The following is a 114272-nucleotide window of genomic DNA, read 5'->3' as shown; positions in this document are numbered from 1 at the left end:
GATTTCCCATCACGTAAGTGAGTAAGATCCCTAGAAGATGACTAGGTAGATAGGTCAGAGATGGAAGCATGGCGACATGTGGAGTTGACTGATACTAATCGATCGAGGACTTAACCACACTATAAAGCGGAGGCGGCTTGAACAGAGACGACAAGCATTTCTGAGCAATCAGAAGAGGGTGCTTTTTACCCTCAGCTGATTGAACTGAAATGACCTCGAGTCTCTAGCCGCCGGAGCTGGAATGATATCTACTTCAATAGTAGATGCAACATTGGTCGATTTTCGGCTTTCTTGACATCAATCCTTTATCTAGTTTTCAGGGAATAAATTTTATACATAAATATAAAAAAAGCCTTGAAAAAATATTTATACACGATATAATAGAACTTGTCCTTAAAAAAGAGACAATACATAGTCTGGTGACAATGGCGAAGAGGTCACACCCGTTCCCATGCCGAACACGGAAGTTAAGCTCTTCAGCGCCGATGGTAGTTGGGGGATCTCCCCCTGTGAGAGTAGGACGTCGCCAGGCATATCGTTCCGCAGTAGCTCAGTGGTAGAGCTATCGGCTGTTAACCGATCGGTCGCAAGTTCGAATCTTGCCTGCGGAGCCAATATATGGAGAGCTGTCCGAGTGGCCGAAGGAGCACGATTGGAAATCGTGTAGACGGTTAACGCTGTCTCAAGGGTTCAAATCCCTTGCTCTCCGCCATTATATTTTCTCAATATGGCCCATTGGTCAAGCGGTTAAGACACCGCCCTTTCACGGCGGTAACACGGGTTCGAATCCCGTATGGGTCACCAAAGTTTTAAAATCACTAATTTTAATAATGGAGGATTAGCTCAGCTGGGAGAGCATCTGCCTTACAAGCAGAGGGTCGGCGGTTCGATCCCGTCATCCTCCACCATTGATATTTTAATATTTAAATCGTCGCGGGGTGGAGCAGTTCGGTAGCTCGTCGGGCTCATAACCCGAAGGTCGCAGGTTCAAATCCTGTCCCCGCAATACCATTTTTGCTTGTTATTAGTAAGAGATTAACTTTGATCTTTTATGAGTGACGCAAGGATAGTTATTTTCGCTAGCGCGAATTAATGAAACCTATTTTGCTAGCGCAAAAAGCTTTGGTCCGGTAGTTCAGTTGGTTAGAATGCCTGCCTGTCACGCAGGAGGTCGCGGGTTCGAGTCCCGTCCGGACCGCCATTGTTATTTAAATAGTGTTTTTTGAAATGGAAAAGGGTTTCGATAAGCGAGAAGGTCGAGGAAGCGATCGAAGGAACACCGGAGCGTATTTTACATACGTGAGGATGTGACTGAGTGAGCTGACGAAGAGATTCGAAGCTTAGCGGAAGACGAAAACTATTTGGCTCAGTAGCTCAGTTGGTAGAGCACGGTGAATAATCTTCATCGAGTTAACATCAGCGTACAGCTCGAGCAGCTCCTTGATTCATCTTCCTGAGAGCTGGACGATGGACTACAACATTCTAATTGTAGGATGCATACTTAATAAGGCTCAGTAGCTCAGTTGGTAGAGCAATGGACTGAAAATCCATGTGTCGGCGGTTCGATTCCGTCCTGAGCCACCATTTATTTACTTGATGCCGGTGTAGCTCAACTGGTAGAGCAACTGACTTGTAATCAGTAGGTTGGGGGTTCAAGTCCTCTTGCCGGCACCAGTCAAGTGATTTAGCTGGAGGGGTAGCGAAGTGGCTAAACGCGGCGGACTGTAAATCCGCTCCTTCGGGTTCGGCAGTTCGAATCTGCCCCCCTCCACCATTTATCTTAGGGGTATAGTTTAACGGTAGAACGAAGGTCTCCAAAACCTTTGGTGTGGGTTCGATTCCTACTACCCCTGCCAATTTTTATTTTCATCATGGCGATTGTGGCGAAGTGGTTAACGCACCTGATTGTGGTTCAGGCATTCGTGGGTTCGATTCCCATCAGTCGCCCCATAAAAGTCACATTTTTATTTCCGTGACATATACTATCAGTGGGCTATAGCCAAGCGGTAAGGCATCGCACTTTGACTGCGACATGCGTTGGTTCGAATCCAGCTAGCCCAGTAGTGCGGAAGTAGTTCAGTGGTAGAACACCACCTTGCCAAGGTGGGGGTCGCGGGTTCGAATCCCGTCTTCCGCTCCAATAATATGGCGGCATAGCCAAGTGGTAAGGCATGGGTCTGCAAAACCCTGATCACCGGTTCAAATCCGGTTGCCGCCTCCATATGTAATGCCGGTGTGGCGGAATTGGCAGACGCGCACGACTCAAAATCGTGTTCCTCTGGAGTGCCGGTTCGATCCCGGCCACCGGTATAATTTTTAGAACATGGTGCGTTATTATATCGCATTACTCAGACGATGACTCAGCGAAGAGGCATCGTTTTTTCTTTGTGTATGCGCACTATTCTTGCGGTCTAAATCGTGTGCAGTCGGTCGTGCGAACTCGATAGACGATACAACGATAATGGAGGCCGTATAATGAGCAGAAAAAGACGCAGTAATAATTTATCCGTAAATGACCTTACGAAGCTGAGAGGATCGCTGAGGTCGGATTATATCGACTTTGAGGACGGCGTTGACTTATTCATTAAGGACGCCAAGATTCGGAATTTGCGGGAGCACACCATCAAGTATTACGAAAATGAACTCCGTGCCTTCAAACGGTTACTTGAAGGTCAGGACGTAGACACAACGCCTGGTAATATTACACCGGAGATCATCCGCGAAAATGTCATTCTATATCTGCGCGATGTGAAGGGGCTTAAGATTACAAGCGTCAACACTCGCCTGCGGGCGATTCGTGCCTACTTCAACTTTCTGTATGAGCGCAATTATCTTCCGACCAATCCTATGAGAGACGTCAAGCAAGTCAGGGACCGTAAATCAGTTATCGCCACGTTTAGTGTAAAGCAGCTCAACGACTTGTTAAATCAGCCGGACCTAAAGACGTTCACCGGTGTTCGAGACTACACGCTTATGCTTTTACTGGTTGAGACAGGTATACGCGCAAATGAATTAGTCGGTCTAAAGATTACGGACATACACTGGGACGAGTCAAACCTTCTTATTCGTAATACAAAAGGGTATAAGCAACGTATGGTTCCTTTGTCCGTTACGATGAAGGATCAACTACGAAGATACTCTGCTATCCGAGGAGTTATAGTCGATTGTGATTCGTTATTTGTTACCGTAGACGAGACGCCACTTACCAAGCGCCAGATACAGAACCGAATAAGCCAATATGGCAAGGATGCGAAAATTTCCAACGTTAGGTGCAGCCCCCACACGTTTAGACACACGTTTGCTAAATTGAGCGTTAAAAATGGGGCGGGAATATTCGAGCTTCAAACGATACTAGGTCATACGACGATGGATATGGTAAAGACATACGTTAACTTGTTCTCGGATGATGTTAAAGACAAACACCGTAAGTTTTCGCCACTAAATAATCTTAAGCAGCGAAGAGACTTTAATTAATATTTACGCCTTCTCATTTCGAGAGGGCTTTTATTTAACCTTCCGATAGCCCTCACGTTCAAGCTCACCGTAATCACCCAGGCGAATAATATAATACGTCTCATCATCGTTTGTTACAATCGTTTCGTCCGGCAGTAGGTGCTCACGGGCGAATTTTAGCGTAAATGGTCCTGATAATAAATCGTTCATTGACGTCACCACCTTACGTCTATTATAAACGCAATCTAAAGCGCATGGGAAACATGGGGAACGTAGGTACGCCATAGGTCAGGCGATAATATATCCGTTTAGTTTACTTTAGGTTTAACCAGCCGTGAGCCCCTAGCGTGAGCCTTGCTGAAAATTTACGCAGCATTACCTTTCGTAATCGGACATAATCGTAACCGTATGAAATGGCGCATGTAAAACTTTATCACGGTAAAGCGTTATCGAGGTAAATGGCGTAAGGGCAAGAGTTGGAGGTGTTCGGATAGGGTAACGTGTATATACAAGTGTTTACATATTCGCAGGATTACGTTGCCGATTACTTCCGATTTATCGCATATATCAGGGGTTAGATGGCGTAATCTGATTGCGTATTCTTTCGCAAAACACCAGCCGAGGGGTCCCGACGGACGTGGCCTCCGAAAACTCAGGGGGTCTGATCGTATGCATTATTCCGGGAAATAAACGTATTTCACAAACTTAAGCAGACGCTGGAACGCCCGTCATTACTGCGATGTATAAGAACGTGTATATTCGATTGGATTGCGAGTATGTGAAACGTTGATATGATGCGGTTTATACCTCGATTGTATTCCCTATAATCTGTGTTATGTCTACTAGATATGTATATACAATTCATCCGGCTGCATAAATTCCACGTGAATTTTATACCGGGGGGCGTACCTCGAATCTGAGCGACTGTCCTAGGTGGGTCTGACATACGCGAAATATAAAAAATCTTCAGGGGTAAGTCGCTGTCACCAGCCGAAAAAATTTCGCGGCAAAAATTTTAAACTCGGGGTGTTAGGCGAAAAAAAAGAACGCCCTACTGGACGCCCTTATTTACTCGTTGTCTAATCGTTCTTGAAGGCATTTTTCACAAACGCCATCGTCTACTAAGTATTCAAAGAAGTTGCCGCAATCTGCGCATTGAGCTCCGTTACTCACTGTGTATCACCTCCTTAAATCCCTAGCAGTTGTTTCTTCTTCGCATCGAATTCCTCTTCCGTAATCACTCCGGAATCCCTCAGCTCAGCAAAGCGCTTGATTTCATCGGCAGCACTGGACGATTCTTGCGTAGCTGCAGCTTGTGTCTTCGCGGATGATTTGCCGATATTTCCTTTTACGTGATCGATAAAGCCCGGAATATCCCCAACGTTGATCCATTTCATTTTCACCTTGTTACCGGAGGAGAAGAACGCGATCGAGTGGCCCATCATTCCTTTGCTCATTTCAATCGAGCTTACGTTCTCATACGGGAAGACCTCGATGTCATAGCCGAACGTTTTCTTGCCGTAGAAAAATATGCGTTTGTCGGTTGCCAGCATAACGCCATTTCTTACCGTGTCTTTGCCCATCATTTTCGTTTCATAAGCGCCAAGCACGGAATAAGCGATCTCCTCACCGGCGTCTAAATGTTCCTTCGCAAGGTTTACTAGCTTATCAATTTTCGCCAATTCTACCACTCCTAATATTGTATTTATTTACTAATATTATACAGTAAACTTCCACTTTATGAACAGGTATATATTTATATATAGTCCCTGCGAAAAGGAATATGAGAGTACAAGGCGGACAATTGACCGTTATAATAATCACTCTATTCCAAACGGAATTCTAGCCTGGAATTATGAAAGGAATAGTCGATTGGAATTGCAAAAGGAATTTTTACATGTCGAAAAAGTCATCCGGTCGAGCTCCTGGATCAACCCGTTTTATCGCCTGCATTATCTTCTTTATTGTCGCCAGTGTCGGCGCATATTCCTTATTACTCGCAATCTGACTGATTGTATTACGGCTGACCTTCGACTCTTTTACGAGCCACTCCTGCGTGATTCCGCGCGCATCTAGCCACTTGCCGAGCTTCGTTCTTGGCTTACCTCCGAATAATCCAAACATATTAATCGCTCCTCATCCTTAGTTTACTACCGTTATGGACAAGTTTTGCGAAAAATATACAAGCCGACTGTGAAAGTTTTCACTACGGACAAGTAAAGTCGGACAATCGGTGCTGCATATAACTATATTAACTAGTTATTAACTAGGAGTTAACTCGCTGAAAAGAGAGGAGGAGGCTGAGGGGTTAGAAGTGGCCCATAGGAGTCGACCGGGAAGCAAGTTCCTTGTCAACGTATGCGTGGGACATCGAAATAATGCAAGTCCGTTGTGAAAGATGGACGAAAAATTTAATAGGGAGGTATGTCCGGATGATTTCTACTATGACGGATGAATACGTTATGTCTAGGTTTGAGTATACGGAAGGCGACGAAATTAGAAAGTGTTATTTCCCCGGGTGGCTGCTTGACGATAATCTTCTATTTACTGTTTCAGATTATGACATCTTAGTTTACAGGTACAAACGAGAAGGTGCGGAAATTGTGGTCGATGAGTATTCGGAGATTGTCGCTTCTGTTCGCTTGTCATTAAAAGAGAATCCTGAGCGAGTTTTTGACTTGCGGGAATTTAGGAATATGTCGTTTATGGATTTCATATATCGAGTTATAGAGGTCGGGAGGGATATAAATGGGTAGAGATATTAAGCGAGCACTGGACGAAATGCCAGCCAAGATATTTCAAGCGGAGAAAGCGTTCTTGACGGAAGTATATAAGGTAAAGGAGCTTCGTGAGGAGTTGGCGGTGATTGAGGCGGATCTATATAAGAACGGAAAAGTAAAAGGAACGTCTGACAAAATAAGGACGATGCAGTTGACGCCATATACAATGGATAAGCAGAACGAAATTCAGCGAGTGGAGTTACTGGCTGACCTGGCGAAAATAGAAAGGAATAGACTGCAGCAAGAATTCGAGGCGTTAAAGTTGATCGCAGAACTATTAATACCGGTTAAAAAATAAAAGGCGGCCCCTATATGGAGTCGCTTTCTTTTATGGTTATTATTTGACTGATTTCGTTTATCTCTAATGCGTCGGCGATTTTTTCGATTGCTTCTTTGGGGTACCGTTTCACTTTATTATTACATAACTCGCTAATAGTTCTTTCAGTAAGGCCAGTCATCTCCGCAAGTGTCTTCTGCCCGATGTCCCTCTCGTTAAGTAACTCTCTAAGTCTTAATTCAATTAGTTTCCCCATACGTACCTCCGAAGCAATATTTATATCCAAATTATAAACGAAAATAAAAAATTACGCAAAGTGTAATTTAGTTGTTGACAATTACGCTAAACGGAATTATAGTAAGGATATAGAGATTACGCTAAACGTAATTTTAATCGATTGGAGGAATTCAAGTGACTGAAGAAGTTGCGAAATCAATAGCCGAAGGATACACGGTCGGGATATTACTCGTTGAATCTGATCGAGTATTCATTGAAGGCGAAAAAGGCAAGAAGGAACTTTACCCGCATGACACAATCGAGGTTTTCAACGGTAAAGAACTCGAGGGAATCACGTATCAACAAGCGCTCTTTACATTCACTATGGAAGGTTGGCCAGCATATGGAGGGCTAACTGCTCGGTACAAGCCGATTAAACTTACTGTTCTAACCGAGGAGGACTTTAAACGATGATAGCAGCGATTGGATTTTCAATAATAGGCGCATTCACGCTTGGACTATTCGTAGGCCTAGACAAATCAGGCGAATTAAAGGGAGGAAAATTAAATGGGTAATCGTAAAATCGTATCAGTAGTTTTAGAAGTTGAGAAGGATCAGCCGGAATATTTTCGCAGTCTCTTAGTAAGCGATATGGGATCGTACTACTGCACGGAAATCGATGGCGTGCTATTCATCGGGACTCTCTTACCGTCAAACAAATACCCCGGAAGTTACGAGCTGCTGAACGACCTTATCTCGATTAAGGCGAACAAGGAAACCCGCGCTCTCATCGATAATCCGGAAATGTCACTCGGCAGTCTCCTCATGCTAATCGAGCGATTCGGGTGGTCACAGTGACGCGGAGGGTAACGGTTCACTACATCAATGATCCCCAGGCACCGACAGAACAGGCGACGCTGATAGACGGCAATCTATTGGCATTTGATATTCCTAACGTTTTGTGTTTGCGAATTATAGTACGAGGATACATTGACGGCAATCAAGTATATCTCGACGCGTATAACGAAGTAGAGCTCACCGATAAGATTCCAGTAGATCAAATCGAGAAGCTGACGCTCTTGGAGTATATTCGCATGGTAGCAAGGTAAGTTTACGGACGGTCGGTGCGCGGGGGCAGGGCGCATCGGTCACCCGTTTAACTCATCGCGACAGTTGGACGAGCGTGTGAGGCGGCAACTTTAGACGTTGGTCGATCTGCCGTTGGAGAAGTATGAGGCGAATCTATGAATCTAATACATTCGGAGGTTATGAAAATGGAATTTATATCTGATAATTACCATCGCAGAATCGTTAATACATACAAGGAGCTACTGGAAACGGATAAAAAGCTGCGCATGATGCAGTCCGCACTCGATCGGCAGATTAGCGATATATACCATACAATCGAAAAGACTTCGCACCAGGATCTTGACGCTATTGCCTATACGTCGGAGTTAAAGAGGCTGCTGACAAGGCGCCGCGTTGTGAAGGATGAAATGGCCCGGATGAAACCGTTCGTCTATATTGCGAGAAATACGTTGGAAGACGTTGAGCGAAGATATGAGGGAGCACTGCTGAAGAGTTTTGAGTTGCGGCAACAGTTGAACGTGACTATGAGCGTGGAGGAGGTAGCTGCGGAAATGGGAGTGGAGGGCTTGCGTTAAGTTAACGATCCTTCAATTTAGAAGAATTGTGAATTATCCCTTTAAATAGTGATTCGTGTGAAATAATTCTCTTAGGCGTGCGACAGTAGGTAGTTTTCCTTCGTATTATAGGATAGGACAAGAAAATGGAAAGAAACGAATTAGGTACAAAGAACTATTTTTGTGCGAGTTGTCCTGTGGGTGACTATTATACAGTAGGAGATAAAATTTTTGCGCGACTTTGAAATCTCAGGTGTATTATTCTTTGAAGACAAATTTGAAAGGGGAAATGTAAATTGGCTAGATATTTTGAAGTAATCGATGTAAAAGAGGATATGGCGGTTGATATGTTGATTTTGGGGAAAGGGCAAGACCCGGAACGCTTGGAAATGATTATGGAACCCAAAGGAGCTTACAAACTTCGTAGAATTCCGAAGGAAGAATTAACTGATAAGGTTCAATGGTGGTATGAGTTTCATAGAGAAAGATCATTCGCAGGAGAACGAATCGGAACAGTCGGTGTAGATAGTGGAATGCTTCTGATTAGTGATCCTTGCTATATAAAGGAGGGGCTAGAGGACAAAATCGAGGATATTTACGAGAAGGTAAATAGTAAAGGTGGAGCTGCTGAAGCCAAGCGTTTTGATTTGGCTTTAAAGACCGGGTATGGTGACGGATTGTATGACGTCTATGCGAAAAGGGATAGCGAAGGAAGAATTTTGAAAATCGAAATTTCATTTGAGTAAAACAAAAACTAATTAAAAGGGAGAGATTTAAATGAATTTCAGTCAAAGAGAAGATGTTAAAGTTCCGAGAGAAGAGTATATGAAAAAATTAAAGTTAAAAGCGCTTGAAGAAAATAACATGGCTCATCACGGCTTTGATGGTGAGGTTTTACATGAATCTGAGTTTTTAAGATTTGTAACTCAACAACTGATAGAAAATATGGATGTTGACTCATACTTCTTGAGCACGGCTACTGGTGTAAATAGTGATGTTTTTGACTTGCTACTCGAAAAAGAAGATATTAGCGGAATTATCTCGATAATCACTGCCACTGTGGGCGTACAGACGATTGTTAAAATGGCTCTTGATTACTACGGTATCGCCTACTTTACAACAGTTGACCAGGCTGTTGACAGCGTGGTGGATCTTGGAAACGGTTTTTATCAGTTCGTCGTTTGTTAACAAGAAGAGCCCGGCGCTGGTCGGGTTTCTTTTTATAAATTTTCAAGGAGGAATCGGAATGAATGTATTCGATAAGTCAAAACGAAGAGAAGACGGCAAGCATTTCGTCAAAATTCCGTCAGAACTGGTCCATCATTACACGTATCACCCGGACTTCAAGGCGGAGCACAGTTATCTATATGCGATTATAGTGGACTATTACAACGCTGACGAAGGCTACGCTTACCCTAACCGCGACACCCTGGCGATGAGGTACGGGAAGAATCCGAAGACGTTGGACGCTCACATGGCGAAACTGAAGAAGCTCGATCTGATGAAGGTCGTCGTACGTGAGGATGGGAAGAACGTTTATATTCCGCTTGAGCCGCTTGATGAGAAGGACTTCTATGTGAAGTTTCCGGAAGCGCTTGAGGAATATAAGAATCGTCTGAGATACCGGGATACTGAGCGAAAAAAGGCAAAGGAGAGGATGAAAAGATACCGTTCGTGTAATTAATTCCGCAATGTTCGGTAAAAAAGTAACGTATGTTCGGAATTAAATGGACGCGAACTATATTTATGAACTAGATTTATTGAACTAGATTTAAAATAATTCCGACTCATAAATTCGTCGGTGTTATCTATTCTATATATCTTATCGCAGAAAAGAGAAACAAATAAGAAAAAGAGTTAACCGTTCGTGTAATTAATTCCGAAATGAGGAGGAGAGAGCCATGAACTACAACCATCTAGTTTCCGAGATTTTCCGCTACTTTCCTAACTACTATCAGCGACACTACAAGGAATTTCTCGCATCGGGGTCATTTTGGTCCCGGATGAATATAGCTGAAGGATTATCGCATGAGGTAAACGAACATTTTGTTGATGCGCAAAAGCCCGGCTATACAGCAACAGTAAACGCAAGACATGTCCAATTACCTCCTTCCAAAAGTGGTCGCGCTATTGAATTGCTGACAGACTACGTGCTGGCTAACGATCATGTAAAAGGTCTATCCCTGAAGCGTGAGGCAAGCGGTGATGCTCAAACCAATGAGGAGTTTCCGCCCCTCGGCGAAGGGGCTCAGGGATACTTGGAGCGTTGTTTCATAGGAGTACCTATAAATCCGGCAGAAAGACGTAGGGTTAAAAAGTGTGAAATCTGCGAATCGAATTTTATCGACCGAAGCCAGAGAAAGAACGCCAAGGTATGCGGCGACACTTGCCGATCCAGAAAAGAGGCTTTAAGAAAGCGAGCCGAATACAACGCCAAGGTTCACCACCTTGAGTCAGAAACACGTCTCAAACGTTATCGGCAGCGCCAAGAATATGAAAATCCCTTTTATTCGCCGTATGAATTGAACGAAATATCGACCCGCAGTGAAAGAGTTTACGAAGACAATAAGATTGATTTGTTCGCCTACAAGCAAGACGAGGATTTCGATGCCGTCCGTTTAAACGGGAAAAGGAAGCCGATGTATGTTGGTCGGGATGAGTTCAGCGAAAAGCCTTTCAACTATCGACCGAAAGAGCGTATGAAGACTAAATCGTCTGTCCAATGGGGAGAGGTTACCGTTAGAAAAATCGCTGATATAGGAATGGAACAACTCGAAAAAGAAAAGTTTGTTGAGGCGGATGAAAACCGCCGAAAACACTGGAATATCAAGGGTTAATTAGGTTTTTACCTAGGAGAAAAATGCTATATAGTGGGAAGGGATAAGCACTGGCCGGCGGTGTTTAACCTGTATTTTTTAGCTTTATGAGTACGAAAAAGGAGGGTTACAAGTGGAAGCAAGCACTTTTAAAGGATTACGTCTAAGGGCATCAAAAACACAAGTACAGTGGGCTGAGTTTTTGGGAGTATCAGAATCTACAGTTGCGGCAATCGAAAATGGTAGAAGAAGAGTTTCTGATACGGTTCGGGCTCGTCTAGCTCAAAAGGTATCTATTGATGATGATTTAATGTCTTTTTTTGATTCGTTAGAGAAATTTAAACAGTTGTACTCATAATAAATTGTAAGTCAATATCAATGAAATGTCAAGAGGAGAGTATAAAAATGTCTGAAATTAGCATTACCTACTTCGACGACAAGCAGACAGATTACTTGGTCGCCTGGCCCGGAGCCAAACGGAAGTTCCGTTACACCATGCCGCACACCGACTTCGACGCCGTTCAATTTTCAATGCTTACATTAGCCTACGAGCAGACGCTTGAAGAAGCTGATCGGAAGGCATTGGCGAAAATGGATTCGGTGAAGGTCTACAAGTTAGTCGAACGGTTTGCCACGGAGTTCTGCTATGCCTATTCGCCAAAGTCAGGATGCGGGCTAGAGAAACGTTATATTCGTCAGGTAATTTTGCAGGCTTTGCATGAGGTTCAAGGTGGTCCATGAAGAATCAAGTCTACACTGATCGTCAGTACGAGATTTATAAGCATAATCGGAATGAAAAATGCTCCATGATCGCAGAAGTTTGGAAAGAAGGTCGGCTCATCGCTGCCCTTTTTGAGTTCGAGGAGGTGAAATGCCGTGAAACCTAAAGAGTGTGCAAACCTCGATCAAGGCAACTGGTGCCTGTTGCGTGACGCGCATTGTCCATTACTCGTTAAACATGATAGATATTCTTTTGATAAGTCCGACCTTTCTTGTAGTTGGCTAGACGGTACCCATATCTCCACGAACAAGCTAATAGTTCATTCGATCAAGCCTCTTATAAACTTATCTTCTAAGAAGTGCCGAGGTTGCAATGAGATATTCAAAACGCAAAATAGCCGGTTGTGGTACTGCTCAGACGTATGTCGGTCCATCGCAAAGAGCAAGACGGAAAGGCGCAGCAGGAACAAGACAAACACGCAAGACTTTAGTGATTTGAAACGTTGATATAACAGGCTTCTTAGCGAAGAAAATGCGAGTCAGGTGTATTTACATTAGTTTGAAGAAAACACGATTAAAAGTCTTGCAAGACAAGGAGGAGGTTAAAGTGTCTGGAACGCCCATGTATTCGTTTGAAATCATACGCAATGGAAGAAAGCCGGTAGAGGTGGTCGTCAATGAGGACGGTCAAAAGAGCATTTACCTGTTCGGCTGCTACATGACGGACCGGCAGATCGATTCAATGTTGCCCCGCATGGTGGCTGACAGAAAAGCGACTCTAAATCGAAAGCGAGGTGCGCGCCGTGGCTAGAAGAAATTCCGGAAAAGTACGCTATGACTCATTACCTCAACGGGAACAACGTCGCCTGGATAAGAGGAAAAAGTATGGCGGTAAACGACGAGATTCTGCCGATTGGACCAATAAACTATTCGCCAAGCTTGAGGAGTTGAAGTCGGATGAGTGAGCAGCGTCTCCGTCTTTTCTTCGTATTTGCTATTCGAAATGAAGCTGAAACTAGCTTCGGAATCACGGAACGGTTCGACAATGAAACAGTTTATATCGCCTCATTATACTGCGACAAGCGCCTAAGCAGACGAGAGGCATTCGATAAATATTCGCATCACATTGGGAGTCTGCTTGAAACAGGCGAACAGGCCAAAGTGATTACAAACGATATGACAGTGAGGTCAAAGAATCGGCTGAGGTTTCCGCGGCATGATTATCATGTCAGTTCGCAAAAAGTGAAAACGTGGGAAGTGCGGCAGTTGAGTTTTGATGCAATGCGCCGCAAAACGAGCATCACCGAAAAATTTAATTAAAAGGGAGAGATTTATAAATGAGTCAATATCAAAAGATGAAAGAAGCATTAGATAACGTTCAAGAAATTAGAGGAAGTGTGATGTCGAAATTAGCGTCCACAAAAGATGCTTTTAAAGACATGATTAAAGATGTTCAGCTTGACCCCGATCTATCCCCTTCCGGAAAGCAAAAGAAAATTGAATTAATCAAGAAAGAAGCTGGCAAAGGGTTCTTGTCTATCGCAAAGGAAATGAAAGACAATTACCAGCAAAGCGTTATCAAGGCAAAGGTAAACGCCGAACTATTACTGAATGAAAAGCCCAAAAAGCCGGAGATGGGTAACAACGAAAATACCTTTACCCGACAGTTCAACGACTTGAAAATGAAACTCATGCTTGAATCACGCGCTAACTACGCTATGGACTATCTTAATGATTTCATTCGCCAGCAGAAGGACCCGTTCTTTGCTCAGCAGATAATCGATGAGTACCCGCAGCTGGTTCAAACCGTCCTTGGCGCTGCGGATCCGGCAGACTCAGCAAAATACAAAGTCGAGCTTAGCAGGACGCTTGATAACGTGAAAAAGGTTGCAATAACTCCGGAGCAACAAGAAGCTGCGGAAATATACGAGTCAATGGACGGAGCGTTCAATCGTGACCTGTTCGGTAGAGGCTTGGCAATGGATACGGTGCAAGAACTGTTCGGTCGTGATATTGCGAAGTACGTAAACAATCCGGAACATTTCGTCGACGAAGATGAGTCTGAAGGAAATGAGGGGGCTGAATAATGGGTCTTATTCAAAAAGCAAAGGCGTTTTTACAAACGAAATCGAAGCAAAAGCAAGCATTTGAGGATCGGGAAACTGAACTGCGGGCAAAATTGTCTGACCTGGACGCGAAAAAGTCTAATATCATCAGCAGTTACGATCCGAGCAAGCCGTTTGATACGAAAGCAATCGACAAGATTGACGAGGAAATAGACGCAATTAATAAAGAAATCGCCGTCTTGAGCGTGAATAAAGTAAGGGCTGCCGACTTTGATGTCGATGAGCTTGCCGGCCATATCGCAAACGTAAAGGCTGAGGCGAAGGAAGTTATCGCTAGTCACAAAGATGCGGAATCGAAGGCGAGGGATGACATCGCTAAAGCAAAGGCGGCGTTCTTGAAAGCTCAGGCGAATCACTACGAGGTAGTACGTCAGGCTCGAGAGTTTGAAGCAGATACAAACGAAACAATCAACGCTTTATCTGTTGCTATTAATAGCGAGGTAAGACGCTTACGGGACGAGGCGCAACGTCTTAGTAGGGAAATTTACAACTATGCCGGCGACGGAGGTATTTACTTAGGAGCAAAACGCAGCGATCAGCATGTCATCGACGGATTGCAAGAGGAATACGACAAGGTGCGAAAAGAGATTCAGCGCCTGGAACAAAACGTCAGTCCGGTCGGGTTAGGTATTGCTGACCTTGATAATCACGTTGATAAGAATCGCAGAACAATCTACTTCGTTCATAGAGATGAGCAACAACAAGCCACACGAATATTTAGGTAAGGGCGTCCTTCGGGGCGTCTTTTTTATTTTATCGGAGGAGGGGACGGAATGAAAACTTACACAATAAAAACGGTTAGTCATGCGTTTATGTATACCGTTGCAAGTTTGACGGACGAATTAGGCGTAACCCAGGAGTTTAGAGGACGCAGTAAGTGGCAAGCGCTCAAGCAAGCCTTCGACCACATCGGACGAGGAAAAGCCCGGATTCTAACTGATGATTACTCACTTGTGAAGGCGAGAAAGTTCGGAGAAATCCCGCGAAACTTTGAAGTCAGATACGAGGTGGGTCGCCGATGATTAAAATACTTAATCAGAATCGTCAAACCATCGCGCATTTAAAGAATGCCTTCAGAATCGGATATGAGAAACGCCTTAACGAGCTTTGGTTTGCGTCTTTCTCGCTGCCTCTTGATGATACGAACGTGGCGAAATGTGAGCCGTTCAACTTTGTGGAAATCACCGATGATATGACTGGTGAAAATATCGGCCTATTTCGTATCGAGCCTTCACGCACAATCAGAAACGAGTCTGCCGGTGTTGTAGAGTTTGAATTGTATCACGTATTCTCTACTCTTCTTGATGACGTCCTATTCGGCTATCATCAGACGACGAACTGGACTACGACTCAGAACATCGACTATATTTTATCGCAGCAAACGACTAAGCATTGGCGCCGAGGTAATGTAGCTTTCACGAGATACTTTTCATACAAGTATGAGAACGAAAACGGCTTGCTCGCTCCTATGTATGCAATTCCTCAACCGTTCGATAAGGAATATCAATGGACATATAACACGCAATATTATCCTTGGACTGTTGGACTTGAGGAGCTTAGCACTAAAGTCACTTGTGAAGTTCGCTACGCAAAGAACATGAGAGAAATCGAGAGGCAGGTAGAGACGAATGGCGTTGTAAATCGCATCTACGCTCTAGGGGCCGGCGAAGGTGTGAATCAGCTGAGTATTAGAGACGCGAACAACGGAGTTCCTTATTTAGAGGACGCTGTTTCTGTTGCGAAGTATGGCCGGAAATCCTACGTGTGGGTAGATCGCCGGTTTGAAGATGCTCAGTCACTCAAAGACAACGCGGCTGATTTATTGAACAAATGGAAGCAACCGAAAGTGGTTTACAAGGTTAAGGCGGCCGACTTGTCGGTACTGACCGGTTCATCCATCGACAAATTTACGGAAGGCGCACTTGTTCGAATCGTCGATCCGGACTTTGGCGTCATCACTCAGCGTATTCACGTTGTGAAGAAGCCCGACATCACTGGCGCGCCTGGTGAAATAGAACTGGAAATCGGTAGTATGGTGGAAGGTGTTCACACAACGCTTGTTGATGCTGAAAAGAAAATTCGTGTAAATGAGGCCTATACACAAGGAAGTACGAATATTTTAAATTACGATTATAACGACAATGCCGACGCCAACCATCCGGCTACCCTCGATATATGGATTCCGAACGACCTCGTGAACATTAACGAGTTAAACCTGACGTACAAGCTTGAAAAGTTTCGGGCATACTCGCAGGCAACACTTGGCGGCGGTTCGACAACCGTAACATCAAGTGCTGGGGGCGGTACGGTAAAGTCGACTAGCTCAGGTGGTGGCCAAACAACGAGTGCCGGTGGGTCTAATACTTTAACATCGAGCTCAGGAGGAAATAGTACTCAAACAAGCTCGTTTGTAAGTCCGGGCTTCTTTGTATACTCGTCTCCGCCAGTTGGAGTCGGTACAGGAACAATTCCTTCTTTCAATGAGCATAACCATGCTGTTGAGATTACAGACGATCGCCTCGGTCACAACCATACTGTCAGCATTCCAGCTCATAATCATACGGTTAATACGCCTGCACATACACACACTGTCAGCAATCACACGCATAGCATCACGATTGAAGATCACTCCCATAACATCACGATACCCGATCATACTCACGACTTGAAATTCGGAATCTATGAGCTCGGATCCCTGCCGAATTCAGTAACGATTAAAGTCGACGGTAACACGGTGCCAGTGACGGCAAACCAAGCGCAAGAAATAAATTTAATTCCGTACTTGGCGAAGGATGGCAGCGGGAAAGTTACCCGCGGAACTTGGCACAGGGTTGAGATAAAGCCATCAGGGCTTGCGCGTGTTACTGCGTCAGCGGTTTCGCGTCTTTTCGTCAGTTCGCATATAGGTGGAACATACTAGAAAAAATGAAACTATTTTCCTTCTGAAACGTTTATAATGTAAGTAGAAAATACGGACGGGAGGAAATGGAATGAAAGCATTAATCGCAGGAGTAGTATTTGTCGGAGTCGTCGGAGTCGGCAGCGTACTAGGTTACAGTTATTTTGACGATAACAAACAGGCTGACAAAACAGAAGAGGTTGAGCCGGCAGAAGTCGCTTCAGCATCAAGCGAGAAGGAGGAACCAGCAATCGAAGCACCTACAGAGAGAACGGTTGAAACAAACGGCGATATGCCCTGGTACTACATGACGCCGGAACAGATAACGCAAGCAACGGATAACGGCCAGGTCGCTCACTTATTCTCTGACGCTGAAGAAGTAGAGAAGTACACGGTCGATTTAGCCTCTAACCCGGATACAACGCCTTATAATAAGGAAGATTTAGCGGACAACTGGGCGAAACATATCGGCGCCTTCATATACTGCGTTAAGGACTATTATCCGAATGAATTAGACTACTTTATGAAACTCGAAGAAGCAAAGGCGGCAATGGCATCGCATGAGTACGACAGGGTGCCGGGCTTAATAGATGAAGCGAAGTCACTGCGATAATGGGGTGGCTTTTTATATTGAGGAGGAATTGGAATGAAGAATCTTAAACCTGAACAATTAGAAGCCGTGAAGTACCTGGCGCAGCCGAAGCAGGGCGGACTCACTCACGAACAAATTGCAGAGAAGGTTGGCGTCAGTAGACAAACGCTCTACAACTGGCGACGAGGTATCGAGTTTAATGACGAAATCAAGCGAGAAATCAACCGCAACACCATGCACCGGATCCCTGACGTCATTGACTCATTACTGACGCAGGCGACAAAAGAGCAGCAGCCGAGCGCAAAGGCGGCTGAGTTACTGCTGAAGACCGTGAGCATGCTGAACGACAGGCTTGAAGTGGAGGATCGCACTAAGACAGGCGATAACCAAGCGACCGACATCGACGCTATGAAGGCAGAAATCGAACGTATGAAACTTAGGCGTGCGAAATAAGTATGACGTGCCCTTCAGCTATAAAATGCTGTGGGGCCAAATTAACTATTCTAATAACGTATGAGCCTTAATAATAGTATTAGTAGCAACCCAATATGTTTTTACGTGTAACCATTCGGGAATTGAATAATAAAATGTTTTAAAGTTAATACTTGAATTGTAAATATTAACAATTATAATAGGAGGTAAGGGATATGGGAAAAGTTTATCAGTTTAAGGAGGAGCGAGATATGGCAGTAGCTGAAAAAATTAAAGAGCTATATAAACATGAAAGCTATAATAGCTTAGCTTCTTCAGTAAATGAACTTAGGAATCTTGGGCTTGATGCTAAAAAAGATAACCCTAACGCGTTTACAGAAGAAAGTATTGAAGAAATTATTAAATTAACGAGGTTTGTAATTAAAGACTTATGATAGTTGTTGATACGAGTACCATTATTAAAGGATTCTTCAGCAACTATCCTGAACCGAAGTTTATTGTAGATAGAATTGCGGATGGAACTTTTAAGCTTGCTATGTCGGAAGAAATGGCAAAAGAGCTTGCAGTAGCCACCGTAGTAGTCGCAGTAAACAATAACCACAATCCCGCCCCTTATGTAAGAAATATTGCTCAATTTATTTACCACACCCACAGAATTTCTACCACAACAACATTCACTTCTTGTTACGATCCAGATGATAATATGTTTTTTGAATGTGCAATTGACACTCCGAATTGTAAAAATGTAATCTCGAGTGACCGTTCCATATTCACAATCAAGAACTACATAACTGATCAAAATGAAAAGAATCTAATCAGTAACATTAATTTCTACAACCCTCAACAGTTTTATAATTTATACACCCAACAAAGAATAAGCATATAGTGACTAAAAGCCTACCGATCAGTCATCGGCGGGCTTTTTCTCTTTTGAATATACATACGCAGTAAACGCAGCAATCACCGGATCCTTGTCGTGAATAATCACGTCGAAGTTTGATTCCGCCTCATATTCGGTTAGGCCGTCGGGTTTAACCATTACACTAATGGCGGGATCTTCTCCGTTGCCAGGCACTAGTAACATCGCCATTTTCCTCATTTTTCCACCTCCTTCGTTAGATAATTCGACGCTACTCCGGTACATCCTTTAATTAATTTCGATAAAATTTCCTGTAAACTATTGCGTTCGGAAAAACATTCTGCTAATATAATAAATGTCCTCGTTACTGAGTCGTACGAACGTATTACTCAACGATTGACTCAACGCAGAGACTGCGATGGAATAACGAAGTTGTTGAAATAAACGACTCAAAATCGTGTTCCTCTGGAGTGCCGGTTCGATCCCGGCCACCGGTACCACATCGCGGGTGTAGTTTAGTGGTAAAACCTCAGCCTTCCAAGCTGATGATGAGGGTTCGATTCCCTTCACCCGCTCCAACTTACATATGACAGACTTTCTCACTATGAGAAAGTCTTTTTTATTGTTTTATAATGAAAAATTGATTCATTTTAGCAAAATTCAATCTTTTTGATCTGAAGCAGGTTGATTTCACCACGCTGACATTCGATTCAGACCAGTATATTTTCAAAACTAGATCATTTATTTTCAATTCCAAGATTTTATTTTCAAAAACTCCACTTTTATTTTCAATTCCAGCATTTTATTTTCAAAACCGCATTACTTACAACATGCTCCGACCCGAACCGGACGAATCGAAAGAAACCTCACCTTCTCATTTCCCCACACCACCAACAACCCAATACCCATCTAGTCAAAATTTTGCACCTTCTTCGTCAATTGAGTTCCCCTTTATAAGAAAGCGCTACCATTATAATGAAAGAAAGCGATTACGCAGTTAGGGTGGTGATACGGGTGGAACCAAAGATTCAGACTGGACCAGTAAGCCCAGACGTACAAATGAAGGCAGTGACGAAGAAGAAGTTTAAGTATAAGAGCTTACTGACGTACGCTGCCTTTGTTGGACCGGCACTTTTATTTTTCTTAGTGATTCAAATTCTTCCGTTTTTGATGGGGGTGTATTATTCATTCACCTCATGGAATGGTGTCAGCTCGGTAGTCGAGTGGGTTGGATTCGATAACTACAAAAAGATTTTTACGGATGATAAGACGTTTTTTAATTCGTTCATGTTCACGACAAAGTTTATGTTTGCGGCTGTGATTATTAGTAACTTGATAGGATTCAGTTTCGCTCTGCTACTGAATGCAGCATTGAAGACTCGTAATATTCTCAGGACAGTATTTTTTATCCCGAACGTCATCGGCGGATTGCTACTCGGGTTCATCTGGCAGTTCATCTTTGTTAAAGGATTTGCATCACTTGGCAATATGACGGATATCGGATTCTTTAAAATGCCGTGGCTTGGTGATGAGAAGACGGCGTTTTGGGGGATCGTCATCGTATTTGCATGGCAGATCTCAGGGTACATGATGGTCATCTACGTGGCAGCGTTACAAGGGGTGGATAATTCACTTCTGGAAGCAGCGAAGATGGATGGGGCATCGAACTGGACGCTCTTGACTAAGATCATCATTCCATTGATCTTACCGGCATTCACGATTTGTTTCTTCCTTACGATCTCAATGGCCTTTAAGATATTCGATTTGAACATCTCGCTGACAGGAGGCGGGCCATTCAATTCTACACAATCGGTAGCGATCAATATCTATCAGGAAGCATTCCAGAATAACCGCTACGGACTTGGAACGGCGAAATCAATTCTATTCTTTGTGGTAGTGGCAGTGTTTACGACGATACAAGTGATGGTGACGAAGAAGAAGGAGGTTGAGGCATAATGGGCAATCGCTATACGAAGAGAACGTTTGTATTAGAGATCATCGGGATTGTGATCGGGCTCATTTTCCTTATCCCTTTTTACTTCGTATTGATCAACTCGGTAAAACCGTTTGCAGCGATCCTGATCGATGCGGCGGCGTGGCCGAAGGAATTTGTGTTTTCTAACTATGCAAAAGTGTGGGAAGTCATCAATTTCCCACGGGCATTCTGGAACTCCCTTGTCATCACGGTTTTCAGTAACCTTGGATTGGTGATCATCAGTTCAATGGCAGCGTGGAAAATGGTTCGTACCCCAGGGAAGTTCAGTAAAATCTTATTCGTAGTCTTTGTGTCCGCCATGGTAATCCCGTTCCAAACGGTGATGATTCCTTTAATGAAAGTTGGGGGAACACTTGGACTTACAAATAGCATTCCAGGCCTCATCATTATGTACTTCGGATTCGGTGTTCCGCTTTCCTTATTCTTGTACCATGGATTTGTAAAGACGGTACCGATTGAAATCGAGGAGTCAGCGATGATCGATGGCTGTAGTCAGTTTGGCGTGTTTTGGAGAATTGTGTTCCCTTTACTGAAGCCGATCACGGTTACAGTGATTATTCTGAACACATTGTGGATTTGGAATGACTACCTGCTACCACTCCTTGTGTTACAGGATGCGGAGCTGCGTACGATTCCTCTGGCAGCAAGTTCGTTCTTTGCTCAGTATACGAAGCAATGGGATATGGGTCTTGCGGCACTGGTTCTCGGGATTACGCCTATCATCATTTTCTTCCTGTTTTTACAGAAGCATATTATCAAAGGAATTGCGTCAGGTTCGATCAAGTAGATATAAAGTTTCTGTCGAGATGGTCTATCATTGATACAGAAATTTATATAAAATATTTTATATCAGGGAGGTCAATCCATTTATGAAGCGTATTTTATTACTTTGTATGTCTTTGGTTTTAGTATTTGGAATTATTGCAGGTTGTTCTTCTAAAGACAAAACAAGCAGTTCAGGCGGAGATTCAGGTTCTGGAGATGATGTTGTGACACTGAACTTCTTCCAGTTCAAGGTTGAAATTGCCGACCAACTTCAAGAAATGATCAAGGAATTTGAAGCAGAGCATCCGAACATCAAGATCAAGCTTGAAACAGTTGGGGGAGGTGCCGATTACGGTGCAGCTCTTAAAGCGAAATTTGCATCTGGCGAAGAGCCGGATATTTTCAACAATGGTGGATTTAAAGAGTTAGAGCTTTGGAAAGAGAAGCTTGCCGATCTTTCTGATGAGCCATGGGTTGAGCATGTTCTTCCAATCGGTAAAGTGCCGATGACGGATGAAGACGGCAAGCTGTATGGTATGCCGGTTAACTTAGAAGGATATGGTTTTGTGTATAACAAAGACTTATTCGAAAAAGCAGGCATCACTGAGCCTCCTGCGACGATCGATGAATTGAAAGACGCAGCGAAAAAGCTTGAAGCAAAGAAAATCACTCCATTCTCAGCTGGTTACGGCGAGTGGTGGGTAATCGGGCAGCATTTACTGAACATTCCATTTGCCCAGCAGGAAGATCCGGATAAGTTCATTGCAGGACTGTATGATGGGTCTGAGAAGATTGTAGGAAACGAAAAGTTCAAACAGTTCAAAGAAGTACTGGACACAGAGCTTAAATATGCAAACGATAATCCATTAACAACTGATTACAATACGCAGGTAACACTATTTGCTTCTGGTGAAACTGCTATGCTTCAACAAGGGAACTGGACGGAGAACATGATCACGGAAATTAACCCTGATATCAATATGGGCTTCCTTCCTATCCCAATCAGTAATGACGAGAATGCCGACCGCCTTCCTGTCGGTGTACCGAATAACTGGGTACTGAACAAGAACTCAGAACACCTTGAAGAAGCGAAAACATTCTTGGAGTGGATGGTATCTTCTGAAACTGGTAAGCGTTATATCACAGAAGAATTTGCGTTCATCCCTGCATTTGATAATATCGAGCCAAATGGTCTTGGTGACTTAGGTCAATCCATTCTTGATTACTCTAAGGACGAGAAAACAATTCCTTGGACTTGGTTCAAATGGCCGGATGGAGCAAACAAAGAATTCGCTGCAACGATCCAGGAATATGCAGCTGGAAAAATCGATTATGATACTGTACTTGAGAGATTCCAACAAACATGGGATAACTTGAAGTAAACAGAATAGTAGAAAGCATGTCTATCGAAGGCATGCTTTCTATTTTATAAGTTTAGTAGGAATATTTCGAAAAACACTTCCAAGAGCAGGGAATAACACTTTATACTAGTGTATAAGTGAGACCTGGGAGGTCCGTCCCTCATGTTAAAGACAAGCATTCGGAATAAGCTGATTGTGCTGTTGATGATTACGACGATTGTGCCGTTTGGCAGTTCGATCATTATTACATATTTGTATACGAAGGATTCGATAGAGGAGCAGGTAGTGAAGGAGAGCAGTAATCTGCTCTATCAGGGAAAGGTGAATCTTGAGAGCTATATCAACGAACTCAATGGGTTATCCCTGTCCCTCTATAATAATCCAGATTTCATTAATTTCATGAGATCGCCAAGTAAAGAGAATAATTACTTAACAATCGGAATCGTGAAGAATATTGTGCAAACGATTCTCTACACAGGGGATACGATCAACGGGGTGCGTATTTCTTTTGCTGACGGTGACCGGGTCATTTCGGCAACCAAGCGTTCCACCGTTGTATTTTCCAATAGAATAAAAGATTCACAGTGGGAATACTTCAGAAGAGCAGAGCGCAGCCCCTATAATATGTACATTGAACCAGCATACAGCCAGGAAGAGGAAAACATCAACCGTTCCAAGGAAATCATCACGATTCACCGCGCGTTCCGAAACGTTCCGGGAGATGAAGTGCTTGCTTATATTTCTCTGGACATTGCACCTGATAAAATCATCGATTTGAGCCGGAATCTGTACAATCCTGAATCAGAGGAATTTTATCTTCTTTCTTCAGAAGGGGAAATGATTTACAGCTCTGACCGTGACGTATCGGATGATGGAAACAACCAGAAGTGGATTAAGAAGATCCTTGATTCGAAAGATGTTTCAGGAACGCTTGAGTGGGAGGAAGATTCGTTCAGCGGGGTGATGATGTACGATCAATTGCCTGCTTCAGCCGGCGGCTGGTTACTCGTGAAACGGGTATCCTATGCAAACCTTTATGAAAGTGCGTTTAGTGTCGCGAAGATCAATATTTTGTTTGGTGTCCTTGGGTTGACCCTTGTGGTGCTTGCGACTCTGTTTGTTTCATTTAAGATCACCTCTCCGATCCGGATCCTCCTTGCGAATATTCAGGAGGTGGAAAAAGGGAATATGAAGGTAGAGGCTGAATCTTTCGGATTTGATGAAATCGGGATTTTGGGCAATCGGTTTCAGCAGATGATCGAACGGATCAACCATCTGATCAACCGCGAGTATAAGCTCGAACTCGAAAACAAAACCAATCAATTAAAGGTCCTGCAATCGCAGATCAACCCTCATTTTCTTTATAATGCCCTACAGTCGATCGGAACGATTGCGTTAAAGAACAAGGTTCCACAAATTTATTCCTTGATTACTCACTTATCCAAGATCATGAGATATGGGATGAATATGGAGGAGGATGTAGTTCCTCTGAGTAAGGAGATCAATTATACAAACGCCTATCTGCTTTTGCAGAAAGAGAGGTTTGGCGAAAACCTGGAATACCGCGTAGACGTCGAAGAGGAAGTGAAGGAAGTGCTGGTGCCGAAGATGATCCTTCAACCCCTTATCGAGAATTACTTTAAGCACGGGTTTGATATCCGCGATGGAATCGGTCGAATCGATCTAACGTGCTATCAGGAAGGGGAAGAACTGGTGGTAGTCGTCCGTGACAATGGAGTGGGCGTGACGGAAAACAGGCTCCGGGAGATCGAGGAACATTTCAAAGCGAATGCTTGGAATAATACCGGCGAAGAAACCAATATAGGCCTGAAGAATGTGTATGTGAGGTTAAAGCTGTACTTTGACCATCAGGCAACCCTGCTCTTTAATAACCATGAAGAGGGGGGCTTTATGGTCACCATGAGGCTGCCAATACGAATGGAAGGTGAAGCAAATGAAAGCCATCATCATTGACGACGAAAAGCATGTACGCGAAGGATTACTTTTATTAGCGGAGTGGGATAAGCATGGCATCACCACCATCATGGAGGCAGAAGACGGAGACGAAGCCATCGAATTGATCACAAAGCACAGGCCGGAAATCATTTTTACGGACATGAGGATGCCGAAGCGGGATGGAATCACCCTGTTAAAATGGCTGCATGCTTCTGATCTTACAAGTAAAACCATCGTTGTAAGCGGATATGATGACTTTGAATATATGAGAAATGCGATTCAATACAAGAGCTTTGATTACATCCTGAAGCCGATCGAGCCGGATGTACTGAATGAAACCCTTGATAAAGCAGTGATGGAATGGAATGAGCAGGCGCGTTCAAGAAAATCCCAAGTCGAAGAGAATCGTGTCATGAATGAGGTGAAGCCCATTTACTGGGATCGGATTTTTTCCAGTTTATGTGCGAATGAAAGCATGACGGACGAGATGGTGGAAAAGGTAGAAAAAGAGTTTGGCGTTTCATTGCCAAATCTGCAGAAGACAGTGGCTCTGCTGCCTATCAAGCCGATTGTGATGAAGTCGTTTCAAGGGGATCGTGACCTTGCCTTCTTCACCCTCATCAATATTTGCAATGAGCTCCTGCGGAAGCAGAATGATGGGGTGTGCTTCCGTAATAGCAACAAAGAAGAGGAGCTTGTCGTTCTCTTCTGGAATGATAAACATGTGACGTATTTGCTGGAAGAAATCTACTCGTTAATCTATCAATATAGTAAGGTACTGGCTGTCATCGCCCTCGGTGAAAAGTCGAAGAAGGTGAATGCAGCCTACCAATCTGCACTGGAAGTGTATTCGAAGAGCACCTTGATAGAGCAAAAGAAGATTGTAACCCATAAAGATGTGAAGCAAGGTCCCCTTCTCCATTTATTGGATCACTCCAATGAGTTGAAATGGGCGATTCGATCTGGGAGCGAGGAACACGTTCAATCGCAATTGAATGAGATCTTCTCTCTCCTTGAAAGGAAACACACGCTCTCAATCGAACAGCTTCAAGTGTGGGATGATCAATTTAAACAACTACGGAATAATTGGCTGGAAGAATACGAAACCAGGCGCAAAGAACCATTCTACCTCGGCAGTGACTATTGGAATGAAGACGGTTCATTTTCTTACAGGAAATATAAAGATGAAAAGTCCAAAGAATTCATCGATCTGATTCAGACGCTCACACAGGCAAAATATCAGAAGGAAAAAAATAATATGCAGCATATTGCTGAATATCTGCAGCAGCATTATCAGGAAGATATTAATCTTCAAGACATCGCTGACAGGTTCTACTTGAGCAGGGAATACATTTCCCGTAAGTTTAAACAGGATTATGGAGCAACCATCACCGACTACATCACGAATATCCGGATGGAAAAGGCAAAGAAGCTCCTTGAAAACCCTTATTTGAAAATATATGAAGTGGCTTACGGTGTAGGTTATGGGAATGAGAAGTATTTCAGTAAAGTATTTAAGAAACACGCTGGAGTCACGCCAAATGAATACCGGCATGCCCAAATATAAACTCGGAGGTTTTACCATGATTAACGTTACGGTATGGAATGAAAATCGACATGAACAGAAGAATCCGAAGGTTAGGGAAGTGTATCCTGAAGGAATTCATGGTGCCATTGCATCTTTCCTTGGAGAAGCGTCTTACAATGTGAAGACCGCTACACTGGATGAGGGAGATCATGGCCTGACAGAAGAAGTACTGGAGAGCACGGATGTATTGGTATGGTGGGGTCATATCGCCCATGATGAAGTAAAGGATGAAGTCGTTGAACGGGTGAAGCAGCGTGTGCTTGACGGAATGGGGTTGATTGTCCTTCATTCAGGTCATTTCTCGAAAATCTTCAAAACATTGATGGGCACATCCTGTGATTTGAAGTGGCGTGAAGCCGATGAGAAGGAGCGCATCTGGATCGTGGATCCGAGTCATCCGATCACTGCTGGTTTAGGGGAGTATTTCGAGCTTGAAAAAGAAGAAATGTATGGCGAGCATTTTGATATCCCTGCTCCTGATCAGCTTGTAATGGTGAGCTGGTTTGAAGGGGGAGAGGTGTTCAGAAGCGGGTGTACGTATCAGCGTGGAAACGGAAAAGTATTCTACTTCCGTCCTGGACATGAAACGTACCCGACTTATTATAATGAAAATGTTCAAAAGGTCATCGTCAATGCAGTGAAATGGGCATCCCCTGTCGATCATGCAAGACCTGTATACGGAAATGCACAGCCGCTTGAAGAAATCAAAGGGTCTATATAGAGGAGGAAAAAATCATGAATACATTAAAAATCGGAGTAATCGGATGCGGAAGCATCGCAAAACACCGTCATCTTCCTGAGTATGCGAACAATGAAAACGTAGAAGTGGTAGCCGTTTGTGACATCGTCGAGGAGCGTGCATGGAAAATCGCGGATGTTGTAGGTGCGAAGGCGTATACCAATTATAAAGAATTGCTGGCTAATGCTGAAGTCGACGCTGTGAGTGTCTGTACACCAAACTACCTCCATGCACCGATTTCCATCGATGCGTTGAATGCAGGGAAGCATGTATTATGTGAAAAGCCGATGGCCACATCAAGGGAAGAAGCTCAAAGCATGATCGATGCCGCTGATAAAAACGGCAAGAAACTGATGATCGCTCACAATCAGCGCTTTGTTCCTTCTCACCAAAAAGCAAAGCAGCTTATCGAAAGCGGGGAAGTGGGTAAAATCTACAGCTTCCGTTCTGCCTTCGGACACGGTGGACCCGAAGGCTGGAGTGCTGATGGGAAGGATAGCTGGTTCTTTAAAAAGGATGAGGCATTTATAGGGGCCATGGGTGACCTTGGTGTTCACAAAACCGATCTACTTCGTTACATCTTAGGAGAAGAATTTGCAGAAGTCGGTGCCTTCGTTGAGACAAGTGCAAAGGAAAACGCTGATGTAGATGATACAGCTGTCTGCGTATTGAAAACGGAAAACGGAACGATCGGAACCCTCGCAGCAAGCTGGTCCTATGTGTCAAAAGAAGATAACTCGACAATCATTTATGGAGAGAAAGCGATTCTCCGATTAGAAGATGATCCGGTAAACTCCCTTATTGTTCAATATGCAACTGGAGAAATCGTAAAGTATGAGCTTGGCGGCATTCAAACAAATGACGAGGGTGGACAGACGAGTTCACGGGTGATCGATCAATTTGTTGAAAGTATCCTTCATGACGCAGAGCCTCCTGTAACAGGGGAAGAAGGGAAGAAATCGCTGGAAGTGGTTTTATCAGCACTGGAATCAAGTGAAACAAAACGAATTGTAAAGCTATAGAGGTGAAGACAGCCATGACCAAACTCAGGATGGGAGTGATCGGCGTAGGAGGCATAGCCCAAACGCGCCACATCCCTACTTTTATCAAACTATCAGATTCTGTTTCGATTGAAGCGATCAGTGACATCAACCCTCTCACAGCTCAAACTGTGGGAGAAACATTTAATATCCCGAATGTGTTCAGCGATTATCGGGACATGTTCGGACTGGTGGATGCCGTGACGATCTGCACACCGAATAAATTTCATGCAGAGATCACGATTGCGGCCCTCCGTGCAGGTCTTCATGTATTTTGTGAAAAGCCGATGGCGATGACTCCTGAAGAATGCGAAACGATGATTGAAGCGGCAGAGGAATCGGGCAAGGTTCTTGCCATTGCGTATCATTATCGTTTTATGAAGGATTCACGAGCTGCAAAGCGTGTCATCATGGAGAATGAAATCGGTGAGCCCATCGTCGCAAGGGCAAGGGCGATCCGCCGTCGTAAAGTCCCCGGATGGGGAGTATTCACCAACAAGGAACTTCAAGGTGGGGGTAGCTTGATCGACTATGGCTGTCACTTCCTCGATCTTTCCCTATGGCTTCTAGGAAACCCTGAGCCTGTCGAAGTTACGGGTACAACGTATAACAAACTTAGTAGAATGCCAGACCAAGTGAATCAGTGGGGAGACTTTGATAAAGAGAGTTTTGAAGTGGATGACCATGTGACCGCATATATTAAGTTCGATAATGGCGCATCCATGCTCTTTGAAACGTCTTGGTCTGCAAACGTGATGAGCGATGAAGAAAGCATGAGCATTTCAGGGGAAACAGGTGGAATCGATTTATTCCCGTTTCAAATGAACCAGATGAAACACGGCATGCTCCTGAATAGTGAAGCAGATTGGGTACCGGGAGAGGATGACCCAAGTCTCCCTCAGGCCCAAAACTTTATCAACAGCTGTCTTGGATTAGAGGAGCTGATTGTAAAGCCAAAAGAAGCCATGCAGGTATCCGAGATCATCGATGCCATTTACAAAAGCAGTGAAACCGGACAAAGCATCACATTGAAATAGGAGGAAGAGTAAATGAAACTTGGTGTATTTACCGTATTATTCTCACAAAAGAATTTGGAAGAAATGCTCGATTACGTAAAAGAAGCGGGGCTTCACGCTGTGGAAATCGGAACAGGAGGATATCCGGGGAATGCTCACTGTGACCTGGATGCCCTTTTGGAAAGCGAAGAAAAGAGAAATGAATACTTAGAGAAAGTGACGTCAAGAGGTCTGGAAATCAGTGCTTTCAGCTGTCACGGAAATCCGATCTCCCCTGATGCTGCCTTTGCAGAAGAATCACATGCGGCGCTTCAGAAAACGATCAAACTGGCGGGGTTGATGAATGTACCTGTCGTGAACTGTTTCTCAGGAACAGCCGGGGACCATGAAGGGGCTAAGCACCCGAACTGGCCGGTATCCCCATGGCCGAATGAATATGGAGATATTCTTAAGTGGCAATGGGAAGAAAAATTGATTCCTTATTGGAAAGAGATTGGAAAGATTGCAGAATCCAATAACGTGAAAATCGGACTCGAACTGCACGGAGGTTTCCTTGTCCACACACCATATACGTTATTGAAACTTCGTGAAGAAACGTGTGACGCAATCGGTGCAAATCTTGATCCAAGTCACCTGTGGTGGCAGGGAATCGATCCGGTTGCCGCAATTAAGATTCTTGGAAAAGAAAATGCAATCCATCATTTTCACGCAAAGGATACGTATATCGACCAGGACAACGTCAACATGTATGGTCTGACTGATATGCAGCCATACGGCAGCATCCAGACAAGGGCGTGGTCCTTCCGTTCAGTCGGATGTGGACACAGCTTACAAGAATGGTCGGATATGATGAGTGCCCTTCGCACATTCGGATACGATTATGTGGTAAGCATCGAGCATGAGGATCCGATCATGTCGATTGAAGAAGGCTTTGAACGTGCGGTGAAGAATTTGAAGTCCATTTTGATTGAGGAGCAGCCATCGGATATGTGGTGGGTATAGGGTTTGAAGATGAGGGTCCCGTTGTGGGGGCTCTCTTTTTTAATTGAGGGAGTTTCGTTTTCCGCTGGATTATTTGCAAATACCGCCGGATTAAGGACCCTTTCGGCTGGATTCATTCCGTCTCTGGTAAAAGTCGATCAATTGAACCTCCGTCTGCGGATGGTAATGTAGGTTTTATGTATGAAAAGGGAGAATCTTATGCAATTTGTTAAGGGAAGTCAAAAAGCAGAACCCCTGTCATCAGAGGTTCTGCTCTACACTATCCACCAACAACTTCAAACGATCCTTCCCCACCATGAATACTGATAAACATATCCATCAATGATTTGGTGAGTTTCTCACTTTCTTCTATTGAAAGGGATGGATTTAGAAAAATGATTTGGACAGCATTCTTTGTTTCCTCTCCGACAGGTGCACGTTCAGAGTCGACGAAGGGACTGCCGAAAGGTCCGTCCCCGTCACAGGCGACGATGAGGTTTTCCAATGAATTTTCCCGTCCGTTGAGTCCCGTGTATGTTTGGCCTGATTCACCGACTTTCAATCGTAACTGGTCTCCCGATAGTCGCTCTTTGTCGTAGATGCCGATGGGCACTTCGTATTGCAGGGAGAAGAAGTTATTGAGATCAATGGCGGAGTTGATGGTAGTCAGGTAGTTTTGTTTTTTAACCCGGCGGAAAAGTGCCTCGGCTGAATGGCGGTAGCGATTCGGATCTTTGCCTGTTTTTCTGAAAATATCCCTCCAAGCGGAAATGCCTTCAATTTCTGTTACGTTTTTATCATGAAGATCAAAGAAGATGGACTCTTGGAATAGCTGCAGTCTTCCTTTCAGCATTTGAGGGGATGGACCAACTTCTATGTGATGATATTGGATGAATCCCACTTTAAATTCGGGTATTTTACTAGTTATGGATGAATCAATTGTGATTTCCACTTATTTGCCCTCCACATTTGTTTTAAAATAGTTTATCATAATACACATTGCTATTTCATGTGAACGGATTTAGAAGCTTTGAAAAATCAGGAAGGAGGCAGGCGAAATGGACATTGATTTATTAAAGCAGGATATCATTGCGTACAGTAAGGAAATTGGAATTGATAAGATTGGATTTACGGCAGCAGGGGCGTTTTCGGAAATGAAGAATAGGCTTTTACGCCAGGAATTGCTCGGGTATCAATCAGGGTTTGAGGAAAAGGATATTGAAAAGCGGGTGGACCCCTCCTTGATCTTTGATAAGCCGAAATCGATCATCGCCATTGCACTCGCCTATCCTTCCAAGATGAAGAACGCTCCTCTAAGTAAACGGGGAGAGAGAAGAGGGATTTTCTGCCGGGCTTCATGGGGGACGGATTATCACCATGTATTGAGGGATCGACTGTCGAAGCTTGAGGAGTATATCGCCTCGAGAGTACCGGAGGCCCGCTTTAAATCCATGGTGGATACGGGTGAGCTTGTGGATCGGGCCGTAGCAGAGCGTGCGGGCATAGGATGGAGCGGCAAGAACTGTTCCATCATCACGCCTGAATTCGGGTCGTATGTGTATTTAGGGGAAATGGTGACCAATCTTCCTTTTGCCCCGGACACACCGATGGAGGACCAGTGCGGGACATGTAATAAATGCGTGGATGTCTGCCCGACCGGGGCACTGATTGAGGGCGGACAGCTGGATTCTCAGAAATGTATCGCTTTCTTGTCTCAAACAAAGGGTTTCCTTGCTGATGAGTACCGGGTGAAGCTGGGAAATCGCTTGTATGGTTGTGACACCTGTCAAACCGTATGCCCTGAAAATAAGGGGATAGACTTTCATCTGCATGAAGAAATGGAGCCGGATCCGGATATCGGGAAGCCGCTATTAAAACCGCTATTAACGATCAGTAATCGTGAGTTTAAAGAAACGTACGGCCATGTATCAGGATCCTGGAGAGGGAAGAAGCCCATACAGCGAAACGCTATCATTGCCCTTGCCCATTTTAAAGATGAAACTGCTGTAAATGACCTTATTCAGGTTATGGAAAAGGATGTGCGTCCTGTCATAAGGGGGACATCCGCCTGGGCACTCGGTAAAATCGGTGGGGAAAAAGCGGAAGAAGCTCTGTTGAAACGCGAAGCGGTGGAAACAGATGAAGAAGTCATAGCTGAAATCCAAAAGGGTCTTGATTTACTCACACACTAGTTAGAAAGGATGAACTCTTAATGAATGGAGTTCATCCTTTTTTGTTTTGAATATAGAACCGGGAGCATAACAATTAGTGAGGAGGGAAGGCGATGATCAGAAAGCTGTTAATGGAAAAAGTCCATCATGTCATTGATGAATACACGTCTCGCAGCCAGTCAGATTACCAGAGTGACAAAGTGAGAAGGAAGAAAGAATCGTGCAGGCAGCGACACGCAGACATTGTGAAGGTGGATGCAACAGGAAGAGTTCAGCGTATCACACATCAAAGAGATGGGGTTCAAAGCATTTTATATGATGTTCATTATAAATATCTTATTAAGCAGGGAGCATTGCTCTATCTGGAAGAGGAAGTAGAGAATCGGAGTGCGGTCTTTTTTAAAGATAAAATATATGAAGATGGAGAAATCCGGATCCAAAGGGACGAGAGCGTGGAGGGAGAAGACGATGGCCCCCATCAAGAAGAGGACAGAGTGTCGTACAGGTATGATCGACTCAGCGCCGTTCAATATGCCGAACGGTGGTGGAACAGCTACAATCCCGCATACAAGAAGTTTGAGAATGATTGTACGAATTATATTTCACAATGCCTTCATGCAGGCGATGCACCTATGCGAGGGTATCCGACTAAAGGGAAAGGGTGGTGGATGCGAAATCAAAGCTGGAGCTATAGTTGGACTGTCGCAAATTCCTTAAGGTGGTATATTCCGAATTCGACGGTTGGCCTTCGAGGCATTCTAGTAGATGATCCCAATGATTTGAAGCTCGGGGATGTGATTTGCTACGACTTTGAAGGGGATGGACGTTTTGATCATACAACGATCGTCACTGGAAAGGACGCAGCAGGGGAACCCCTCGTGAATGCCCATACCTTCAATAGCCGTATGAGATATTGGAAATATGAAGACTCCACAGCTTATACGCCTAATATGAAATATCGGTTTTTTACGATAGTAGATGACGGCTAAGTATTGTTCTATGAGGAAGAAATGGTATAATGTCACTTAGAGTTTTATGAATGAGGTGACATTACATGGGAGTACATGTTGTATTATATCAACCGGAAATCCCTGCTAATACAGGGAATATTGCAAGAACGTGTGCAGCAACGGATACGACTCTGCACCTGATCCGTCCACTGGGATTCTCGACGGATGATAAAATGTTAAAGCGTGCAGGACTTGATTATTGGCAGTTTGTAAACATTGTTTACTATGATTCATTAGAAGAGTTCTTCGAGAAAAACGATGGCGGGGAATTCTTTTATTTAACCAAATACGGAAAGATCCCTCACACGAATTTTGATTACAGTGTAGAAGACAAAGATTATTTCTTTATTTTTGGACGGGAAACATCCGGGCTTCCAGATGAGATCATCCAGAACAATCTGGACCGTGCCCTCCGCATTCCGATGAATGAAAATGTCCGTTCATTGAACCTTTCCAACACGGCGGCGATTCTCATATACGAAGCATTGAGGCAAAGGAATTATCCGGGACTATTATAAAAAGATGGAATGAAAATCAAATGATTTTCATTCCTTTTTTTATTTAGCTTATACTAAGGGAAGGAATGTGAAGGGAGAGAATACATAATGAACGAAACCATCGAAACGATTCTTAAGCATCGATCCATTCGTCAATTTAAGAATGAGCCATTAACCGAGGAACAAATCCGGACCATTGTCTCGAGTGCCCAGGCTGCGAGTACGTCCAGTTATATTCAGGCATATACCATCATCGGGGTGAAGGATCCTGTTAAAAAGAAGAAGCTTGCAGAGCTCGCAGGTCCACAATCATATGTAGAAGAAAATGGACATTTCTTTGTGTTCTGCGCCGATTTGTACCGCCACGAGAAGATAGGTGAATGGGAAAAGGCAGATGTCATTCCTTCATTAGAAAGCACAGAAAAATTCATGGTGGCCATGATAGACGCTTCACTGGCTGCTCAAAATGCGTCCATTGCCGCTGAATCCATGGGAATGGGCATTTGTTATATCGGTGGAATCCGAAATGATCTGGAAACAGTAAGTGAATTGCTGGGTCTTCCTGATCGAGTCATTCCTTTATTCGGGCTGGCAGTCGGTTTCCCTGAAGGAAATTCTGATGTAAAGCCAAGGCTGCCGATGGAATCCATCTATCATGAAGATTCCTACCAAAGCGATGAGAAATCCATGAAGGAGGGCCTCGACCGCTATGACGAAACCATTTCTGCTTATTATCATGCACGTACAGCAGGGAAACGGTCAGATCGGTGGACTGAGCAGATGGCGAAGATGCTGTCGGGTAAAAAACGGATGTATATGAAGGAGTTTGTGGAGAAGAAAGGGTTTAATAAAAGATAAGCTTATTTGAACCAAAAAAAGAACTGACCTCATTGGGGGTCAGTTCTTTTTCGCTTTTAGTTGTCGCCTCTGAACGAGCCGCCTGCGCTTTAGTATCATCCAGCTCCGGCGGCTAGAGGCTCGAGGTCATAAGATAACCCAACCAAAAAGGCAAAGGGCGCCTTTCCGGTTGGGTTATCTTATGCTTGTCGCCTCTGAACGAGCCGCCTACGCTTTAGTTTGAACCTGGTTTATCATTATATCCAGCAGTGAAAATCGCTACTAAGAACGTTAGAGATACACCTACGATGATTACAGTACCCATGTCTTACAAACCTCCCAGTTTACTTATTCCACAGTCTGTCTTTAGTATAGCCTATTTTTAATTTGATGTGAACGAAAGTTGGATTTTTTTTGCTGTTTTGTGAAAGTTTGAGGGTAGAGTATGTTTTAGCTCCCCCTGTTATAGCCGATATGGACCCTTTGTCTATAATTAATATATCTTCTTAACATGTTCGGGTGAACAAGCGCATAGAGTATATTAATCGTCTCTCATTAAGCGACAGGGGGAGGTCCTTATGGATATTTTAAAAAAAATCGAACATTACCGAGAAGAAGAAGAGAAACTGAAATGGGAAGGGACGTTTGCTCAGTATTTAGACCTGCTGAAAGAGAAGCCTTGGATCGGGCAGTCTGCTCATTCAAGAGTCTTTAATATGATTAAGGATGCCGGGGTCGAGGAGGTCGAGGGGAAACGGAAGTATAAATTCTTCAGCAATCAATTATTTGGCTTAGAAGAGGCGCTGGAAAGACTCGTTGAAGAATACTTCCATCCTGCTGCGAAACGATTAGACGTGAGAAAGAGGATTTTGCTTTTGATGGGTCCTGTCAGTGGAGGGAAGTCGACTCTCGTTTCCATGTTAAAACGGGGACTTGAGCAGTATTCACGGACTGAAAGAGGAGGAGTCTTCTCCATTAAAGGCTGCCCGATGCATGAAGACCCGCTGCATTTGATCCCTCAGCATTTACGTGAAGATTTTTATGAAGAATACGGTATTCGCATTGAAGGAAATCTCTCTCCACTGAATACGATGCGGTTGGAGAAAGAATATCAGGGACGCATTGAAGATGTCCAAGTGGAAAGAGTCTTCTTCTCAGAAGATAAACGTGTTGGAATCGGTACGTTTAGTCCTTCCGATCCAAAGTCACAGGATATTGCCGATTTAACGGGAAGCATTGACTTCTCGACGATTGCTGAATTCGGGTCTGAATCAGATCCGCGTGCGTACCGATTTGACGGGGAATTAAATAAAGCAAACCGCGGTTTGATGGAATTCCAGGAAATGCTGAAATGTGATGAAAAGTTCTTATGGCACTTATTATCTCTTACTCAGGAAGGAAACTTCAAGGCTGGCCGATTTGCCCTGATTTCAGCCGATGAGCTGATTGTGGCTCATACGAATGAAACGGAGTACCGATCCTTCATTTCAAATAAAAAGAATGAGGCCCTGCATTCACGTATCATTGTCATGCCGGTTCCTTATAACCTGAAGGTGACCCAGGAAGAGAAAATATATGAAAAGATGATCAATGAAAGTGATGTCTCAAACGTTCATGTGGCTCCTCATACGTTAAGGGTCGCAGCGATGTTCACGATCCTGACCAGGTTGAAGGAACCGAAACGCGGTGATATTGATCTGATTAAGAAGATGCGCCTGTACGATGGGGAAAACGTGGAAGGCTTCAACTCTGCAGACGTGGATGAAATGAAGAAGGAATACCAGGATGAAGGCATGAGTGGAATCGATCCGCGTTATGTGATCAACCGTATCTCATCTACGATCATCCGCAAAGAGGTGCCGACCATCAATGCGTTGGATGTACTCCGCGCGCTGAAAGAAGGACTGGATCAGCATCCTTCGATTACGAATGAACTTCGCGATAAGTATTTGAACTTTATATCTCTAGCACGTAAAGAGTATGATGATATTGCCAAGAAAGAAGTGCAAAAAGCATTCGTGTATTCATATGAAGAGTCTGCGAAAACGCTTATGGATAACTATCTTGATAATGTTGAGGCGTACTGTAATAAAGCAAAGCTTCATGACCCATTAACGGGTGAAGAGATTAATCCGGATGAAAAGCTGATGCGTTCAATCGAGGAACAGATCGGCATTTCTGAAAATGCGAAGAAAGCATTCCGTGAAGAAATCCTGATCCGTATCTCTGCCTATGCCCGTAAAGGGAAGCGATTCGATTACAATTCACATGACCGTCTGCGTGAAGCAATCCAGAAGAAATTATTTGCTGACTTGAAAGACGTTGTAAAGATCACGACTTCTTCCAAGACACCGGATGAACAGCAGTTGAAGAAAGTGAATGAGGTGGTCGCCCGTCTCATTGATGAACATGGTTATAACTCGACATCTGCCAATGAATTGCTGCGCTATGTGGGAAGCTTATTAAATCGTTAATAAAACCAAAATGAAATCTGGAGGCAGCGGATGCCTCCAGATTTTTTTGTCATGGATCTTTTGTTGTACACATTGTTACTTTGGGATGTAGCGAGTAACGGGTGATTTCTGCTCAAATCAATTTTCGAAACGAAAGTGTTTCACTATAATAGCGTGAATTACAAGATTACTTACACAATATCTTTTTCCTACAGTTGCAGTAACCAATTATAGTTAATAGTACTAATTCTCTTTCTTAACTGATGTCCCTTCACTCTCCGACACACCCTAAATGACAGAGCAATTGCAAACCTTATTCTGTGAATGAATAGCAACAATCTTTGTGAAAAGAGCTTTTATCATAGTTTAATTTTTTCAGCGAAAGGGAAAAGTAGTAGTCAAAGAGGTGAAGAGATATGAGTAAAAGTAAACACGAATTGGATAAGGATTATGAACCGGAGAATGGCTCCATGGCACATGACATGGAAGAGATGAAGCAGTTGGGGAAGCAAATGGACAAGCTCAGAACAAATGAAGAACTGAAAGAAGACAGAAAGCAGCCCGATCCCGTTCAATATAAAAAGCAGGATAAGGAATAGTTGACGGAAAAGTCTGAATATAATAATCTATAGATAGAGAGCTGGGCCCTTTAACAAATGAAGGTGGGTTGATAAGATGTCTTTCGAACCTAAACCTCGGGTAGATGCGGAACCTCTTAACGGAAGCATGGCCTCCAATATGGAGGAAGTCATTAAGTTAGGGAAGCAGATGGAGAAGTTACGTTCCAGTGGCGAACTGAAGTTGCACAATCGAGTGTCAGATCCAGCTCAATATGAAGAAGAAGCTTAATCAGGTGATATTGCCTGGTTATTTTTTTGGTTAAAGGATGCTTTATATAGACAAAGAAGGACCCAAGGACAACCCCTTTGAAAAATAGGCTTGTCCAATCATAAAAGAACCGTTAATTGTCGAAATTATTTGTAAATTTATTAATACTTCTGCATAGGATAGAGTAATCCCCGTTTCACCTCATGGGATACGTGCAGATAAGACAGTCAACATAGTGTATGCAGGAAATTGAAAAAATGTGAAAAAATTTTAAGGAGGGGAATAATTTGAGTCAAATGGATAATCATCAGTTTGTCGTTTCCAAGGAAGATTGGGCCCTCCACCGCAAAGGTCACGATGATCAACAGAGACATCAAGAGAAAGTACAGGATGCCATCCGCAACAATTTACCAGACTTGATCACGGAAGAAAACATTGTCATGTCCAATGGTCGCGACGTCGTCAAAATCCCGATTCGTTCGTTAGATGAGTATAAAATTCGGTATAATTATGATAAGAATAAACATGTCGGGCAGGGAGACGGTGAAAGTCAGGTCGGGGATGTCATTGCAAGGGATGGTTCACCACAGCAGCAGGGTCCTGGAAAAGGTCAAGGGGCCGGAGATAAAGCCGGTGAAGATTATTATGAAGCTGAAGTATCGATGCTTGAGATTGAAGAAGCGTTATTCAGTCAATTGGAACTTCCGAACCTGAAGAAGAAAGAACAGGATGTCCAAACTGTCGAGCACATTGAGTTTAACGATATCCGTAAAACAGGTCTAATGGGGAATATAGATAAGAAGAAGACGATGATGTCTGCCTTTAAGAGAAATGCGATGAAAGGAGCGCCAAGCTTTCATCCGATCTTCACGGAAGATTTGAAATTCAGAACGTGGAATGAAGTGTTGAAGCCAGAATCTAAAGCCGTTGTATTAGCGATGATGGATACAAGTGGCAGTATGGGTGTTTGGGAGAAATATATGGCAAGAAGCTTTTTTTTCTGGATGACCCGATTCTTGCGTACGAAATATGAAACCGTAGAAATTGAATTTATTGCTCATCATACGGAAGCTAAAGTGGTATCAGAAGAGCACTTCTTCTCGAAAGGGGAAAGCGGGGGAACCATTTGTTCATCAGCTTATCGTAAAGCACTGGAGCTGATTGATGGTAAATATCCTCCAAGCCGCTACAACATTTACCCATTCCATTTCTCGGATGGGGATAATCTGACATCTGATAATGTGCGTTGTGTGAAGCTTGTAGAAGAATTAATGAAAGTATCCAGCATGTTTGGTTATGGTGAAGTGAATCAGTATAATCGTCACTCCACGTTGATGTCTGCCTATAAAAATATTAAAAACGACGATTTCCGTTACTACATCCTTAAACAAAAAGCCGATGTATTCCATGCCATGAAGAGTTTCTTTCACAAGGAGCAGGAAAAGGCATTCGCGTGAGAAAAACCAGCCGAAGAGGCTGGTTTTTCACTGTCTTCTATTTATTTGGTTACATACGAAATTATTAGTCAGTTTGATATACAAAGTGCTAAAATAGAGGTAGTTACACACAAAACTATTTTAATTAACGGCGAGGTTCATTATGACAGATGAAAGTCAAATCATTCAGCAACTAAAGCAGGAAATCCAGGACTTGAAAGAACAGCTCACTCAATCTGAGCAGCTGATCATGGACATTTCAGCACCTATCATTCCGTCCATCGTACCTGAGACCATTTTGATTCCTATCACGGGAAGGCTCAGCCCGGAACGCTTTGAAATGATCATTTCAAAGATCTTGAACGCTTCATATGGAGAAGATATTAACACTATCATTGTCGATTTTTCAGCGATTTCAGAGAAGGAAATTGGTGAAATCGAAGTCTTTGGCTCCTATATCGATAACATGGCCAAGGCGATCGGGTTGATGGGAATCGAAACCCTCTTTGTAGGTTTCACACCATCCCTTACTCAAGTGATGATCAATTCCGGTATAACAGAACTTAATGGAATCAAAACCTTTTTGACGTTTCGGACAGCTTTACAATATTTAATGGTTGAGAAAGACTTAACATTTAAAAAAACCAATCAATAAAAACCAGTCATGTTGACTGGTTTTTATTTGGATTATTCCCTTGCTTCGAGGATCTCCACTCCATTTTCTTTTCCTACAATCACTACATCAGCCATATCAATGAAGAGGCCCGTCTCCACAACACCTAATAATTGTTTCAAATGATGGTGCAGGGTGGATGGATGCTCAATTTTCGAGAAGTGGCAATCTATGATATAGTTCCCGTTATCAGAAAGGAAAATATGGTTATCTTTCTTCCTTAGAACCGGCGTGCATCCTAAATCAGCCAGTGATCGGAAAGTCATTTCCCATCCAAAGGGGATCACTTCGACAGGAAGGGGAAAGGCACCGAGCATAGGAACTTTTTTAGACTCATCCACTACGACTATGAATTTCTTAGTAAATGCATCAACGAACTTCTCTCTTACCAATGCACCGCCCCCACCTTTGATTAATTGGAACGCTGGATCGACTTCATCTGCACCATCGATTGAGAGATCCAACTCTTTTACTTCGGAGAAGGTGGTCAATGGAATGCCGGCTTCATTTGCCAGTCGCTCTGTTCCAGTCGAAGAGGGGATGGCCTTGATTTGTAACCCTTGGGATACAAGCTCCCCTATTTTTTGAATTGTCCAATAAACGGTCGATCCAGATCCTAATCCGATGGTCATGCCGTCTTTTATATATTCCGCTGCCTTTTCGCCGGCTGCTATTTTTGCCACGTTATCCACATTAAATGCTCCTTCCGTATGTATTCATCGTTTAAATAGCATTTTATACTAGAATTAACATGAATGAAAGAAGGCAAGAGTGTATGATAAGATTCGTGGTCAAGTGTTGATTGGTCACTTTTTGTATGAGTGTATGTCAGAAAACATCATAACGCAGTGTGTAAAGGGGTGAAAGCATTGAAAAAAGTGCTGAAGTGGATAGGGATTGTGATTCTTGCAGTTGTCTTAGTTGGTTTTCTCGGTTTTTATATTTGGTCCGAACAAACTTATTCTGCAACAGAAGAATTGTTGAATAAAGTCAAAATGGATGAGGATCCTTTGATTAAAGAAAAAAATGACTGGCTGATATTTAACAGTGAAGATCCAAATGGAAAAGGTCTGATCCTTTATCCAGGGGCAAAGGTTGAAGTAGAGGCATATGGATACATCGGGAAGTCTTTATCCGAAAAGGGATATACCGTCGTCATTCCTAAGATGCCCTTTCATATTGCATTTTTGGGGATAAATGAATCTGAACAAATCATGGACGACTTTGATGAATCGCTTGATTGGTATGTGTCTGGTCACTCTTTAGGCGGTGTGGCAGCAGCTTCGTATGCCTATGAACATCAAAGTGATGTAAACGGGGTGATCTTCCTTGCTTCATATCCAGTAAAATCGTCGGACTTTTCCGAGGGTAACCTGCCTATGCTCAGTATCTATGCGGAAAAAGATGGTCTTACCACCGGGGAAGATATTGAAGAAAGTAAAGCATTATTGCCGTCCACTGCGACCTTTCATCAAATTAAAGGGGGGAATCATGCTGGATTCGGTGTCTACGGTCCTCAGAAAGGAGACCGGAAAGCAAGTATTCCTGTCTGGGAGCAACAGGATGAAATCATTCAGACGATGAACAGGTGGATGAAAGAACACTAATATAGGATCTGAAAGCTGTTGAGGTATTCTCAATGGCTTTTTCTGTCTGTGGAAAAAGGATTCTCTATTACCAAAGTCGTATATGTATGGGGGAAGGGAGTGTAGGAAATGGAATACATTTATGTGTTAAAGCTGATTCCCCGCTTGCATCAGGAGGGAAGCTGGACCGTCGAGGATGAAGGGATCGTTCAACGTCATTTTATTAGACTGAAGGAGATGACCGAATCCGGTCAGGTGATCCTTGCGGGAAGAACGTTGAATGAAGAAGAAAATGCCTTTGGAATCGTGGTATTCGAAGCAGATGATGAGAAGCAGGCAATGATCATGATGGAAGACGATCCCGCTGTGAAGGAAGGGATCATGACGGCAGAACTATTCCCTTACCGGGTGGCGCTTCTCAGGAATCAAAACAATAACATGTCAGAGTAGGAGAATCCAAGATGGAAAAATGGATTGAAGAGCTATTTACAGAGGATTTGTTAAGAGATGCCGCGTCGCGTTTCAGCTGTGACGCGACAAGTGCAAAGAAGCTTGGTGATTTCGAAAATTATGTATTTGAAGTGCATAAGGGAGGGGTTCCTTATATCCTCCGTCTGACCCACAGTTCCCATCGCTCCAAAGAAGAAGTGGAGGCAGAGCTGAAATGGATCAATTATTTACATAAAAATGGTGTGCATGTCTCCCTAGTGAATGATTCGGACAAAGGAAATCTAGTAGAAGTCTTCAATACAGGTGAAACATCCTTTATTGTTTGTTTATTTGATAAAGCTCCAGGAGGTCCTGTGAAGATCAATGACCCATTATTTGATGAACAACTTTTTTACAAATGGGGAAAACTTACAGGGCATATGCATAGGGTTACAAAAGGATACAATCAGAATGAGAATAGACGGAATCGCTGGGATCAGGATGATGTGCTTGATTACGAGAAATATTTATCGTTAAAAGAAGACAAGGATATTATTGAAAAAGGTCATCGAAATAAAGAAAGAATCAGGGGATTCGTTGAGACGCAAGACACGTTTGGTCTCATTCATTCGGATATCCATCCGGGAAATTTCTTCTATCATGAAGGTGATCTACATGTGTTTGACTTTGATGATAGTACAGAATTCTTTTTTATAAGTGATGTGGCCATCCCGCTGTATTATTCGGTATGGTGGAAGTTTCGAAATGACACGCTCGAAAACCGAAGTGAGTTCGGAGAAAGATTCCTCATTGCGTTTCTACAAGGATACAGGACGGAATGTGAAATCCAGGATGAATGGGTCAAGCGCATTCCCCATTTTCTGCTTCTGAGGGACCTGACTCTGTACACAGTTTTCCATAAGAAATGGGATCTGACGAATATGTCAGAAGGAGAAGAGTCTTTGTTGTCTCAGATAAGTGAGAGACTACATAAGGATGAACCGATCGTCGAACTGGATTATGGGAAAATCATTGATGTAGTCCGGGCAAGATGATCTGGGCTTTACTGATTAGCGGAGTCATCATCGGGTTATTAGTCAGACTGATGAAGTCGACCTTCAAAAGTGGTTACGGCATGTCAGACGACTTGTTTAAGAATCCGGTGTATGTGAAAACCTGCTATCATTGTCATAAGAAAGTTCCAAAGGATTATATCAAATCCCTCTGTCCACACTGTGGGAAGCTGGTGGAATGATGAGAGACTTAAAGGTGCAGGCCTTTAAGTCTTTTTTTTAGGAGGGGGAAACATTTCTTTAAGGCTGAAAGTTTGATATGATGCTAAAGACTGTTTACATACATACGTGAGGTGAAAGAAATGGATAAAACCATTGGATTTATTGGATGTGGAAATATGGCACGTGCCATCATGGGAGGGATATTGAAGTCCGGGCTAGTGGATGGACAATCCGTCCGAGCGAGTGCCCGTACAGAAGCCACCGTCGCAGAGGTTGAAGAACAATTCGGAGTGAAAACGACAAAAGATAACCAGAGTGTAGCTGCTTTTTCAGATATCGTATTCCTGGCGGTGAAACCAGATCAATACAGAGAACTGATCGAAGAAATCAAAGGTTCCCTGAAAGAGGATGCCATCATCATTACGATTGCTGCAGGGATTACGATTAAATGGATGGAAGAACAGATTTCCCCTGAAGCCAAAATCGTACGGACCATGCCGAATACTCCATCTCTTGTTGGAGAAGGAATGACGGCCTATTGTGTGAACGAGGTAGTAACCGATGCGGATCTTGAAGACGTTCAGGCAATCCTTGATAGCTTTGGAAAGGCGGAAAGGGTGGACGAAAGCTTGATGGATGCCATACCTGCCGTAAGTGGTTCATCCCCTGCATACGTGTTTATGTTCATCGAGGCACTTGCTGATGGAGCCGTCCTCCAGGGAATTCCTAGAAAACAGGCTTATCAGCTGGCAGCACAGGCTGTACTTGGAGCCGCGAAAATGGTACTTGAAACCGGCACTCATCCCGGAGAACTGAAGGATGCCGTTTGTTCACCAGGCGGAGCAACAATTGAAGCAGTGGCGGCACTGGAGAAACATCAGTTTAAAGGAGCTGTATTATCTGCAATGGAAGCTTGCGGGAGAAAATCAAAGTCTTTGGGTGAATAGGGCTTGAGGTAAATGATTAATTCGTAGCTAACCAAGAAGTTTTCATATTGGAAAATAAAAAAATAAAAATTTTTACGATAATATTTGTATGTGCAAATGAAACTGTGCTATTATTTGTATATGCAAATAAGGAGGTAGGCAATATGAAAACATTAGTGTTGGTTGGACATCCAAATATTGAAGAATCCAGAATGAATAAAGCCTGGGCAGGGAGACTTGAGAAGGAAGAGGACGTCACTGTCCATCATCTATATAAAGAATATCCTGATATGAGAATTGACGTTGAAAAAGAACAAAGTTTGTTGTTAGAACATGACCGCATCGTATTCCAATTTCCGTTCTTCTGGTACAGCACCCCAGCCATCTTAAAAGAATGGCAGGATCAAGTGCTGGCATACGGCTGGGCGTACGGTTCAGAAGGGACGAAGTTGCATGGCAAGGAATTCATGGTTGTCACCTCAACAGGAGGACCAGGTGGGGCATACCGATCTGGAGGCTTCAATCATTATTCCATGAGTGAACTATTGAAGCCATTGCAGGCAACGGCTAATCTTACTGGAATGAGATTTCTGCCTTCTTATGTCGAGCATGGAGTTCGGATGTTGAGTGATGATGAAGTCGCCATCTCTGCCGATCAAGTGGCTCGTTATGTGGTTGATGGGGATTTGAAGAGCGGCCGGTAGAGGATCGGATCTTTTTGAGCGACTGTTGGGTTATTTTGGTTATTCATGGGATTTGACGCAATTACTTTAGAAAATGACGCAAAAACATGTGAAATGACGCAAAAAATTTTAAAATGACGCAATTATGTAATAAACGACGCAAATCGTTCTATCCCGCTTCTCCACAAGAAGGGTAGGGATCTAGATCTAGCCATGATCAAACCATTCAACTAGCACTATTGAGGACCCCTTCATCAAAAGGTCCGTCCCTCAAAAAAACTGCCTCAGTAGGAATCTACTTTGGCAGTTTTTTTAATGAGTCCTGAATTCCACTGTAATGATGGCGGTGACGGCAATCTGGCCGGGCTGGACGGCTGTACTTTCGTCAGCTGCCTTTAGATAGGCGGTGTTCATATAGGGCGCGGCCACGGGTCGGGATTGTTCCGTAATGGACTTTGGCTTAGGATTGAGCTGTTGATTTGACTGGCTTGATAATGTGAGTGCTTTTTGGTATGCCTCCTGGTAGGCTAAAGCGAGAGCATGTCGGTAGGATTCTATCGGTTCCGACTGGACGAATTGAATGTTTTCTACACGATTGGCTCCGCTTTTTATTGCATCATCGATGATTTCTCCGACGTGTTCGATGGTTTTGATGGTCACCCTGAATACCTGTCGGACTTCATATCCTTTGAACGTTTGTTTACCATCCTCGTAATTGTATTGAGGAAACACTTGATAATTGGACGTCTGGATGTCTTCTTTTGCGACACCATTGTTTAGCAGGGACTGAACGACTTTACTCGAAAGTTGCTGATTCTGACTCTGTGCGGTTTCAAGATTTTGATCATTCGTGACAATACCGATCGAGACGACGGCTTGATCCGGATCGACATAAAGTGTGTGCTCCCCGCTGACAGTTATGGTGCCATTCGTGTTAGTGGTACGATAGTATGGATAAGAGTACATGACGAACCCTACACACACGTAAAGGATTCAATTTTATCCAAATCGATACCGAAGTAAACCCAGGTGAATCCGATCCATCTCCATCCGGCAATGGAGCGGCGTCCCACATATACCGGGTAGAACCAGAATGAATCTCTTCTTAGCCATATATACGTGTAGCGGAATAAACATCTTCTGATGGCACCTGGATCTACTGCATACAAACTCGGTCCACCTTGCGTTCCTTGCATTGCCGTTTTTTGTGGTTGGAAGTTCGGAGGTGGGCCTGGTGGTTGGTTTTGTCCGCCTTGTCCGCCAGATGGTGGTGGTGAGCTTGGTGCACCTTGTCCTCCGCCTGGGAAACCGGGAATGCCAGGGAAGCCCCCGCCGGAACCTTGGCCACCTCCTGGGAAACCAGGGAAGCCTCCACCGGATCCCTGTCCTCCTCCGGGAAAACCGGGTAAGCCGGGGAATATTGATCTGTGATCGTACATAGAAGAACCTCCTCATAAAGAATTCTCTTTATCTTATGAGGAGGCGGGATGGGCGTGCGTGTCTGATTCATGATGTTAGTAGTGTGTGAATTACGATTCCAATGCTTTTTTCATGACGTTTTTCAATGTTTCCGCTGAATGGGTGAACTGAGCCATTTCTTCCTCGTTCAAGGGAAGTTCGACGACTTTTCGTATTCCCTCGCGATTGATGATGGCAGGGACACCAATGTAGATATCATCCTGATCATATTCTCCTTCGAGGAGTGCAGAAACGGTAAGGATGCTGTTTTCATTATTAAAGATGGCCTTTGTGATCCGGGCAAGCCCCATCGCGATGCCATAATAGGTTGCCCCTTTGCGCTCGATGATGTGATAGGCTGCGTCCCTTACATTCACAAAGATGTCATCGAGTTCTTTTTGGACACTGTCCTGCTTCCTGTCAATCAATTCGTTTAACTGGCTTGCGCCTATGGTTGTATGACTCCATACCGGGAATTCCGTGTCGCCGTGTTCTCCCATGATGTAGGCATGGATGTTTCGTGTATCTATGTCAAAATGCTCTCCCACTAAGTAGCGGAGTCTTGCGGTATCAAGAATCGTTCCGGAACCGATCACCCTTTCTTTCGGCAGGCCGGAGAATTTCCACGTCGCATACGTCAAGATATCGACTGGGTTTGTCGCCACGAGGAAGATTCCGTTGAAACCGCTCGCCATGACAGATTCTACGATGTTTTTGAATATTTTTATATTCTTCTCGACAAGGTCCAGACGTGTTTCACCTGGCTGCTGGTTAGCCCCGGCAGTGATGACAACTAAATCAGCGTCTTTGCAATCACTGTAATCCCCGGCTGAAATCTTCATTGGAGAAGCAAAAGCGAGGCCGTGATTCAAATCCCGTGCATCTCCGTCGGCCTTCTCTTTATTCAGATCAATCATTACGAGCTCATGGGCGATTCCTTGATTGAGAAGAGCGAAGGCATAACTGGAACCAACAAATCCTGTACCGATTAGTGCTACTTTGTTTGTGCATTTGATTGTCATTTGTCATCACCTATTCGTTAATAATTTTTTCCATCCTCCGGTTAAAACAGTCGGGGATATGAAGAGTACAATGAAGCTGCTGTCATATTGTGAAAAACTTCACAATATAATCATACCATGATTCCTAACAATATTCTATTCCTAAACGTATCATATCATATCTATTTGTGAATTAATTCACAAACTTGTCAAACTTAAAGGGACGGACCTTGATTCCTAGGACCTGGTCCTAGGAATCAAGGTCCGTCCCTCAAAAAAAGGGTTTTGGCTTGTGGGTGATGAATGTATAGAGGTAAAGATGAGTTGATGGAGGTGTGCGAACGATGAATGTTATGAGTGGGGCTTTTAATGTCCGTCCGTTAGAGGATAGGGATAAGTACACGATTTCGAGGTGGTTATCGGACCCCTCGGTTTTGGAGTTTTATGAAGGAAGGGATCGTTCTTTCACTCCTCAGATGGTGGAGGAGAAATTCTTTTCAGACAGGGGAGTAATGAGCTGTCTCGTAGAGTATGAAGGAAATGAAATCGGTTATCTTCAATATTATCAACTTGATGAGGAAACGATGATTCGATACGGCTATACGAATCTGGATGAAGTGATTTACGGCACAGATCAATTCATCGGTGAAACGGAGTATTGGAACAAAGGAGTCGGTACCCAGCTCATTCGCACTGTTGTGGAATATTTGCTTCAAAAGGAGGGGGTCCATCGCCTTGTGATGGATCCAATGACGTGGAACACAAGGGCTATCCGCTGCTATGAGAAATGTGGATACAGTAAGGCAAGAATACTTCGGGAGCATGAGCTTCATGAAGGGGAATACCATGATGCCTGGTTGATGGAGTTCATACCTGAGTAAATAGGAGAGGAAAAGATGAATACTCAAATAGAAGAAGCCATCCGCTTAAGAGAGACAGGGAAACACGAAGCCTCCATTGAATTATGGAAGGCATTGATCCGGCAGGAACCTGAAAATGGGTTTCTCCATTATCAATGTGCGTGGAGCCATGACGCTATGGGGATGGAAAATAGAGCCGTCCCTTATTATGAGGAAGCCATCCGGTTAGGTCTTGATGAAAGTGATTTGCAAGGGGCCTTTCTTGGGTTAGGAAGTACATATCGTACATTGGGAAACTATAAGGCTAGTAAAAGGGTATTGGAGACAGGAATAGGTCAATTCCCCGATAATCAAGCGTTGAAGGTGTTTTATTCCATGACTCTATACAATTTGAAGGAACACAGTCGAGCGATGGAACTCCTCCTGACGTGTATTGGTGAAACGTCAGAAGATATCAACATCGCACCTTATAAGAAGGCGATTTTATTTTATTCCGATCGTTTGGATAAGGTGTGGAAGTAGGAGCAGCAATGATTAAGGAGTGATAAATATGGCAGTAACCAATCTGTATATGGTCAGACATGCCCACTCGGTGTATTCGCCGGAAGAGTTAACAAGGCCCCTTTCTGAAATAGGGAAAAAGGATGCTCTCCATGTTACCGAACGGTTAAAGAATGAAAAAATCGACGTGGTTTGTGCCAGTCCCTATAAAAGAGCTGTAGAGACCGTTGAAGGAATAGCGCTTCACATCGGGCAGGAGATCAGGATCATTGAAGAGATGAGGGAACGGACATTATCCGGCTCACCCGTTGATAATTTTGAAGAAGCCATTTCATTGGTATGGGCTGATCCTGAGTTTTCACTAGAGGGGGGAGAGTCGAATCTTACCGCTCAAAAAAGAGGCGTACAAGGGATAATGGATATAGTGGAAGAATATAATGGGAAAAACGTGGCGATTGGCACACATGGCAATATTATGGTACTGATCATGAACCACTTTGATGAAACCTACGATGTTGACTTCTGGAAAGAACTTGAGATGCCCGATATTTATTGTCTGACCTTTGAGGATGCAAACCTAAAGGATGTATCGAGAATATGGACACAGCCCGTGTAAAAAAAGACCGTTCACTGTGAACGGTCTTTCAAGTATATCCATTTATATTAATGAGGCAGGAATGCCAGTTGGTAGAAGAAAAGGACGGCAAAGATATACACAAGTGGGTGTACCTGTCTCCATTTTCCTTTTACCACTTTAAGTAATGGATAGGAAATGAACCCTAGAGCAATTCCTGTTGCGATGCTTGATGTTAACGGCATACTCAGGATGATCAGGAAAGCAGGGAACGCTTCATCTAGTTCATCCCATTTAATTTGGGCGATGCTTCCCATCATCAAACTACCGACAATGATGAGGGCTGGAGCCGTAATGGCTGATATTCCCGACACTGCACTGACGAGTGGTCCGAAGAAGGCTGAAGCGATAAATAGAATCGATACCGTCAAAGTCGTCAATCCCGTTCTTCCACCGGCAGATACGCCAGCTGAAGATTCAATGTATGCAGATGTCGGGCTTGTACCGAACATTGCACCAATCGTTGTTGCGATTGAATCGGCCAGAAGTGCCTGGCGTGCTCTTGGGAGTGTATTCCCCTTCATCAGGCCTGCTTGCTGTGCGACTCCGATCATTGTTCCAGTTGTATCGAAAATGGTGACAAGCAAGAATGAAAAAACAACGGCATATAATCCATATTGGAAGACGTCAGCAAATGCCGTTACGGGATTTGCTACCATCAGTCCTTCTGGAAGGTGGGGGATGGCCACAAATCCTTCTTTAAACGATAAATCCCCTGTAAAGTATGCAACCAACCCAGTGACGATCATCCCGATGAAAAGAGCACCATGGACATTCAAGACCATCAGGATCAGAGTTACAGCCAATCCTGTCAGGGCAAGGAGAGCTGAATGGGAATGAAGATCACCCAGCTGTACTAAATTCGTCGGGTGTGCCTGAATCAATCCTGTCAGACGCAATCCGATAAAAGCAATGAACAAACCGATACCCGCCGTTATTCCGTGCTTTAGATTCTGAGGAATGGCTTCAATCAATTTTTTTCGTAAAGGTGTCAAAGAAAGTAGGATGAAGACTACACCTGCTACAAATACAGCAGAGAATGCAACGATATATGAAATGTCATCGTGTGCGCCCACTACTGAATAAGTGAAGTAAGCATTCAATCCCATACCAGGTGCAATGGCGATCGGATAATTTGCGAACAAGGCCATCCATAACGTCCCTGCTACAGCCGATATGATGGTGGCTAAGAATACTTGATCAAACGGGACGCCCGCATCGGATAAAATGATGGGATTGACAATCACAATATACACCATTGTGAGGAATGTTGTGAGCCCAGCCAGTATTTCCGTTTTCGGATTCGTGCCGTGTTCTTTTAATTTAAACATCGTAAAACCTCCAATAAAAACGAACATTAAAAACGCGCAACTTCTATAATATTCGGTAATAGAGTGAATTTCAATAGAAAAGGTCGAAAAAATTTTAAGAAAATATTTTGGAACCCCTTCCAAACCCCATATATTTTCGATAAGATGTTATCAATTATAGAGGTATTTCGTTTCTATAATGCCCTTGCACTGATAGATGTACTACCCAATGCTGATATTTCATAAAGAAAGGGGCGGTGCTAACGTGTATTCACAACTGAAAAATAAGCCTATTTCTGAACAGATTGAACTCATTACACGATCCCTGGTCGCTCTGAAAAGCTATAACGGAACAACCGGAGAAAGTGAAAAAGCCCGATTTATATATGAGTTGATTTCATCTTTTCCTTATTTCCAGAAACATCCCGATCAAATCTGGCTTCAGGATGTTCCGAATGATCCAATTGGAAGAAAAAATGTATTTGCTCTTGTGAAAGGAACCTCTTCTAAAACCGTGTTATTTCATGCTCACTACGATACGGTGGGAACCGATGATTATGGTGCCCTGCAGGATATGGCCCATGATCCCGATTTTCTTCAGAAGTTCTTCATGGACTATGAAGGGGAGGAAAAGGTAAAGGAGGACGCCCTTTCCGGAAATTGGCTTTTTGGAAGAGGAGCATTGGATATGCAAAGCGGGATCGCCGTCCATATAGCCAACCTTTTATTTCACACTGGTGAAAAAGTACAGGATGGAAATCTAGTGTTTCTTTTCAATGGAGACGAAGAGAGTGAACATGCCGGTATGATTTCGGCTTTAAGCGACCTCTATCAATTGAAAAAAGAGGGATTCGACTACTTGGCTGCCATCAATACGGATTTCATTTCGCCTATTTATGACGGTGATTGCAAGCGATATATTTACACGGGAGCTGCGGGTAAGCTTCTGCCAAGTTTCTATATATATGGAAGGGAAGCGCATGTCGGGGATGTGCTGACATCGATAGACCCGACCGTGATTGCTTCTAAGATCAATCTCGAAATTAATCAGAATCTGGATTATCTGGAGGATATCCCAGGTGAGTTCACCCTTCCGCCTTCTTGTCTTTACTTTAAAGACGATAAGCATACGTATAATGTTCAGACTCCTCTGAGCGCATCACTTTACTTCAACTATTTCGTATACGAAAGAACGGCGAGAGAAGTGCTGTATGACATGAAAAAGGTAGCGCTGAAAGTAGTAAGTGAAATGGAAGATCGAAGCAAAAAGCAATTTGAACAATATCGGAAGTATCATGGTTTCCCTGAAAGGGAATTTTCATGGGAAGTTGAAGTCCTGACCTTGAGGGAGTATATGTTCTGGCTGAAAGAAAGAGGGATTGATCCAGACCCCGTCTTGAAAAAAATCTTTCACGATATGAACGGGGAAGACAGGCGGACGATCGCTTATGCCATGGTGGAAGCCCTTCAGCACTTAGATCCTGACCGGACTCCAAGAGTCATCCTTTTCTTTGCTCCGCCTTTTTTACCTCATAACTTCGTCAATGAAGAAAATGAATACGGTAAAAAGGTGAGAGAGGTACTGGGAGCATGCTTGAACGATATTTCAAGTGAAACCGGTGAAGAATTCGTCATTAAACGCTTCTTTCCTTATCTGGCGGATGGCAGTTTTCTCTCTCTTCATGAAGAAGATGAGGATATCGAAGTGTTTAAGAAGAATCTGCCCCTGATTGATCAACTGTATCCGGTGCCCATCGACATGATCAGAAAACTGAACATTCCTTCCATCAATATCGGGGTGTATGGTAAGGATGGTCATCAATGGACCGAGAGAGTATATAAACCTTATACTTTTTCAGTACTGCCTGAGATCATTCAGCGGGTGACAAGGGAATTATTGAAAATATAATGTGACATAAAGAAGAGAGGTCATTCGCAGGGCGATTGGCCTCTCTATTTTTATTGGTTGGATGTGGGTTGTTGTTTCTCAATTATTGTAAAACGACTGGATTATTGATGATTTCGGCTGGATCGGTTTATGACACGAAATGGTCAATTCTAAATGGATGCAAAAAGGAAACAAATCTACTATAATGGAAATGTTGATTTGTGAAATAATTCACAAATTATCTGAACAGAATTCATCGACATAGAAAAAGCCACATCCTGACCAGATGTGGCTTTTGGATAGGCTTATTCTGCCCAGTCGATTAAGTTACGGATATCCAATCGATCTGATTTACGTGCTTGTTGTAGAGGTTTTCCAATCGTAATCAACATGATTGGGATGTAACGTTCAGACACATTGAATTCACTTACGAGGGCCGCCGGGTTAAAGCCGCCAATCGGGCAAGTATCCCATCCCTTGGCTTTCGCTGCAAGCATGAATTGCATGGCTGCAAGGGAAGCGTTACTGAAAGCAGCATCCCGTGGATATTCATCACGGCTGTATGCCCCGTCGATTTGTTTCTTCAGGACTTCTTTGATTTCCGCTGTCATTTCGCCTTTTTCAATGGCAGGATCAAAGACGGGATCAATGTTCTTATTGGCTTCAAGGTCTCCAAGGATCGCTACAACTGCAGAAGCGTCTTGTACTTGCTGCTGGTGATAGGCAATCGGAAGTAAGCGTTCCTGAACCTCTTTTTGGTCAAATACAAGAAATTTCCATTGTTGAAGATTCCAGGCAGATGGAGCTTTCCCTGCTGTTTCGAGCAGACTAACTAATTCCTCGCGGGGAATTTCCACTTGAGGGTCGTACACTTTGGTTGAGCGGCGTTCGTCAACGACTTGAAAGAAATTTTCCATGATAATGCCTCCTTGATGATGGTCGAATAAGTGTTATAATATGGTATATATTTGTATGCTACTTACTTTTTGTAAGTGTTTTGGACAATATGACCAATATAACCGACGTTTTATTTTGCGTCAAGGGAAAAGAATTTAGGATGTGTTTAGGGATATGGAAACAAAACTTTGCCCGAAATATAGCACTGCCTTTGAATTATTGGGCAAGCGCTGGGTTGGGATGATCATAAAGGTATTATTTGAAGGTACGTGCCGTTTTAAAGATTTACATGGAAATATTCCGAATATAAGTCAAAAGGTTCTTACAGAAAGATTAAAGGAATTGGAGGAACATGGGATCGTTTCCCGTGAAGTCCTCGATGAGAAACCAGTGAAGGTTCTTTACAGCTTAACGAATAAAGGGAAAGAGTTGGAGCCAGTCATGCAAGCGGTCCAGACCTGGGCTGTGAAATGGGTGAAATAAAAGCCTGCTTCACTAGCAAGCAGGCACATGAATCAATGTAGTTTATTGTTGTATATATTTTCGAACGGATCTTCTTGATCTTGGGGAGTATAGAAGCCTATTGGCCTTAAAGCGGCATAGCTTCCTCCGATGATAATGATACAAAGAAGGGGTAAGGATAGAAATCCAAGCATAATAACAGCCTCCTTATCATGATTTAGGTTTTACAAAATATCGATAGGATCTTTACATGACTCACTTTAATGTGTGAAACGCGTTTCAGGGCAAGCGTTTTTTCACGGTTTTTTCACATAGTTGTAGTTAGGGGAATGTGTATGACAAATATCAGAAGTATCGCAAAGCTTGCAGGGGTTTCAGTTTCAACGGTTTCGAGGGTGCTGAACGACCATCCCTATGTAAAAGAAGAGAAGCGCCGAAAGGTCCTTGATGCTGTGGACCAGTTGAATTATATAAAAAATGCGAATGCCGTCCATTTATCAAAGGGGAAGACCTACAGTATAGGAGTGATTTTGCCATATTTGAATCTTCCATACTTCGGGGAGATTCTTCAGGGCATAGCTGGGGAAGCGTTAAAATACGGATATCACCTTCAACTTTTCCAGACGAACTATGACAGGGGAGCTGAACTTGATGCCTTTCATCGCCTGCAGATGAAGGAAGTGGATGGGGTGATCCTGACTTCACGCTCCAATTCGTTGGATGTACTGGCCCCGTTCATTGGCCCGAATGTGGTTTTTTGTGAAAATGTGTACGACCCGACCTATAAAAAAGTGTTTATCAATCACTATCAGGGAATCAGGAGCGGTGTAGAATTTCTCCATTCAAAGGGACATTCCCGAATCGGGATGTGCTTGCACCGGACGTTTGGAACGAATAGCGAGGAGCGCATCAGGGGCTTTTATGACAGCTCAGAAGCCGCCCGCATGACGGTCTGTGACGACTGGATCTTTAATGACTGCTATGATCTACAGGACGGGAGGAATGTGATAAACTCCTGGGAACAATTAAAGGAAAAGCCCACGGCCTTAATTGTAACGAGCGACCAAGTATCTGCGGGAATGTTGGCGGAGGCAGGGAAAAAGTCCATCAGAATACCAGAGGATCTAGCTATACTCAGCTTTGATAATCATCCCATTGCCGATGCCCTCGGTATCACATCCTTTGAAGTGCCGATACGGAAATTAGGGGAAGCAGCGTTTACATTATTTCTGGAAAAAGAACACCCGGAGCCGGTGGTACTGGATACCAGGTTGTTTAAAAGGGGAACCGTTTAAATACCACGAACGAAGAGGGGAGGGAAATAAGAATGTTTGGAGACAAAGAAGAAAAAAAGCTGGTCATTTTAATGGGTGTTGTCTCAATTATTTTGTTTGCTGTCATCGTTTGGAAATATCTTTTATAAGGAAATTTATACTTGTCTTCATATCTCGCATCATTTTCCCATATGGTAAGAGTAATGAAGCGGTAGGTGAGCTTAATCATGTGGTCAGAGTTTAAGCAGTTCATTTCGAGGGGGAATGTATTTGATTTAGCGGTTGCTGTCATCATCGGTTCCGCATTTGGTCAAATTGTAGAATCTCTCGTTGAGGACATGATGATGCCGGCAATCGGCATCTTGTTTGGGGGCATCAACTTCGAAGGACTTCATCTTCGGATAGGGGCAGAGGTGATTGAATTGGGGAAATTCGTTGGATCATTCGTTGATTTTCTTCTTATTGCCATGAGTGTGTTCCTGATGGTCAAAGTGGTCAACCGGTTAAAAGGCGGGGACCAGCCTTATAAGGTGAAACAGACGACAAATCTCGAAGTCCTTCAGGAAATCAGGGACATCCTGAAAGACGATCAAGAGGTGCGGTTGGAGAAATCCTCAAAAACCCGTGACTTCTTAACAAAAAGCGGTATGAAAATTCAAATGAGGACGGACCGTAAGTCAAAGTGAATTCTTGATCATTGACCTAAATCCTACTTTTATAGTAGGATTACTTTGTGTTGTAAGACCATTTAGTAAAATTCTACGAGCAAATGGGGTATTGATCGTGAAGAAAATTCATATTATTCATGAAAATAGTGATTGGACCAATCATTTAACGGCTCGTCTCGACGAACTTCAATTGCCTTACGAGGAATGGTTCCTGAATGAAGGACTCGTTGATTTATCTTCAGAGCCGCCACAAGGTGTTTTTTATAATCGCATCAGTGCATCGTCCCACACACGAAACCATCGCTATGCTCCTGAATTGACGGAAAGCGTCCTTTCATGGTTAGAGAGAAATGATCGTAAGGTTCTGAACGGAAGCCGTGCCCTGCGCCTGGAAGTGAGTAAAGTGAATCAGTATATGGCCTTGAATGCCTCTGGTATCAAGACTCCGAAAACCATTGCAGCAGTAGGGAAAAAGCAAATAATTGAAGCAGCTGAAAAGCTTAATAAGCCATCGTTCATCACCAAACATAATCGTGCAGGGAAGGGATTAGGCGTTCAGCTGTTTCATTCAATACATGCATTGAATGACTATGTTTACAGCGATGCGTTTGAAGAACCTTTAGATGGAACGACGCTTATCCAAGAATACATTAAAGCACCTGACGCTTCGATCACCCGTTGTGAATTCATAGGAGGTACATTCATGTACGCTGTAAAGGTGGATACGTCAAAAGGCTTCGAATTATGTCCCGCAGATGTCTGCCAGGTAGACGATTTGTTCTGCCCGGTGGGGGAGCAAGAAGAGAAGCCAAAATTTCAAATACGTGAAGGCTTTTCCCATGATATCCTTTCAACCTATGAAGCATTTTTAAAAGAAAACCGGATCGATGTAGCCGGAATTGAATTTATCCAGGATGCAGATGGCACCCTCTACACATATGATGTGAACACCAATACGAATTACAATAAGGATGCAGAGGCAGAGGCTGGACAATATGGGATGCTTGAGTTGGCCCAATACCTTGGTGAACAATTGAAAACGGTGTAAATAAAAGACTCTCCTGTAGATCACAGGAGAGTTCTCTTATGTAAAATTGCGTTTTATTGTAACGGTTTGAGAAGTAGTATGGTAAAATTTTTAAGAATACAATTTCTTGAAAGGTCAAAGGGGAAGTATGATTATCTTTAATCAGGATGTTATTAATAATTTCTTTTATATCATTTTGAGTATATTTCTGATTTTTTTTCTTGTTGAAAAAAAGTGGATTCATGGTTGGTATACGAGGATGGCAACCTTCGTTTCTTTAAGTATGGCTATTATTCTGTGTATGCTTTCACCCATATACAATAACCCATATTGTGTCCACGACTTGCGGATGATTCCGTTTGTTCTTGGCATCATGTATGGGGGCCCTTATACAGGTCTCGCCCTATTGGCGGTCCTATTGGGATTCCGTACAATGATTTATAGTTGGAGCATAGTGGCGTTCGTTATCTATGTAGTGATTTACCTATTCACGGTTATTGGTATGAAGTGGTTCCATTTTCAACGGTTATCGAGCCGGAATAAAATCATATTTTCAGTGGGCATCTTTACATTTCATTCCATAGTAGCGGCACTTATTGCGAAGGCAATGACCATATTTGTAATTGATGAAAGCTATTTAATCAATTTCATCTTACTCCCTTCATGTGGAATGCTTATCCTGACATACATATGCGAGACATTGCTAAAACAGATTCAAATCAAGCAAGCACTCGTCAAGATAGAAAAGATGGAAGTGCTCGCTCAGTTGGCTGCCAGCATTTCACATGAGGTGAAAAACCCCTTGACCGTAATCAAGGGTTTCCTGAGGCTCCTCCAACAGGAAAATCTTCCAGTAGGTAAAAAAGAGCAGTATCTGACCATTGCATCATCCGAACTAAACAGGGCAGAAGACATCATCAATGATTATCTTACATTTGCCAGGCCCGATCCTGAACAAGTGGAAACGATCTTCATATCGGAACAGCTGCAAAAGCTCGCCGACATGGTAGAACCCTTGAGCAATCAACAGTCGGTGGTCGTACATAAAGACATCCAGGATTCCGGCATCGTCGGGAACACCCGGAATTTTCAACAGGCATTTCTCAATATCATCAAAAATGCTATTGAAGCCATGCCTAAAGGAGGCACTCTCACGATCCTTTCCAAGGTTCAAAAAGGGAATGTCAGCATCACCATCAGTGACACAGGGGTCGGGATGACTCCTATGCAACAAGCAAGACTTGGTGAACCTTATTTCTCGACGAAAGAAAAAGGGACCGGTTTGGGATTGATGGTGTCTTACCGGATCATTGAAGCGATGAGAGGCATCATTACCGTCGAAAGTCGTATAGGGAAGGGAACGAGTTTTCAAATTGTGTTCCCGGTAGATCACGTGAAAGACCCTTCATCTATATAGGTGGAGGGTTTTTTGATTGGTTGGGGGTGAGATGACAACCAAAAAGGCAAAGAGCGCCTTTCCGGGTTACTCGTCTTATGCTTGTCGCCCCAGGGCAAGCCCCTTCCGCTTTTCTGATTGTCCAGCTCCGGCGGCTAGTCCCTCGAGGTCATAAGTCAAATCAACCAAAAAAGGCAAAGAACGCCTTTCCGGTTGATTCGTCTTATGCTTGTCGGGCCTGCCCAAGCCGCCTCCGCTTTTCATTGTCCAGCTCCAGGGCTTAGAGGCTCGAGGTCATAAGTCAAACATGCCAAAAAGGCAAAGAGCGCCTTTCCGGCATGTTCGCCTTATGCTTGTCGCCTCTGGGCAAAGCCCTTCCGCTTTTCATTGTCCAGCTCCAGGGGCTTGGGGCTCGAGGTCATAAGCCAAGTCACCCAAAAAGGCAAAGAACGCCTTTCCGGGTGACTCGTCTTATGCTTGTCGCCCCAGGGCAAGCCCCTTCCGCTTTTCCTATTGAACTTTCTTAAATTATCTGATAATATAAATTTCTGCTCCCAAACGCCTACATAATTTTTACAGATTTCGATATGTCTATCTAATCTTGTTTATCCATTGAGCGTCGTTACCTCGATGGAAGTGACAGGACGTTTTTTTCTCCATTGCGGCTAAAACATTTGGAAGGAGAAATGTATGACGAAGGAATCGAACATTCATCCCGATTTTTCAAGTGAAACAGAACGCTTAGAATTTACGAAGCGCTACATTGATGTTGTCATCAGCACATCCGAAACGAGTAAGGAAAAGTATAAGGAAAACATGGAAAAAGCTTTTGGAGATATCGATTGGGGCGAGTCCAGTGCTGCCTACATCGATATCTTGACGAACTCAAGCTTTTTTGAGATGTCCAAAGAAGAATTGGAGTCCCTAACGAAAGCAAAGACGAAACCGTATTTTGCCCGGATTGATTTTCAGCATGAAGGTTCGGATAAGCTGGAGAAGCATTATATCGGGAAGACCTCCCTGTATCAGCGGGAAAACCAGGAACAAATCATCGTGGACTGGCGTTCCCCCATCGCGAATCTGTACTACGAAGGAAGGATCGGCGATGTATCGTACGATGCTGAAGGTGAGACGTATGAAGGGGACTTGTCACTAAAGCGTCAGTTCATGATTGAGGATGGCCATTTAGAAGAAATACGGGATATCGATTTGACGACTACAGATGAATTGCTTCAGGATTCTTTAGCCAAAAGCTCTAGTAATCGTTTAACCGAAATCATTTCCACGATCCAGGAGGAGCAAAACCGGATCATCCGTGCCGATTTAAACAAACCGATTATTGTGCAGGGGGCTGCCGGAAGTGGAAAAACAACCATCGCCCTTCACCGGATTTCTTACTTTATTTACAACTACAAACAATATTTCGATCCGAATCAACTGATGATCCTGGCTCCGAGTAATCTGTTCATCGACTACATTTCAGAAGCGCTGCCGGAACTCGGAGTCGAGCGGGTAAGACAGACTACCTTCACTGATTATGTTATGACTTGTTTAGAAAAGAGTCTTACTTTAGTCCAGGACGACAAGCTCATAAAGTTGATAGAAACCCACGATGAAGAGGTAATGACCGCATCATGGATTTCTGGCTTCAAAGGGTCCAAAGCATTCAGGCGGATCCTTGATGATTACCTCGAGGAAATCGAACAGCGCTTTTATACATCGAAAGACTTCTACGTCGACAAATATAAGCTATACACTGCCAAGAAGTTCACTCATCTTTTTAAAGAAGAATATACGTATATGCCGGTTTATCGCAGGGTGGAGAAGCTTAAATCTCTCCTTCAAAGCTATGTTCGTTCGAACAAGAAGCAGATGGTGGAGAAGGTAGAGAAATTTTTCGATGAACGGATCGAAACGGCTTTATTTGAGCGTTCAAAGGCGGGTAACCGGAAGGAATATGTGTCAAAAGCCTTAGACAAGAAGAGCGAACGTGTAATAGAGATCAAAAAAGCGATCCGGACAAGTGTCAATGGATATATGAGACAGTTTGAAAAGAAGAGCCTGGATCAATACTTCATCGAGTTATTCTCAGATCCGGAACGCCTTGCATCGTACTCGAAAGGAGAACTCAGCAGGAATCAGGCTGAACAGCTCTGTCATTATACGTTGAAATACACAAAGAAAAAGAAGTATGAAGTCGAGGATCTGGCGATTCTTCTATATTTACAATCCCATTTATTCGGCATTGATAAATATTATAAAGCAAAAAACATCGTCATCGATGAAGCACAGGATTATAGTTATATGCAGCTCTACTCTTTGAAGAGGGCACTGGAAACCGATATGTTCACACTGGTCGGCGACCTTGCCCAGGGCATTCACTCTTATCGGGGGCTTCAGTCCTGGGAGCTTGTCTATCGGGATATATTTCCGAGGGCAACGTATACCGAACTTCAAAAAAGCTACCGTACCACGATCGAAATCATGGGGGAGGCGAATAAACTTTTGAGTCTCTTACCCTATGATTTTCCGAAAGTGAACCCGGTGGTGAGGCACGGAGAATTTCCAAGCTTTGATGAATACCGTGAATTAGATGACCTCTCTTCCTTGATCGAGAAGAAGGTGGAGGCAGGAAGAAAGGAAGGATTCCAAACCTTCGCTGTCATAGGGAAAAGCATGAAGGACTGCGTGAAAATCAGTGAAATCCTTCAAGAACGGCAGCCCGGGAAGGTGAAATTGTTAGAAGAACAGGAATCGATTCCGAAAGACCAAATTGTCGTCGTGCCTTCTTATCTGTCAAAAGGTCTTGAATTTGATGTTGTCCTTATTGTGGCAGTGGATGAAACATTCCACCCGGAAAACGAGCTCGACATCAAGTTGCAGTATGTGGCCATGACCCGCCCTCTCCATAGGCTTGCACTAATAGGTAAGAGTAAAGACCAATTCATTGGCCTGTAAATCTATTAGAAAAGGTCCGTCCCTCTTAAACGAGGGACGGACCTTTTCTCTATCAAGCAAGCTTTCACAATCATAACATTCGCTTTCTGTCTGTGTAATTTGTAAAATAATAAATCAGGAGGGATGCATTATGTTGAAAAACTTACAAAGCACGAAGACATTACATAACGGAATTGAAATTCCTTATGTCGGTTTAGGAGTTTACCAAATGAAAGATCCGTCTGAAACGGTACAGGCTGTTCGAACTGCGATTCAGTCAGGATACCGTTCCATCGATACCGCGGCCATCTACGATAATGAGGAAAGCGTAGGACAGGGCGTGAAAGAAGGTGGAGTAGCGAGAGAGGAACTGTTCATCACATCGAAAGTGTGGAATAGCGATCAAGGCTACGATACGACCTTGAAGGCGTTTGAAACCAGCCTTAAGAAGCTTGAGATGGATTACCTCGACATGTATTTGATCCATTGGCCTGTCGAAGGAAAGTACAATGATACGTGGAAGGCAATGGAGAGACTCCATGGAGAAGGTTTGATCAAATCAATCGGTGTAAGTAACTTTCATCAGCACCATCTTGACGATTTAATGAAAAACGGCAATGAAAAGCCCGTTTTAAATCAAATTGAGTTACATCCCCGTCTTAATCAGGAGAAGATAAGAGAATTTTGTGCCTCTCAAAATATCGCAGTAGAGGCGTGGTCACCAATCGCTCAAGGGCGTGTATTGGATGAGCCTACTTTAAACCACATTGCAGAGCAGCACGGTAAGTCTGCAGCACAAGTGATTCTTCGCTGGCATCTTCAGAATGATGTCATTATCATTCCAAAGTCTGTACATGAAAACCGCATCAAAGAAAATGCAGATCTGTTCAATTTCGAGCTGTCACTGGAAGAGATGAATCAAATCAACCAGTTAAATCTCGATGAACGTTTTGGTCCAGATCCAGACAACTTTGATTTTTAATTAGCACTTTATACAAAGAGGTCCGTTCATACACGGGCCTTTTTTTATTTAAATCATCATCTCGATTAATTAAAAACAAAAAAGTGATTGACAGTGAATGGAAGAATATTATACAATTATCTCGAATTAAAAATAATCACATTCGAGATAACTTGTCTCTTTTTTTAACTATATATCTCAAATTCAAGATAATAGATATAAAAATAATTGAAGTTGAAATGTTTGAAGGGAAATCTCGATGGGAAAACATAAGGAGGAAAACAGATGACAGCATTAGCTGCGTTCGGTTTATTGGTTATTCGTTTAGTAATGGGATTGACGTTCGCTGCACATGGAACACAGAAATTATTTGGGTGGTTTGGAGGTCACGGGCTGAAGGGTACAGGAGGCTTCTTTGAGTCCATCGGAATCAAGCCAGGAAAGACAATGGCACTTCTTGCAGGGACTTCGGAAGTGGCAGGAGGAATACTATTCGCAGTGGGGTTCCTGACTCCTTTAGCGGCCTTTCTAATTATTGCGACGATGATCGTAGCAATCCTAAAGGTCCATGGAGCAAACGGTTATTGGGCGACCCAAAACGGTACAGAATATAATGTGATGCTCATTGTTGTTGCACTAGGGGTAGCTCTTGTTGGAGCAGGGGCCTATTCGATAGACGCAGTATTATTTGGATAATGTATTGATCTGCCTGCAATCTGATATCGTGTTTCACCCATTTATTATATAAATGACAATTCTAAAGGAGAGATTTCAATTATGTCTAACGTAAAATTGGCAATCATGTACTACAGTTCAACAGGTACGAACTATCAAATGGCGAAATGGGCAGAAGAGGCTGCAAAGGAAGCAGGCGCAGAAGTAAAGGTACTTCGATTTGAGGAGACAGCCCCTGAAGGAGCCATTGCTTCAAACCCGGCATGGGAAAAGCATTACAATGAAACCAAAGATAGTGTACCAGTAGTAACCCTAGATGATCTTGAGTGGGCTGACGCGTATCTTTTCAACGTCCCGACCAGATTCGGTAACGTTCCTTCACAAGTCAAAGCCTTTCTGGATACCACTGGAGGTTTGTGGTTCAATGGTAAGCTTGCAAACAAAGTAGTGAGCGCGACTTCATCTGCAAGTAATTCACACGGCGGACAGGAGCAGACGGTTCTGGCTCTTTATACAACCATGATGCACTGGGGGGCCATCATCGCAGCTCCGGGGTACACAGATCAATCAAGCTTTACTACTGGAGGCAATCCATACGGAACGAGTGTGACGGTGGACCAGGAAGGTAATATGGTAGAATCGGTCGAACCTGCAGTGAAGCATCAAACGCGCCGTACGATTCAAATTGCTGAAGCAGTGAAAAATGGATTGAAATAATCGATCTATTAAAAATGAGTCACGCTTGGATGAGCGTGACTCATTTTTTTGATTACAGACCGATATCATCGATGCAGTCAGCTATGCATTCGATCCGTTCTTCTGTCAGCGGATGTGGGAATGAAATACGGGCTGCATGCAATGCCTGTCGCTTTATTATCGGTTTTCCCCCATAAAGGCGGTCTCCCACGAGAGGATGACCGATGTGACTCATATGAACACGAATTTGATGAGTACGACCAGTATCTAATTCAACTTCTACCAAAGTAGTAGACCCTCTATCTTCCACCACTCTATAATGAGTGAATGCATCCTGACCTTTAGGCGATACTCTTCTTCTTGTATTATGGTGCCGATCTCTTCCTATCGGTTCAGAAATCGTACCTTTTTTCTGTTTCAACCGTCCATGCACGAGGGCAAGATAGGTGCGCTTGATTCTTCGCTCGGTAAGAAGCCTGTCAAGAATCGCTTTACTTAATGGATGTTTGGCAAACATAATCGCTCCAGATGTATCATGATCCAGACGATGGATATGCATCACCCTGCAGCTTTCCCCCTTTGACTGATGATGAAAAGCGACAAAATTGGCCAGGGTATCCGTTTCATCGGGGGTATTGGGATGGGTATCAATCCCAGCAGGTTTATTGACGACAATCAGGTGATCATCTTCATATAACACATCAATTTCCCCGTAAGTAGGGGGGACATCGTAGGCTGCTTCCTTAAATAAATGAAGTTGAATCACATTTCCTGGTGAAAGGGGTTCAGTCCATGAAATCGATTTTCCATCCACCTTGATATCTCCGTCCATCCTCATGGAATGAACAAGTTTCTTTGGGGCTTGCCAGTGTTTTCTAAGAATTGTTTCAATCGTTACATTTTTCCAATTATCTGGAATGACTAGGTCGAATTGTTCGCCTTTTCTCCATGTTTTCATCAAAAAACTCCTTTAAAAGACAAAACTCTTATATTTAAATAGGTATTCATTCCTATCATAGCCCCTATTCGAGCCAATTCATGGGTATAATTACCACGCAGTTGGTTCTACTTCTATGTTATCCTTAATATATCTATTACAGAGAGATTACAACCATTACAAAGGTGGGTTATGATGGTGAAAGTATTACTAGCATCAACACATGAACAGGAAGATAAAATTCAAGAGCTCATACAGTACATGTATTGTACTATTTTCCCTGATTATTTCACAGATGATGAAATTGAACAATTTGATGAGATGCAGGTATTACATACGACGACGAGAAACTTTGAGTATTTCGGCACCCTTAAGGAAGCGTTTCAGGTGATATCATGTCTACAGACGTTGATTTCAATTATTGAAAGTGGATCAAGTGATGAAGTATACGAAGAAATGTTTTATCACAATGCGGGAATCCTTCAAAGTTTTGGCATGTTCTTTCCTTTATCGTATGATCAATTCAATGGAGAATCAGATTGTAAGCATAGCCTCAGCATATATTCGAGAGCGGATAACCAGCTGTTAGTCTAGTTTGAAAAGTTAGATACTTTCGAATAATTTAATAAAAATGTTTAGAAGGTACTTATGAGGGGAAAATGGCTTGTAATAAGTTAATCCTGAAGATACAACGTATCTTCATCTTGAAATTCCTCCTCACTTGAAAGGGACTGACCTGTGGAAAGGTCAGTCCCTCTTTTTTTATTCAGATTTCACGTTCTCTTCGAAAAATGCCTTGAAGTCTTCTTCAGGATGCTCTCCAACGATTCTTGCCACTTCTTTCCCATCTTCGTAATGAACGAGAGTGGGGGTAGCTTCAATTGCGTATTGATCCCATCCTTGTTCGAATTCAAGTAGATTGTATTGAACCATATCGACTCCCATGTCTTCGGCGAGAGGTGCAAGAGTAGGGGTCGTTCTTTTACAATGTATACAAGTTGAACTGTAGAAATAGACGGTCGCATCTTCTTTATTTTTTATCTTCTCTTCCAATTCTTCGGGAAGAATGACATTCTGGTAATTAGGGTCATCCAGAAGCTCAACGGTCGCAGGATCAAGCTTGGCTTTCTTGAATTTATTTCCTTCTGCTTTCTGACTGTTCTGGACGTTTGTGATAATCGCGATGGCTGCAAATAATCCGACAACCGCCACCAGGAATATGATGATTTTCTTCAATCTACTTGTCCTCCTTTATAGCTTTTAAAACCATGATGCTTGAGATGAAAATGATAATGAAACCGGTCATAGCCAGAAACGGGATCGTAACAAAACCGAACAGGTTGATATATTCACCTGTACAAGGGACACGCCCGCAGGCAGGAGCGCTTTCAGTTAAGAACGTAATTTTTTGAATGGAATAGTGATAAATGGAAATGAGAAGGCCGATTGCGGATAGTATGGTAGAATACAATGCCGCCTGAAAATCTTTGCGGGCATAAGCCACACCTAATAGAATGACCATCGGATACATCAAAATACGCTGATACCAGCATAATTCGCAGGGCTCGTATTTCATGATTTCAGAGAAATATAAACTTCCCATCGTTGCGATCAAAGAGGAAGCCCAGGCAAGGAATAACAGAGAGTCTGCTTTTTTGTTCATATAGAAATCCTTTCTATGTATATTCTATCAAATTATAGTATGTTATTATTATAAAAGTAAAATGAGAAAACTTTATGAAGAAGTATGATATTTTTTTAACGATTTGTGCAAGCGGTTGCAGAAAGCCCTTGCATGACTCCTTCCTTACGAAAATGAACCTTACTGGAGGAAAGCACATATGTCAAAACAGTGGTGGAAAGAATCAGTTGTCTATCAAATTTATCCACGGAGCTTCATGGATTCCAACGGCGATGGAGTCGGGGATATCAGAGGTATTATTTCTAAACTGGATTACCTGAAAAAGCTCGGAATTGATGTGGTCTGGCTATCACCTGTGTATGAATCTCCCAATGATGATAATGGATATGATATTAGCCATTATAAAAAGATTATGGACGAGTTCGGCACAATGGCAGATTGGGAAGAAATGCTTGAGGAAATGCATAAGCGTGATCTGAAGCTTGTCATGGACTTAGTCGTGAACCACTCTTCCGATGAGCACGGCTGGTTTGTAGAGTCAAGGAAATCAAAGGACAATCCGTATAGGGATTATTATATTTGGCGAGAAGGAAAAGGCGGAAAAGAGCCGAATAACTGGGAATCTGTTTTTAGCGGTTCTGCGTGGGAGTACGATGAAACAACTGAAGAATACTTTCTCCATCTTTTCTCTAAAAAACAACCTGATCTAAACTGGGAGAATCCGAAGCTTCGTCAGGAAATCTATGACATGATGAAATTCTGGCTTGATAAAGGAATCGATGGCTTCAGAATGGACGTCATCAATTTCATTTCGAAGGTGCCCGGATTGCCCGATGCACCGAATCCTGATGGAAACACATATGCCTCAGGTCACGAGTATTTTATGAATGGTCCACGAATTCATGAATTCCTGAATGAAATGAATCAAGAGGTCCTTTCCCATTATGATGCGATGACAGTTGGCGAAATGCCAGGTGTGACACCCGATGAAGCGGTCCTATATACAGGGGAAGGCCGGAATGAAGTGAACATGGTATTTCAGTTTGAACATATGGATGTAGACTCGGGTCCAGGCGGGAAATGGGATGTCATCCCATTTGACTTGGTTAAATTAAAAACGATATTAACGAAGTGGCAGACAGAACTTCATGGGAAGGGCTGGAACAGTTTGTACTGGAACAACCATGATCAGCCAAGGATCGTATCCAGGCTCGGTAATGATGGAGAGTACCGGGTGAAGTCTGCCAAAATGCTTGCGACCCTACTTCACCTGATGCAGGGGACACCTTACATTTACCAAGGGGAAGAGCTCGGCATGACCAATGTCCACTTCTCTTCTATTGATGAGTACAAAGATATTGAAACCTTGAATATGTATCGTGAAAAAATAGCCCAAGATATGAATCCTGATGAGATTATGCATTCCATTTACGTAAAAGGAAGAGATAATGCCAGAACACCTATGCAGTGGAACAGCACGGAGCATGGTGGATTCACAGAAGGGACGCCATGGATTGCTGCGAATCCGAATTACATTGATATCAACGCTGAGAATGCTTTAAATGATCCAGACTCGATTTTTTATTACTATCAGAATTTGATTTCCCTTAGAAAAGAACATGAAATCATTCCGTACGGAACGTTTGAACTTCACTATGCTGATCATCCTTCCGTATATGCCTATACTCGAGCATATGGAAACGAGAAAATCCTCGTCCTATGTAACGTATCAGGTGAACAGCAAGTCATTGGAAAAGTGGATTCCTTTGATGTCACAAAGGCTGATGTTTTGATCACAAACGAAGAACACCTTGAAAAAGATGCATTTACTCTACTTCCATGGGAGGCCACAGCTTACTATTTTAGAGGGTAATGGAAGGAAGCACCCATCAAATTGGGTGCTTCTATTTTTAGGTTTAATCCTAAAAGTCTGTTGAGATCAGCTAGTTACGTAAATCAAATTTCTTCAAATGTTTCATTCCCCTTTGTTAAAATAAAAGTGAAGGCCTGTCATGAACTTCGTTTCAACAGTGCACTATAAGGGTATATAATTCAGGTATTTTACGAAGGAGTCGATCATAGATGGCAGAAAAGCTAGACTTATCACAGTTTGAAAAGAAAATGATCATTCGTCCTATGGAACATAAGGACATTCAAGATATTATCAATATGCAGTCTGTTTGTTTTCCAGGTATGGACCCATGGAAGGTCGAGCATCTGGAAAGCCACCTGGAAGTGTTTCAGGATGGGCAGCTGGTTGCAGAATTAGATGGAGAGATCATCGGTTCATGTTCGAGTCTCATCATTAACTTCGATGAGTACGACGACCGTCACACATGGGATGATGTAACGGATAATGGTTACATAACCAATCACAATCCCGATGGATATAACCTGTATGGAATAGAGGTTATGGTGCATCCTGAATATCGACGCATGAAGGTTGGGCACCGTTTATATGAAGCAAGGAAGGATCTTGCAAGACAATGGAATTTAAAGAGTATCATTATAGGGGGACGCATTCCGAATTATTACAAGCATTCGGAAGAAATGTCCCCACGGGAGTACGTGGATTCGGTAGGACGTCATAAGATATATGATCCTGTCCTTTCCTTTCAATTATTAAATGGATTCACTCTGATGCGGATCAATCCAAACTACTTACCTGATGACAAGCGTTCCCATAAATATGCGACGCTTATGGAATGGAATAACGTCGAGTACCGGCCTTCCAGCAAACGTCATTTCAAGACGAGCTATCCGGTGCGGATCTGTGTCGTTCAATATATGATGCGTAAAATCAACTCCTTTGAGGAGTTTGCGAATCAGGTTGAGTACTTTACCGATGTGGCATCCGATGCGAAATCGGACTTTGTGGTGTTCCCAGAAATCTTCACCACCCAGCTCATGTCGTTCTTGAATATTCAATCTCCGAGCCTCGCTGTAAGAAGGTTGACAGATTTCACTGAGGACTACATTGAATTATTCACAGATCTTGCGGTTCGATACAATGTCAATATAATCGGAGGGTCACACTTCGTCAAAGAAGAAAACGATGAGATCTACAATATTGCGTATCTCTTCCGACGTGATGGTACGATCGAGAAGCAATACAAAGTTCATATCACTCCGAATGAACGGAAATGGTGGGGGATCAGCCCAGGGGATTCAGTTAGGGTGTTCGATACAGATTGTGGAAAAATTGCCATTCAGATCTGCTATGACATTGAATTCCCAGAGTTGGCCCGAATCGCAACTGACAAAGGGGCGAAGATCATCTTCACCCCATTCTGTACGGAGGACCGCCAAGGCTATCTTCGCGTACGGTATTGTGCACAGGCTCGTGCTGTTGAAAATCAAATTTATACGGTCATTTCCGGTACAGTCGGAAATCTTCCACAAACAGAAAACATGGACATTCAATATGCTCAATCAGGTATCTTTGCTCCTTCCGACTTTGAATTCGCTCGTGATGGAATCGTCGGGGAAACCAATCCGAACATTGAAATGGTCATGATCGGTGATGTGGATCTAGAAGTCCTTCGCCGTCAGCGTCAATCAGGTACGGTCAGACAGCTGAAAGACCGCCGTCATGATGTTTATGGCGTTCATTATAAGAAGTAGTCCCATACCATAAGAACGTAAAAGATGTTGAGATAAGAGTATTATTATTTAAAAATCCGAGCGATCATTTGCAATTCTTAATTGAATTTCGAATACGGTCGGATTTTTTCATTGTTATTTTGGTTATTAAGACAACGAGTTTTAGCAGGTTCTAGCTGTTGATTGGAGTGTAAGGCGAAGACTCCTGCGGGAAAAGCGGAATAGGTGAGACCCCGCAGGAGCGACAGCGACGAGGAGGCTCGCCTTCCGCCCGAGGAAAGCGAAGTCTTGCACGGAAATCAACAGCGGTGTCTGAGTAGTCTTTTTGTTATAGATAAAAAGGCAATTTCTAATTAAAAAAACTATGCTAAAATAAGGATTGAAAGAATCTTGTCGACATGTGACGGATTGTTTTAGAAGGAATTCTACAATATATGATAGAATTCAATATTATACAGCATTAGGAGGGGATCGTTTTGAGTTGGAAAACATCTTGGCAAAAGTGGAGCAGCTACCCGCATCTGGATGAAGAAATCAAAGAGCTTTTAGAGACAATGAAAGGGGACGATAAGTCCTTAGAAGACGCGTTCTATAAAAATCTTGAATTCGGTACTGGTGGAATGAGGGGAGAAATCGGTCCCGGAACCAATCGAATGAACATTTATACAGTCAGAAAAGCCTCTGAAGGATTAGCACGATACATAGAAGAGCAAGGACAGGAGGCAAAAAATCGCGGTGTTGTAATCGCTTACGATTCCCGTTATAAATCACCTGAATTCGCTATGGAATCAGCGAAAACCTTGGCAACACACGGAATTCAAACCTATGTCTTTGATGAATTGAAGCCGACACCAGAGCTTTCTTTTGCCCTTAGGCAGTTAAAGGCTTACTCAGGCATAGTGGTAACGGCAAGCCATAACCCGCCGGAATATAATGGATATAAGGTATACGGAGAAGATGGTGCCCAACTTCCACCGCATGTAGCGGATGAAGTGATCGGGAAAGTGAATGCCGTCGAAAATGAACTGGAAATCCATGTGAAAACGGAAGAAGAGTTAAAGTCAGCCGGTCTCATTAAAATGATCGGGGAAGAAATCGATCAATCCTACCTTGAGCATTTGATTTCGATCTCTGAAAAGCCGCAGATTGCCAAAGAAACCGATCTTAGAATTGTATTCTCACCACTGCACGGAACAGCTTTGAATATGGCGGAAAAAGGCCTGAAAGCATTAGGATATGAGCAGGTTCACATCGTAAAGGAACAGGCAGTACCGGATCCTGAATTTACGACAGTAAAGTCCCCGAACCCTGAAGATAAAGCGGCCTTTGAATATGCCATCCGTGACGGGAAGGAAATCGACGCAGATATTCTGATTGCGACGGATCCCGATGCAGACCGTTTAGGCGTAGCCGTTAAAGGTGAAACAGGCGAGTATATCCTTCTTACCGGAAACCAGACGGGTGCCATCCTGCTTGACTATATCCTTGCACGCAAACAGGAAAAGAACATGATACCTGATAATGGACGTGTATTTAAGACCATCGTTACATCTGAATTAGGCCGCAAAGTTGCTGAACATTACGGAGCATCAGTGGAAGATGTGCTGACAGGCTTTAAATTCATCGGTGAAAAAATCAAAAAGTATGAAGAAACAGGCGAATATTCATTCTTATTCGGCTATGAAGAAAGCTATGGTTACTTGATAGGCGACTTTGCCCGTGATAAGGATGCGATTCAAGCCGTATTGATGGCAGCAGAAGCAGCCGCATATTATAAAAAAGAAGGAAAAACGCTCTACGATGTATTGCATGAGTTATTTGAACAGCACGGTTATTATCAGGAAGGACTTAAGAGTCTGACCCTGAAAGGCAAAGAAGGAGCTGAACAAATTCAGGGAATCCTGAAGGAATTCAGAAACGAACCGATGCAAGAAGTCGCCGGATTACGTGTTGTGTCATCGGAGGACTATAAAGTAAGCAGGAAAGTGGATTTAGTCTCAGGTGTTGAGACTTCCATTCAACTTCCTTCTTCGAATGTATTGAAATATTTCCTTGAAGACGGATCTTGGATTTGCCTGCGTCCATCCGGAACAGAACCGAAGATTAAGTTTTATTTCAGCGTGATTGGAGAAACACAGGGTGACAGTGATCAGAAGTTACAGTCGCTCCAGGAAGCGATCATGTCGAAAGTGGAAACGATGATCAGTTCATCTGCAGGAAAAGCATAATACGGGGTACGAAGGCTGAAGGAAAATAAACGATACTTATCAGTTTGACCAGCCTAAAGAGTTGCATTTTAAGAACAAGAGATGTGTTTTCTAGCATCTCTTGTTTTTTTAAAGTGAAATGGAACGTATGTTTTCCGTCAAAGGTCGTAGAGAGTTTCATTCTTTTTGATAATCCCGGTTTCACTCGGAAAGCAATATAATAATACTGAAGGATTGGAAAGGACGATGAACATGAATCAGGAATCCCTTTCAAATATCGAGCTTTTGAAAGAGATAGCCGAATTGTTGAATGATGAGACAGAGCTTTCTTCCATGCTTTCAGGTGCATTGAAGAAGCTGATCAGGGGCTCAAGCTTCACCACCGGATGGATCTTTTTCATTGAAAAGGAAGGAAGCCATGAGCTTGTATCGTATGAAAATCTTCCTGCATCTCTCTCAGACCGTAAATGTGAGCTGATGAGAACGGGAGGCTGCTGGTGTGTGAACCGCTTTCGAAAAGGGAAGCTCACCAAAGCATCCAATATCATTGAATGTCAACGGATCGAGCAGGCCATTGAAGAGAACAGAGGCGCAACAGAAGATATCACCTATCATGCGACGGTCCCCCTTCAATCCGGAAACGAGTCCTTCGGATTGCTGAATGTGGCCGCACCGGAGAAAACTCATTTTTCTAAGGACGAACTGGCTCTTCTTGAATCGGTCGCCTTCCAAATCGGGTCTGCCATTAAACGCATTCTCTTGACAAAGAAGGAGCAGGAAGTTGCGTTGATTGGGGAGAGGAACCGGTTGGCAAGGGACCTTCATGACTCGGTCAATCAATTGCTGTTTTCCCTTACATTAACGGCAAGGGGAGGGGCTGAGATGGCTGAGGCAGAGGATGAAAAAGCTACCTTTAAAACGATTCAAGGACTTGCGCAGGAAGCACTATCTGAAATGAGGGCACTCATCTGGCAACTGAGACCTCATGGATTGGAAAATGGCGTTGTCGAGGCAGCGAAAGGGTATGCAGAAATGCTTGGATTGACCTTGGATACGAAAGTAGAAGGAGTCATTTCCTTAAGCTCTAAAATAGAAGAAGTGTTATGGCGCGTCAGTCAGGAAGCACTAAATAATTGTAAAAAACATTCCGGTGAGAAAAAAATCCTCTACACATTGAAAAGCGGATTACAATCCATACATCTGTCAATCAAAGATTCAGGGTACGGATTTCAGTATGATGGACAAAAATCCCTTCCATCAGTGGGGATTCAAAGCATGAGGGATCGAGTGGAAAGCATCGGAGGTACATTTTGTATCGACAGTCAGCTTGGAAAGGGTACAATCATTTCAGTTCAAATACCGTATTAGGAGGTGTCGGTCCATGATTAGAGTCTTGATAGCAGATGATCATCATGTCGTCCGCAGGGGGTTGGTCTTCTTTCTGAAAACCCAAAAAGACCTGGACATTGTTGGAGAAGCGAAGAATGGATCAGAAGCTGTCCGGATGGCTTCAGACCTGAAACCAGACATCATATTGATGGATTTGATGATGCCGGTGATGGACGGGATTGAGGCGACAAGGGAAATAAAAAAGAATCATCCCTGTATTCAAATTTTGATGCTGACGAGCTTCTCGGATCAGAATCATGTGATTCCTGCTATAGAAGCTGGAGCGGCAGGATATCAACTAAAGGATATTGAACCTGATGAATTGGTAAACAGTATCCGAAAACTTTTATCAGGTGAAAACTCTCTTCACCCGAAAGCGACCAATCATTTACTGACGAGAATATCAAAACAGGAGCCTCCACATAAAATACATGAACTGACCAGGCGGGAGAAGGATGTTTTGATTGAGCTTACGAAAGGGAAGAGTAATAAAGAAATTGCTTCCAGTCTCTATATTACGGAAAAAACGGTCAAGACCCATATCTCGAACATTTTCTCCAAGCTGGAAGTAGCTGATCGGACACAAGCGGCTCTGTATGCTGTGAAACACAAGCTGACGTCAAATTGAATGGGAAAGGATTTTTTATTATGAATATTGTCATTATAAACGGAAGCCCGAGAAAACGTGGACGTACCGGTATTGCTTCAAGATTCATTGCACGAACGTATACCTGTGGTCTCATTGATTTAAGTGCAGGTACACTCCCTTTGTACACCGGGGAACAGGAACAATCCGAACTTGAGGTGGTTAAATCATTTAAGCAAAAAGTGAAGGATGCGGACGCGGTCATTTTAGCTTCCCCTGAATATCACAGTGGTATGAGTGGGGCACTCAAGAACGCACTCGATTTCTTAAGCAGTGAGCAATTCGCACATAAACCTGTTGCTCTCCTTGCTTGTGCCGGTGGAGGAAAAGGTGGAATCAACTGTTTGAACAACCTTCGTATCGTCGGTCGCGGAGTGTATGCAAATGTCATTCCAAAACAGTTGGTCCTCGATCCACACTGCTTTGATTATGAAGGGGACGGACTATTAGAAGAACCTGCTAAATTGGTTGATGACCTAATGAAGGAACTTAAAGTGTATGTGAAAGCAGCAGAACTTGTGAAAAGTGAAATTTCGTCTTAAAAAAAAACGGCATCGTTGCCGTTTTTTTTTTTGTTAGGTTTAGTTTTGTATCATGTGATGCTATTCAAAATAATAAAAGCTGATCCAATAGCGCATACTAATTGGATCAGCCGTAGGTGGAATTCTCTTTTTACTACATCTCTGCAAAGGTTTCCTCAAGTGGTTGCTCGACACTATAGGTGAAGTTTGCATGTTCAATATATCGTAAAAGCGTATAGAGATTACGCTCTACAACCGTGTAATCATTTGAAAAATGATACGCATGTAAGAATTGTTCAATTCTTTTTGAAAGAAGGTCATCCTTCGTTCTCACCATGAGGATCAACAGGTTATCCCATTCTGATCGATGAGTGTAGTACAAGGCCCGATCGTAATCGACTTTGTTCACTTGGTTTCCCTCCTTCTGAAGGGGTACTCCTATTGTGTGGAGAAAACCGTTTTTATTTCTCTGAAAAAGTTGGTACTGTTGCAAATGCTTGATTTCCTTGTATTGGGTGAATAAAAAAACATATTTAATTCATCCTATGTAATGAAACGTAAACAGAGGTGATGAAAATGAAGAAATCAATGGTGATCTTTTTAACTGTATTTTTTCTACTGCTAACAAATCATGCAAACGCAGAGCCTGTCGATTATCAGAAGTTTGGGCGAATCGCAACGGCCGTCATCAAAGAGGACTATCCAGGCCAGCCTGTGAAGGATTATCAGTACCAGGGGCGTAAAAAAATGACAGAGAACAAAGTATCGGACGCATTTGAATTTACAGTTCAGGAAAATGGTGCCGATAAGAAAGTCGTTGTCATAGTGGTCCACAATCTCGACAATGAAAAGGTGCTGAATATTTCCGTGAAGGAATAATTTGAGCAGATGAAGTCTTCTTTGATAGAAGGCTTTTTTTTGTTCGGAAAGGTATTTTCAAACGGAAACTGGGTAGTTTTCACAATTTGGCACAATTTTTCATTAAAGTGGCCCAATAATTGGAGAAAGTGGCCCAATCAACATCGAAAGTGTAACAAAACTCGTGTGAATACTGTATGGTGTATAATAGTAAGCGTTACTTTTCATCATAATTCAGTACCTAAAACTGCCTAAATAATAATTTAAATTGATATCTGCAAAAAAAGCACCAATTTGCTAAAATAAACCTATACATAATACGTTTTGATTCTGAAAGGGGATCTTTGTTCCGATGTGATGCTGATCTTTTCTTACCTATCTATAAATTGAATAAAGGGAGGGAGAGACATGCATTCCAATGCATTCAGGAATCTGTGGTTTGGTCAGGCGTTGGCCAATATGGGAGATGTATTCTATATCGTAGGATTGATCTCTCTCGTATATAATCTTACAGGATCCGCTGTTTACATGACGGCTGTTCCTTTGGTGATCACTTTTTCCAGGTTTATCAGTAGTATGGCAGCGCCGCTTTTGTTGAATCGATTCCAGATGAGAAGTTTGATCGCTTACTCTCAAATGGGAAAAACTTTTTTTCTGTGTACATTCCTTTTAGTGATGGTTGTCAATATGGGGAACGTGTGGGTCTATCTTGGGTGTGCCGGGATCATTTCTTTTTTGGATGGTTGGGCACTGCCTGCCAGAAATTCTTATGTCCCGTATCTAGTGAAGCGGGAGGAGTTGATGGGGGCCAATGGATTCCTTTCCACTGTCGATCAGACCATTCAATTTTCAAGCTGGGCTCTGGGGGGAATCCTATTAGCGCTCTTGAATGAAACGAATCTTTTCATTGCAGTGATTGTATTGTTTCTGGCTAGTACTTTTTTTATGTTGAAGCTACCGGTCATACCGATGACTACTTTGGAAGTTCGCAAGGTTTGGTGGCAACAGCTTGGGGAAGGTTGGTCGGAAGTGAAACGACGCAAGGGTCTGGTTCCGGTTTTTTGGATTTATGGACTGGAGTCAATATCAGGAACCGTCTGGATTGCGGCTGTACTGTATTTGTATGTGGATTTGAAGCTCGAACGCGGTGAAGAGTGGTGGGGGTTCATTAATTCCAGTTTCTTTATCGGATTGGTCCTGGCCTCCTACGCCATCTTTAAGCTTCATACCATCTTTTCGAATCATCGAGATAAATGGCTGCCAGTCTGTATGTTGATCACTTCCGCTGTCACAATAATCTTTGCGTGGAACAAGATAGCCTTCTTGGCACTCGTCTTGTCCTTTCTGTTCGGGGTGTTTGATCAAATAAAAAATGTGGTGCTTCAAACGTATTTGCAGGAGACAGCACCACCGCAGGAACTGGGGAAGATCTATGCAGCTCAAGGAGCATTAACGACCCTTCTGTTCGGTTTGTCGTCGGTGGGAGTCGGACTGCTTCTGGAAGTGCTCCACATTTCAGTGATCTTCTCACTATCTGCCCTCCTGCTGCTCAGTACGCTCATTCCTGTGAGGGTTATGCAAAAGAATATAAAGGCGTAAATTTCATTAAGGCTGTTCCTCTAAAATGGGGAACAGGCTTTTTTGGTTTACACATGGCTTATGCTTGTCGGACCTGCCCAACCCGGCTCCGCTTTTCTATTGTCCAGCTCCAGGGCTTAGAGGCTCGAGGTCATAAGTCAAGCTGTCAAGAAGGTGAAAAGGCACACCTTCATGCCACCTCGCCTTATGCTTGTCGCCTCTCCCAAAGCCCTTCCGCTTTTCTAATTGTCCAGCTCCAGGGGCTTGGGTCTCGAGGTCATAAGCCAAGTAACCCAAAAAGGCAAAAGACGCCTTTCCGGGTTACTCGTCTTATGCTTGTCGGGCCTGCCCAACCCGCCTCCGCTTTTCTATTGTCCAGCTCCAGGGCTTAGAGGCTCGAGGTCATAAGACAAGCTGTCAAGAAGGTGAAAAGGCACACCTTCATGCCACCTCGCCTTATGCTTGTCGCCTCTCCCAAAGCCCTTCCGCTTTTCTTTTCATCAAATCCTTTTTCTCTTCATACATTTAGATAAGAGTATAAAGAGGGGGATGAAAATGAATTTAGAGGAACAGAAGCAGTTACAGAATGCGATAGGGGAAATTACGGAGATTGCAGCCGGGTTTGGTCTTGATTTTTATCCTATGCGTTATGAGATTTGTCCTGCTGATATTATTTATACATTTGGTGCTTATGGGATGCCGACCAGGTTTTCTCACTGGAGTTTTGGGAAGCAGTTCCATAAGATGAAGCTTCAATATGACTTGGGATTGAGTAAGATTTATGAGCTCGTGATCAATTCGGATCCGTGTTATGCGTTTTTGCTGGATTCGAATTCACTGATTCAAAATAAGCTGATCGTAGCTCACGTATTGGCTCATTGTGATTTCTTTAAGAATAACGTGCGTTTTCAGAATACGAAACGTGATATGGTAGAGAGCATGGCGGCAACAGCAGAACGGGTAAGAAGATATGAGATTGAGCATGGGAAGCGGGAAGTCGAGAATTTCCTCGATGCTGTTCTTGCTGTGGATGAACATATCGATCCTTCTCTCATGAGGCCGAAGCTGTCGTGGACAATGGATGATGTGGAGTGGGAGGAAGAAGAAACGAGTCATGCATCCCCGTATGATGATCTGTGGTCATTGGACGAAAAGCCAAAGAGCAGGGAAAAGAAGAAGGTGAAGAAGAAGTTTCCGCCGCAGCCAGAAAAGGATATCCTCCTCTTCATCGAGCAGTACAGCAGGGAACTATCAGATTGGCAAAGGGATATATTGACCATGATGCGGGAAGAGATGCTCTATTTCTGGCCTCAGCTTGAAACGAAGATCATGAATGAAGGCTGGGCCTCGTATTGGCATCAAAGAATCATCCGTGAAATGGACCTGACAAGCGGTGAGTCGATTGAGTTTGCGAAACTGAATGCAGGTGTCGTACAGCCGTCCCGAACTCAAATCAATCCATATTATCTTGGTCTGAAAGTTTTTGAAGACATAGAGGAGCGTTTCGATAACCCTACGGAAGAAATGAAGAAACGGGGAGTGAAACCGAATTCCGGCAGGGAAAAAATGTTTGAAGTCCGTGAGATCGAATCGGATATTTCCTTCTTGCGGAACTACCTGACAAAGGACCTGGTGATGCGGGAAGATATGTATCTGTTCCAGAAGCAGGGGAAAGATTATAAAATTGTCGACAAGGAATGGACCCATGTTCGGGATCAACTCGTGGGTATGCGGGTGAATGGAGGTTTCCCTTATATCACCGTAAATGACGGGGATTACATGAAGAGTGGTGAACTTTACCTTAAACATTGGTATGAGGATGTTGAGCTTGATATTAAATACTTGGAAAAGGTATTACCCTACTTACACCAGCTTTGGGGAAGACCGGTCCATATTGAAACTCATGTGGAGAACCGTGACATGCTCTTCACCTATGATGGCAGGAGCGTACAGCGTAAGTATCTATAAGAACAGTCAGAGTCGTCCTTCAGGTGGTATACCGGGAGGAGGCTCTTTTCTATTTAAGAAAAATAGGTTCTAAAAAAAGAGGACAGGTTTATACATTATAAAGAAGGCAAGCTTAATCCGAGGAGGAGATAGGATGGGGGATGTGGAAGTGTTTATCGGTGATTTAACGGATCAAACGTTTCATTATGAAGGGGGCGACTGGAATCATAATTACCCCAAGCGGATCAGCCCGTTTTTCCCTAAGGGGTATGAACTCTTTTTCTCGCTATTGGATGGCATTTACTATAAAAAAATTGAGGGACGGCAGACCGATTGGGGAAGTCATACCTGTTTGATGTACCCTGGGGAAATGTTATCGGTTCTCGAGGATTATTATAAGAGAGATCTTCATAATGAACAGGTGCAGCACTTATTTACATTCATTAAGAAATTGGATCAGGAAAGGCAGTATGGATTAGTCGCATGCGAGATGTCATAAACGGATCAGGACAAACTGCCTCTGGCAATTTGTCCTTTTTACATACTGATATCGCTCCGGGCAGGAAAGCGGGAGTGCAGTCTTTCAGTGAAAAAGAGAAAGGATTTTTGAAAGATGGGACTTTGGATGAACGTGTAGATAAATGTGAAAATGAAGACTGGTCCTGAAAGGAATAAACCAATCAATAATACCGTGCACTCACAAATGATCCGTACCCTGCTGATGGTAAGGCCGGTTAAATCCGAAATGGTGAGCATAAATCCGTCCCTAGGCCCGGTGCCCAGATGAGCGGCCGAATATAATCCGCCTCCAACCCCCATCATCAATATGGCAGATAGTAGAATGAGAAGATCCGTCATCAAACCCGTTTTGGGGGGCAGTAGATTATAATAAAGAAAAAAATCCACAAGCATGCCGACCAACACCCCGTTCAGGATGGTGCCGATATGAATATATCTCCCTTTTAGTAAAAGCGTGCCTGCAATGAGTGTGACCCCCACAATGATATTCCACGTGCCAATGGTTAAGCCGAACTTCTCAAACAATGCAATGTTTAACACATCCCATGGATGAATACCCAAGTATCGCACTTTAATTGACAAACTGATTCCATAACTGAAAATAAGTAGTCCGATTACAAAATAGCTGATTTGATAATAGATTTTCATCGTTTCTCCTTTTATAGAATCGTCGTATCTATCTAACATTATTTTACAACAAAACATTTTATGAAAAAATGGTCCATTTTTCAGGCAGCCTTTTGAAATGGGGAGAGAAGAAAAGAATACAAGACAAATTTGGTGAGTTTTTGTTTATTACGCTTTCATGAAAGGGTATGGACCAATAATAAAAGTAAAGGGGGAATGAGTGGATGCAAATGGTGAAACATGCTTGGGGTACGCTTTGGGGATGGCATCGGGATGTGATGGATACCTTCCAATTCTTCACTACAGGAAGTACGCCAACCCACGTCTCAGGAGGGGTGAAAGCAGATCGGACGCCGGAACCTGGAGCAGATCCAAGGAAAAAAATCGGATTTCTTTTAGGTCCTTTATTATTTTTGTTCATCTTCTTCTTTTTTTCTCCTGAAGGACTTTCCAAAGAAGCGGTTGCCGTTCTTGCTGGAACTGTGTGGATTGCAGTCTGGTGGATTACGGAGGCGATCCCGATACCGGCCACGTCCCTATTACCGATCATTCTGTTCCCTGTTACGGGTGCACTCAAGGGAGGGGAAGTGACGTCCGCGTATGGGGATGGGACGATCTTTTTGTTTATGGGTGGATTCATCATTGCGATTGCCATGGAAAAGTGGAATTTACATAAGCGGATCGCCATGAACATCATTTTATTGATCGGGACAAGCACTGAAAGGATCGTCCTTGGGTTTATGCTGGCTACTGGATTCCTTTCTATGTGGATTTCCAACACGGCAACGGCCATGATGATGCTCCCAATTGGAACTGCTGTGATTTATCAGGTGAATGAAAGTTTAAAGCAGGAAGGAGCAAAGAGGACAGGGCATTTCAGTAAAGTCATCATGCTGGGTATAGCCTATAGTGCATCGATAGGAGGGCTGGGGACATTAATCGGGACACCACCCAACACGATATTTGCTGCGGTATTAAAACAGCTATATGGTATCGACTTTTCCTTTGCTAAATGGATGCTGTTCGGAGTGCCACTTGCAGCCATTCTTCTCATGGTAACATGGTGGTATCTCATTAAAGTGGCATTTCCATTGAAAATAAAAGAGTTGCCGGGAGGAAGGGAGATTGTTGAGAAGGAAAACCGCTCCCTCGGCAGCGTTTCGTTTGAAGAAAAGCTTGTTCTGACCGTCTTTGTAACCACTGCTATATGTTGGATTACAAGGTCGTTTCTCTTGAATCAATGGATTCCTTCCCTTGACGACACGATTATCGCCATAACGGGGGCGCTCACTTTATTTCTGCTGCCTGGACGAAAGCAGTCCCGCCTGATTCATTGGGAAGATGCAAAGAAGCTTCCGTGGGGCATCCTGCTTCTATTCGGTGGTGGCCTTGCCATTGCCAAGGGATTCAAAGAAACTGGACTGGCTGAATGGATTGGAAAGCAATTGACGGTTCTCGAGGGAATTTCCTTTATCATTATTCTTGTAGCGGTGACGGCATTTGTTATTTTCTTGACGGAAATCACGTCCAATACGGCCACAGCCACCATGATGTTTCCAATCATGGCAGCCTTGGCAGCCGCTTTAAACGTTCACCCTTACAGTATGATGGTAGCCGCGGGTCTTGCAGCGTCCTGTGCCTTCATGCTGCCCGTTGCCACGCCTCCAAACGCTGTTGTATTTGGTTCAGGTTATATCAAGATGGGGGACATGGTCAAAGCGGGGCTTTGGTTAAATCTCATAAGTATTGTGTTCATCACTCTTTTGATCTACTTTTTCATGCCGATTGTGTGGGGAGTGGACCTCAATGTATTCCCTGAACATATGAAATAAAAAAATCGGATCAGGATCCTGATCCGATTTTTTTTATTTTTATTGGGCAGTATATCCGCCATCCAAAACAACTGCTTGACCTGTTACACCTTTCGCTTTGTCGCTTGAAAGGAAAATGGTGTAATCAGCAATTTCCTCAACAGATAATAAACGCTTTTGTGGAACGAGGGGATAAATGACGTCCTCTAATACTTTTTCCAACTCTACACCGCGGGTCGTCGAAATATCCTTCAGTTGGTTGCGGACAAGTGGCGTATCTACGTATCCAGGACACATGGCATTTACCGTAATACCATGTTCGGCACCCTCAAGAGCCGATACTTTTGTCAAGCCGATTACACCGTGCTTTGCACTATTGTAAGCAGCTTTTCCTGCAAACCCGATTAAACCGTTGATGGAAGCCATATTAATGATTCTACCGAATTTTTGCTTTTTCATATGCGGAAAAGCAAATTTAGTCGCAATGAATGGAGCCGTCAGCATGATTTTGATTAAGAGCTCGAACTTTTCAATGGGGAAATCTTCAATGGGAGCGACATGTTGCAGCCCTGCGTTATTGATCAGGACATCGATTCTGCCATAATGTTCTACAGTCTTATCAATTCCCGCCTTCACTTCATCTTCACTTGTTACATCACATTTGATACCCAGGCAATCGAACCCTCTGCCTTTCAGTTCATCAACAGCTTCATCCAGACCTTCCTGGTTGATATCGGATAAAACGACCTTTGCCCCATTCTGAGCGAAATGCTCTCCGATTTCGAATCCGATCCCTCGTGCAGCACCTGTGATGAATACTACTTTATCATTGACCATTTTCAATTCCTCCTCTAATTAATAAATTCCCATATTGGCTAGAATGATTGAAACAACCTCGGCAATGGTCGGAATGATCAGTCCGACAACTGCTACGTCCAGGTATGAATCTTTGTGCGTTAATCCTGTTACGGCAAATAAGGTCAAAAGGGCCCCATTATGAGGCAGGATTGACGCTCCGGATGAGATGGAAGCGATTCTGTGAAATGCTTCGGCACTGATTCCGCTTGTTTGGGACAACTCGTAATATTTATCACCCAATGCTTCCAATGCGATTCCCATCCCCCCTGATGCAGATCCTGTAATAGCGGCTAATGTCTGAACGGCAATCGCTTCTGAGATCACCGGATTCCCTTTAATGCCGAGTATCAGTTTCGTCAATGTCTTGAAACCTGGCGCAGCCGTTACGACAGCTCCGAAACCAACGGCTGCACTTGTATTGATCACGGCCATAACCGAGCCTTTTGCTCCGCCATTGACTGCAGGTATGAACTTTTTATAATGCTTGAAATTAATGATCAAGATGGAAAGGATCCCTACAAGAAGGGAGGTCAGGATGTTCCATTTAAACACATTCAGTGTAACGACGACGATGACGAGTGGAAGAAATGATAGATAGAAGTTCGGAAGCTCCGATTCTTTAATTTCCTTCACGTCATTTCCGCCCTTTGGCTCAGTGAAAGCATCTCCCTTACTTGTGAATTGCTTTTGACGCCATCTTAAATAGAAGTACCCACCGACCGCCATGATTAATCCACCTACTGTCCCGATAATGGGAGCAGCGGTAGGAGAAGTTTTGAAATACTCGATTGGGATCAGATTCTGGATCTGAGGTGTCCCCGGGATGGCTGTCATCGTAAAGGTAAATGCCCCTAATACAAAGGTAGGAGGCAGAAGCTTTCGAGTGATGTCCGCTTCCCTGAACATGGCGATTGCCAATGGATAAATCGCGAATACTACAACGAACAAGCTTACACCGCCATAAGTCAATACAGCAGCTGCAATCAGCACACCAAGGATGGCTCTGTCTTTGCCGATGATGTTGGTGATTTTATATGCGACGGATTGAGCAGCTCCAACATCTTCCATCAACTTTCCGAAGATGGCTCCGAAAAGGAAGACAGGGAACCATTCCTTCGCGAAGTTCACAAATCCGGTCATATAGGTGTCCGTGTAGGCAGGCAGCAGGTCAAGCCCGCTCATCAGCGCTACTAAACCTGCTACTAACGGAGCTATCCAGATGATCGACCAGCCTAGATACGCTAAGACCATTAATAGTATTAATCCAATGATGATGCTAGTCATAATTCACCTCTCATAACTGTTTGCAGTTATTTTTCCAAGAATGAAAGGTTTTATTCTTTAGGATAAGGGGGAAAGCACTTCTTATTTTGAAGAATTCACTATTTTTTTATAGGATATTCTGAGCATAAAACGAATATATTTAATTGAAAAATCCACATAATTAAAACAATATAAGGGAGAGCTTGTATTGAAAATTGAAGGTGTCTGGCTACCGATTATAACCCCTTTCCACAATGGAAGGATCGATATTTTATCATATTCAAAATTAGTTGAACACTATGTAAACCAAGGGATTTCAGGGTTAATTCCATTAGCAACAACAGGTGAAAGTCCTGCGATTGAGGAAGATGAATTTGAAATAATTCTTGATAAAACATTAGAAGTGGTTAACGGACGGATTCCTGTTTTCGTCGGTGTTGGGGGAAATTACACAAAAAAGGTCATTAAACAATTAAAAGTAGTTGAAGCATATAAAGTAGATGGCATATTGTCTGTTTCACCCTATTACAATCTGCCAAGCCAAGATGGCATTTACAATCATTTTTTACAAATCTCAGAAGCAACGAATTTAAAAATAATGATCTATAATGTACCTTATAGGACAGGACGGAACATTGAGAATGAAACTGTAAAAGAATTAGCGAAATGCAAGAATATAATAGGAATAAAAGATTCAGGTGGAAACTTGAAACAATCTCTAGAATTACTTATGAATCCCATCGAAGGGTTTTCTAATCTAACAGGAGAAGATGCTTCTTATTACCACCACTTACTTTTAGGTGGTGCAGGTGGGATTTTAGCCTCTTCTCATTTAGCCACAAGAGACTTCTTGGATGTTTTTAATAAAGTACAAGAAAATAATCATAGTGATGCATTGAAAGTGTGGAGAAAATTATATCCGATTACATCTATGTTATTTAAAGAAACAAATCCAGCACCGTTAAAGTACGTTCTATATAAAAAAGGCTTGATAAAATCTCCCGAAACAAGATTACCCGTTACAGGGACGACAAAAGAATTGAATAGGAAATTAGACGAATTGCTTACCTCTAACAAAAACATTTGATGGATACTTTAATGATGATAGTAAGTAATTATTAATATTTCTCCATTGAATGAACGTTAGGGTGGCATGGCTGAATAAAGCTTTTCCTAATGCCATTCAATAGAAAAATAGTAAAAGCACTGCGATTTGCAGTGCTTTTGACATTGCTGATCAAAATGCGATTATCCACATTTTTTGATCTCGAAAAGAGAATCCGTTAAGGGAAGATATTGCTGCGTTAATGAAAATTAAATGGTTTTTTCCTTTACCCTCAGATCTTTAAAGGAGAGCCCCCCCTTTGAAAGGGAAATGACTGTGTCCGAGGCTTGAGCCAGTCCCTGGTCATGGGTGACGACGATGACACATTTGTTTTCATTGTGAGCAAGATTTCTGAACAGGTCGACAATGCCACGAGCGGTATCCTCATCTAAGTTACCGGTTGGTTCATCTGCCAGAATGAGCTCTGACTGACAGGAAAGAGCTCTGGCGATGGATACCCTTTGCTGTTGTCCTCCACTGAGCGTCAATACTTTTTGACGGGATTGTTCCTCGGAGATCCCTACCTTTTGAAGCATTTCCAAGGCAAATTCTTTTTTATTTTTGACTTGTGTTCCAGTAATCTCCATCGCGGTTAAGACATTTTGTAATGCCGTCATATAAGGCAGGAGATTATAGGATTGAAAGACGATCGAAACATGCTTATTGCGAAATGTGGATAAACCGATTTTACGTATGTTTTTTCCTTCGAAGAGGACCTGTCCCTCAGTGGGGGAATCCAGAGCACTCGCAAGTGATAGGAATGTTGTCTTTCCAGATCCCGATGGACCGACACATGTATAGAAGGTCCCACGTTTAAATTCAGCGGTCACGTTCTTTAAGATATGTTGTTGTTTAGATTCGTGCTTATAACTGTAACTGACATTTTCGAAACGTAATATTGTACTCATCGTGAGCCTCCTTAATCCTGCTTCGTTAAGATTGCTTTAGGGTTGAGTCTTAATACCGTCAAGGACGGAATCAGTGTCGAGAATATAACAACGATCATCCCTATGCCGAATAATTTCATCAGGTCTTCACCAGTCGTATGAATCGACAATTCATCTAATGTACCCACATCCTGGACGTTGGAAGGCTGAAACGGCATACGGCGAAATGATGCAGGGGTGTCCGCTGCTTGTTCCGATTGAGTGATTTCCTGCTGAAGCAATTGCTCACCAATCTGATTGGCCACCAGGTTTCCTGATAATGTGGAGATCCCCATCGCCAAAACGGCCACAATCAATATCTCAACCAGAAACTGGCCGACGAGTTTCCCTTTCTTTTCACCAATGGCAAGCAGTACACCCATTTCATATTTCCTTTCCCTGATTGTCATCATGACAATCAGACCTAATATAATGGCTCCCGCGATTGTGACAAGGAATACAACATTATTTGAGAATGAGGCTACATTTTCAATTGGCCCCATCATTTGTTGATACAATTGGTCATTTGCATCCAATTTAAATTGATCAAAATCAATGGATGAGCTTTTTTCTGCTTCTGAAATAAAGGCTGGGATATCTGCCGGATCCTTCATATAATACACTGCCCGATCGATTGTATCAGTCGTTCCTTTTAATGTATTAGCAACGGTATATGGGACAAATAGCTGATTGGATGGATTTAAAAAGGCGAAGTTTTGAGCTCTTTCATCCATTTCTGCAGTGGTTTCATAAATACCCACAATTTCAACGGTGGATTTTGTATCATCCGTGTTTGAAATGGTGATAGTGTCTCCGACTTTCAAGTCATTTTCTGAAGCGAGGTTCTTCTCAATGAGTGTTACTTCTTTATTCAGGTCGTCCTCTGTCAGGTGCCGCCCTTCCACGATGGATGCATCCCCATTTAAGAAGGAGCTTGTCGAATCCGAGAATACGATCCCTTCAACAGATACATCACCGGCCATCATTCTACCGCCGCCACCAAAGCCGCCCTGCTCATCCGTTTCGGTTGTATCGTCGCTACCTACTGCAGTAAAGTCTTTGGCAAGGGCAGAAGTGGTTGAATAATAATTATAGCCTTTCACATAGTCTGAGCCGGTAAGCCCCTCTGCCGAATCAAGTGGGAGGGGGACTGATTGGAATCGTGGCCTTTCCCCATTTTGAGCTTGACTTTGCTGCTGGGCCATCAGTTTTTCCCTGTCCACGGTCAAAGTCACTTCACCGCCCAATTTCTCACGGGCCAGGATACTCGATTGGTCTGCTGCTGTCTGGATTGTGATTCCTGACAGTACCAATACGGAAATAACAGTCAGTACAATCAGTAACAAGATGCTTTTCCCCGTTCGTGCTTTTACACTCCAGAAGGCACGTTTAATAAAGTTCATTCTCCTCTACTCCTATTCATTTAAAATATTATGGGGAATCTCTTTTGTTATTTAACCCCTGTATGAACTGCTTCCTTTCTTCTTTTAATAGCTTATCCATCAAATATGGCCAAAGTATGAACGGAAAATGTCCGATTGTTTAAATGTTGATGGAACATAAAAGTCAATCATGCATTCTTAGAATTAGGCTCTTTTCGCAATGGTTATGGATATTTCGTACACAGACTTTAAACTGCGAATGCTCTGTCATTGATTGTGTGCTGGAGGGTGAGGGGAACTGCTTCGCTTTCCACGGACATTCGGCCGAGCCTCCTCAGCAAAAACCGCGTCCGGGGTCTCGGCACGCCCGTTTTCCGTAGGAGTCTACGCAGTTCCCCTCACCCTCTAAATGAGTATTTGGTGACAGAGCTACATGGTTCTTCATAAATCAGCCAAAAAAGAGCATAGTATCTTTAGCTATAATTGATTACTTCAGCATTTAGAAAATAATGTGGTTATAAGCGATCCTGACATATTTTAATTATGAAAAACGTACTCTTGGAAATCTATCACCGTTTTCTAATTCAAAATCAACAAAAAAAGAACGTGCCGTCAATCCGACACGTTCTTTTGGTTTTGGATGCTATTCATTTTTGTTACTTCTAAGTATTGAATATGGTGCCCATCGATTTCTTTCACTTTGAAGCAATAGCCTTGTTCCTCGATCTTATCCTCCGGCTTAACTTCATATTTCTGAGTGAGGAACCAGCCCCCGATTGTATCCACTTCCTCTTCCTCGATTGAAATGCCAAGAAGGTCATTCACATCTTCAATGAGCATGACGGCATCGAAAATATAGTGATCTTCTTTTACCTTTTGAACTTCAGGGATTTCGTCGATATCAAATTCATCCCTGATTTCGCCGACAATTTCTTCAATGATGTCTTCGACTGTAACGAGGCCGGCCGTTCCGCCATATTCATCAAGGAGAATGGCCATAGGAGAACGTTCTTTTTGTAACTTGACGAGTAGAGCCTGAATGGGAATCGTTTCTATGACACGAATGACTGGTTTGATGAAAGAAGATACGTCTTCATGTTCGTTTTTATGATTTACGAGTGTCGTTAAGAGTTCCTTCACATTCACGATCCCAAGAATATTGTCTTTATCCCCATCCACGACAGGATATCTCGTGTAGCGCTCTTCTTTAATGACCGATAAGACTTCGTCAATAGTGGACTCTGCAGATAAAGTTACAATGTTTGTCCGGGGAACCATGATTTCCTTCGCGATTCGCTCGTCGAATTCAAATATTTTATTCACGTATTTGAATTCGGATGAGTTGATTTCACCGCTCTTGTAACTGTCAGAAAGGATGATTCTGAGCTCTTCTTCAGAGTGGGCAATTTCATGCTCCGAAGCGGGTTTTAAACCGAACATCCCCGTGAACACACGGGCTGAACTGTTCAAAGTCCAGATGAATGGATAAGCAATTCGATAAAACCAAATCAGTGGGCGTGCAAATAATAATGTGATTCTTTCGGCTTTTTGGATGGCGAAGGTCTTTGGAGCCAATTCTCCTATTACGACATGTAAAAAGGTGATGACAGAAAACGCCAATGCGAATGATATGATGCTGGTGATGGACGCGTTAAGTTCAATTCGATCAAATACAGGATGAAGAAGTGTTTCAATGGTCGGTTCGCCAAGCCACCCCAATCCAAGAGACGTGATGGTGATTCCCAACTGACAGGCAGAAAGGTATTCGTCCAAATGGGTAATGACTCTCTTTGCGGCAACGGCGGTTTGATTTCCTTCTGAGACCAACTGATCAATGCGGGTACTCCTTACCTTTACGATGGCAAATTCAGATGCTACAAAGAACGCAGTCAGTCCGATAAGTAGGGCAACTAGAAATAAATTAAATAGAATGTCCAATGGGTAGAAGTCATAAGAAAGGGATCCCTTTTCTTATACTTCGATCACCTCCTGATTAAATTTCGGTCAATTGTAAGAATTGAAGGCAGAATGGCCCTTGTATTCCTTACCTTAATGGATATAATCTTATTAAAATAGTACGATCTTATTTATTGTATTGAAGGTCTTTCTGCGATTGCATTGCATGTCTTATTCCGTTATTCTAAAATATAACGATTCAAAACATTGATGCATGATTTCATCATAGAGAATATTCTTGAACAATACAATCATTTAGAATGAATAGTTGGAAAGGAGAACGATTATGGCAGACGTGTTTAATCAAGAGTTTGTTGTAGCCCTTATCATTGCCTTTTCGGTTTATGTCATTGTAAGAGGAATAGCCATTTTCTTCGGCAAAGCAGGAAAAGGCTATCTGGAAAACGTTCAGTCCCAAACCGGCAGATTATACCTGAAATTAATTGGCGGCTACTATATATTATCAGGCGTACTGGGCCTCTTTATCCCACGATTAGACTGGAAAACAGAAGACATCTACTTCGCCATCGCCATCTTCGCCATTACATCAGTCGTATTCTGGGTCACCCTCGATCTCTTCATGAAACGCGACCGTAAAAAACTTCAACAAAATTAATTAGGCTTCTATAAAGCTCCGGTTTCGGGGCTTTTTTTATTTTGTTGGGGAAGAACCCAACCAGTCGTTACCCGTACTGAATATCAATAGTTGGAAACCCCCAAAAAAAATTAACATTCAAAAGAATGTTTGAACATTTTTCGGCCTTCTTATATACTATATTCAAAAGGGTGTTTGAATGAGGAGTGGTGTATAAATGAAAGATATAGATGTGTGTGAAGTGTCTTGTGTGGAAAATGAAAAGGTCAATCGCTTAAAAATGGACCTTTTAACACAAAATACGTCTAAAGTGGCGGAGATTTTTAAAGCATTATCCGACCAAACGAGAATGAAAATTGCGTACGCACTAACAGTGGAAGACGAATTATGCGTGTGTGATGTGGCGAACATCGTAGGGGCGTCCACTGCAACTGCGTCCCACCATTTACGTTTATTAAAAAAGCAGGGATTGGCTAAATTCAGAAAAAAAGGAAAGCTCGTTTATTATTCCTTGGATGATCATCACGTAAAACAATTGATTGAGATTGCAGTGACACATCAGTTGGAGGTGGAGGAACGTGACTAGTAAAGCTGCCCTTAAACAAACATACCGGGTCGAAGGTTTTACTTGTGCAGGGTGTGCAGCCAAGTTCGAAAAGAATGTTCAGCATCTAGATGGAGTGATAGATGCAAAGGTCAACTTTGGTGCTGCCAAGATTACTGTATACGGAGACACTACAAAGGAGTCGGTAGAAAAAGCAGGCGCATTTGAAGGGCTTCGCTTAACAGAAGACGGTATGAGAAAGGTTCAGGAAGAAAAAGAGCCGTTTTATAGAAGATACAAGCATTTACTTGTTTCAGTATTCTTTATCCTGATTGCATATTCATTACCTTTAATGGGTGTAGAAAATAGTCATTTTCTCTCAACCCTTTCATTTGCTACAGCGATTGTAACGGGTGGGTATCGGTTATTTGAAGCAGGCTTCAAGAACCTGCTTAAACTCGAATTCGATATGAGGACGCTGATGACGATCGCGATTATCGGTGCAGCATTCATAGGAGAATGGGGCGAAGGGGCAATTGTTGTCCTTTTATTTGCCATCAGTGAAGTGTTGGAGGCTTATTCCATGGATAAAGCGAGGGAGTCAATCCGCTCACTCATGGACATCGCTCCCCCGCAGGCACTCATCATCCGCAACGGTTTTGAAATGATCGTCGATGCAGAGGATATAGAAGTCGGGGACATCATGTTGGTGAAGCCTGGTCAGAAAATTGCCATGGATGGGGATATCCTCGAGGGCTCTTCTTTCGTCAATCAGGCTGCGATCACAGGTGAATCGGTTCCGGTGGAAAAAGTCCGTGGTGATGCCGTATTTGCCGGTACGTTAAATGAGGAAGGCCATTTAAAAGTATTGGTCACAAAACGGATAGAAGATACGACACTGGCCAAAATCATTCATTTAGTTGAGGAAGCACAGGGTGAGAAAGCTCCTTCACAGGCATTTGTCGATGTGTTTGCAAAATATTATACACCGGTCATCATGGTGATTGCCTTCCTTGTAGCAATCATTCCACCGCTTTTATTTGGTGCGGGATGGTCTGATTGGGTGTATCAGGGCCTATCAGTGTTAGTCGTCGGCTGTCCTTGTGCATTGGTTATTTCCACTCCGGTAGCGATCGTTACAGCCATCGGGAATGCAGCCAAAAACGGCATTCTGATCAAAGGCGGCGTTTATTTGGAGGAATTGGGAAGGTTGAAGGCCGTTGCCTTTGATAAAACAGGTACTCTTACGAAGGGAGTCCCTGAAGTAACGGATATGATTCGTTTAGGCGATGTGGAAGAAATGGATTTATGGAAGATGATGGCCGCACTTGAATTTCATTCACAGCATCCTCTTGCGCACGCATTTATGAAAAAAGCAGAAGACATGGAAATGGACTATAGAAGCTGTGAAGTGTTTGAGTTTCAATCCCACACGGGTAAAGGAATCAGTGGACTGATCGGCGATAAGAGATACTATATCGGCTCTCAAAGTCTTTTTGCTCATACGCCGTCAACTGAAATAGAAAATCTTCAAAGAGAAGGCAAAACCGTTATGGTATTTGGAACGGCTGATACTCCTTTAGCAATTGTAGCCGTGGCGGATGAGGTGAGGGATACAAGTGGGGAGGTCATCAATGATCTGCACCAGATGGGGATGGAGCAAACGGTCATGTTGACAGGTGATCATGAAAAAACGGCAAGATCAATCGGAACCAGGATCGGGGTCAGAGAAATCAAGGCCGGGCTTCTTCCAGAAGAAAAACTAGGTTTCGTTAAGGATTATATGGATACCTACGGAAGGGTTGCTATGATCGGAGACGGAATCAATGACGCCCCTGCTCTTGCGGCATCAACCGTTGGAATCGCCATGGGGGGAGCAGGAACGGACACTGCATTGGAAACGGCCGATATCGCCTTAATGAATGATGACTTGAGAAAATTACCTTATATCATTCGTTTGAGCCGTAGTACTCTTACCATCATCAAACAAAATATTGCCTTTGCAATCGGAATTAAACTTCTTGCTTTATTACTAGTCATTCCAGGAATGCTTACATTATGGATTGCGATATTTGCCGATATGGGTGCGACATTACTTGTCACGTTGAATGGCCTTCGGCTACTCAGGATAAAAGATCGAAAGTGAGGGATTTCATATGGGTCACGATCACAGTCATGGCCACACTCAAAATAAAAAAGCATTATTGATCAGTTTTCTTTTCATTTTTACCTTTATGATTGTCGAGGTGATCGGGGGCGTAATGACTAATAGTCTCGCCCTCCTTTCGGATGCAGGGCATATGCTCAGTGATGCAGCGGCATTGGGGCTTAGTCTCGCCGCGTTTTATATAGGGGAAAAGGCCTCCAATAATGGGAAGACCTACGGTTACAAACGATTTGAAATCGTAGCAGCATTTCTGAACGGAATCACCCTGATACTTGTTTCCCTCTATATCTTCTGGGAAGCATACCGTCGCTTTATCGTTACACCCGATGTATCACCAAGTATGATGATCATCGCCGTCATCGGTTTAGTGGTTAATATCATTGTCGCCTGGATTCTAATGAGAGGAGATACAGAGCATAACTTGAATGTCCGCAGTGCATTTCTTCATGTTCTGGGAGATATGCTCGGATCGGTCGGGGCCATCATTGCGGGTATCCTGATTTACTTCTTTAATTGGAATCTGGCAGACCCGATCGCTTCTGTCATCGTGGCGATCCTCATCATCATTTCCGGATGGAGAGTAACGAAGGATTCGATTCATATCTTAATGGAGGGATCTCCTGCAAATGTGGATATGGACCAAGTGAAAAGAAGCATGTCCGCCCTGAAAGGAGTTATTGAAGTTCATGACCTTCATGTGTGGAGTATCACTTCTGAATACACGGCTATGAGTTGTCATGTGGTGGTAGAAGATGAAGTGGATCGGGATGTGATATTATCTCAGCTTTCGGAATTTCTGGAAAGGGAGTTTGACATTCACCACGCAACCATTCAAATCGAAGGGGAAAAAGCGTTGGGCAGTCATCACCACTGCTGTACTTGAACAATCCGAACGGACAGGGCAGACTTTCAGGAGATTTTCTCGAATGGTTGAAAGAATGTTTATTCCCTTCCTTCATTGGGGTATATCCTCAATTGGAGGGATGAACATGCTACATCAAGAAACGAAAACACACCAGAAAAAAACATCCGAATTTAAAAAGGATTTTTATATACAGCAATTATTAAGGATTGGCGTTTATAAATCTTTCGGAAAGCAGCTTTACGAACTGTCGATGAATGAATTACAGGATGTCTACCTTGAATATTATGTTGGTGGAGATATGGCTCGCTAAAAAAGACGACCTTGGAAAAGGATCGTCTTTTTATATTTGATACGGGACCATATTATGGTACGTCATGACCCATGGATGTTTGGAGGATCTCGAACCATTGATCATGATTCAATGTGATGGAGAGGGAATCAATCGCGTTTTGAATCCGCTCTTTCTTACCTGACCCGACGATAGGCATAATGTTCGCCGGATGATTAAGAAGCCATGCATACAGAATCTCGTCGATTCCTTTTGCCCCTGTTTCTTCCTGGACTTTCTTTAATGTATGTTGAAGTCTGATTGCTTTATCATCTTCGCCCTTAAAGACTGCCCCTCCGGCAAGTGGTGACCATGCCATTGGTGCAACACGTTTTTCTTGACACAGATTTAATGTCCCGTCTTCGAAGTTCTCCAGGTGGTAAGCAGATAGTTCAATTTGGTTTGTGATTAATGGAAAAGGCAAATAGGATTGAAGCATATTCCACTGATGATCTTTAAAGTTGGAAACACCAAAATGTCGTACTTTTCCTTCTTCTTTTAATTGAGTGAAGGCTTCGGCCACTTCTTCACCATTCATGAATGGATCTGGTCGGTGTATCAATAACAAGTCGATGTAGTCCGTTTTTAAGCTCTGGAGAGAGTTCTCCACTGAAGAGAGAATGTGTTTCTTACTCGTGTTGTAATGGTGTGTTAGATGATCTGGTCGATTATCCGAAGGCAGGACGATTCCACATTTCGTCACGATTTCCATCTTCCCCCGTAACGTGGGGTCAAGGGCAAGTGCCTCTCCGAATAAAGCTTCACACGTATATGATCCATAAATGTCAGCGTGGTCAAAGGTTGTGATTCCGTTTTCAATATTATGTTGAATGAGTGATAATGTTTCTTCCTTCGATTGATTCCAATCCGCAAGTCTCCATAAACCATGAATGATCCTGGAGAAAGATAAGTCTTCTGTCATTTGTATTCTTTGCATGAATGTAACCTCTCTTCCTTTGTATGTAGATAATACTTCAAAGTCATACTATCAGTATAATACTACGGTTTGAAAGGAAATAGAAATGATTGAACCTCTGCGGGGTATATTACGACATTGGGACGTGGATCCCACTTTCATAGAGCCACTGGGCCCTCATCCGAATGTTGCAAGAGTGAAGGAAGGAATGAAAGTATATTATTTAAAGAAGAGAGAGGATTTATCCATTGAGAAAAGGTGGGAGGAGTTCTATTTAACCTCCTATCTATTGGAAAACCGCCATTGTGTTGAATCACCATTATTAACTTCTTCAGGGTACCCGTTTGTGAAAGAAGGAGAACAAATATATTCACTTTATAAAGCCCTGGAAGGAAGGTCTTTAAAGATATATTCTATGACAGCACTAGCAAATGCAGGGGCATACCTTTCAGACATTCATCTCCTTTTTGAAGGGTATCGCAGTCAACAGGAAGTGGTGGATTGGGATATTGAACGTCATGTAAAAGAGTGGATGTCCGTACTTGGAAACACATCGATCGGAAAACGTGGTGCAGGATTACTATCAAGAATAGAGGGGTGGAAGTCATACTACACTCAGTTGCCACACCAAATTGTTCATAGTGACTTCCACTCGGGAAACATCTTGATGAAGGGGGAAGAAATCATCGGTGTCATTGACTTCGCGCGGATTCGGACTGCCCCCCGTATTACAGACATCGCTTACTTCCTCGCAGGTCTTCTCAAGAATAGCGCGAACAAGAAGAGATACGATTCAATCAGATGTATACAAGTGTTTCTAGACGGATATGAAAGCAATACCTCATTGACCACCACAGAGAATCGACTATTGCCGTCTATCATCATCCTTTTCCTTCTGCAGTATGCATTTTTGTATTCACACCAAGGGTATTCAGAAGCGGGCTCATCCTGCATGCTTTTCATTGAGGAACTGATCAATTCTGATTATTTTCAGGGATTAAAATAAGGCTGTTTTCGTAAACGATTGTTGCTTTTGGATATATAGGGTTGTGATTGATTCCCACTCCAATCAACTGTCCAAGACAGTACTAATTCACATTCTTGAATATTTATGAACCATTTTGCTCTGTCAACACTAGTTCCCTTCACCCTCTTCCACAGACTCAGGTGACAGAGCATCTGAAAATTATAGTCTGTGCGAGAATAACAATACACTCTTTGCGAAAAGAGATCCTAAATTTAAAAGGAAATACTTGAATAACAAACCGTTCTATGGCACAGTAGGAAAGAAGATAACGTTAATTTCATATTCTATGTGTAGGGGGACCGGAATGGCCGGTTGAGATTGTATCCTTTAGATGCTGACCCTTTGAACCTGAACTGGCTGATACCAGCGTAGGAAACATTCTCTTAAACGATACATAACCAAGTTTAATGATGCGTCCAAGGCTTTCAGCCCGGGACGCTTTTTTGTTTTACATTCATTTACCTTCATAAGCGAAGAATAATGGAATAAACGTTGAAACTGCAAAAGATTTAAGGAGGAAACAAGATGAAAAAATGGATGTTCATCATCTGTTCAGTATTTTTACTAACGGCCTGTAGTGCCGGGAAAGATACAGCCAATGAGAAGAAAGAAGGTCTTAAAAAGGTATCGGTTGTACTCGACTGGACACCAAATACCAATCACACAGGATTATATGTAGCGAAAGAAAAAGGTTACTTTAAGGACCAGGGACTTGATGTCGATATCATCCTACCTGGAGAATCCGGAGCCGATCAACTTGTTGCTTCAGGGAAAGCAGAATTCGGTGTAGGCTACCAGGAAAGTGTCACACAGGCGAGAGTCCAGGATGTTCCTCTCGTATCCATTGCTGCTGTTATTCAGCATAATACTTCGGGGTTTGCATCCCCCAAGAGTAAGGGTATTACAAAGCCAAAGGATTTTGAAGGGAAAAGCTATGGCGGCTGGGGGTCCCCTGTTGAGAAAGCCGTGATGGATTCCATCATGAAACAAGAAAATGCCGATGTAGAAAAAGTGAATTTCATTAATATGGGAGACACTGATTTCTTTACTGCCGTCAAGAGAGATGTTGATTTTGCCTGGATTTACTATGGTTGGACTGGTATCGAGGCTGAGCTTCGCGGTGAAGAGCTGAACATGATGTATGTAAAGGATTATTCTGAGAAATTGGATTATTATACTCCGGTGCTGACAACAAATGAAAAAATGATCGAATCAGATCCAGAAACGGTTAAAGCATTCCTTGCCGCAACTTCCAAAGGGTACGAGTATGCCATCGACAACCCGAAAGAAGCAGGTGAAATCCTTCTGGGAGCAGCTCCTGATCTTGATAAAGAATTAGTCATGAAGAGCCAGGAATGGTTAGCCCCTAAGTATCAGGATGACGCTGAAAGATGGGGAGAGCAAAAGCTTGAAGTGTGGGAGAACTATGCATCTTGGATGTATGATAATGATTTATTAGATAAGAAACTTGAAAGCAAGAAAGCATTCACGAACGAATTCTTACCGAAATAAGAGGTGAATAAAATGGGGAACGCACTCGTAAGTATACAAATCATTCCGAAGACAAAGAACGGCGAAGATGTCATTCCATATGTTGATGAGGCGATTGCCATCATAGAACAATCAGGTGTCCGATATGAAGTCCATCCCTTAGAAACGACGATGGAAGGAAATCTATCAGATTTATTTAAGGTGATTGAACAAATGAATGAACGGATGATTGAAATAGGAAGCAAGAACGTCATCTCACAAATCAAAGTATTATATCAGCCCGATGGAATTGAAATGAACCAATTAACGGAGAAGTATAAAGGATGAGAACATGGCTATCGAAAGGATGGAGACCCTTCTTGGTCCTCATCCTTTTATTCATCATTTGGGAAGTCAGCATAAGAGTATTTGATGTGCCAGCTTGGCTGATGCCTTCCCCTTCAGACATTTGGTCAGAAGGTGTTGCCTCGTGGTCTGCATTCAAGGGACATCTTGCTTCAACGACGCTCCTTACAATTGTAGGGTTTGTGATTGGCTGTTCGATCGGAATCGGGGCAGCGGTTGGGCTCCATCTCCTGCCAAAGGTAAGGGAAGCCTTCTATCCTCTGATGATTCTGTCGCAGAATATACCTATTATCGTCTTGGCGCCTTTACTTGTCATTTGGTTTGGATTTGGATTGTTACCAAAGATCATCGTCATTACGTTGATCTGCTTCTTTCCGGTGGCGGTTTCAGCAATGGATGGATTCAGACAGACGAATGCAGAGTACATCCTATATATGAAGATGTCGGGAGCATCAAAAGGGCAGATATTCAGGAAAGTGGAGTGGCCACATGCCCTGCCTTCCATTTTCTCCGGATTGAAAATTTCAGCTACCTATAGTGTAATGGGAGCGGTGATATCTGAATGGTTAGGTGCCCAGAAAGGAATAGGTGTTTACATGACACTCGCATCGTCTTCATTCCGGACCGACAGGGTCTTTGTTGCGATTTTCATGATCATGCTCCTAAGCCTGGTATTTTTCGGTATCATCCTTTTGTTAGAAAATATCATGGTGAAGTGGAATCGAAAGGAGGACAAGTAATATGACGACCTTATCTATTGAAAACATGTCCAAGTCATTCGATGGTGAACTTGTCCTTGATGATCTTTCCATTACGGTCGGAGAGGGTGAATTTGTTTCGATACTTGGACCATCTGGAAGCGGGAAAAGCACACTGTTTCATGTCATTGGTGGATTATTCACACCGGACTCAGGAGATATCCGTCTCGATGGTCAGTCGATAAGTGGTCAGAGGGGCTCCATCAGCTATATGCCTCAAAGTCCGTCCCTTCTGCCGTGGCGTACGGTGATTGAGAATGTGATGCTTGGTCAGGAGTTACATGGAAAAAAGGATAGGCAAATAGCGATGAATATGATTGAACGTGCCGGTTTAAAGGGATATGAGGAAGCATACCCAGCAGATCTTTCTGGTGGGATGAAGCAGCGCGTCGCCTTTATTCGTGCACTTGTAAGTCCACAATCCTTTTTATGTCTGGATGAGCCTTTCTCTGCCTTGGACGAATTTACCCGGTTGGACATGCAGAAGTGGCTCCTTTCGATATGGGAAGAGGATATGAGTTCGGTTCTGTTTGTTACTCATAATATTGATGAGGCACTTTTCTTGTCTGACCGTATCATTGTGTTATCTACCAGGCCTGCACGGGTGCAAAAGGAATTCAAAGTTCCTTTTTCCCGCCCGCGTGATAAAGGGATCCTATTAACGGAGGAGTTCCTTAAATGGAAAACGAATATCTTTGAGGAGTTATCTCAATATGTCTAGATCTTCTCTCATAGATGCCCATGTTCACCTTGACCTTTATGAGCCATTCGAACGTGAAAAAATACTCCAGGAGCTCGGGTTGTATTCAGTAGAAGCCCTCATATCTGTGTCATTTCATCTAGCATCTTCCAAGCAGAATTTAGATATTGCGAGGAGGGATGCGCGGGTCAAGACGGCAGCGGGTCATCATCCCGAGCAAGAACTTCCTTCTGAAACGGAATTAAATGAACTCCTGGTATTCATTCAGAGACATCATCGAGAACTTGTCGCAATCGGGGAAGTGGGGCTTCCTTATTATAAAATGAAAGAAGATCCCTCTTTGTCCCTCACGCCTTATATTGAAATGCTTGAACGCTTTATCATTCAGTCAAAGCAACTGGATAAACCCATCATCCTTCATGGGATTTATGAACATGCTCCGATCATCTGTGATCTATTGGAGAAGCATTCAGTGAATAAAGCGCACTTTCACTGGTTTAAAGGAGATAAGAAAACGATCGAACGCATGATTGAAAAAGGGTATAGCGTATCCATCACACCTGATGTTCTGTATGAAGAAGAAATTCAAGAACTTGTAAAGACATATCCAATCGAGGGCTTGATGGTGGAAACAGACGGCCCCTGGAGATTTGAGGGTGTCTTTCAGAATAGAATGACCCATCCCGGTTTGATGCACCGTTCCGTAGAAATGATTGCCGAATTAAAAGGGTTGAGAGAATCAGCTGTATACAAGCAACTATTCAGGAATACAAAGGAATTTTACGGGATTTAGAAAAGAGGCTGCTCCTGCATTGCAGAAGCAGCCTCTTTTTCTCTAAACCCGTATACCTATAAACATCTTTTACCATTATATTTCCACCCTTCTTAACAGAAAATGATACTAATGACTTGTAGAAAAAGGTGAGAAAAATGGAATTAAACAATCAATATACCCCTTATCAAGCAGGTGATGTTGTATATGTGATTTACAGAAACCCGCATACTCAAAGTGTGGCCAATGTTCAGGAAGCAGCGGTTGTTCACGATCCGGAAAATCCGGGTGAGTTAGCATTATTTCTATATGAGACCTATTATCCGTTAACCCATGAAGTAGCTGTTTATCGTACAGAATCAGAGGCGGAACAGGCATATACTCAATCATTTGGAGACCTTTAGGAGGGAATAATATGGTGAAACCGTTCGTGCCTCAATTGGTCTATTTTGAGCCTAATGCTCTGGATTATCCATTGGGGAAACAATTAAAGGAAAAGTTCGAGAATATGGATGTGGAGATCCGTTATACTACCTCCCATAATCAGGTCCGAAATCTCCCTGGGGAAAACCATTTCCAGAAATACAGAATTGCTAAATCCACCCTGGTGGTAGGAGTCCGTAAAACCTTGAAGTTTGATACTTCAAAGCCGTCTGCAGAATATGCCATCCCGTTTGCCACAGGGTGCATGGGGCACTGTCATTACTGTTATCTTCAAACTACAATGGGGAGCAAACCCTATATTCGCACATATGTCAATGTAGATGAAATATTTGAGGCTGCAGATCGATATATCGAGGAAAGAGCACCTGAGTTCACACGTTTTGAAGCGGCTTGTACTTCCGATATCGTGGGAGTGGATCACCTTACTCATACGCTTAAACGGGCGATTGAACACTTTGGTGAATCGGAGTATGGTAAATTACGTTTCGTTACGAAATTCCATCACGTCGATCACCTGTTGGATGCGAAGCATAATGGGAAGACGAGATTCCGTTTCAGTATTAATGCGGATTATGTCATAAAGAATTTTGAACCAGGAACCTCCCCATTGGATAAGAGGCTGGAGGCGGCAGGTAAGGTTGCCAGGGCAGGGTATCCATTAGGTTTCATCGTGGCGCCCATATATATCCATGAAGGATGGCAGGAAGGCTATAAGCAAATGTTCGAACACCTCGAAGCCCATCTACCCGAGGAAGCCAAGAAGGATTTAACCTTCGAATTCATTCAACATCGTTTTACAAAGCCTGCGAAGAGAGTGATTGAAAAAAATTATCCGATGACGAAGCTTGAGTTAAATGAAGAAGAGCGCCGTTATAAATGGGGTAAATATGGAATAGGGAAGTACATTTATCAAAAAGATGAAGAGCAGGAGATCAAAGATCACCTTTACGCATATATGGAGAAGCATTTTCCTAAAGCAAAGCTTGAGTATTTCACCTAAAAAAAATGGACTGATTACATAAACCTGTTCCTTGTAATCAGTCCTCTTAATGTAATTGTGGGAGAATATTTTCTAAATCTTTCACTTTCATGGCGATTTCGTCGCAAATTTCCTGATAATGAACCCATTCTTCAATCAAATTTGCGGACCGTTTACTTGGATTTGGTAAATTCCAATAGATGACCTTTTCCTGTAATTCCGTTGGCAGTTCAATCTTATCGTCATATTCTGTATCCTGAATCGCAACGATCACCGAGGCGTCACCAAGTTCTTTCATCTCAATGCGCGTTAGAGGAAGTGAACTAATATCAATACATAATTCTTTCATGGCTAAGATACTGAATTCAGTACGACTTTCAGCAACCCATCCGGCACTTTTGAAAGACCAGTCTGACACATTGAGCTTCTCGGCCCACCCTTCAGCTATCAAGCTGCGCTGTTGACTACTTGAAAGAAAATAGACTGTTTTATTCATAATCGTATGTTCCTTTCTATTTTCATGCTGTTATTACTATTTACCCAATTGCGTATGGATTAATCCTTGAATGATGAAAAGAAATTATTGGAAAGATATTTTTGGTAGAATGGATTCACTGAAATACCTGAAATTATGAGATAGAGGTATTGCCGTATAGTAAAATGGATGCGATTCGCCTTTATTCACCTTTAATTTTTAAAAAAATCAGTATAATGGTAGAAGGAGAATACAGATTTCTAAATGAACAAGGCAGACAGGAGAAATCGGAGAGAGGCTTTTCTTGCTGAAAGTTCAAAAAATTTGGTTTTATCAGAAAGGTATGAGGGTAAATACCTTTATATTATTTGGAAAATTATAGGGAGGTTCATCTATGAAATTTAACTTAACAACGAAGATTATCACCGCCTTGATACTAGGTGCGGCAGTGGGATTAATCCTAAATATTTTTGCAAAAGATTTATTCGATATACTAGATCCCTATCTCTTTACTCCTCTGGGGAAAATATTTCTAAATCTGATCAGCATGCTTGTGGTGCCGATTGTCTTTCTATCGATTGTTCTTGGATCAGCAGGTTTAGGTGATCCGAAGAAGCTTGGGAGAATCGGACTGAAGACCATCGTCTACTTCTTATTAACAACATGCATTGCCATTGTAATTGGTTTGACGCTTGCGTATATCATCGATCCAGGTTTGGTGGAAGGAATCGATACTTCCCAATCAGAAGGGTTTAAAACAGAAAAAGCTCCTCCAGTAGGGGAAACCCTTATGAACATCATCCCTAAAAATCCCCTTACGGCTATGACTGAGGGTAATATGCTTCAGATTATCGCCTTTGCCATCTTCATCGGGTTCGGATTGACCGCTCTGGGAGAGAAGACGAAAGGCATCTTGAAACTTGTCGAACAAGGGAATGACTTGATGATGTATCTTGTGACCCTTGTGATGAAATTTGCCCCATACGGAACCTTCGGATTGATCGCTTCAGCAATAGGAAGTCAGGGTTCCAGTGCTTTGAAAGCGATGTGGCTTTATTTTGTTGTCGTATTAGCGGCATTGCTTGTTCACGCGTTCATAACATATGGAGGAACCATTCTCCTTCTGGCAAAGAAGAACCCAATTTGGTTCTTTAAGAACTTCAGTCCTGCCATGAGCGTTGGGTTCAGTACATCAAGCAGTAATGCAACCCTTCCAATATCAATGGATGTGGCCCAGCAACGACTGGGTGTTTCCAAATCGGTGAGCTCCTTTGTTCAACCTTTAGGAGCTACGATCAACATGGATGGTACAGCAATTATGCAGGGGGTGGCCACTGTGTTTATCTCCCAAGTATATAATGTAGATCTTTCCATGGAACAGCTGATTACTGTTGTCCTTACAGCTGTATTGGCGAGTATAGGTACGGCAGGTGTACCAGGCGTCGGGCTGATTCTTCTTGCCATGGTTTTAAGCAGTGTAAATCTTCCTGTTGAAGGGATCGGCCTGATCTTGGGAATCGACCGTCTGTTGGATATGGCGCGTACGTCCATCAATATCTCTGGTGATGCTGCTTGTGCCCTATTTGTATCCGAAACGGAGAAAAAAAGAACGATTAAGATACAACGAGGTGAAGGATAACCGATTGGGGTATCTCATACTATCACTATAATGGAAGGTGAAATCATCATGATTTTACCTTCTTTTTTGTGGAGAAAGACGTGAAGCTTACCAGTCCTGTATTTTCTCCCCTCACTTATGACAAAGTATAGGAAACGGAATTGATGAAAAGTCAGTATGTTATCCTGAATAGAGACTGTCACACAGTAATCACTAAAGTCCATTTAAGGAGTTGTTTTTCTTGAAAGTACTTATGATTGTTGCCCATCCCCGAACGAATTCACTTACATTTTCCATCACAAAGCATATTCAGAAAGGTCTTCTCGATAAAGAATGTAAATCATCCATATTGGATTTGTATCGGGAGGAATTCCATCCGATATTAGATGAAAAAGGAGAAGAAGGCTGGGATAACCCCCTAAAAGGGAAGCCTTCCCATATTGTGGAGAAGGAAAGGAAGAAATTAAAGAGATATGACGCGTTGATCTTTGTGTTTCCGATTTGGTGGTATGGTTTGCCGGCCATTATGAAAGGGTATATTGATCGAGTATTTACATATCCGGCATTTACACAAATTAATCATCAGAAGGTTCTTTGGGTGGGTCTTGCAGGTGAAACGAAAGAAGAATTTATTTCAAATGGCCACGACAAGTCCTTGAAACATCAATTAATTCATGGGATTTCAGAGAAAATGGGTGTCATCGACAAGGAGGTTGAGATATTTTTTGACACAATGAACAGGGATAAAAAATTCGATTATGAAAAAACTATGAATAAAGCGTATCTTCTTGGTGCGTTATTTTAATCAGATGTGAAAAAAGTACTGTATTTTGAATAAATTTAAATAATTTTTTGTGAATAAATATAGAGGAATAGTTGGTATAAGGCAATAATATCGAATATTATCGTATATTTATTCATGTGTTTCTTCCTGTTAAAGGCAGAAAACTTTAAAAAAATCTGTATTATGGTATGATAAATCTTGTGTCTACATCAGCCGGGAATTTAACATTAAAAAACAAAGTGTATAAAAAATACACTGAAATGCATAAGAAGGAGGGTATCAAAATTGGGTGAAGAATTAACAATGGGAACCTGGTTATGGTTATTAATCCCAATGCCGACATTGATCATTTTATCAATCATCACTTTTTTTACAGAACAAACAAAGGAGTAGATTATGGATATTAATATTCAGACGTTAACATCGATTATTATTTATTTAATTGGAATGGGTGTTATTGGTTACATGGCAGCGAAGTTAACCAGTAACTTATCCGACTATGTTTTAGGAGGAAGGCGATTAACTGCCGGAGTAGCTGCCCTTAGTGCGGGATCTTCCGACATGAGCGGTTGGTTGATGCTTGGGTTGCCTGGTGCCATTTATGCAAGTGGTATGGGATCAATCTGGTTAGCAATTGGGCTATCCGTAGGTGCGTACTTGAACTGGCAATTTGTTGCCAAGCCATTCCGTGTGTATACGGAAATCGCGAATGATTCAATTACAGTGCCTGATTTCTTCGAAAACCGTTTTCATGATTCAAGCAAAATTCTTCGAGTGTTCTCTGCTGTCATCATTCTGATCTTCTTTACGTTCTATACTTCCTCAAGTTTAGTGGGTGGAGCAATTTTACTTGAAGAATCATTCAATATGGATTACAGACTAGCTTTATGGGTTGGTGCAGGAGTCATCCTTTCTTATACATTCTTTGGTGGATTCCTTGCAGCCAGCTGGACGGATTTCATCCAGGGTATCCTGATGTTCCTTGCTTTAATCATCATTCCGATCGTAGCTATTTCTGAGATCGGCGGGTGGGATGCGACGGTAAGTGCTGTATCAAGCATCGATCCATCTTACCTGAATGTTTACACAGGAGCGACATTTGTCGGAGTCGTATCGCTTCTTGCTTGGGGATTGGGTTATTTCGGACAGCCTCATATCATCGTTCGTTTTATGGGGATTAAATCAACGAAAGAAATTCCTAAAGCACGCTTGATTGGTATGGTATGGATGATTGTCTCCCTATTCGGGGCAATCTTCATCGGTTTCTCAGGTATTGCGTATTTTGCAGATTCTCCATTAGAGAATTCTGAAACAGTGTTCATCATGTTCTCGCAAGTATTATTCAATCCTTGGGTAGCTGGTTTCTTACTTGCCGCCATCCTTTCAGCAATCATGAGTACAGTGGATTCTCAGCTTCTTGTTTCTTCAAGTGCCTTGGCTCAGGATTTCTATAAAGCGATTTTCCGAAAAGAAGCAAGTCAGAAAGAAGAAGTGCTGGTCGGTCGAATTTCAGTAGTGGTCATTGCGATTCTTGCCATTTTCCTTGGATATGACCGAGATAGTAAAGTACTTGAATTGGTAAGTTATGCATGGGCAGGATTCGGTGCTGCATTTGGACCGGTCGTGATCCTAAGCTTATTCTGGAAACGCATGACAAGAAATGGTGCACTTGCAGGTATGATCACAGGTGCAGTAACGGTTATTGTATGGAAGCAGTTAACGGGAGGACTCTTTGATATTTATGAACTTCTTCCAGGGTTTATCTTTGCTACCATTGCAATATTCATCTTTAGCTTTGTTGGCAATCCGCCATCTAAAGAAGTACAGGAAGAATTTGATACTGTTAAGTTGCGTTTGAGAGATTAAAGACAGAACTTGAAAGGACCCAATCATTGATTGGGTCCTTTTTGTTGCAGTCAAGAGCTATTTTATCTCCTCGTAGCGTTCCAGAGCCCGCTTGCGTGCTGCTTTGTGATCGACGACGGGATAAGGATAATCTTTCCCCATTGAGATTTTGCACTCTTCCAACACAGCAGCGGGGGCGTCTGTTGGTTTGTGTATATATGGGCTTGGAAGGTTTGCTAATTCAGGAACCCACATGCGGATATAAGCCCCGTCTTTATCAAACTTTTCACTCTGTAGTGTAGGGTTGAAAATTCGGAAATAAGGGGCTGAGTCAAAGCCTGATCCTGCAACCCACTGCCATCCCATAGAGTTATTGGCGAGGTCCGCATCAATCAGGGTATCAAGGAACCACTTTGCCCCTCTTTGCCATGGGATGAGAAGGTGCTTGGTAAGGAAGGAAGCGACGATCATCCTCACTCGATTGTGCATGAATCCTGTTGCCCATAATTCCCTCATCCCTGCATCCACAATGGGATAGCCGGTTTTGCCTTTTGTCCATTTTTCCCAATCATCTTCATTTGTTTGCCACTTAAAGTCACCGAACTTTTTGTTAAGTGGGCGAGCTGGGGATTCTGGGAAATGGAGGAGAACTGTGTATGAAAATTCTCTCCAAATCAGCTGTTTAATGAAAGGTTCAATCGGTTTGCTGTCCATTTCGACTAGTGTATGAAAGATCCTTCTGACAGATATGGTCCCGAGAGCTAGATAAGGAGACAAGGTGGAGATATGTCCCTCACTTGGGTAATCTCTGCCTTCTGAATAAACGTGCAAGCCTTTTTCTAGAAATGCGTTCATTCTTTTCAAAGCCGCATCTTCACCTGGATCCCATATGCTTTCCATCACATGATACCATGGAACAGATGGCATGAACCCTAAATCCTTAAGACTCATCCCAGTGTCTTTAAGTTGTGGAACGTTCATCTGTCTAACCGGAGGGCGTGGTTTTGGAATGTCTTGTTTCCTGAGTGACTTGTAAAAAGCCGAGTATACTTTATAAGGGGAGTCATCGTCTTTTTTTATGTTCCATGGTGGTAAAAGGAGTGTACCCTCAAAGGTTTTTACATCAATTCCTTGAGAAGATAATGAATGAGCCAGTTTTCGATCCCTATCGTACACTTCAGGGTGATATGCTCGGTTCCAATAAACAGCCTGAGCATTTGTTTTCTCGATCCACCTTGGAAGGACTTCCTCTGTTTTTCCCTTGTCGAGCCAAAGATCGCCGTTAATGGATTGAAGGGTGTCCTTGAAGGTCTCAATATTACGGTGCAGCCACCATTTCTTCGCTTCACCGAACGAGGCAGCCTCATCCAAAATAAACAGTGGAATCACGTTTCCTTCCTGTGATGCTTCAAAGAGAGCGGGATGATCATCTATTCTCAAATCCTCTCTGATCAGAACTATGATCGTTTTTTTCATTATGATTCCTCCTTGAAGAAATGCGATTTCCTATTGTATTTGCAATTTATGCAGTGTTTAGATAGATTTATCGCTTAAGTTTAAAGCATTTAGTTTAACTAAAAGTATAATGAATCTACCAAAGGGATACAAAAATCGATGGGCTCCATAAGAAATATTCAATAGAGATTGAAAAAAGGACTGGGTTAGGTGTAAAATTACACTATAATCAAATGAGGTGTGAATCCATGACAAAAGAAGAAATTATCTTAATCATATCCGAAAAATTAAGGCTGATTCGGACAGAAGCCGGCTATACACAAGACAAAATGGCTACTGTCATAGGCGTATCGAAAAAGACACTGGTACAGGTCGAGAAGGGGAGAGTGATGGCAGGATGGACTACTTCCGTTGCCATTTGTGCGTTGTTCAAGGACAGTGAAACCCTGATGGCGAGTCTTGGAGGAGAACCTCTTGAAGTCATAGAGACCATTGCGCGTGAAGGGATCGACTATCGAAAGGAAAAGACCCTCGGAGGCAAGATTTGGTGGAAAGATATTAAGAGAACGGATGAGTACATCCTTCAACAAAATTTGTTCAGCAAGCATTATCGTATATTAGATGCTGAGGATTACCGGATCTATAGTAGCTTTGATGAAGAGAGCAGTCATAAACGCTTCGATGAATTGACGGTGGGATAGAGTGCAAAGAAAGGGACGGACCTGTAAAAGGTCCGTCCCTTTCTGGTGAATAGATTATTTTACGACCAGTACACTTGATTCGCAGTCATGGGCAACCTTTTCGCTTACACTTCCGAGTACCCATTTTTTCATGCCGGATTTTCCGCTGTTTCCCACTACAACCAGGTCTGCCTGTATTTCTTTGGCGTATTCACATATGCGCTTCGCTTCCGAACCGGATAGATGAATATAGTTGGCGTCTACTCCATGGGGAGCAAGCTTTTCTTTCGCATTTACCAAAAATGGATGAGTGGAAGAGGGAGTCCTGATTTCATGGCGTCCCTCATCAGACGTATGGACTTTGTTATCTGGTGAAACCGATAGATTCCCCATATATTGATTGTCAAAGCCAGGTGACGTGTCTGCGATCGCATGAGTCGGCGTATAGTTGTCACGCGGTGCAGTCGCTGTTTTTTCATCTGAAATATGGAGTACAGTCAAGGTGGAGTCTATGGAACCTTTCATTAATTTTGTCACTTCATCTAATGCCTTTTTACTTCCATCTGTTTCATCATATGCTAATAGGATATGTCTATACATGTCATTCACCTCTGTATTAGGATATTTGTTGTTTACCCGTTTTAAAAATATTTAATCTTTTTCAGTAAGTTCTTTAAGTGGTGAGGGATGGGGTGAATCTAAATATTGTGTAGAAAAATAAGGAGCAGAATGGGGGAAGATCCATTCTGCTCCTGTGCTTTAAAAAATCTTAAATAATAGCAGGAATATGTTTGGCTAATGTGGATTTTACAGCATGCTGATAATCCAGCCAATCACAACAATTGCACCAATCACCATTAATATCGTACGTACCATCTAAATCACCTCGACTTTTTGTAACGTGAAAACTCTTCTTTGTTTCTAACCGGTTAAAATAAAGATACCCCGTCATCTAATTGTTAAAACATTCTCCTTCTGATTCTTGTACCACTTTACTCCTGCAGGTGTTATTTCTGTACCGATTCTTCCTCTTTGAATGTGGATATATCCCAACTCCTGGAGCTCTTTCAGTCGTGTCCTGATTTGTTGGACAGATAAAGGTGTTGAGCTTTGTCCGAGCGATGAGTGAAGTTTCTGACGGCTGGCCCTCTGTCCATTTTCATAGAGCGTCACTAGTACTGAGAGGATATTGATATATTCCTCGGATTTAGACATTGTGATTTCCGGAAGAGAATGGTTACTAATAGTTTGCTCTTTTTCAGCGAAATTATGATCATTTACCGGTAGCTCATTAATGGTTAATCGGTTGTTTTCTGCAACGGTCATCATATACAGGAGAGTATTCTTTAGCTCTCGTATATTTCCACTCCACGGAGCTTTCGTCATGGCTTCCAGGACGGAATCGTCAATGGTTGTAATGTTGCTTTGTTCCGTTAGAAAGAAGTTTTCAATCAGGAGTGGGATATCCGTACGTCTTTCCCGTAAGCTTGGAAGTTGTAGGGATAAGACTTTCAATCGATGGTAAAGGTCTTCGCGGAACGTACCTTTTCTTATTAAAGCTTGAAGATCCTTATTTGTGGCTGCGATGATCCTGACATCCACCGGAATGTTTTTGTTTCCTCCAATCCTTCTTATTTCCATTTCCTGCAGAACCCTTAACAGTCTGGCCTGCAGCTTCAGACTGATATCCCCGATTTCATCGAGGAACAGTGTGCCGCCGTCGGCTTGTTCAAATAATCCCGTCTTACCGCCTTTTTTGGCCCCTGTAAAGGCACCATCCTCATAACCGAATAATTCGCTTTCTAATAGATCCTCTGGTAATGCACTGCAGTTAACGGCCAGATAAGGGTTGTGTTTGCGGGAGGAAACATTGTGTATGGCACTTGAAAACAATTCTTTTCCTGTGCCTGTCTCTCCGTAGATCAAGATAGGGAGCTCACTCTGTGCTAGTTTTCCTGCAATCGATTTGGTCTCAATGATATGTCGACTGTTTCCCAATATGCTGTCAAAGGTATACTTGGCAATATATCCCCTGCGCTGAAGTTCGCGTTTTCTGACTTTTTCCATTTCGAGGGTTTCTTCCATATCTTTAAATGTAGCCACTATGACTCTTTCGGCCTCTAATCTGAAACGGTAAACCATCACGTTTTGCTGACGGAGTGTGAAGTATTTCTGATCTTCATCCTGATGGGATGTCAGGAAATGGTTTAACTCAATGTTTTTGAACACCCTGTTCAATTTTTTTCCTTTGGCATGGACTGCTGTGATCCCTAACATTCTTTCGAGTACTTCATTAAAAACGGTGATTTCCCCATCCTCTTGAAAGGCCAGGATTCCGTCGTTGACTCCATCCACCACCTTGGTTAAAAATTTATTCAACGTTTTCGCGTGTCTGTTGATGGCTCCGAGTTTTTGACTGAGCTCAATAATCTTTCGTGTATAACGATCGGTTATATCAATGGTCAATTGTTCAGATAATTGGAAGTAGGAGATGATATTCATGATTGTATTTAAATCGATCAGTCTTACACCTATATCAATCTTGTTGGGGATGGAAGAGGGGATGCTTGCCATCTCTCCAGGTGAAATGGCAGTATCGATGTGTCCAGGATACCCTCTTAATGGAGAGTAAGGGACATATTCTACGTGATCAATCCCAAGTCGTTTTAAGGTAGAAACGGCTTCTTGAGCTGTTTCGATGAAGTCGTTGACATAGAGGATCTTCTTTCCTGGAGGTAATTCAAAAATGCGGTCAATGTATTCATAATTCACAGTCCGGCGAGCTTGGATGATAGTACAGGAATCGAAATCGATATATTCCTGTACTTCAGGGGCGATTAATGATGAAGAATATACGATCAATGAATCTGTAAAGTATTTGGGGATGCCTTCGTCGCAAGCATAGCTAGTGATGTAGATCAATTCTCCAAAAACGGCTTGTAATTGTTCTTTAAGGGCTTTCTTTGTTTCTTTTGTGCCGGCTAACAGAATTAATTCATGTTTCATATCGAATCCTCCTAATGGTTATTGGGTGGTTTATGGTTAATTATATTCTAACCTTTTTCAACCTTAAATGGGATTGAAGTTAGTGTTTTCAGATAATTGTATATTGGCATAGAACTTGCAAGTAAGGAATTGAAGTACATTCATTTACTAATTGGGGGGATTTGAATTGGAGAAAGAACAAAAGGCATGGAAAGTGCCACATACATTTATCATTGTGTTTTTCGTCGTACTGGCCGCTGCTGTCTTAACGTATGTCATTCCTAAAGGGCAGTTTGCAACAGAAGAGATCACGTATATGCAGGACGGGGAGGAACAGACGAAAACGGTGTTAAACCCTGATTCTTTCAGTTATTTAAAGGATGAGGATGGTCATTTAATCAGAGAAGGAACGAGCCTGTTTGAACCAGGAGGAGGGATAGGTTTCCTGAATTATGTATTTGAAGGACTTGTGTCTGGTGATAAATGGGGATCTGCTGTGGGGGTAGTCGCTTTTATCCTCATTATTGGAGGAGCTTTTGGAATCATAATGAAAACAAGAGCGATTGAAGAGGGGATTCTGAAGGTGATTGATCGAACCAAGGGAAGAGAATCCCTCATCATTCCCATCATGTTCTTCTTATTTTCATTATGTGGAGCCGTTTTTGGAATGGGGGAAGAGGCCATCGCTTTTGCCATGATTTTAATACCAATCATGATTGCCATCGGTTATGATGCTATCACGGGAATCATGATTACGTATGTAGCCACCCAAATTGGGTTTGCAACATCTTGGATGAATCCATTCGGTGTGGCAATCGCACAAGGGGTATCAGGAGTTCCGGTTCTTTCAGGATCAGGCTTTAGAATCGTCATGTGGGTCATCTTTACACTAGTAGGGATCACCTACACTTGGAGATATGCTAATGCGATACGAAAAGATCCTAAACGCAGTCTTTCTTACATGACGGATGAATATTTCCGTAAAGAAGGAAAAGTGGGACATTTAGATACTAAATTCACGTTGGGTCACTCTTTGGTCATTTTAACGGTTGCGGTCGGAATTGCCTGGATCATTTGGGGAGTGGTGGAGCATGCTTACTATATTCCTGAGATTGCAAGTCAATTCTTTACGATTGGTCTGGTTGCGGGAGTCATCGGTGTTTTGTTTAAATTAAATGGAATGTCCTGGGATGATGTAGCCAATGGATTCATAGAAGGTGCCAAAGATTTATTGCCTGCAGCACTCGTAGTCGGGATGGCGAAAGGGATCGTTATCATACTTGGCGGAGATGCGCCAGATGCCCCTTCTGTATTAAACACTGTATTATACGGGGCGGGACAAGTGGTCGGGGACTTTCCGGAAGCCATTTCTGCCTGGTGCATGTACGTATTCCAATCTATATTCAACTTCTTTGTCGTGTCTGGTTCTGGACAGGCAGCACTGACGATGCCGTTAATGGCACCACTTTCAGATATCGCTGGAGTCACCCGCCAGGTAGCGGTACTGGCTTTCCAATTGGGAGATGGTTTAACGAATATTCTAGTTCCGACATCTGCCGCCTTAATGGGCACTTTGGGCGCAGCACGAGTCGATTGGGGTGTGTGGGCAAAATTCATCATTAAATTTATGCTCATCCTATTTGTTCTATCATCCATCTTTGTCATAACGGCAACGCTCATTGGATTTTAATTATTAATCGCACCTGGTCCTTACCTGGTGCGATCATTTATACGCAGTGAAAGGAGCACACATCATGCTTACATTAATTCAAAACGGGGAAGTTTATGCTCCAGCATATTTAGGGAAAAAAGATATCCTCCTGGTAGGAAATAGAGTTGGGTTCATTGAAGATCGTATTGAGCTTCCAGCTCATTTTGTGGATATAAAAGTCGTCGATGCAACAGGGAAATATGTTGTGCCGGGATTCATTGACTCACATGTGCATATCATGGGTGGAGGTGGAGAGGGAAGTTTTCGTACAAGAACTCCGGAAATCCAGCTGACTCAAGCTACTCTTGCAGGTATCACTACACTTGTCGGAGTCATTGGGACAGATGGAACGACACGAACGATGGCTAGTCTAATAGCGAAGGCGAGGGGTCTTGAAGAAGAGGGAATCACCTGCTATACGCAAACCGGCTCTTATCAGGTACCTCTCAAAACGCTCACTGGTAAAATTGAAGATGATCTTATGCTAGTAGATAGAATCATTGGTGTTGGTGAAGTGGCGATTGCGGATCATCGCTCTTCCCAACCGACGGTCAACGAATTAGCAAAGATTGCATCCGCTGCGAGAATTGGAGGAATGTTGTCCAGTAAAGCTGGAATTGTCAATGTCCATGTGGGAGATAGTTATGATCATTTGAGGCTCCTGGAAGAAATCGTAGAAACAACGGACATACCAATAAAACAGTTTTATCCAACACATATTAACCGGAACTCTCATCTCTTTGAAGCGGGGATCAGATTTGCACTGAGAGGTGGGTATGTTGATTTTACCACCAGTACCATCCCTCAGTTCCTGGAGGACGGCGAAGTAAAGTGCAGTCGAGCGCTTAAGCGTATGCTGGATGCAAATGTACCAGTGGAACAAATCACCTTTACTTCCGATGGACAAGCGAGCCTCCCGAACTTTGATTCTGAAGGAGAGCTGATCGGGTTGCAAATCGGGCAGGTATCAAGTCTCTACAGTGAAGTGAAAGATGCTGTTCAAGAAGAAGGAATTCCGTTGGAAGTAGCGATAAAGGTGATTACCTCAAATCCCGCAAAAATCCTGAAATTAAAGCAAAAAGGTGAGATCGGGGTGGAAAAGGACGCTGATATCGTGTTATTGGAAAAACACACACTTGAAGTGAATTCTGTGTTTGCGAAAGGGCAGTTGATGGTGGAGAACGGGGAGGCCGTCGTGAAGGGGACGTTTGAATAGAAATTTGTTGAAAGGATAGCTTGGAGCCCAGGGGCTTCAGGCTGTTTTTTATGGGTAGAGGATCAATGAGGTAATGAATGAGCAGTTATCGGCGATTTTTTTATTTTAACGGCGAAATCCAGATTATATCGGC

The 114272-nt window shown here is 42.9% G+C and carries 122 protein-coding genes, 16 tRNA genes, 2 rRNA genes and 1 riboswitch; of the genes, 112 read left to right on the top strand and 28 right to left on the bottom strand.

Annotation, left to right across the window (positions count from 1 at the left end; all coding sequences use genetic code 11):
• The 18 genes from LCL96_RS12640 to LCL96_RS12555 all read left to right on the top strand — a co-directional run.
• Positions 1-118: ribosomal RNA gene (locus LCL96_RS12640) — 23S ribosomal RNA — on the top strand; the annotation flags it as partial.
• Positions 119-415: 297 nt separating this feature from the next.
• Positions 416-532 (top strand): 5S ribosomal RNA (gene rrf, locus LCL96_RS12635).
• A 7-nt stretch (positions 533-539) separates the two neighbouring features.
• Positions 540-614: transfer RNA gene (locus tag LCL96_RS12630), tRNA-Asn, on the top strand.
• A 6-nt stretch (positions 615-620) separates the two neighbouring features.
• Positions 621-712: transfer RNA gene (locus LCL96_RS12625), tRNA-Ser, on the top strand.
• 17 nt (positions 713-729) lie between these two features.
• Positions 730-804: transfer RNA gene (locus LCL96_RS12620), tRNA-Glu, on the top strand.
• A 28-nt stretch (positions 805-832) separates the two neighbouring features.
• Positions 833-908 (top strand) — tRNA-Val (locus LCL96_RS12615).
• 24 nt (positions 909-932) lie between these two features.
• A tRNA-Met gene (locus LCL96_RS12610) sits at positions 933-1006 on the top strand.
• Positions 1007-1124: 118 nt separating this feature from the next.
• A tRNA-Asp gene (locus LCL96_RS12605) sits at positions 1125-1201 on the top strand.
• Between the two features lie 307 nt (positions 1202-1508).
• Positions 1509-1584, top strand: a tRNA-Phe gene (locus tag LCL96_RS12600).
• A 14-nt stretch (positions 1585-1598) separates the two neighbouring features.
• Positions 1599-1674 (top strand) — tRNA-Thr (locus LCL96_RS12595).
• A 16-nt stretch (positions 1675-1690) separates the two neighbouring features.
• Positions 1691-1774, top strand: a tRNA-Tyr gene (locus tag LCL96_RS12590).
• Between the two features lie 8 nt (positions 1775-1782).
• A tRNA-Trp gene (locus tag LCL96_RS12585) sits at positions 1783-1856 on the top strand.
• 18 nt (positions 1857-1874) lie between these two features.
• Positions 1875-1950, top strand: a tRNA-His gene (locus LCL96_RS12580).
• Between the two features lie 39 nt (positions 1951-1989).
• Positions 1990-2061, top strand: a tRNA-Gln gene (locus LCL96_RS12575).
• A gap of 4 nt (positions 2062-2065) precedes the next feature.
• Positions 2066-2140, top strand: a tRNA-Gly gene (locus tag LCL96_RS12570).
• Between the two features lie 7 nt (positions 2141-2147).
• Positions 2148-2221, top strand: a tRNA-Cys gene (locus LCL96_RS12565).
• Between the two features lie 8 nt (positions 2222-2229).
• A tRNA-Leu gene (locus LCL96_RS12560) sits at positions 2230-2310 on the top strand.
• A 165-nt stretch (positions 2311-2475) separates the two neighbouring features.
• The gene (locus tag LCL96_RS12555; protein ID WP_224941819.1) at positions 2476-3474 is read left to right on the top strand and encodes a tyrosine-type recombinase/integrase; all 999 of its coding nucleotides are present in this window, start codon (positions 2476-2478) and stop codon (positions 3472-3474) included.
• Positions 3475-3504: 30 nt separating this feature from the next.
• On the opposite strand, the gene LCL96_RS12550 is transcribed toward LCL96_RS12555, so the two are convergent.
• The 3 genes from LCL96_RS12550 to LCL96_RS12540 form a co-directional block, all read right to left on the bottom strand.
• On the bottom strand, positions 3505-3663 hold the full coding sequence (locus LCL96_RS12550) for a hypothetical protein (protein WP_224941818.1): 159 nt from the start codon (positions 3661-3663) through the stop codon (positions 3505-3507).
• 977 nt (positions 3664-4640) lie between these two features.
• The gene (locus LCL96_RS12545; protein WP_224941817.1) at positions 4641-5144 is read right to left on the bottom strand and encodes a PH domain-containing protein; all 504 of its coding nucleotides are present in this window, start codon (positions 5142-5144) and stop codon (positions 4641-4643) included.
• A gap of 202 nt (positions 5145-5346) precedes the next feature.
• A complete protein-coding gene (locus tag LCL96_RS12540) occupies positions 5347-5577 on the bottom strand; it encodes a helix-turn-helix domain-containing protein (RefSeq protein ID WP_224941816.1) in 231 nt (76 codons plus the stop codon).
• Positions 5578-5885: 308 nt separating this feature from the next.
• Here LCL96_RS12540 and LCL96_RS12535 point away from each other — a divergent pair, with 308 nt between their 5' ends.
• A complete protein-coding gene (locus tag LCL96_RS12535; protein WP_224941815.1) occupies positions 5886-6209 on the top strand; it encodes a hypothetical protein in 324 nt (107 codons plus the stop codon).
• A complete protein-coding gene (locus LCL96_RS12530; protein WP_224941814.1) occupies positions 6202-6531 on the top strand; it encodes a hypothetical protein in 330 nt (109 codons plus the stop codon). The genes LCL96_RS12535 and LCL96_RS12530 overlap by 8 nt, the downstream gene beginning before the upstream one ends.
• 10 nt (positions 6532-6541) lie before the next feature.
• On the opposite strand, the gene LCL96_RS12525 is transcribed toward LCL96_RS12530, so the two are convergent.
• A complete protein-coding gene (locus LCL96_RS12525; RefSeq protein ID WP_224941813.1) occupies positions 6542-6766 on the bottom strand; it encodes a helix-turn-helix domain-containing protein in 225 nt (74 codons plus the stop codon).
• A 155-nt stretch (positions 6767-6921) separates the two neighbouring features.
• On the opposite strand from LCL96_RS12525, the gene LCL96_RS12520 reads away from it, so the two are divergent.
• The 22 genes from LCL96_RS12520 to LCL96_RS12415 all read left to right on the top strand — a co-directional run bounded on the left by LCL96_RS12520 (position 6922) and on the right by LCL96_RS12415 (position 18840).
• Positions 6922-7200 (top strand): hypothetical protein, encoded by a 279-nt coding sequence (locus tag LCL96_RS12520; protein ID WP_224941812.1) that lies wholly within the window; start codon positions 6922-6924, stop codon positions 7198-7200.
• Between the two features lie 93 nt (positions 7201-7293).
• The gene (locus LCL96_RS12515) at positions 7294-7584 is read left to right on the top strand and encodes a hypothetical protein (RefSeq protein ID WP_224941811.1); all 291 of its coding nucleotides are present in this window, start codon (positions 7294-7296) and stop codon (positions 7582-7584) included.
• Positions 7581-7835 (top strand): hypothetical protein, encoded by a 255-nt coding sequence (locus tag LCL96_RS12510; protein WP_224941810.1) that lies wholly within the window; start codon positions 7581-7583, stop codon positions 7833-7835. The genes LCL96_RS12515 and LCL96_RS12510 overlap by 4 nt, the downstream gene beginning before the upstream one ends.
• A 135-nt stretch (positions 7836-7970) precedes the next feature.
• Positions 7971-8390 carry a hypothetical protein gene (locus LCL96_RS12505; protein WP_224941809.1) on the top strand — a complete coding sequence of 140 codons (420 nt, stop codon included), beginning with the start codon at positions 7971-7973 and terminating at the stop codon, positions 8388-8390.
• A gap of 275 nt (positions 8391-8665) precedes the next feature.
• Positions 8666-9115, top strand: a complete 450-nt coding sequence (locus LCL96_RS12500) for a hypothetical protein (RefSeq protein WP_224941808.1) — start codon at positions 8666-8668, stop codon at positions 9113-9115.
• 31 nt (positions 9116-9146) lie between these two features.
• Positions 9147-9557, top strand: coding sequence for a hypothetical protein (locus tag LCL96_RS12495; RefSeq protein WP_224941807.1), 411 nt, complete (start codon positions 9147-9149; stop codon positions 9555-9557).
• Between the two features lie 58 nt (positions 9558-9615).
• Positions 9616-10053: a helix-turn-helix domain-containing protein gene (locus LCL96_RS12490; protein WP_224941806.1), complete on the top strand. Its 438-nt coding sequence runs from the start codon at positions 9616-9618 to the stop codon at positions 10051-10053.
• A 217-nt stretch (positions 10054-10270) separates the two neighbouring features.
• Positions 10271-11206 (top strand): hypothetical protein, encoded by a 936-nt coding sequence (locus tag LCL96_RS12485; protein ID WP_224941805.1) that lies wholly within the window; start codon positions 10271-10273, stop codon positions 11204-11206.
• Between the two features lie 112 nt (positions 11207-11318).
• Positions 11319-11543, top strand: a complete 225-nt coding sequence (locus LCL96_RS12480; protein WP_224941804.1) for a helix-turn-helix transcriptional regulator — start codon at positions 11319-11321, stop codon at positions 11541-11543.
• Between the two features lie 47 nt (positions 11544-11590).
• Positions 11591-11926 carry a hypothetical protein gene (locus LCL96_RS12475; RefSeq protein ID WP_224941803.1) on the top strand — a complete coding sequence of 112 codons (336 nt, stop codon included), beginning with the start codon at positions 11591-11593 and terminating at the stop codon, positions 11924-11926.
• Positions 11923-12072 (top strand): hypothetical protein, encoded by a 150-nt coding sequence (locus LCL96_RS12470; RefSeq protein ID WP_224941802.1) that lies wholly within the window; start codon positions 11923-11925, stop codon positions 12070-12072. The genes LCL96_RS12475 and LCL96_RS12470 overlap by 4 nt, the downstream gene beginning before the upstream one ends.
• 440 nt (positions 12073-12512) lie before the next feature.
• The gene (locus LCL96_RS12465) at positions 12513-12716 is read left to right on the top strand and encodes a hypothetical protein (protein WP_224941801.1); all 204 of its coding nucleotides are present in this window, start codon (positions 12513-12515) and stop codon (positions 12714-12716) included.
• Positions 12709-12870 carry a hypothetical protein gene (locus tag LCL96_RS12460; protein WP_224941800.1) on the top strand — a complete coding sequence of 54 codons (162 nt, stop codon included), beginning with the start codon at positions 12709-12711 and terminating at the stop codon, positions 12868-12870. The genes LCL96_RS12465 and LCL96_RS12460 overlap by 8 nt, the downstream gene beginning before the upstream one ends.
• The gene (locus tag LCL96_RS12455; RefSeq protein WP_224941799.1) at positions 12863-13225 is read left to right on the top strand and encodes a hypothetical protein; all 363 of its coding nucleotides are present in this window, start codon (positions 12863-12865) and stop codon (positions 13223-13225) included. The genes LCL96_RS12460 and LCL96_RS12455 overlap by 8 nt, the downstream gene beginning before the upstream one ends.
• A gap of 17 nt (positions 13226-13242) precedes the next feature.
• Positions 13243-13992, top strand: a complete 750-nt coding sequence (locus tag LCL96_RS12450) for a hypothetical protein (RefSeq protein WP_224941798.1) — start codon at positions 13243-13245, stop codon at positions 13990-13992.
• Positions 13992-14756 carry a hypothetical protein gene (locus tag LCL96_RS12445; RefSeq protein ID WP_224941797.1) on the top strand — a complete coding sequence of 255 codons (765 nt, stop codon included), beginning with the start codon at positions 13992-13994 and terminating at the stop codon, positions 14754-14756. Before LCL96_RS12450 ends, LCL96_RS12445 begins: the two co-directional genes overlap by 1 nt.
• A gap of 48 nt (positions 14757-14804) precedes the next feature.
• Positions 14805-15053 carry a hypothetical protein gene (locus LCL96_RS12440; protein WP_224941796.1) on the top strand — a complete coding sequence of 83 codons (249 nt, stop codon included), beginning with the start codon at positions 14805-14807 and terminating at the stop codon, positions 15051-15053.
• Positions 15050-16951, top strand: a complete 1902-nt coding sequence (locus tag LCL96_RS12435; protein ID WP_224941795.1) for a phage tail spike protein — start codon at positions 15050-15052, stop codon at positions 16949-16951. The genes LCL96_RS12440 and LCL96_RS12435 overlap by 4 nt, the downstream gene beginning before the upstream one ends.
• A gap of 70 nt (positions 16952-17021) precedes the next feature.
• A complete protein-coding gene (locus LCL96_RS12430) occupies positions 17022-17543 on the top strand; it encodes a hypothetical protein (RefSeq protein WP_224941794.1) in 522 nt (173 codons plus the stop codon).
• 33 nt (positions 17544-17576) lie between these two features.
• Positions 17577-17975 (top strand): phBC6A51 family helix-turn-helix protein, encoded by a 399-nt coding sequence (locus tag LCL96_RS12425; RefSeq protein WP_224941793.1) that lies wholly within the window; start codon positions 17577-17579, stop codon positions 17973-17975.
• Between the two features lie 194 nt (positions 17976-18169).
• Positions 18170-18388 (top strand): hypothetical protein, encoded by a 219-nt coding sequence (locus LCL96_RS12420; protein WP_224941792.1) that lies wholly within the window; start codon positions 18170-18172, stop codon positions 18386-18388.
• Positions 18385-18840 carry a PIN domain-containing protein gene (locus LCL96_RS12415; protein ID WP_224941791.1) on the top strand — a complete coding sequence of 152 codons (456 nt, stop codon included), beginning with the start codon at positions 18385-18387 and terminating at the stop codon, positions 18838-18840. Before LCL96_RS12420 ends, LCL96_RS12415 begins: the two co-directional genes overlap by 4 nt.
• Before the next feature lie 18 nt (positions 18841-18858).
• On the opposite strand, the gene LCL96_RS12410 is transcribed toward LCL96_RS12415, so the two are convergent.
• Positions 18859-19053, bottom strand: a complete 195-nt coding sequence (locus LCL96_RS12410) for a hypothetical protein (protein WP_224941790.1) — start codon at positions 19051-19053, stop codon at positions 18859-18861.
• A 264-nt stretch (positions 19054-19317) separates the two neighbouring features.
• Between LCL96_RS12410 and LCL96_RS12405 the strand changes: the two genes are divergently transcribed.
• The 10 genes from LCL96_RS12405 (at position 19318) to LCL96_RS12360 (ending at position 30276) form a co-directional block, all read left to right on the top strand.
• Positions 19318-19391, top strand: a tRNA-Gly gene (locus tag LCL96_RS12405).
• Positions 19392-19872: 481 nt separating this feature from the next.
• Positions 19873-20769 carry a carbohydrate ABC transporter permease gene (locus LCL96_RS12400; RefSeq protein WP_224941823.1) on the top strand — a complete coding sequence of 299 codons (897 nt, stop codon included), beginning with the start codon at positions 19873-19875 and terminating at the stop codon, positions 20767-20769.
• Positions 20769-21596 (top strand): carbohydrate ABC transporter permease, encoded by an 828-nt coding sequence (locus tag LCL96_RS12395; RefSeq protein ID WP_224941789.1) that lies wholly within the window; start codon positions 20769-20771, stop codon positions 21594-21596. The genes LCL96_RS12400 and LCL96_RS12395 overlap by 1 nt, the downstream gene beginning before the upstream one ends.
• A gap of 82 nt (positions 21597-21678) precedes the next feature.
• On the top strand, positions 21679-22956 hold the full coding sequence (locus LCL96_RS12390; RefSeq protein WP_224941788.1) for an ABC transporter substrate-binding protein: 1278 nt from the start codon (positions 21679-21681) through the stop codon (positions 22954-22956).
• Between the two features lie 141 nt (positions 22957-23097).
• A complete protein-coding gene (locus tag LCL96_RS12385) occupies positions 23098-24909 on the top strand; it encodes a sensor histidine kinase (protein ID WP_224941787.1) in 1812 nt (603 codons plus the stop codon).
• Positions 24890-26458, top strand: a complete 1569-nt coding sequence (locus LCL96_RS12380) for a response regulator (protein WP_224941786.1) — start codon at positions 24890-24892, stop codon at positions 26456-26458. The genes LCL96_RS12385 and LCL96_RS12380 overlap by 20 nt, the downstream gene beginning before the upstream one ends.
• A 16-nt stretch (positions 26459-26474) precedes the next feature.
• The gene (locus LCL96_RS12375) at positions 26475-27200 is read left to right on the top strand and encodes a ThuA domain-containing protein (protein ID WP_224941785.1); all 726 of its coding nucleotides are present in this window, start codon (positions 26475-26477) and stop codon (positions 27198-27200) included.
• A 14-nt stretch (positions 27201-27214) separates the two neighbouring features.
• The gene (locus tag LCL96_RS12370; protein ID WP_224941784.1) at positions 27215-28240 is read left to right on the top strand and encodes a Gfo/Idh/MocA family protein; all 1026 of its coding nucleotides are present in this window, start codon (positions 27215-27217) and stop codon (positions 28238-28240) included.
• A gap of 14 nt (positions 28241-28254) precedes the next feature.
• Positions 28255-29295, top strand: coding sequence for a Gfo/Idh/MocA family protein (locus tag LCL96_RS12365; RefSeq protein WP_224941783.1), 1041 nt, complete (start codon positions 28255-28257; stop codon positions 29293-29295).
• Between the two features lie 12 nt (positions 29296-29307).
• Positions 29308-30276, top strand: coding sequence for a sugar phosphate isomerase/epimerase family protein (locus LCL96_RS12360; RefSeq protein WP_224941782.1), 969 nt, complete (start codon positions 29308-29310; stop codon positions 30274-30276).
• Positions 30277-30535: 259 nt separating this feature from the next.
• On the opposite strand, the gene LCL96_RS12355 is transcribed toward LCL96_RS12360, so the two are convergent.
• Entirely contained in the window at positions 30536-31207 is a 672-nt protein-coding gene (locus LCL96_RS12355) for a B3/4 domain-containing protein (RefSeq protein ID WP_224941781.1), read from the bottom strand.
• Positions 31208-31313: 106 nt separating this feature from the next.
• On the opposite strand from LCL96_RS12355, the gene queG reads away from it, so the two are divergent.
• From queG to LCL96_RS12310, 9 genes are all read left to right on the top strand, one after another.
• On the top strand, positions 31314-32447 hold the full coding sequence (gene queG / locus LCL96_RS12350) for a tRNA epoxyqueuosine(34) reductase QueG (protein ID WP_224941780.1): 1134 nt from the start codon (positions 31314-31316) through the stop codon (positions 32445-32447).
• A 92-nt stretch (positions 32448-32539) separates the two neighbouring features.
• Positions 32540-33415 (top strand): amidase domain-containing protein, encoded by an 876-nt coding sequence (locus LCL96_RS12345; RefSeq protein ID WP_224941779.1) that lies wholly within the window; start codon positions 32540-32542, stop codon positions 33413-33415.
• Positions 33416-33480: 65 nt separating this feature from the next.
• On the top strand, positions 33481-33954 hold the full coding sequence (trmL, locus tag LCL96_RS12340) for a tRNA (uridine(34)/cytosine(34)/5-carboxymethylaminomethyluridine(34)-2'-O)-methyltransferase TrmL (RefSeq protein ID WP_224941778.1): 474 nt from the start codon (positions 33481-33483) through the stop codon (positions 33952-33954).
• A gap of 87 nt (positions 33955-34041) precedes the next feature.
• Positions 34042-34791: an oxygen-insensitive NADPH nitroreductase gene (gene nfsA / locus LCL96_RS12335; protein ID WP_224941777.1), complete on the top strand. Its 750-nt coding sequence runs from the start codon at positions 34042-34044 to the stop codon at positions 34789-34791.
• Positions 34792-35348: 557 nt separating this feature from the next.
• Entirely contained in the window at positions 35349-37244 is a 1896-nt protein-coding gene (locus LCL96_RS12330; protein WP_224941776.1) for a PrkA family serine protein kinase, read from the top strand.
• A 395-nt stretch (positions 37245-37639) separates the two neighbouring features.
• Entirely contained in the window at positions 37640-37822 is a 183-nt protein-coding gene (locus tag LCL96_RS12325; protein WP_224941775.1) for a hypothetical protein, read from the top strand.
• Positions 37823-37898: 76 nt separating this feature from the next.
• Complete coding sequence (locus tag LCL96_RS12320; RefSeq protein WP_224941774.1) at positions 37899-38072, top strand: hypothetical protein; 174 nt, start codon at positions 37899-37901, stop codon at positions 38070-38072.
• Positions 38073-38347: 275 nt separating this feature from the next.
• Positions 38348-39508 carry a sporulation protein YhbH gene (gene yhbH / locus LCL96_RS12315; RefSeq protein WP_397550055.1) on the top strand — a complete coding sequence of 387 codons (1161 nt, stop codon included), beginning with the start codon at positions 38348-38350 and terminating at the stop codon, positions 39506-39508.
• 142 nt (positions 39509-39650) lie between these two features.
• Entirely contained in the window at positions 39651-40142 is a 492-nt protein-coding gene (locus LCL96_RS12310; protein ID WP_224941772.1) for an STAS domain-containing protein, read from the top strand.
• 32 nt (positions 40143-40174) lie between these two features.
• On the opposite strand, the gene rpiA is transcribed toward LCL96_RS12310, so the two are convergent.
• Positions 40175-40852, bottom strand: a complete 678-nt coding sequence (gene rpiA, locus LCL96_RS12305; RefSeq protein WP_224941771.1) for a ribose-5-phosphate isomerase RpiA — start codon at positions 40850-40852, stop codon at positions 40175-40177.
• Positions 40853-41038: 186 nt separating this feature from the next.
• Between rpiA and LCL96_RS12300 the strand changes: the two genes are divergently transcribed.
• The 6 genes from LCL96_RS12300 to LCL96_RS12275 all read left to right on the top strand — a co-directional run bounded on the left by LCL96_RS12300 (position 41039) and on the right by LCL96_RS12275 (position 45040).
• A complete protein-coding gene (locus LCL96_RS12300) occupies positions 41039-41767 on the top strand; it encodes an alpha/beta hydrolase (protein ID WP_224941822.1) in 729 nt (242 codons plus the stop codon).
• Between the two features lie 108 nt (positions 41768-41875).
• Complete coding sequence (locus LCL96_RS12295) at positions 41876-42196, top strand: YciI family protein (protein WP_224941770.1); 321 nt, start codon at positions 41876-41878, stop codon at positions 42194-42196.
• An 11-nt stretch (positions 42197-42207) separates the two neighbouring features.
• Complete coding sequence (locus LCL96_RS12290; RefSeq protein ID WP_224941769.1) at positions 42208-43230, top strand: phosphotransferase enzyme family protein; 1023 nt, start codon at positions 42208-42210, stop codon at positions 43228-43230.
• Positions 43227-43430: a hypothetical protein gene (locus LCL96_RS12285; protein WP_224941768.1), complete on the top strand. Its 204-nt coding sequence runs from the start codon at positions 43227-43229 to the stop codon at positions 43428-43430. Before LCL96_RS12290 ends, LCL96_RS12285 begins: the two co-directional genes overlap by 4 nt.
• A 120-nt stretch (positions 43431-43550) precedes the next feature.
• Complete coding sequence (gene proC, locus LCL96_RS12280; RefSeq protein ID WP_224941767.1) at positions 43551-44357, top strand: pyrroline-5-carboxylate reductase; 807 nt, start codon at positions 43551-43553, stop codon at positions 44355-44357.
• A 143-nt stretch (positions 44358-44500) separates the two neighbouring features.
• Positions 44501-45040: an NAD(P)H-dependent oxidoreductase gene (locus LCL96_RS12275; RefSeq protein ID WP_224941766.1), complete on the top strand. Its 540-nt coding sequence runs from the start codon at positions 44501-44503 to the stop codon at positions 45038-45040.
• Between the two features lie 291 nt (positions 45041-45331).
• Here LCL96_RS12275 and LCL96_RS12270 read toward each other — a convergent pair whose 3' ends face one another.
• From LCL96_RS12270 to LCL96_RS12260, 3 genes are all read right to left on the bottom strand, one after another.
• Positions 45332-45985 carry an SIMPL domain-containing protein gene (locus tag LCL96_RS12270; protein ID WP_224941765.1) on the bottom strand — a complete coding sequence of 218 codons (654 nt, stop codon included), beginning with the start codon at positions 45983-45985 and terminating at the stop codon, positions 45332-45334.
• Positions 45986-45993: 8 nt separating this feature from the next.
• Positions 45994-46458, bottom strand: coding sequence for a hypothetical protein (locus tag LCL96_RS12265; RefSeq protein ID WP_224941764.1), 465 nt, complete (start codon positions 46456-46458; stop codon positions 45994-45996).
• Positions 46459-46548: 90 nt separating this feature from the next.
• Complete coding sequence (locus tag LCL96_RS12260) at positions 46549-47499, bottom strand: L-lactate dehydrogenase (RefSeq protein ID WP_224941763.1); 951 nt, start codon at positions 47497-47499, stop codon at positions 46549-46551.
• A 323-nt stretch (positions 47500-47822) separates the two neighbouring features.
• Here LCL96_RS12260 and LCL96_RS12255 point away from each other — a divergent pair, with 323 nt between their 5' ends.
• Genes LCL96_RS12255 through LCL96_RS12245 form a run of 3 tightly spaced genes read left to right on the top strand, consistent with a single transcriptional unit; the run spans position 47823 to position 49455 of the window.
• Positions 47823-48359 carry a GNAT family N-acetyltransferase gene (locus LCL96_RS12255; RefSeq protein ID WP_224941762.1) on the top strand — a complete coding sequence of 179 codons (537 nt, stop codon included), beginning with the start codon at positions 47823-47825 and terminating at the stop codon, positions 48357-48359.
• Between the two features lie 15 nt (positions 48360-48374).
• Positions 48375-48860 carry a tetratricopeptide repeat protein gene (locus LCL96_RS12250; RefSeq protein ID WP_224941761.1) on the top strand — a complete coding sequence of 162 codons (486 nt, stop codon included), beginning with the start codon at positions 48375-48377 and terminating at the stop codon, positions 48858-48860.
• Between the two features lie 28 nt (positions 48861-48888).
• Complete coding sequence (locus LCL96_RS12245; protein ID WP_224941760.1) at positions 48889-49455, top strand: histidine phosphatase family protein; 567 nt, start codon at positions 48889-48891, stop codon at positions 49453-49455.
• Between the two features lie 47 nt (positions 49456-49502).
• On the opposite strand, the gene LCL96_RS12240 is transcribed toward LCL96_RS12245, so the two are convergent.
• A complete protein-coding gene (locus LCL96_RS12240) occupies positions 49503-50804 on the bottom strand; it encodes an NCS2 family permease (protein WP_224941759.1) in 1302 nt (433 codons plus the stop codon).
• A 208-nt stretch (positions 50805-51012) separates the two neighbouring features.
• On the opposite strand from LCL96_RS12240, the gene LCL96_RS12235 reads away from it, so the two are divergent.
• The gene (locus tag LCL96_RS12235; protein WP_224941758.1) at positions 51013-52692 is read left to right on the top strand and encodes a M20/M25/M40 family metallo-hydrolase; all 1680 of its coding nucleotides are present in this window, start codon (positions 51013-51015) and stop codon (positions 52690-52692) included.
• Between the two features lie 284 nt (positions 52693-52976).
• Here the strand turns inward: LCL96_RS12235 and LCL96_RS12230 are convergent, their stop codons facing one another.
• Positions 52977-53594 (bottom strand): nitroreductase family protein, encoded by a 618-nt coding sequence (locus LCL96_RS12230; RefSeq protein WP_224941821.1) that lies wholly within the window; start codon positions 53592-53594, stop codon positions 52977-52979.
• 148 nt (positions 53595-53742) lie between these two features.
• Here LCL96_RS12230 and LCL96_RS12225 point away from each other — a divergent pair, with 148 nt between their 5' ends.
• Positions 53743-54051 (top strand): winged helix-turn-helix transcriptional regulator, encoded by a 309-nt coding sequence (locus LCL96_RS12225; protein ID WP_224941757.1) that lies wholly within the window; start codon positions 53743-53745, stop codon positions 54049-54051.
• A gap of 32 nt (positions 54052-54083) precedes the next feature.
• Here LCL96_RS12225 and LCL96_RS12220 read toward each other — a convergent pair whose 3' ends face one another.
• Positions 54084-54224 (bottom strand): hypothetical protein, encoded by a 141-nt coding sequence (locus tag LCL96_RS12220; protein ID WP_224941756.1) that lies wholly within the window; start codon positions 54222-54224, stop codon positions 54084-54086.
• 141 nt (positions 54225-54365) lie between these two features.
• Between LCL96_RS12220 and LCL96_RS12215 the strand changes: the two genes are divergently transcribed.
• The 8 genes from LCL96_RS12215 (at position 54366) to wrbA (ending at position 63685) form a co-directional block, all read left to right on the top strand.
• Positions 54366-55325, top strand: coding sequence for a LacI family DNA-binding transcriptional regulator (locus tag LCL96_RS12215; RefSeq protein WP_224941755.1), 960 nt, complete (start codon positions 54366-54368; stop codon positions 55323-55325).
• 206 nt (positions 55326-55531) lie between these two features.
• Positions 55532-55990, top strand: coding sequence for a large conductance mechanosensitive channel protein MscL (mscL, locus tag LCL96_RS12210; protein WP_318246424.1), 459 nt, complete (start codon positions 55532-55534; stop codon positions 55988-55990).
• A gap of 97 nt (positions 55991-56087) precedes the next feature.
• Positions 56088-57020: an ATP-grasp domain-containing protein gene (locus LCL96_RS12205; protein WP_224941754.1), complete on the top strand. Its 933-nt coding sequence runs from the start codon at positions 56088-56090 to the stop codon at positions 57018-57020.
• A gap of 127 nt (positions 57021-57147) precedes the next feature.
• On the top strand, positions 57148-58416 hold the full coding sequence (locus tag LCL96_RS12200; RefSeq protein ID WP_224941753.1) for an ATP-binding protein: 1269 nt from the start codon (positions 57148-57150) through the stop codon (positions 58414-58416).
• Positions 58417-59085: 669 nt separating this feature from the next.
• Positions 59086-61353: an RNA polymerase recycling motor HelD gene (helD, locus tag LCL96_RS12195; protein ID WP_224941752.1), complete on the top strand. Its 2268-nt coding sequence runs from the start codon at positions 59086-59088 to the stop codon at positions 61351-61353.
• Between the two features lie 130 nt (positions 61354-61483).
• Positions 61484-62314, top strand: a complete 831-nt coding sequence (locus LCL96_RS12190) for an aldo/keto reductase (protein WP_224941751.1) — start codon at positions 61484-61486, stop codon at positions 62312-62314.
• Positions 62315-62578: 264 nt separating this feature from the next.
• Entirely contained in the window at positions 62579-62989 is a 411-nt protein-coding gene (locus LCL96_RS12185; RefSeq protein ID WP_224941750.1) for a DoxX family protein, read from the top strand.
• 81 nt (positions 62990-63070) lie between these two features.
• A complete protein-coding gene (wrbA, locus tag LCL96_RS12180) occupies positions 63071-63685 on the top strand; it encodes an NAD(P)H:quinone oxidoreductase (protein WP_224941749.1) in 615 nt (204 codons plus the stop codon).
• Positions 63686-63737: 52 nt separating this feature from the next.
• Here the strand turns inward: wrbA and LCL96_RS12175 are convergent, their stop codons facing one another.
• A complete protein-coding gene (locus LCL96_RS12175) occupies positions 63738-64622 on the bottom strand; it encodes an RluA family pseudouridine synthase (protein WP_224941748.1) in 885 nt (294 codons plus the stop codon).
• A 171-nt stretch (positions 64623-64793) separates the two neighbouring features.
• Here LCL96_RS12175 and LCL96_RS12170 point away from each other — a divergent pair, with 171 nt between their 5' ends.
• Entirely contained in the window at positions 64794-65195 is a 402-nt protein-coding gene (locus tag LCL96_RS12170) for a YhcU family protein (RefSeq protein ID WP_224941747.1), read from the top strand.
• A 168-nt stretch (positions 65196-65363) separates the two neighbouring features.
• Here LCL96_RS12170 and LCL96_RS12165 read toward each other — a convergent pair whose 3' ends face one another.
• Entirely contained in the window at positions 65364-65837 is a 474-nt protein-coding gene (locus LCL96_RS12165; RefSeq protein WP_224941746.1) for a thioredoxin family protein, read from the bottom strand.
• A gap of 1 nt (position 65838) precedes the next feature.
• Positions 65839-66264, bottom strand: coding sequence for a disulfide oxidoreductase (locus tag LCL96_RS12160; RefSeq protein WP_224941745.1), 426 nt, complete (start codon positions 66262-66264; stop codon positions 65839-65841).
• A gap of 178 nt (positions 66265-66442) precedes the next feature.
• On the opposite strand from LCL96_RS12160, the gene LCL96_RS12155 reads away from it, so the two are divergent.
• From LCL96_RS12155 to LCL96_RS12130, 6 genes are all read left to right on the top strand, one after another.
• Positions 66443-68116, top strand: coding sequence for a glycoside hydrolase family 13 protein (locus tag LCL96_RS12155; protein ID WP_224941744.1), 1674 nt, complete (start codon positions 66443-66445; stop codon positions 68114-68116).
• Between the two features lie 209 nt (positions 68117-68325).
• Positions 68326-69867, top strand: a complete 1542-nt coding sequence (locus LCL96_RS12150; protein ID WP_224941743.1) for a bifunctional GNAT family N-acetyltransferase/carbon-nitrogen hydrolase family protein — start codon at positions 68326-68328, stop codon at positions 69865-69867.
• A 455-nt stretch (positions 69868-70322) separates the two neighbouring features.
• On the top strand, positions 70323-72074 hold the full coding sequence (locus LCL96_RS12145; RefSeq protein WP_224941742.1) for a phospho-sugar mutase: 1752 nt from the start codon (positions 70323-70325) through the stop codon (positions 72072-72074).
• Positions 72075-72305: 231 nt separating this feature from the next.
• Complete coding sequence (locus LCL96_RS12140) at positions 72306-73421, top strand: GAF domain-containing sensor histidine kinase (RefSeq protein ID WP_224941741.1); 1116 nt, start codon at positions 72306-72308, stop codon at positions 73419-73421.
• 13 nt (positions 73422-73434) lie between these two features.
• A complete protein-coding gene (locus tag LCL96_RS12135) occupies positions 73435-74070 on the top strand; it encodes a response regulator (protein ID WP_224941740.1) in 636 nt (211 codons plus the stop codon).
• Between the two features lie 20 nt (positions 74071-74090).
• Positions 74091-74630 (top strand): NADPH-dependent FMN reductase, encoded by a 540-nt coding sequence (locus LCL96_RS12130; RefSeq protein ID WP_224941739.1) that lies wholly within the window; start codon positions 74091-74093, stop codon positions 74628-74630.
• A gap of 133 nt (positions 74631-74763) precedes the next feature.
• On the opposite strand, the gene LCL96_RS12125 is transcribed toward LCL96_RS12130, so the two are convergent.
• Positions 74764-75018 (bottom strand): YhdB family protein, encoded by a 255-nt coding sequence (locus LCL96_RS12125; protein ID WP_224941738.1) that lies wholly within the window; start codon positions 75016-75018, stop codon positions 74764-74766.
• Positions 75019-75185: 167 nt separating this feature from the next.
• On the opposite strand from LCL96_RS12125, the gene LCL96_RS12120 reads away from it, so the two are divergent.
• The 4 genes from LCL96_RS12120 to LCL96_RS12105 all read left to right on the top strand — a co-directional run bounded on the left by LCL96_RS12120 (position 75186) and on the right by LCL96_RS12105 (position 79491).
• Positions 75186-75488: a DUF3889 domain-containing protein gene (locus LCL96_RS12120; protein ID WP_224941737.1), complete on the top strand. Its 303-nt coding sequence runs from the start codon at positions 75186-75188 to the stop codon at positions 75486-75488.
• Positions 75489-75875: 387 nt separating this feature from the next.
• A complete protein-coding gene (locus LCL96_RS12115; protein ID WP_224941736.1) occupies positions 75876-77066 on the top strand; it encodes an MFS transporter in 1191 nt (396 codons plus the stop codon).
• Between the two features lie 534 nt (positions 77067-77600).
• Entirely contained in the window at positions 77601-79013 is a 1413-nt protein-coding gene (locus tag LCL96_RS12110; protein WP_224941735.1) for a SpoVR family protein, read from the top strand.
• 133 nt (positions 79014-79146) lie between these two features.
• On the top strand, positions 79147-79491 hold the full coding sequence (locus LCL96_RS12105) for a hypothetical protein (protein ID WP_224941734.1): 345 nt from the start codon (positions 79147-79149) through the stop codon (positions 79489-79491).
• Between the two features lie 38 nt (positions 79492-79529).
• Here LCL96_RS12105 and LCL96_RS12100 read toward each other — a convergent pair whose 3' ends face one another.
• Positions 79530-80159, bottom strand: coding sequence for a YczE/YyaS/YitT family protein (locus LCL96_RS12100; protein WP_224941733.1), 630 nt, complete (start codon positions 80157-80159; stop codon positions 79530-79532).
• A gap of 209 nt (positions 80160-80368) precedes the next feature.
• Between LCL96_RS12100 and LCL96_RS12095 the strand changes: the two genes are divergently transcribed.
• Positions 80369-81970, top strand: coding sequence for an SLC13 family permease (locus LCL96_RS12095; RefSeq protein WP_224941820.1), 1602 nt, complete (start codon positions 80369-80371; stop codon positions 81968-81970).
• A 39-nt stretch (positions 81971-82009) separates the two neighbouring features.
• Here the strand turns inward: LCL96_RS12095 and LCL96_RS12090 are convergent, their stop codons facing one another.
• On the bottom strand, positions 82010-82786 hold the full coding sequence (locus LCL96_RS12090; RefSeq protein WP_224941732.1) for a 3-hydroxybutyrate dehydrogenase: 777 nt from the start codon (positions 82784-82786) through the stop codon (positions 82010-82012).
• A gap of 18 nt (positions 82787-82804) precedes the next feature.
• Positions 82805-84091, bottom strand: a complete 1287-nt coding sequence (locus LCL96_RS12085; protein WP_224941731.1) for a GntP family permease — start codon at positions 84089-84091, stop codon at positions 82805-82807.
• 187 nt (positions 84092-84278) lie between these two features.
• Here LCL96_RS12085 and dapA point away from each other — a divergent pair, with 187 nt between their 5' ends.
• Positions 84279-85157: a 4-hydroxy-tetrahydrodipicolinate synthase gene (dapA, locus tag LCL96_RS12080; protein WP_224941730.1), complete on the top strand. Its 879-nt coding sequence runs from the start codon at positions 84279-84281 to the stop codon at positions 85155-85157.
• A gap of 227 nt (positions 85158-85384) precedes the next feature.
• Here the strand turns inward: dapA and LCL96_RS12075 are convergent, their stop codons facing one another.
• From LCL96_RS12075 to LCL96_RS12065, 3 genes are all read right to left on the bottom strand, one after another.
• On the bottom strand, positions 85385-86083 hold the full coding sequence (locus LCL96_RS12075) for an ABC transporter ATP-binding protein (protein WP_224941729.1): 699 nt from the start codon (positions 86081-86083) through the stop codon (positions 85385-85387).
• Positions 86084-86094: 11 nt separating this feature from the next.
• Positions 86095-87504, bottom strand: coding sequence for an ABC transporter permease (locus tag LCL96_RS12070; RefSeq protein WP_224941728.1), 1410 nt, complete (start codon positions 87502-87504; stop codon positions 86095-86097).
• Positions 87505-88095: 591 nt separating this feature from the next.
• Positions 88096-89421, bottom strand: a complete 1326-nt coding sequence (locus LCL96_RS12065; protein WP_224941727.1) for a hemolysin family protein — start codon at positions 89419-89421, stop codon at positions 88096-88098.
• 304 nt (positions 89422-89725) lie between these two features.
• On the opposite strand from LCL96_RS12065, the gene LCL96_RS12060 reads away from it, so the two are divergent.
• The 5 genes from LCL96_RS12060 to LCL96_RS12040 all read left to right on the top strand — a co-directional run bounded on the left by LCL96_RS12060 (position 89726) and on the right by LCL96_RS12040 (position 93920).
• Positions 89726-90055, top strand: a complete 330-nt coding sequence (locus tag LCL96_RS12060; RefSeq protein ID WP_224941726.1) for a hypothetical protein — start codon at positions 89726-89728, stop codon at positions 90053-90055.
• 196 nt (positions 90056-90251) lie between these two features.
• Positions 90252-90620 (top strand): ArsR/SmtB family transcription factor, encoded by a 369-nt coding sequence (locus tag LCL96_RS12055; protein ID WP_224941725.1) that lies wholly within the window; start codon positions 90252-90254, stop codon positions 90618-90620.
• A complete protein-coding gene (locus LCL96_RS12050; protein WP_224941724.1) occupies positions 90613-92724 on the top strand; it encodes a heavy metal translocating P-type ATPase in 2112 nt (703 codons plus the stop codon). Before LCL96_RS12055 ends, LCL96_RS12050 begins: the two co-directional genes overlap by 8 nt.
• 10 nt (positions 92725-92734) lie before the next feature.
• Positions 92735-93628: a cation diffusion facilitator family transporter gene (locus LCL96_RS12045; protein ID WP_224941723.1), complete on the top strand. Its 894-nt coding sequence runs from the start codon at positions 92735-92737 to the stop codon at positions 93626-93628.
• 106 nt (positions 93629-93734) lie between these two features.
• Entirely contained in the window at positions 93735-93920 is a 186-nt protein-coding gene (locus LCL96_RS12040) for a Fur-regulated basic protein FbpA (protein ID WP_224941722.1), read from the top strand.
• A 52-nt stretch (positions 93921-93972) separates the two neighbouring features.
• On the opposite strand, the gene LCL96_RS12035 is transcribed toward LCL96_RS12040, so the two are convergent.
• Positions 93973-94875, bottom strand: coding sequence for an aldo/keto reductase (locus LCL96_RS12035; RefSeq protein ID WP_224941721.1), 903 nt, complete (start codon positions 94873-94875; stop codon positions 93973-93975).
• 85 nt (positions 94876-94960) lie between these two features.
• Here LCL96_RS12035 and LCL96_RS12030 point away from each other — a divergent pair, with 85 nt between their 5' ends.
• The 8 genes from LCL96_RS12030 to splB all read left to right on the top strand — a co-directional run bounded on the left by LCL96_RS12030 (position 94961) and on the right by splB (position 101391).
• Positions 94961-95860: a phosphotransferase gene (locus LCL96_RS12030; RefSeq protein WP_224941720.1), complete on the top strand. Its 900-nt coding sequence runs from the start codon at positions 94961-94963 to the stop codon at positions 95858-95860.
• A 303-nt stretch (positions 95861-96163) separates the two neighbouring features.
• Positions 96164-96273, top strand: a riboswitch (TPP riboswitch).
• A 133-nt stretch (positions 96274-96406) separates the two neighbouring features.
• Positions 96407-97393 (top strand): ABC transporter substrate-binding protein, encoded by a 987-nt coding sequence (locus tag LCL96_RS12025; RefSeq protein WP_224941719.1) that lies wholly within the window; start codon positions 96407-96409, stop codon positions 97391-97393.
• Between the two features lie 12 nt (positions 97394-97405).
• On the top strand, positions 97406-97699 hold the full coding sequence (locus LCL96_RS12020; RefSeq protein WP_224941718.1) for an MTH1187 family thiamine-binding protein: 294 nt from the start codon (positions 97406-97408) through the stop codon (positions 97697-97699).
• Positions 97696-98457: an ABC transporter permease gene (locus LCL96_RS12015; RefSeq protein WP_224941717.1), complete on the top strand. Its 762-nt coding sequence runs from the start codon at positions 97696-97698 to the stop codon at positions 98455-98457. Before LCL96_RS12020 ends, LCL96_RS12015 begins: the two co-directional genes overlap by 4 nt.
• Before the next feature lies 1 nt (position 98458).
• On the top strand, positions 98459-99196 hold the full coding sequence (locus LCL96_RS12010; protein ID WP_224941716.1) for an ABC transporter ATP-binding protein: 738 nt from the start codon (positions 98459-98461) through the stop codon (positions 99194-99196).
• Complete coding sequence (locus LCL96_RS12005; protein ID WP_224941715.1) at positions 99189-99968, top strand: TatD family hydrolase; 780 nt, start codon at positions 99189-99191, stop codon at positions 99966-99968. Before LCL96_RS12010 ends, LCL96_RS12005 begins: the two co-directional genes overlap by 8 nt.
• Positions 99969-100105: 137 nt before the next feature.
• Entirely contained in the window at positions 100106-100351 is a 246-nt protein-coding gene (locus tag LCL96_RS12000; protein WP_224941714.1) for a transcriptional regulator SplA domain-containing protein, read from the top strand.
• An 11-nt stretch (positions 100352-100362) separates the two neighbouring features.
• Complete coding sequence (splB, locus tag LCL96_RS11995; protein WP_224941713.1) at positions 100363-101391, top strand: spore photoproduct lyase; 1029 nt, start codon at positions 100363-100365, stop codon at positions 101389-101391.
• 46 nt (positions 101392-101437) lie between these two features.
• Here the strand turns inward: splB and LCL96_RS11990 are convergent, their stop codons facing one another.
• Positions 101438-101866 (bottom strand): phosphatase, encoded by a 429-nt coding sequence (locus LCL96_RS11990; protein WP_224941712.1) that lies wholly within the window; start codon positions 101864-101866, stop codon positions 101438-101440.
• Between the two features lie 373 nt (positions 101867-102239).
• Here LCL96_RS11990 and LCL96_RS11985 point away from each other — a divergent pair, with 373 nt between their 5' ends.
• From LCL96_RS11985 to putP, 3 genes are all read left to right on the top strand, one after another.
• Positions 102240-103484: a dicarboxylate/amino acid:cation symporter gene (locus LCL96_RS11985; protein WP_224941711.1), complete on the top strand. Its 1245-nt coding sequence runs from the start codon at positions 102240-102242 to the stop codon at positions 103482-103484.
• 220 nt (positions 103485-103704) lie between these two features.
• Positions 103705-104268: an NAD(P)H oxidoreductase gene (locus tag LCL96_RS11980; protein ID WP_224941710.1), complete on the top strand. Its 564-nt coding sequence runs from the start codon at positions 103705-103707 to the stop codon at positions 104266-104268.
• 375 nt (positions 104269-104643) lie between these two features.
• Positions 104644-106113 (top strand): sodium/proline symporter PutP, encoded by a 1470-nt coding sequence (putP, locus tag LCL96_RS11975; RefSeq protein WP_224941709.1) that lies wholly within the window; start codon positions 104644-104646, stop codon positions 106111-106113.
• 57 nt (positions 106114-106170) lie between these two features.
• Here putP and LCL96_RS11970 read toward each other — a convergent pair whose 3' ends face one another.
• Complete coding sequence (locus LCL96_RS11970) at positions 106171-107568, bottom strand: cryptochrome/photolyase family protein (protein ID WP_224941708.1); 1398 nt, start codon at positions 107566-107568, stop codon at positions 106171-106173.
• A 227-nt stretch (positions 107569-107795) separates the two neighbouring features.
• Between LCL96_RS11970 and LCL96_RS11965 the strand changes: the two genes are divergently transcribed.
• Entirely contained in the window at positions 107796-108248 is a 453-nt protein-coding gene (locus tag LCL96_RS11965) for a helix-turn-helix transcriptional regulator (protein ID WP_224941707.1), read from the top strand.
• A 54-nt stretch (positions 108249-108302) separates the two neighbouring features.
• On the opposite strand, the gene LCL96_RS11960 is transcribed toward LCL96_RS11965, so the two are convergent.
• On the bottom strand, positions 108303-108827 hold the full coding sequence (locus LCL96_RS11960; protein WP_224941706.1) for a universal stress protein: 525 nt from the start codon (positions 108825-108827) through the stop codon (positions 108303-108305).
• A 348-nt stretch (positions 108828-109175) separates the two neighbouring features.
• Positions 109176-111233, bottom strand: a complete 2058-nt coding sequence (locus LCL96_RS11955) for a sigma-54 interaction domain-containing protein (protein ID WP_224941705.1) — start codon at positions 111231-111233, stop codon at positions 109176-109178.
• A 166-nt stretch (positions 111234-111399) separates the two neighbouring features.
• Here LCL96_RS11955 and yfcC point away from each other — a divergent pair, with 166 nt between their 5' ends.
• Together yfcC and iadA are read left to right on the top strand one after the other, a co-directional pair.
• A complete protein-coding gene (yfcC, locus tag LCL96_RS11950; protein ID WP_224941704.1) occupies positions 111400-112902 on the top strand; it encodes a putative basic amino acid antiporter YfcC in 1503 nt (500 codons plus the stop codon).
• Between the two features lie 64 nt (positions 112903-112966).
• Positions 112967-114139 carry a beta-aspartyl-peptidase gene (gene iadA, locus LCL96_RS11945; RefSeq protein ID WP_224941703.1) on the top strand — a complete coding sequence of 391 codons (1173 nt, stop codon included), beginning with the start codon at positions 112967-112969 and terminating at the stop codon, positions 114137-114139.
• The last annotated feature ends 133 nt before the right edge of the window (positions 114140-114272 follow it).

The sequence above is a fragment of the Rossellomorea aquimaris genome, assembly GCF_020172085.1.
Lineage (GTDB): Bacteria > Bacillota > Bacilli > Bacillales > Bacillaceae_B > Rossellomorea > Rossellomorea aquimaris_E.
This window is presented reverse-complemented; position numbering and strand designations above follow the sequence as displayed.

Excerpts from the sequence above, each read along its gene's own strand:
- LCL96_RS12555 (WP_224941819.1), top strand. The coding sequence starts at position 2,476 with ATGAGCAGAAAAAGACGCAGTAATAATTTATCCGTAAATGACCTTACG.
- LCL96_RS12550 (WP_224941818.1), bottom strand. The coding sequence starts at position 3,663 with ATGAACGATTTATTATCAGGACCATTTACGCTAAAATTCGCCCGTGAG.
- LCL96_RS12540 (WP_224941816.1), bottom strand. The coding sequence starts at position 5,577 with ATGTTTGGATTATTCGGAGGTAAGCCAAGAACGAAGCTCGGCAAGTGG.
- LCL96_RS12535 (WP_224941815.1), top strand. The coding sequence starts at position 5,886 with ATGATTTCTACTATGACGGATGAATACGTTATGTCTAGGTTTGAGTAT.
- LCL96_RS12530 (WP_224941814.1), top strand. The coding sequence starts at position 6,202 with ATGGGTAGAGATATTAAGCGAGCACTGGACGAAATGCCAGCCAAGATA.
- LCL96_RS12525 (WP_224941813.1), bottom strand. The coding sequence starts at position 6,766 with ATGGGGAAACTAATTGAATTAAGACTTAGAGAGTTACTTAACGAGAGG.
- LCL96_RS12515 (WP_224941811.1), top strand. The coding sequence starts at position 7,294 with ATGGGTAATCGTAAAATCGTATCAGTAGTTTTAGAAGTTGAGAAGGAT.
- LCL96_RS12505 (WP_224941809.1), top strand. The coding sequence starts at position 7,971 with ATGAATCTAATACATTCGGAGGTTATGAAAATGGAATTTATATCTGAT.
- LCL96_RS12495 (WP_224941807.1), top strand. The coding sequence starts at position 9,147 with ATGAATTTCAGTCAAAGAGAAGATGTTAAAGTTCCGAGAGAAGAGTAT.
- LCL96_RS12490 (WP_224941806.1), top strand. The coding sequence starts at position 9,616 with ATGAATGTATTCGATAAGTCAAAACGAAGAGAAGACGGCAAGCATTTC.
- LCL96_RS12485 (WP_224941805.1), top strand. The coding sequence starts at position 10,271 with ATGAACTACAACCATCTAGTTTCCGAGATTTTCCGCTACTTTCCTAAC.
- LCL96_RS12475 (WP_224941803.1), top strand. The coding sequence starts at position 11,591 with ATGTCTGAAATTAGCATTACCTACTTCGACGACAAGCAGACAGATTAC.
- LCL96_RS12470 (WP_224941802.1), top strand. The coding sequence starts at position 11,923 with ATGAAGAATCAAGTCTACACTGATCGTCAGTACGAGATTTATAAGCAT.
- LCL96_RS12455 (WP_224941799.1), top strand. The coding sequence starts at position 12,863 with ATGAGTGAGCAGCGTCTCCGTCTTTTCTTCGTATTTGCTATTCGAAAT.
- LCL96_RS12450 (WP_224941798.1), top strand. The coding sequence starts at position 13,243 with ATGAGTCAATATCAAAAGATGAAAGAAGCATTAGATAACGTTCAAGAA.
- LCL96_RS12445 (WP_224941797.1), top strand. The coding sequence starts at position 13,992 with ATGGGTCTTATTCAAAAAGCAAAGGCGTTTTTACAAACGAAATCGAAG.
- LCL96_RS12440 (WP_224941796.1), top strand. The coding sequence starts at position 14,805 with ATGAAAACTTACACAATAAAAACGGTTAGTCATGCGTTTATGTATACC.
- LCL96_RS12435 (WP_224941795.1), top strand. The coding sequence starts at position 15,050 with ATGATTAAAATACTTAATCAGAATCGTCAAACCATCGCGCATTTAAAG.
- LCL96_RS12430 (WP_224941794.1), top strand. The coding sequence starts at position 17,022 with ATGAAAGCATTAATCGCAGGAGTAGTATTTGTCGGAGTCGTCGGAGTC.
- LCL96_RS12425 (WP_224941793.1), top strand. The coding sequence starts at position 17,577 with ATGAAGAATCTTAAACCTGAACAATTAGAAGCCGTGAAGTACCTGGCG.
- LCL96_RS12420 (WP_224941792.1), top strand. The coding sequence starts at position 18,170 with ATGGGAAAAGTTTATCAGTTTAAGGAGGAGCGAGATATGGCAGTAGCT.
- LCL96_RS12415 (WP_224941791.1), top strand. The coding sequence starts at position 18,385 with ATGATAGTTGTTGATACGAGTACCATTATTAAAGGATTCTTCAGCAAC.
- LCL96_RS12410 (WP_224941790.1), bottom strand. The coding sequence starts at position 19,053 with ATGAGGAAAATGGCGATGTTACTAGTGCCTGGCAACGGAGAAGATCCC.
- LCL96_RS12400 (WP_224941823.1), top strand. The coding sequence starts at position 19,873 with ATGAAGGCAGTGACGAAGAAGAAGTTTAAGTATAAGAGCTTACTGACG.
- LCL96_RS12395 (WP_224941789.1), top strand. The coding sequence starts at position 20,769 with ATGGGCAATCGCTATACGAAGAGAACGTTTGTATTAGAGATCATCGGG.
- LCL96_RS12390 (WP_224941788.1), top strand. The coding sequence starts at position 21,679 with ATGAAGCGTATTTTATTACTTTGTATGTCTTTGGTTTTAGTATTTGGA.
- LCL96_RS12385 (WP_224941787.1), top strand. The coding sequence starts at position 23,098 with ATGTTAAAGACAAGCATTCGGAATAAGCTGATTGTGCTGTTGATGATT.
- LCL96_RS12380 (WP_224941786.1), top strand. The coding sequence starts at position 24,890 with ATGAAAGCCATCATCATTGACGACGAAAAGCATGTACGCGAAGGATTA.
- LCL96_RS12375 (WP_224941785.1), top strand. The coding sequence starts at position 26,475 with ATGATTAACGTTACGGTATGGAATGAAAATCGACATGAACAGAAGAAT.
- LCL96_RS12370 (WP_224941784.1), top strand. The coding sequence starts at position 27,215 with ATGAATACATTAAAAATCGGAGTAATCGGATGCGGAAGCATCGCAAAA.
- LCL96_RS12365 (WP_224941783.1), top strand. The coding sequence starts at position 28,255 with ATGACCAAACTCAGGATGGGAGTGATCGGCGTAGGAGGCATAGCCCAA.
- LCL96_RS12360 (WP_224941782.1), top strand. The coding sequence starts at position 29,308 with ATGAAACTTGGTGTATTTACCGTATTATTCTCACAAAAGAATTTGGAA.
- queG (WP_224941780.1), top strand. The coding sequence starts at position 31,314 with ATGGACATTGATTTATTAAAGCAGGATATCATTGCGTACAGTAAGGAA.
- LCL96_RS12345 (WP_224941779.1), top strand. The coding sequence starts at position 32,540 with ATGATCAGAAAGCTGTTAATGGAAAAAGTCCATCATGTCATTGATGAA.
- trmL (WP_224941778.1), top strand. The coding sequence starts at position 33,481 with ATGGGAGTACATGTTGTATTATATCAACCGGAAATCCCTGCTAATACA.
- nfsA (WP_224941777.1), top strand. The coding sequence starts at position 34,042 with ATGAACGAAACCATCGAAACGATTCTTAAGCATCGATCCATTCGTCAA.
- LCL96_RS12330 (WP_224941776.1), top strand. The coding sequence starts at position 35,349 with ATGGATATTTTAAAAAAAATCGAACATTACCGAGAAGAAGAAGAGAAA.
- LCL96_RS12325 (WP_224941775.1), top strand. The coding sequence starts at position 37,640 with ATGAGTAAAAGTAAACACGAATTGGATAAGGATTATGAACCGGAGAAT.
- LCL96_RS12320 (WP_224941774.1), top strand. The coding sequence starts at position 37,899 with ATGTCTTTCGAACCTAAACCTCGGGTAGATGCGGAACCTCTTAACGGA.
- yhbH (WP_397550055.1), top strand. The coding sequence starts at position 38,348 with ATGGATAATCATCAGTTTGTCGTTTCCAAGGAAGATTGGGCCCTCCAC.
- LCL96_RS12310 (WP_224941772.1), top strand. The coding sequence starts at position 39,651 with ATGACAGATGAAAGTCAAATCATTCAGCAACTAAAGCAGGAAATCCAG.
- LCL96_RS12295 (WP_224941770.1), top strand. The coding sequence starts at position 41,876 with ATGGAATACATTTATGTGTTAAAGCTGATTCCCCGCTTGCATCAGGAG.
- LCL96_RS12290 (WP_224941769.1), top strand. The coding sequence starts at position 42,208 with ATGGAAAAATGGATTGAAGAGCTATTTACAGAGGATTTGTTAAGAGAT.
- LCL96_RS12285 (WP_224941768.1), top strand. The coding sequence starts at position 43,227 with ATGATCTGGGCTTTACTGATTAGCGGAGTCATCATCGGGTTATTAGTC.
- proC (WP_224941767.1), top strand. The coding sequence starts at position 43,551 with ATGGATAAAACCATTGGATTTATTGGATGTGGAAATATGGCACGTGCC.
- LCL96_RS12275 (WP_224941766.1), top strand. The coding sequence starts at position 44,501 with ATGAAAACATTAGTGTTGGTTGGACATCCAAATATTGAAGAATCCAGA.
- LCL96_RS12270 (WP_224941765.1), bottom strand. The coding sequence starts at position 45,985 with ATGTACTCTTATCCATACTATCGTACCACTAACACGAATGGCACCATA.
- LCL96_RS12265 (WP_224941764.1), bottom strand. The coding sequence starts at position 46,458 with ATGTACGATCACAGATCAATATTCCCCGGCTTACCCGGTTTTCCCGGA.
- LCL96_RS12260 (WP_224941763.1), bottom strand. The coding sequence starts at position 47,499 with ATGACAATCAAATGCACAAACAAAGTAGCACTAATCGGTACAGGATTT.
- LCL96_RS12255 (WP_224941762.1), top strand. The coding sequence starts at position 47,823 with ATGAATGTTATGAGTGGGGCTTTTAATGTCCGTCCGTTAGAGGATAGG.
- LCL96_RS12250 (WP_224941761.1), top strand. The coding sequence starts at position 48,375 with ATGAATACTCAAATAGAAGAAGCCATCCGCTTAAGAGAGACAGGGAAA.
- LCL96_RS12245 (WP_224941760.1), top strand. The coding sequence starts at position 48,889 with ATGGCAGTAACCAATCTGTATATGGTCAGACATGCCCACTCGGTGTAT.
- LCL96_RS12240 (WP_224941759.1), bottom strand. The coding sequence starts at position 50,804 with ATGTTTAAATTAAAAGAACACGGCACGAATCCGAAAACGGAAATACTG.
- LCL96_RS12235 (WP_224941758.1), top strand. The coding sequence starts at position 51,013 with ATGCTGATATTTCATAAAGAAAGGGGCGGTGCTAACGTGTATTCACAA.
- LCL96_RS12225 (WP_224941757.1), top strand. The coding sequence starts at position 53,743 with ATGGAAACAAAACTTTGCCCGAAATATAGCACTGCCTTTGAATTATTG.
- LCL96_RS12220 (WP_224941756.1), bottom strand. The coding sequence starts at position 54,224 with ATGCTTGGATTTCTATCCTTACCCCTTCTTTGTATCATTATCATCGGA.
- LCL96_RS12215 (WP_224941755.1), top strand. The coding sequence starts at position 54,366 with ATGACAAATATCAGAAGTATCGCAAAGCTTGCAGGGGTTTCAGTTTCA.
- mscL (WP_318246424.1), top strand. The coding sequence starts at position 55,532 with ATGTGGTCAGAGTTTAAGCAGTTCATTTCGAGGGGGAATGTATTTGAT.
- LCL96_RS12200 (WP_224941753.1), top strand. The coding sequence starts at position 57,148 with ATGATTATCTTTAATCAGGATGTTATTAATAATTTCTTTTATATCATT.
- helD (WP_224941752.1), top strand. The coding sequence starts at position 59,086 with ATGACGAAGGAATCGAACATTCATCCCGATTTTTCAAGTGAAACAGAA.
- LCL96_RS12190 (WP_224941751.1), top strand. The coding sequence starts at position 61,484 with ATGTTGAAAAACTTACAAAGCACGAAGACATTACATAACGGAATTGAA.
- LCL96_RS12185 (WP_224941750.1), top strand. The coding sequence starts at position 62,579 with ATGACAGCATTAGCTGCGTTCGGTTTATTGGTTATTCGTTTAGTAATG.
- wrbA (WP_224941749.1), top strand. The coding sequence starts at position 63,071 with ATGTCTAACGTAAAATTGGCAATCATGTACTACAGTTCAACAGGTACG.
- LCL96_RS12175 (WP_224941748.1), bottom strand. The coding sequence starts at position 64,622 with ATGAAAACATGGAGAAAAGGCGAACAATTCGACCTAGTCATTCCAGAT.
- LCL96_RS12170 (WP_224941747.1), top strand. The coding sequence starts at position 64,794 with ATGATGGTGAAAGTATTACTAGCATCAACACATGAACAGGAAGATAAA.
- LCL96_RS12160 (WP_224941745.1), bottom strand. The coding sequence starts at position 66,264 with ATGAACAAAAAAGCAGACTCTCTGTTATTCCTTGCCTGGGCTTCCTCT.
- LCL96_RS12155 (WP_224941744.1), top strand. The coding sequence starts at position 66,443 with ATGTCAAAACAGTGGTGGAAAGAATCAGTTGTCTATCAAATTTATCCA.
- LCL96_RS12150 (WP_224941743.1), top strand. The coding sequence starts at position 68,326 with ATGGCAGAAAAGCTAGACTTATCACAGTTTGAAAAGAAAATGATCATT.
- LCL96_RS12140 (WP_224941741.1), top strand. The coding sequence starts at position 72,306 with ATGAATCAGGAATCCCTTTCAAATATCGAGCTTTTGAAAGAGATAGCC.
- LCL96_RS12135 (WP_224941740.1), top strand. The coding sequence starts at position 73,435 with ATGATTAGAGTCTTGATAGCAGATGATCATCATGTCGTCCGCAGGGGG.
- LCL96_RS12130 (WP_224941739.1), top strand. The coding sequence starts at position 74,091 with ATGAATATTGTCATTATAAACGGAAGCCCGAGAAAACGTGGACGTACC.
- LCL96_RS12120 (WP_224941737.1), top strand. The coding sequence starts at position 75,186 with ATGAAGAAATCAATGGTGATCTTTTTAACTGTATTTTTTCTACTGCTA.
- LCL96_RS12115 (WP_224941736.1), top strand. The coding sequence starts at position 75,876 with ATGCATTCCAATGCATTCAGGAATCTGTGGTTTGGTCAGGCGTTGGCC.
- LCL96_RS12110 (WP_224941735.1), top strand. The coding sequence starts at position 77,601 with ATGAATTTAGAGGAACAGAAGCAGTTACAGAATGCGATAGGGGAAATT.
- LCL96_RS12105 (WP_224941734.1), top strand. The coding sequence starts at position 79,147 with ATGGGGGATGTGGAAGTGTTTATCGGTGATTTAACGGATCAAACGTTT.
- LCL96_RS12100 (WP_224941733.1), bottom strand. The coding sequence starts at position 80,159 with ATGAAAATCTATTATCAAATCAGCTATTTTGTAATCGGACTACTTATT.
- LCL96_RS12095 (WP_224941820.1), top strand. The coding sequence starts at position 80,369 with ATGGTGAAACATGCTTGGGGTACGCTTTGGGGATGGCATCGGGATGTG.
- LCL96_RS12090 (WP_224941732.1), bottom strand. The coding sequence starts at position 82,786 with ATGGTCAATGATAAAGTAGTATTCATCACAGGTGCTGCACGAGGGATC.
- LCL96_RS12085 (WP_224941731.1), bottom strand. The coding sequence starts at position 84,091 with ATGACTAGCATCATCATTGGATTAATACTATTAATGGTCTTAGCGTAT.
- LCL96_RS12075 (WP_224941729.1), bottom strand. The coding sequence starts at position 86,083 with ATGAGTACAATATTACGTTTCGAAAATGTCAGTTACAGTTATAAGCAC.
- LCL96_RS12070 (WP_224941728.1), bottom strand. The coding sequence starts at position 87,504 with ATGAACTTTATTAAACGTGCCTTCTGGAGTGTAAAAGCACGAACGGGG.
- LCL96_RS12060 (WP_224941726.1), top strand. The coding sequence starts at position 89,726 with ATGGCAGACGTGTTTAATCAAGAGTTTGTTGTAGCCCTTATCATTGCC.
- LCL96_RS12055 (WP_224941725.1), top strand. The coding sequence starts at position 90,252 with ATGAAAGATATAGATGTGTGTGAAGTGTCTTGTGTGGAAAATGAAAAG.
- LCL96_RS12045 (WP_224941723.1), top strand. The coding sequence starts at position 92,735 with ATGGGTCACGATCACAGTCATGGCCACACTCAAAATAAAAAAGCATTA.
- LCL96_RS12040 (WP_224941722.1), top strand. The coding sequence starts at position 93,735 with ATGCTACATCAAGAAACGAAAACACACCAGAAAAAAACATCCGAATTT.
- LCL96_RS12035 (WP_224941721.1), bottom strand. The coding sequence starts at position 94,875 with ATGCAAAGAATACAAATGACAGAAGACTTATCTTTCTCCAGGATCATT.
- LCL96_RS12030 (WP_224941720.1), top strand. The coding sequence starts at position 94,961 with ATGATTGAACCTCTGCGGGGTATATTACGACATTGGGACGTGGATCCC.
- LCL96_RS12025 (WP_224941719.1), top strand. The coding sequence starts at position 96,407 with ATGAAAAAATGGATGTTCATCATCTGTTCAGTATTTTTACTAACGGCC.
- LCL96_RS12020 (WP_224941718.1), top strand. The coding sequence starts at position 97,406 with ATGGGGAACGCACTCGTAAGTATACAAATCATTCCGAAGACAAAGAAC.
- LCL96_RS12015 (WP_224941717.1), top strand. The coding sequence starts at position 97,696 with ATGAGAACATGGCTATCGAAAGGATGGAGACCCTTCTTGGTCCTCATC.
- LCL96_RS12010 (WP_224941716.1), top strand. The coding sequence starts at position 98,459 with ATGACGACCTTATCTATTGAAAACATGTCCAAGTCATTCGATGGTGAA.
- LCL96_RS12005 (WP_224941715.1), top strand. The coding sequence starts at position 99,189 with ATGTCTAGATCTTCTCTCATAGATGCCCATGTTCACCTTGACCTTTAT.
- LCL96_RS12000 (WP_224941714.1), top strand. The coding sequence starts at position 100,106 with ATGGAATTAAACAATCAATATACCCCTTATCAAGCAGGTGATGTTGTA.
- splB (WP_224941713.1), top strand. The coding sequence starts at position 100,363 with ATGGTGAAACCGTTCGTGCCTCAATTGGTCTATTTTGAGCCTAATGCT.
- LCL96_RS11990 (WP_224941712.1), bottom strand. The coding sequence starts at position 101,866 with ATGAATAAAACAGTCTATTTTCTTTCAAGTAGTCAACAGCGCAGCTTG.
- LCL96_RS11985 (WP_224941711.1), top strand. The coding sequence starts at position 102,240 with ATGAAATTTAACTTAACAACGAAGATTATCACCGCCTTGATACTAGGT.
- putP (WP_224941709.1), top strand. The coding sequence starts at position 104,644 with ATGGATATTAATATTCAGACGTTAACATCGATTATTATTTATTTAATT.
- LCL96_RS11970 (WP_224941708.1), bottom strand. The coding sequence starts at position 107,568 with ATGAAAAAAACGATCATAGTTCTGATCAGAGAGGATTTGAGAATAGAT.
- LCL96_RS11965 (WP_224941707.1), top strand. The coding sequence starts at position 107,796 with ATGACAAAAGAAGAAATTATCTTAATCATATCCGAAAAATTAAGGCTG.
- LCL96_RS11960 (WP_224941706.1), bottom strand. The coding sequence starts at position 108,827 with ATGTATAGACATATCCTATTAGCATATGATGAAACAGATGGAAGTAAA.
- LCL96_RS11955 (WP_224941705.1), bottom strand. The coding sequence starts at position 111,233 with ATGAAACATGAATTAATTCTGTTAGCCGGCACAAAAGAAACAAAGAAA.
- iadA (WP_224941703.1), top strand. The coding sequence starts at position 112,967 with ATGCTTACATTAATTCAAAACGGGGAAGTTTATGCTCCAGCATATTTA.